Origin of the sequence: Pseudonocardia halophobica, from assembly GCF_027922425.1 — a bacterium.
In the GTDB taxonomy this organism is placed as follows: Bacteria; Actinomycetota; Actinomycetes; order Mycobacteriales; family Pseudonocardiaceae; genus Pseudonocardia; species Pseudonocardia halophobica.
Genome location: NZ_BSFQ01000005.1, coordinates 229,498 through 341,607 on the forward strand (window position 1 = coordinate 229,498; position 112,110 = coordinate 341,607).

Here is a 112,110-nt window from a genome sequence, read left to right on the forward strand (position 1 = left end):
CGACGCCAACGCCGCCATCCGCGAGGTGGGCCTCTCCATGGCGGGCGGGATCCAGGAGCAGCGGCTGAAGGTGGTGGCCAACGGGGTGGGCGCGGACGGGACGGAGGAGCACCACGTCGTGGTCTGCACGCTCTGCTCCTGCTACCCGATCGCGCTGCTCGGGCCCTCGCCCAGCTGGTACAAGAGCGAGGCCTACCGCTCCCGGGTGGTGCGCGACCCGCGCGGCGTGCTGCGCGAGTTCGGCCTGGTGCTGCCGGACTCGGTGGCGATCTCGGTGTGGGACGCGAGCGCGGAGTCCCGCTACATGGTCCTGCCCCGCAGGCCGGACGGCACCGACGGCCTCTCCGAGGAGCAGCTCGCCGGGCTCGTCACGCGGAAGGGTCTGATCGGCACCGCCGCGGTCTGAGCTCCGGTCCCGGCTCTGCGGCGGGGGCGCACCGCTCGCGAACGTTTCGGTGACGGTCATCAATACGATCGGAATCGTGATCCTGCTCGTTCTCGCTTTCGAATGGAGGAGGGCGCAGGCTCCCGGAACGTCCGTCCCGGGTACTCCTGGCGCTCCGGCGGCCCAGAAGGGCACCGGACATTCTCCGTAGGGAGAGCGGCCGTGGCGGTGACCGTCGACCGGTCAGCGCGGGATCGTGAAGGCGGTGCGGAAGCGGTCGAGGGCCAGGTCCGAGTCGCCGGAGGCCCAGCCCTCGAGGCCGACCACGCCGGTGTAGCCCAGTCGGTCCAGCGCGGCGGCGACGGCGGGGTAGTGGATCTCGCCGGTTCCGGGTTCGCAGCGGCCGGGTACGTCGGCGACCTGGATCTCCCCGACGAGCGGGAGGGCCCGTTCGACGAGCCGGACGAGGTTCCCCTCGCCGATCTGGGCGTGGTACAGGTCCAGGTTGAGCCGCAGGTGGGGACTGTCGACCGCCTCGACCAGGGCGATGGTGTCCGCGGCCCGGGCGAAGGGGACGCCGGGGTGGTCGACGGCGGTGTTGAGGTTCTCCAGCGTGAACACCCGCCCGGCCCGTTCGCCCAGCTCGGCGAGCCGCGTCAGGGTCTTTGCGGTGGTCAGCCACATCGTCGGGGTGACGATCTCGGACGGGATCACGGGCAGGCCGTCGCCGTCCAGTCCGGTGCCGTGCAGGTTGAGCCGGGGGCAGTCGAGCTGCTCGGCGACCTTCAGCGACTCCTCGGCGGTGCGCAGCAGCTCCTCGGCCCCGTCCGGGTCGGCCAGGGTGCCGGTGACGTAGCCGGTCATCGAGGAGAACGTCGCCCCCGTCGCGGCCAGGGCGTCGACGTCCTTGCGGGTCCAGTCCCAGATCTCGACCTCGTAGCCGAGCCCGGAGAGCCGCTCGACGCGCTCGAGGAAGGGCAGGTCGACGAACACCATCTCCGCGGAGACGGCGAGCCGGTAGGTGCTGCCGGTGTCGATCACAGCGTGGATCACCGGGCCACCTCGGCGATCGTCACGGGGCGGTTCTCACGGACCGACCGCGCTGCCGCCTTCGCGATGGCCAGGGCCGCGCGAGCGTCCTCACCGCCGACCGGGGCCGGCCCACCGGTGCGCACGGCCTCGACGAACGCGGCCAGCTCGGCCACATAGGCGCCGGCGAGGAGTTCCTGGTCGCTGCGGGCGGTGTCGATCGCCCGCCCGGTGGCACCGGAGAAGACCATGCCGGTGGCCCGGCCGTCGCCCATGGTGGCCATGCCGCCGGAGCCGAAGACCTCGCCGCGGACGTCGTAGCCGTAGGCGGCCTGGAAGCAGGCCTCGGCGATCCCGGTCGCGCCGTTGTCGAACTTCACGGTGACCACGGCGGTGTCCAGCAGGCCGCGGTCCTTCCAGGCCGGCTCGACGAGGGCGTCCGCGGTCGCGTAGACCTCGACGGCCTCGGCGCCGGGGTTGAGGAACCGCAGGGTGTCGAAGTCGTGGATGAGGGTCTCGTTGAAGATCGTGTCGGCGGGGACCCACGACGGGTCGAAGCCGCCGGGGTCGCGGGTCACCGAGCGCAGCAGCCGCGGGGTGCCCAGCACGCCCCGGTCGAGCAGCGCCCGCGCGGCGGCCCAGTCCGGGGCGAAGCGGCGGTTGAACCCGACCTGCAGCACCACCGCGGCCGCGCGGACGGCGTCGATCGCCCGGTCCAGGTCGCCCAGCGACAGGGCGGCGGGCTTCTCGCAGAACACCGACTTCCCGGCCTGAGCCGCGGCGACGATCAGGTCGGTGTGGAAACGAGCCGGGGCGGCGATGACGACCGCCTCGACGGCCGGGTCGCCGAACGCCTGCGCCGGGTCGGTGTAGGCGGCGGGTGCGCCCCACCCCGCGGCGAGCTTCTCGGCCGTGCCGGGCGCGGGATCGGCCACGGCCACCAGCCGTGCGCCCGGAAGCCGCTGCGCGAGCGTCTCACCGTGATAGGCGCCCATCCGGCCCGACCCGATCAGGGCGACGCCGACCGGCGAACCACTGTCGACCTGGCTCATCTCACTCCTCCTCGAGCTGCATGCATCCACGCACGAGCTAGAACGTTATAGCGACGAGTATGCGGTCGGGGAAGCGCGGCAGTCAACGGCTTCGCGCTATAACGTTCTAGAACGATGGGGCTAGACTCGCGGCATGACGGAGGAGTTGCCGGTCCGCGGTCGACGTACGACGCTCGCCGACGTCGCGGCCCGCGCGGGGGTGTCCGTGCCGCTCGTCTCGATCGTCATGCGGGACGCACCGGGAGCGAGCGCGGCGACGCGCGAGCGGGTGCGGAAGGCCGCCGAGGAGCTGGGCTACCGCCCGGACAGCCGGGCGCGGATGCTGCGGCGCAGCCGGACCCGGCTGATCGGCGTCGTGTTCGGGGTGCAGCACCCGTTCCACGGCGACCTCGTCAGCGGCCTCTACACCGCCGCGGACGCCGCGGACTACGAACTCGCCCTCAGTGCCGTCACCCCGGGCCGGGACGAACGCCGCGCCGTCGCGAGCCTGCTGCAGGACCGCTGCGAGGCCCTGATCCTCCTCGGCCCCGCCCTGCCGACGTCCGAGCTGGCCGATCTCGCCGCCCGGATGCCGGTGATCGTGGTGGCCCGCCCGGTCCGCAACCGCGCGGTCGACGTCGTGCGCACCGACGACGCCGCCGGGCTCCACCTCGCCGTCGACCACCTCGTCGACCTCGGACACACCCGGATCGCGCACGTCGACGGTGGACGCGCCCCGGGCGCTGCCGAGCGACGACGGGGCTACCGCGAAGCCCTCGACCACCACGGGCTTGCCGACCAGGCCCTGATCGTGCCCGGGGGCCTCACGGAGGACGACGGGGCGGCCGCCGCTCGCGAGCTGATCGCCGCGCGCCCCACGGCAGTCACGGTGTTCAACGACCGCTGCGCCACGGGCGTCCTCGACGTCCTGCGGCGTGAGGGGGTGGCGGTCCCCGGCGACATGTCCGTGGTCGGGTTCGACGACAGCAGCCTGGCCCGCCTGTCCCACGTCGCGCTCACCACCGTCGCCCAGGACGCCGGGCGGATCACCGCCCTCGCGGTCGCCCGGGCCGTTGCCCGCCTCGACGGCGATGCCGCGGCGGACGAGCGCGAACAGGTCATCCCGCCCCACCTCGTCGTCCGCAGCACCACGGCGGCGCCGCGCGCCGACCTGGCTGCAGCTCCGGCCCGTCGGGTCCGGACCTCCTCCGCCTGATCACGTCGACGGCTCCGCGGACGTCCGCGCGGCGAGCTCGGCCAGGTGCTGCAGCGAGGTGGTCAGGTGCTCCGGGCCGAACGGCGGGAAGTGGAGGTACTCCCGGATGAACTGCGGCACTGCCGACCAGTCGTAGGTGAGCGTGACCTCGGTCTCGGACGGCCCGAGCGGCACCAGGTCGTAGCGCCAGGTCCAGCCGCCGAACTCGAGGTGGCCGTCGTCCTTCTCCTGTCCGGGCAGCCAGCCGATGGCGCGCGGCGGGTCGCAGACCCGGACCTCGTTGGCCATCTCGTAGTGGCCGTCCGGATGGTTGGGGTGGTACATGCCGATCCGGAAGACCTGCCCCACCTCCGTCAGCGGCGCCCGGTCGACGGCCTCCCGGACCCAGCCGGTGCCGTCGATCGCGGGATGGGTCGTCGGGTCCGCCAGCACCGCGAACACCCTCGCGACGGGCTCGGCGACAGTCAGGGTGGCGCTCACGTTCTCCTCGGCCACGGGGCACGCTCCTCGTCGTCTCGTCCCGGGCCTCCCGCGGCGCGGAGGGCCCACCCTGCAGACGGCGTGGCGGGGCGGAACTCATCGCCGTGCCAGGACGGCGGTCGACGGCACCGGCTCCTGGCCGGGCCGGTTCACCGATCCCTGACGGAGCGGAGCCGCTACTCCTCGCCGCGGGAGTCGACCACCACCTCGTGCCAGGTGATCCGGCTGTCGCCCTCCTGCAGCCCCTCCATCCGCGTGCGGGTCTCGGCGAACGCGTCGTCCTCGTGCCAGGCCTGCCAGTCCGCCCGGCTCTGCCAGGTCCCGACGACGACGCGCGTGTTCTGCCCGTCCAGCGGGATGAGCAGCTGCCCGCCCACCCAGCCCGACCGCCCGCGGGCGGCCGTGAGCCGGTCGCGCATCGCGGCGTCCCACTCGGGCTCGGAACCACGTTTCAGCGTGATCTCGGTGATGACCGTCATCATGTCGGCGACTCCCTCCCCGGAGATGCCCGTGGGTTCCCGGCGGGCCGGACCTCCATTCCCGCCCGTCACCAGTGCGCGGCGCCGAGGCCGTGCCGGGCGTGGGCGGGGCCGAGGACGTCGGGCTCCGGGGTGGACAGGGCGGTGCGGAGGAACCGCCGGAGGACGGGGGAGTCCTCGTCGGGCCGCCAGCACACCGCGGTCTCGACCACGGGGGTGTGCTGCCGCGGGGGTCGCGCGACCAGCCCGCCCCACACCATCGACGTGTACTGCGCGGGCAGGAGCGTGACGCCCGCCCCCGCCTCGACCAGCGCCATCGCCTGCACGATCGACCCGGCCTCGACCAGGCCGTGACCGCCGTCCGCCTCGGCGACCGCCCAGGCCGCCCGGACGTGCGCCGCGAACCCCTCGCCCGTCGCCTCGGCGACCACCACGCGTGCCCCGCGCACGAGCGACAGGTCGACCCGGTCGCCACCTGCCTCCGGATGCGTGTCGGGCAGCACCGCGACGAGCGGCTCGCGGGCCACGACCGCCACCTCCAGCCCCCGCGACCGGGCGCGCGGGTGCCGGGTCCGGCCCGGCTCACCGGGGGCGAGGTGGAGGAGCCCGGCGTGGGCGTCGCGCCGGTGGACCCGCTCGACGACGTCGGCGTCCGTGGCCTCGGTGACGGTCAGGTCGACGCCGCCGCCGAGCGCCGCCCCGCCGGCGAGGTGCGGCAGCAGCCGGGGTGACACCGTGTGCCCGACGACGACGCCGAACCGGCCGCGCGTGCCGAGCCCGACCGTCCGGACCTCCTCGGCCGCGGCGGACACGTCGGCGAGGACCCGGTGGGCGCGTTCGGCGAGCACCCGCCCGGCGGCGGTGAGGTCCACGCCGCGCCCGTGCCGGACCAGCAGCTCCACGCCGAGCTCGCGCTCCAGGGACCGCAACCGGACGGTCAGCGGGGGCTGTGTCATGTGCAGCCGGGCGGCGGCCCGGCTGATCGAGCCCTCCTCGGCGACGGCGACGACGCACTCCAACGCCCGCAGATCCATAGGCGCAGCGTATAGCTGCTCCCCGGACTCGGTATTGGACGTATGGCGGACCGCCTTCCCATACTCGGTCCGTCCCGGACGCACTTCAGAGACGAGGCGGCGTGAACGAGCAGACGGTCCTGACCACGGACGTACTGGTCATCGGCAGCGGACCGGCCGGGGCGTCGGCCGCGCTGTTCCTGGCCACCTACGGCGTCGACCACATCGTGATCACCAAGTACCGGTGGACGGCGAACACGCCGCGGGCCCACATCACCAACCAGCGGACCGTCGAGATCCTGCGCGACATGGGGATCGAGGACGACGTCCGGGCGCAGGGCACACCGTCCGCGCTGATGGGCGACACGGTCTTCTGCACCAGCCTGGCCGGAGACGAGATCGGCCGGGTGCGGACGTGGGGGACGCACCCGGCCCGGCGTGCCGACTACACGCTGGCCAGCCCGTCGGACAACTGCGACCTGCCCCAGACGCTGCTGGAGCCGATCCTCATCGGGCACGCGGCGGAGCGGGGCAGCCGGATCCGGTTCGACACCGAGTACCTCGGCCTCGAGCAGGACGCCGACGGCGTGACGGTCACGGTCCGGGACCGGCTCTCCGGCCACACCTACCCGATCCGGGCGAGGTACGTGATCGGCGCCGACGGCGGCCGCAGCCAGGTGGCGCGCGACGTCGGGCTGCCCTTCGAGGGGCAGATGGACATCGCCGGCAGTATGAACATCGTCTTCCACGCCGACCTGTCGCGGTACGTGGAGCACCGGCCGAGGGTCCTGTACTGGGTGCTGCAGCCGGGCTCGAACATCGGCGGCATCGGCATGGGTCTGGTCCGCATGGTCCGGCCGTGGGACGAGTGGCTGATCGTGTGGGGCTACGACATCGACCGGGCACCGCCGGAGGTCGACGACGCGATGGCCACGAAGATCGTCCACGACCTCGTCGGCGACGACACGATCCCGGTGACCATCCGCTCCACCTCGTTGTGGGGCAACAACAAGATGTACGCCACGCGCTACCGGGCCGGTCGGGTGTTCTGCGCCGGCGACGCCGTGCACCGGCACCCGCCGTCGAACGGGCTGGGCTCCAACACCTCCGTCCAGGACTCCTACAACCTCGCGTGGAAGCTGGCGGCGGTGCTGTCGGGGAAGGCCGGCGAGGAGCTGCTCGACAGCTACGACGCCGAGCGCGCCCCGGTCGGGAAGCAGATCGTGCTGCGCGCCAACAAGTCCATCGAGCAGTTCGGGCCGATCTTCGACGCGCTGGGGTTCACCGACTCCGACGACCCCGCGCAGCAGATCGCGAGCATGCGGGCCCGCGCCGCGGACACCCCGGAGGCCGCGGAGCAGCGGATCGCGCTCCGGAAGGCCCTCGAGCTCAAGGACTACGAGTTCAACGCGCACGGGGTGGAGCTCGGGCAGCGCTACCGCTCGGGCGCGGTGGTCGGCGACGGCACCCCGGAGCCGGAGTACGAGCGCGACCCGGAGCTGTACTACCACCCCACCACCTGGCCCGGCGCCCGCCTGCCGCACTGCTGGCTCGGCCGCGGCGGGCACAAGGTCAGCACCCACGACGTCACCGGCAAGGGCCGCTTCACCGTGCTCACCGGCATCTCGGGGCAGGCGTGGGTCGACGCCGCGGAGGCCGCGGCCCGGTCGTTGGGCATCGAGGTCGACGCGCACGTGATCGGCCCGGGCCGGGAGTACACCGACGTCTACGACGACTGGGCGCGCCTGCGCGAGGTGTCCGAGTCCGGCTGCGTGCTCGTCCGGCCGGACGCGCACGTCGGCTGGCGGGCCCACGAGCTGCCCGCCGACCCGGAGCGGGAGCTCACCGCCACGCTGGCCGCGCTGCTGGCGCGGGCCTGAGGGGAAACGTCATGCCGGACTTCACCTACACCGCCCACCCGGCCCGGATCGTCTTCGGGTCCGGCACGCTCGAGCGGGTCGCCGACGAGGTGGGCCGCCTCGGCCGCTCGCGCGCCCTGGTCCTGGCCGGTGAGCACCTGCACGACGTCGCCGACCGCGTCGAGAAGATCCTCGGTCCGCTCGCGGCCGGCCGGTTCGACGGCGCTGCGATGCACACCCCGGTCGAGGTCACCGAGCAGGCGCTCGCGGTGCTGCGCGAGACCGGCGCGGACTGCGTGGTGGCGGTCGGCGGCGGCTCGACGACCGGGCTGGCCAAGGCGCTCGCCGTCCGGACCGGGGTGGACCAGGTCGTGCTGCCCACGACCTACGCCGGCTCCGAGGTCACGCCGGTCCTGGGCGAGACCGCGGAGGGGGTCAAGACCACCCGCACCGATCCGGCGATCCTGCCCGAGACGGTGATCTACGACGTCGAGCTGTCGGCCGGGCTGCCCCGCCCGCTCGCGGTGACCAGCGCGGTCAACGCGCTCGCCCACGCCGTCGAGGCGCTCTATGCGCCCGACGCCAACCCGGTCGTCGACGGCATGGCGCTCGACGCCGTCCGTCACCTCGCCCGGGGGCTCCGCGGCCTCGACACCGACCCGGACGCCCGCGCCGACCTGCTGCGCGGCGCCTGGCTGGCCGGGACCTGCCTCGGCGCCGTCGGGATGGGCCTGCACCACAAGCTCTGCCACACCCTCGGCGGCAGCTTCGGGCTCCCGCACGCGCCGACGCACACCGTGGTGCTGCCGCACGCCATGGCCTACAACGCCGCGGCCGCACCCGAGGCCATGCGCCGGGTCGCCGAAGCGCTGGGCGCGGCCGATGCTCCCACCGCGGTGTTCGACCTGATCGTCGACGCGGGCGGGCCGACGTCGTTGCGCGAGCTGGGGCTCGCCGAGGCGGACCTCGAGCGGGCGGTCGAGCTCGCCGTCGCCAAGCCCTATCCGAACCCGGCCCCGCTGACCCGGGACGGGCTCGCCGGGCTGCTGCGCCGGGCGTGGGCGGGGGAGCGGCCGCCCGGCCCCACGATGATCGACGGCCTGACCGCGCAGGTCGTGGCCACGTTCGCGGGCACCGAGGACCCGCGGCTGCGCGCGCTGCTCACCGACCTGGTGCCGCGCCTGCACGCCTTCGCCGTGGCCAACGACCTCACCCAGGCCGAGTGGCAGCAGGGCATCGACTTCCTCACCCGCACGGGACAGGCCTGCACCGACACCCGGCAGGAGTTCGTGCTGCTCTCCGACACGCTCGGGCTGTCCAGCGTGGTCGACGTGCTGGACAACTCGCGCACGCCGGACACCACGCCGTCGGCCGTCCTCGGGCCCTTCTACGTGGAGGGGCCGCCCGAGCTGCCGCAGGGCGCGGACGTCTCCGCCGGCCTGCCGGGCACCCCGCTGTACGTGGACGTGACGGTCACGGACACGGAGGACCGGCCGGTGCCCGACGCCGTCGTCGACGTCTGGCAGTCGAACGAGGACGGGTTCTACGACGTCCAGCTGCCGGACCTGGACGGGCCGGTGCTGCGCGGGCGGCTGCGCACCGACGCGGAGGGCCGCCTGCGATTCCGGTCGATCCTGCCCTCGGAGTACCCCATCCCCGACGACGGCCCGGTCGGCGCGATGCTGCGGGCCGCCGGCCGGCACCCCTACCGGGCGCCGCACCTGCACTTCATGATCGACGCGCCGGGGCACCGGAGGCTGATCACGCAGCTCTTCGTGCGGGGCGGGAAGTACCTCGACTCCGATGCGGTGTTCGGCGTGAAGGAGGACCTGATCGTCGACTTCGAACCCCGCACCAGCCCGACGCCCGACGGTGCCGCCGTGGAGGGGGAGTGGCGGGAGCTCTGCTACACCTTCCGGATCGCGGGGACGGCCTGACCGGGCTCAGCCCGCAGCGCGGATCCGGGTGAGCACGGTCTCCGCGATGCCGGCGAGCGCGTCGACCTGGTCGGCGTCGAGCCCGTCGAACACGAGCTCCCGCACGGCCTCCACGTGCGCGGGGGCGGCGCCCTCGATCGCGCGCCGCCCCTCGGCGGTGAGGACGACGAAGGCGCCGCGGGCGTCGTCGGCGCACTCCCGCCGCGCGACCAGACCCCGCTTCTGCATGCGGGACAGGTGGTGGGAGAGCCGGCTCTTCTCCCAGCGCAGCGCCTCCGCCAGCTCCAGCACCCGAACCTGCTCGCCGTCCCGGTCGGTCAGCGCGACGAGCACGTCGAAGTCGGCGTACGACAGCCCGGAGTCCGCCTGCAGCCGCCGGTGGAGCAGGGCCTGCAGCTGGGTCTGCATGGCGAGGTAGCCGCGCCACGCGCGCTGCTCCCGCTCGTCGAGCCATCGGGTCATGGGGGCCACGGTACCGGAATAGTTGACACGTCACCGGAGTTCGGAGAAGGTAGATGACACATCAACCAACGAGGTGAGGGTCATGCAGTTCGGAGTGTTCTCCGTCAGCGACGTCACGACCGACCCGACGACCGGGCGCACGCCGTCCGAGGCGGAGCGGATCAAGGACGTCGTCACGATCGCGAAGAAGGCCGAGGAGGTGGGCCTTGACGTCTTCGCCCTGGGCGAGCACCACAACCCGCCCTTCTTCTCCTCGTCGCCGACCACGACCCTCGGCTACATCGCGGGGCGGACCGAGCGGCTGCAGCTCTCGACGGCCACCACGCTGATCACCACGAACGACCCGGTGAAGATCGCCGAGGACTTCGCGATGCTGCAGCACCTGGCCGGCGGGCGCGTCGACCTCATGATGGGCCGCGGCAACACCGGCCCCGTCTACCCGTGGTTCGGCAAGGACATCCGGGACGGGATCCCGCTGGCCGTCGAGAACTACGCCCTGCTGCGCAAGCTGTGGGACTCCGACGTGGTCGACTGGGAGGGCCGGTTCCGCACCCCGCTGCGCGGCTTCACCTCGACCCCGCGCCCGCTCGACGGCGTCGCGCCGTTCGTGTGGCACGGCTCGATCCGCAGCCCGGAGATCGCGGAGCAGGCCGCCTACTACGGCGACGGCTTCTTCCACAACCACATCTTCTGGCCGGCCGAGCACACGAAGCGGATGGTCGAGTTCTACCGCCGCCGCTTCGAGCACTACGGCCACGGCGCCGCCGACCAGGCGATCGTCGGGCTCGGCGGGCAGGTGTTCATGCGGAGGAACAGCCAGGACGCGGTGGACGAGTTCCGGCCGTACTTCGACAACGCCCCGGTCTACGGGCACGGGCCGTCGCTGGAGGACTTCAGCCGGGAGACCCCGCTGACCGTGGGCAGCCCGCAGCAGGTCATCGAGCGGACCCTCGGGTTCCGCGACTACGTCGGCGACTACCAGCGCCAGCTGTTCCTCGTCGACCACGCGGGCCTGCCGCTGAAGACCGTGCTCGAGCAGCTCGACATCCTCGGTGAGGAGGTCGTGCCGGTGCTGCGCAGGGAGTTCGCCGCGCTCAAGCCCGCGCACGTGCCCGACGCCCCGACCCACGAGTCCCTCGTCGCCGCGCGCGGCGCGAAGGACTCGACCGTGTACGCCCCGGCGGACGACGTCACCGGGCAGGCCCGGGAGGAGGCGGCCTGATCATGGAACAGCGGAGGATCGCCGTGGTGAGTGCGGGACTCTCCGTCCCGTCGTCCACCCGGCTGCTGGCCGACCGGCTGACCTCGGCGACCGTGGCGGCCCTGCGCCGCCGCGGTGTCGAGGCCGAGGTGGAGGTCATCGAGCTGCGCGAGCACGCCCGGGACCTCGCCGACAACCTGGTCACCGGGTTCGCGAACGCCGAGCTGCGGCCCGCGCTGGACGCGGTGACCCGGGCGGACGGGATCATCGCCGTCACGCCGGTCTTCTCGGCGTCGTACAGCGGGCTGTTCAAGACGTTCTTCGACGTCGTCGACTCCGGCGCCCTGACCGGCACGCCCGTGCTGATGGGCGCGACGGCGGGCACGGCCCGGCACTCGCTGGCCCTGGAGCACGCGATGCGGCCGCTGTTCGCCTACCTGCGCACCGTCGTCACGCCGACCGCCGTGTTCGCGGCGTCCGAGGACTGGGGCGGCGCGGGGGAGGCGAGCCACGGCCTGGCCTCGCGGATCGAGCGCGCCGCCGAGGAGCTGGCCGAGCTGGTCGCCGCGCGCCCGGCGGCGCGGACGGCCGACCCGTTCGCCGACGCCCCGTCGTTCGAGGCGCTGCTGCGCGGCGTCTGACCCCGCCGTGGCGGCCCCGTCCCTGGTCGGACGGGGCCTCCGGCGTTCTCGGGGGATGTGCGCGCCGACCCGGCGGTGGGAGCATCGTCGGCCTCCGTGCACAAGGGGGTGTGCCATGACCGGCGACGCCGAACCGGTCCCGGGCCGCTACTACGTCCTCGTCGACGTCGAGATCCGGGAGCCCGAGCGGTACCGGACGTACATGGAGAAGGTGCGACCGGCGCTCGAGGCGGCGGGTGGCCGCTACCTCGTCCGCGGCGGCGCCCACACGGTCTACGAGGGCGGATGGACGCCGGCCCGGCTGGTGCTCCTGGAGTTCCCGTCGCGGGAGGCGTGGGAGACCTTCTACGAGGGCCCCGAGTACGCCGGGATCCGCACCGTGCGGGAGGAGACCAGCACCGCCCGGATGGTCGGGGTGGAGGGGTTGGGGCCGGGGATGTGAGGGGCTCGCGCGGATGGCTGGTGCTGGCGATGCAGTGTCGGGTCCTGACCATGCACCGGCGAGGCCTTTACTCTCCGGAGCGAGTTGGTGCGACTGACGGCGTCGGCGCCCCGTCACCGGTTCGCTCGCGCTCCTCGCCGGGAGCTCGGCGGAGGCGCTCCCGCAGCCCGGGGCAGAGTCCGGGTAGGCGGTAGCCGCCTGCTCGGCGGCCTCCGGGTCGGCGAGCTCGGCGTTGGCGGCGAGGGGGCCGTACCGCTCCGGCAGGCGACCAGCGAGAAGAACAGGTCGGCCGCCGGGCAGCTGCGGGCCACCAGCAACGCCGCTCTGCTGAACACCGCCGCGCCCCGCGCGCTGGAGGTGCGCGGAGGTGGGTGAATCGGCATCGGCGGCTCGCTGGTGACGCGGCGCCTGAGCTGATCGTGTCCGTGCGTGCGGGCGGCCGTGATCTGTCGACGGATGTTGTTTGTAGGCATGTCGGAGGAGCGACCGAAATTGTCGGTGCTCGAATGTATGTTCGATCCGTGCAGTCGACCGGGTGTCTTCCGGCCGGGCTGGCGGACCTCCCGCCCGGCCCGGAACTCGCGGCGGCGCTTGACCGGATCGACCTGGCCGCGGTACCCGCCCGGGACCGGCTCACCGTGTTGGAGGCCTGGCACCGCCAGGACAGCCATACCCGGGCGCGGTTCGTGCGAGCGATGGTCGCGGTCGGCTACGCCGACCCGGACCGCCCGGACTCAGCGGCGGAGTTGCCGGATCCGTATCTGGACTGGGCCGATGAGATCCGGGCCGCGTTGGCGTGGACGCGCCGGGCCGCGGACGGGCACGCCGACGACGCGGTGGCGCTGGTGGTGGAGTTGCCGGCGGTGTGGGCGGCGCTGGAGCGCGGGCAGATCGACCCGCCGAAGGCGGCGGTGTTCCTGCGGCACCTGGTCGGGTTGCCGGCGGCGCAGATCGCGCACCTGTGCGCGCTGGTGTTGCCGCGGGCCCGGCGGTGGACGACCAGTGAGATCTCGCGCCGGCTCCGCCGGTTGATCATGGAGATCGATCCGGCGCACTACGAGCGGCTGTTCCGCCGGGCGCACGCGCGGCGGGGGGTGGCGGCGTGCGTGACCGAGGACGGCACCGCGACGATCACCGCGCACGGGCTGGCCCCGGAGGACGCCGACGCCGCAGTGGCTCGGATCGACCGGCTGGCCCATCAGGTCCGCCGGGCCGGGCACCCGGGCCGGCTGGACCAGATCCGGGTGGATCTGTTCGTCGGGTTCCTCGACGGCCGGCTGCACACCCTGACCGACGCGCAGATCATCACCGCCCTGCTCCACGACGCCGCCGGGACCGACGCTCCCGGACAGGGCCAGCGGCGCTCGCCCCGCGCGCGGGCGCGGCAGGCCGGCACGGCCCGTTGCACCCCGACCCGCGCACCCGCAGCCCAGCCGCCGACCGAGCCCGCAGGCACCGGCGTCAGCCGCAGCGAGGCGCAGCCCGCGAAGGCGGGCGCAGGGTCGGCGGGGTCGGGGGCAGGGCCGGCAGAGTCGGGCGTGGAGTCGGGGGACACCGTCGATCTGATGAGTGCTGCCGAAGCCGCCGCGCGGGCCGAGGGGGAGAGGGCCGAGCCGCAGCCGGTCAAGGGAGAACGGGTCAAGGCTGCTGCGGTGGGGTCGCCGATGCGGGCGCGGCGGGGGGTGCATCTGCAGATCGCGCTGTCCACCCTGCTCGGGCTCGACGACCGGCCCGCGACCCTGCCCGCGCTCGGGCCGATCCCGGCCTCTCGGGCCCGCCTGCTGGTCGCCGCCCAGCATCGGGCGCCGTGGCGGTATGCGCTCACCGGCCCGGACGGGCGGCTGCTCCGGGCCGGGGCGCTGCGCACTCGACCCGCCCTCGCCGACCTCGACCGGACCGCGCGGGCGGCGACCGACCCGGGTGCGCCCGGGCTGGTCGACCTGCTCGTCGACGCCGAGCTGCTGGGCCGGCTCGCCGCCCCGGCCAGCGACCTGCCCGGCTCCTGGCGCCCGGTGCTCACCGAGATCCTGGCCGCCCGCGGCCGCGCCCTCGACGATGATCCGGGTGCGCGGTTCCCGCACACCGGGTTGCGCCGGCATGTGGAGTTCCGCGACCGGCACTGCACCTTCGTCGGCTGCCTCACCCCGGCCCGGACGGCCGATCTGGACCACACCCGCGACCACTGCCGCGGCGGCCCGACCACCGCCGCGGACCTGGGCCCGGCCTGCCGCCACGATCACGGCCTCAAACACCGCGGCTGGACCCTGACCCAACCCGAACCCGGGATCTTCGTCTGGCGCAGCCCGCTGGGCCGGGTCTACCGCACCCGCGCCGAACCCCTGCTCCCGCCGCTGCCCCCGCCGCTGCCCGTCCCACCCGAAGACGACCACTGCTGCGCCGACGACGAGGCCGACCAGAGCGAGGACCGCCCCGACCCACCCCTGATCGTCTGGCGCCCGCCGACACCGCCAGAGGAGCCTCGCCCGCCACCCCCGCCGCCAGCCACCGACCTCGACGAACCGCCGCCGTTCTGACCGGTCGGGCGGAGCGTTGCGCTTCCCGGCGCCGCTCCGCCTCGATCAGCTCCCGGCGCCTCGGCGGTCTGGCGGCGCGCACTCGAATCCCGTCCTCTCGGGGTCAGGCTGACCGGGCGTGGCGGCCGGCGGCGGATCATCCCTCGTCGGGCCCGCTGGCGCCGCCGAACCGGCTGTTGGTCGTTTGGCGGCCGCCGACGCCACCACGCAACCCTCTGCCTTCACATCTCCCGGTCAACGAGCCGGCGCCGTTCTGGACGGTGGAGCGGGTTCGCGTTGGCCGTGCCGCACCGCCTCGAGCAATTCCTGAAAGGTTTTGGCGGCCACTCGAAGTCGTGCACTCGAATTCGCCTTCTTCCGATCGAGGCGGTTCATTCTGCGGCGACGGTCGACGGCATCGAGGTTCGTGTGTGCAGGCGAGCCATTCGAAATGCCCCTTCCCGCGAACGCCCGGGACCAGCACGATGGGCCCCCGAGCGCCGCTCGCCGCGGCGTCGAGGGGGGAATCATCGTGGACCCGACCGTCACCTTCTATCAGACCTTGAGCGGCACGAGTTTCACGTTGCTGGGGCTGTGGTTCGGTGTCATGCAGTTCGCGCACGGCAACTGGCGCTCGGATCCGGATCGGCACGCGGCGACGTTGCACCTGGCGCTGAAGTTCTTCCTGCCCGGGGTGCTCGGGCTCGCCTCGATGCTGGGCACCACCGCGGGCGACAACGGGCTGGTGTGGCGCGCCACGTTCGCGATCGGCGGGGCGATCGGACTGGTCGAGTCCCTCCGCTACCTGCTGCGCACCGGCCGGGCGCGGGTGCCGGGCCGGCGGCTCGCGGTGCTGGACCCGCTGTTGTACGCGCTGGTCGTGGCGGCTGCGTTCGTCCCGGCCGGCACGCTGGCGATCAGCCCGCTGCAGATCGAGGGCATCGTCACCGGCCTGCTGTTCATCACCGGGCTGTGTGGGGTGTGGCTGGCCTTCGCCGAACGGGCGTCGGAGTCGACCACGACCACCACCACTGCCGCAACCTCGACCCCGGCCTCGCCGGGCTCGCCGATGCCCCCGCCCGGCCCCGCCGGCGTCGCGGCGGCCGCCCCGACCGGCCCGCCGGTCCCGCACGCCGCGCCGACCGGTCCGCCGATCCCGCGCACCACACCGGGCGGCCCGCCACTGCCTCGCCCCGAGCCCCGGCCCGAGCAGATGCGGAACTTCCCGCCCCGCGAGGACCCACGGACGAGCTGACCGGACGAGCTGACCCACACCCGTCGCGGCCCGGCAGCCGGTCACGACGGAGACACGACGTCGACCCGGTCGAAGCCCTCCTCGACCGACGGCGGCACGAGCCGGTTGCGCGTCCCCAGCACCCCGACCAGCGGCACCCGCGCCCGGCCGGTCCGCCGGTCGTTGCGCTCGAGGCAGAGCTCCAGGGGAGTGGCGAGGTGCACCGCGCGGACCCGGGCGCTGTGGGCGTGCGCGATCGCGATCAGCCCGGCCCGATCCTCGGGCGAGGCGTTGGTGTTGTCGACGACCACGTCCCGGCCGGCCGCGAGGAGCTCCTCCACCACCCGGCGCTGCCGCTGCTCCCGGCGCTTCGCGTTGGGCCAGTGGTCCTTGCTCACCACCGCGTGGGTGGCGGCGAGGTGCCCGCGCACCCAGGTCGACTTGCCCGCCCCCTGCAGGCCGACCATCACGACCAGCTCCACGACGCCCGGGTACCCCGCCGAGCCGGGACGACCGGGGAGCCTCAGGCCTTGAGCCAGTCCTCGAACCCGGTCGCGCCGATGCGGGCATCCCCGGCAGGGACCAGCGCGTCGCCGATCGCGGTGCCGAAGTAGCGGGCGTCGGGGCCCGTGGTGACGCTCCGGGGGTCCTCGCGGGCGGCCAGGAACTCGCGCACGAACTCCTCCATCGTGCGGCGGTCGGGGCCGGCCAGGTCGATCGTGCCGCCGACCGGCGCGCCGGTGGCGAGCTCGGCGAGGGCGGCGGCGACGTCGGCCGCGGCGACCGGCTGGAACGCCCCCTCGGGCACGGTGACGGTGCTGCCCTCGGTGGCCGAGTCGGCGATCATGCCGAGGAACTCGAAGAACTGGGTGGCGCGCAGGATCGTGAACGGGATCCCCGAGCCGGTGATCAGCTCCTCCTGGGCGACCTTGGCGCGCAGGTAGCCCGCGTCGGGCAGCCGGTCGGTGCCGACGATCGACAGCGCGACGTGGTGGCCGACGCCCGCCTCGCGCTCGGCGGCGAGCTGGGTGGTGGTCGAGCGGGTGAAGAAGTCGAGCACCGGACCGTCCGCGAACGACGGCGAGTTGGTGACGTCGACGACCACCTGCGCCCCGGCCAGGGCCTCGGCGACACCCGCGCCGGTCAGCGTGTCGACCCCGGTCGAGGGCGAGGCGGGCACCGCCTGGTGGCCGCGCTCCCGCAGCGCGGCGACCAGCGCCTTCCCGATCAGGCCCGTTCCTCCGACGACGACGATCCGCATGGCCGTTCCCTCCCGTGAATCCGGATATCTCTTGTCCGGGATCCTACTCGGACAACTTCTGTCCGAGTCAAGTAGGCTGCGACGGTGAAGATGTCCGGCGGGGTGGAGTGGGCGCTGCACTGCTGCGTGGTGCTGACCGGCACGACCGACCCGGTCCCGGCGGCGAAGCTCGCCGAGTTCCATGACGTGTCGCCGACCTACCTGGCCAAGCAGCTGCAGGCGTTGTCCCGGGCCGGGCTCGTCCGCTCCGTGCAGGGGCAGGCGGGCGGGTACGTGCTGACCCGGGCCGCCGGGGAGATCACCGTGCTCGACGTCGTCGAGGCGGTCGACGGCGCCGAGCCCGCCTTCGTCTGCACCGAGATCCGGCAGCGCGGGCCGCTGGCCGCCACGCCGGAGGCGTGCACCACGCCGTGCCCGATCGCGCGGGTGATGATCGAGGCGGACCGGGCGTGGCGCGGCGCGCTGCGCGGGGTGTCGATCGCGGATCTCGCCGGCGACGTCGCCCGGACCACCGGCGTGGAGACCCTGCCACGGGTCCGCGCCTGGTTGCAGGGCCTCGCCGGCTAGCGCCCGCGCAGGCCGGATTCGCACGGGAGTCGAGGAGTTCGGATGGGTTCGGGACCGCTGACCGGGATCCGCGTCGTCGACGCGGCGACGCTCGCCGCCGGGCCGCTCGTCGCGACGTGGCTCGGTGAGCACGGCGCCGAGGTGATCAAGGTCGAGCAGCCCGACGGCGGCGACCCGCTGCGGCAGTGGGGAGCCCAGCGCGACGGCGTCGGGCTGATGTGGAAGAGCCTGGGGCGCAACAAGAAGTCGGTCACGCTCAACCTGCGCGAGGAGGCGGGGCGGGACCTGCTGCGCGGGCTGACCGACACGGCGGACGTCGTGGTGCTGAACCTGCGCCCGTCGACGCTCGCGCGGTGGGGCCTCGACCACCCCGCGCTCGCGGCGACCAACCCGGGGCTGGTGATGCTGCACGTCACCGGGTTCGGGGCGGGCGGGCCGAAGTCGGACCGGCCGGGTTTCGGCACGCTCGGCGAGGCGATGAGCGGGTTCGCCCATCTGACCGGGGAACCGGACGGCCCGCCGACCCTGCCCGCGTTCATGCTGGCCGACGGGGTGGCCGCGCTGACCGCGACCTACGCCGTGATGATGGCGCTCTACCACCGCGACGTGCACGGCGGCCCGGGCCAGCTGATCGACGTCAACCTGGTGGAGCCCCTCGCGCGGCTGATCGAGCAGCCGGTGCTGACCTACGACCAGCTCGGGGAGGTGCCCGCCCGCACCGGGAACCGCTGGGACATCTCGGCCCCGCGCAACACGTACCGGACCAAGGACGGGCAGTGGCTGGCCATGTCGGGCAGTGCCCCGACGATCGCCCTGCGGGCGCTGCGGGCCGTCGGCCGCGAGGACCTCACCCGGGACCCCCGCTTCGCCGAGGCCCGGCAGCGGCTCCGGAACGCCGCGCTGATCGACTCCGTGATGGCCGAGTGGATCGCCGCGCACACGCTCGACGACGCGATGACCGTGTTCGAGGAGGCCGAGGTCGCGGCCGCCCCGATCTACGACGCCGAGCAGCTGCTCGCGGACCCGCAGCTGCAGGCCCGCGGCGTGTTCCCGCAGGTAGCGGACCCGGACCTGGGTGCGATGCGGGTGCAGGCGCCGGTCCCGCGCTTCTCGGCGACGCCGGGCGGCATCGACCATCTCGGCCCGGGCCTCGGCGAACACAACGACGAGATCTACGGCGGTCTGCTCGGCCTGTCCGAGGAGCACCGGGCCGCGTTGCGCGCGCAGGGCGTGATCTGACGTCGGTGATCTGCTGCCCTGTGACCCGACGCCAGGGCCGGCCGCCTGATCCTCGCCGGTCCACCGAGGTGCGCCAGGGTCCATGGACCCGGGAAGGACCCGTCCGGCCCCGGGACCCGGTGGACCCCGCTGGGCCGTCCGCCCCTGCCCCCGCCCGCCCCTCCTGCGGCACCGTGTCCGGCGGGGACGACACACGGGCCGTGGCGGGGACGAGGGGGGCTGCGGGGTGGTTCGGGCCGGGGGGTACGCGGGCGTGCGCGCACGGCGTCGTCGCTGGTGGCTGTGGGTGGCGTGGCCGCTGGTGGTCTGCGCGGTGCTGGCGGTCGAGTGGTCGCTGCTGCACGAGCGGATCGAGGCGGACATCGCCCTCCTGCTCGCCAGCGGCCGCGACGCCGCGGTCGCGCCCGCGCCGGGCCCGGTGCTGCCGCCGCTGCCGGCCGCGCCCGCGCCGGCGGCCGACGGGGCGGTCGGGTCGGTCGACCTGCGCACGGTGCGGGCCTGCGGGGCCGGGCAGGACTGCCTCGTCCGCATCCACGTGGGGCTGCGTCCCGCGCCCGAGCCGGTGGCCGTGGACTGGACCGTGCGGCTCGACGACCTGTGCGGCGGCGCCGGCGCCACCCTCGCCGGGGGCACGGTGAGCGTGCCGGCGGGGGTGGACCGCGCCGACGTCGTCGGCGCCGTCCGGATGCCCGACGCCGGCGCGACCGCCCTCACCGCCGTCACCGCCGGTGCGGGGGCGGCGGCCAGCCCGGCGGTCCGCGTCCCACCGACCGGCGGGTGCGCGCCGTGACCGGCCGGCGGCACCGATGAGGCCCGCGCGACGGCTCCGCCGGCTCCTGCCCGGCCGGCGCCGGGTGTCCACCTGGGCGACGGGGGAACGGCCGCCCAAGCCACCCCGGCCGCGCCGGAACCACGGGCTGGCGTTCGACGTCGTCGCGGTGCTGGCCACGCTCGTGCTGGTCGTCGCCGGGCTCGCCAACCTCGCCGTCGTCGAGGGGATCGACACCGCCGTGCGGCAGGGGATCATCGCCGCCGGCGGGCTGGTGCTGCTCGCGCTGTTCTGGCGGGTCCGGGTCGGGCTGCTCGGCGTGCTGGGCGTCGTCTGCTACGCGCTGGCGGTGGTCCTGCTCGCGGCGGTGCCCGTGGTCGGCCTGAGCGCGAACGGCGCCACCCGGTGGATCGCCGTCGGCGGGTTCACCTTCCAGCCCTCCGAGCTCGCGAAGCTGGGCCTGCTCCTGGTGGTCGCCGGGGTCCTCGGGTCGGGGCGGCCGGCGTACCAGCGGTTCCTGGGGGCGCTGGTCCTCGCCGCGATCCCGATCGTGCTGACCGTGCTGCAGCCGGACCTGAGCACCACGACGCTGCTGGTGGTCGTCTCCGTGGCGCTGCTGGTGATCGGGCGGGTACCGGCCCGGTTCGTGCTGCCGGTGTTCGCCGGGGCCGCGGTCGCCGCGCCGCTGGTCGTCGGGTTGCTGCGGCCCTACCAGGTGGAGCGGCTCGGCAGCTTCCTGGCGGGGGCCGCGGAGTCGCCGGCCGGGTCCGGCTGGGCGGTCGCGCAGGCCCGGATCGCGCTGGCCTCCGGCGGCCCGTTCGGGCAGGCCGGGGACCCGCTGACGAACGTCCTGGAGCGGTACCTGCCCGAGCGCGACACCGACCTGGCCCCGGCCAGCCTCGTCCTGCAGTTCGGGATGGTCGCCGGCGTGGTGGTGCTGCTGGCCGCCGTCGTCCTGGTGTGGCGGCTCGCGGTCGCCTCGCGCACCTCGCGCACGGCCCACGGGGCCCTGCTCGCGGGCGGGCTGGCCGTGCTGTTCGGCGCCGAGGTCGTGGTGTCGGTCGGCGGCAACCTCGGACTCCTGCCGCTCGCCGGGGTGCCGTTCCCGCTGGTCAGCTACGGCGGCACCGCCGTGGTGGTGCACCTCGCGGCGATCGGCGTGGTGCTCGGGGTCCGGCGCGACGGGGCCCGCCGCGTGCTCTGGGCGGCGCCCGAACGGCTGCGCCCGCGGTTGGTCCGGGTCGCCGCACTGGGCGTGACCGGCCTGCTGCTCACGTTCGGCGCCTTCGGCTGGCGGCTCGAGGCCGTCGAGGGGCCGGCGCTGGTCGCCGCGGGCCAGGAACAGATGGCCCGGTGCGTCCGGCTGCCGGCGCCCCGGGGCGAGATCACCGACCGCAACGGGGCCGTGCTGGCGATCGACGCGGCCGCGACCGACGCCGGCACCGCGAAGATCGAGGCGGTTCCCGGCCTGGTCCGGCCGGGCGAGGTCGACCGGCTCGCGGGCCTGCTCGGCAGGCCGCCCGCGGACGTGCGCGCGGCCCTCGACGCCGCCCCGGACACCACGCTGTCGCTGGAGCTGGCGGAGCTCCCGATCGCCCAGGCGCGCACGGTCACCGGGTTCGACGGCGTGCGGGTCGAAGCGGTCCCGCGCCGCAGCTACCCGACGGGCGAGCTGCTCGGCCCGGTGCTGGGCTACACCGGGATCGCGACCGACGTGCAGACCCGGCGCGACCCGACCCTCGGCCCCGGCGTCGTCGTCGGACGGGCCGGGTTGGAGGCGAGCTACGACGCCGTGCTCCGCGGCCTCGACGGCGAGCAGTGCTACTGGGTGACGCCGTCCGGTGTCCCCACCGCGCTCGGCACCCGGCGCGACCCGGTCCCGGGCGCCGACCTGCGCACCGCGCTCGACCTGCCGCTGCAGCAGCGGCTGACCGACTCGGTCCGCGCGTCGCTCGCCGGGCAGCGCAACCCCCGGGCCGTGGGTGCCGCGGTCGCCATGGACCCGCGCAACGGCCAGGTCCTGGCCCTGGCCAGCCTGCCCTCGTACGACAACAACCTGTACGGGCCGCCGCTCGACGTGCAGGCGCTGCGGGCCGTGGAGGCACGCCCGGGCCACCCGACGCTCGAGCACGCCAGCCAGGTCGCGGTGCCGCCGGGCTCGACGTTCAAGCTGGTCGTGGCGGCCGCGAACATGGTGACGGGGACGATCCCGCCGGCGTCGATCGTCCCGACCGGCGCGAGCTTCACCCTGGCCGGGCACACGTTCGACAACTGGAAGCCCATGGGGCCGATGAACCTGCCGCAGGCCATCGCCTGGTCGAACGACGTCTACTTCTACCGGCTCGCCGCCCTCATGGGGCCCGACCCGATCATCGAGGCCGCGCACGCGCTCGGCGTCGGGTCGCCGACCGGCATCGACCTGCCCGGCGAGTCCGCGGGCTACCTCGGCACCCCGCAGTCGATCGCCGACGACGGCGGGCACTGGTACGGCGGCACGACGGTGATCCTCGGCATCGGGCAGGGCCCGCTGCAGGTCACGCCCCTGCAGAACGCCCGCTGGACGGCCGCGATCGCGACCGGGCAGCTGGTCACGCCGCGGCTGGGGCTCGCGGTCGGCACCCCGGAGGCCGGCTTCACCGCGCTGCCCGTGCCGCCGCCCGTCGCGGTGCCCTTCGCCTCCGCGCTCGGCCCCGTGCGGGACGGGATGCGCGCGGCGGTGCGCGGGGGCACGGCCACGTCGTTGTCGACGGTGCCGCTGGACTCGGGCGCGAAGACCGGCACCGCGCAGGACGGCAGCCTGTCCGCCGAGGAGTACGACAACTGGACGTCCGTCGCCGCGCCGTTCGACGCGCCGACCGTGGTGATGACGGGCCTGGTCCAGGGGCCGGGCAAGGGCGCCAACAGCGCGAGCCGGATCGTCATCGAGGGGCTGCGGCAGTATCAGGCGGCCCCGCCCGTGCCCTGAGAGATACTGCGGGAGCCTCAGCCGCGGGCGTAGGTCTCGAGCACGCCGGGCAGGGTGAAGGCGCGGGCGGCCCCCTCGGCCACGCACGTCGACGGGTTCTCCGCCTGCTTCACCGGCAGCCCGAGTCCCGCCTCCAGGGCCGCGCGCAGCCCGCGGGTCGGGGAGGCACCGCCGACGAGCAGGACGCCGTCCGCGGCGAGGTCGTCGAGCGCACGGGCGGGCAGGTCGTCGAGGCACCCGATCAGCGAGGTCGCGAGCTCCGCCACGCGCGGCGCCACCACGGAGTGCAGCTCGCCGGCGGGGATGCGCAGCGTGCGGGGCCGGCCGTTGTCGCCGTCGCGCCCGACGACCGTGACCTCGCCGCCGTCGGGGACCGCCCCGACGCGGATCGTCAGGTCCTCGGCGGCGTCGCGGCCCAGGGAGAGGTGGTGCTGCTCGCGCACGTGCCGGCGGACGGCGGCCGCGATCGCGTCCCCGGCGACCCGGCGCGACCGCACGGCCAGCACCTCGCCGTAGCACATCGCGACGATCTCGGCGGTGCCGGCGCCCACGTCGGCGACCATGTGCACCCGCCGGTCGAGCGGGTCGACGCCGCAGCCGATCGCGCCCGCGACCGGGCCGGCGAGGGCGAGCACGCGCACGATGCCGGCCTCCTCGGCGGCCTCGACCAGGGCGCGGCGCTCGAGCGGACTGGCGCCGGCGGGAACGGTGAGGGCGGCGGCCAGGCGGGTTCGCTGCCAGGGGCGCGGGAGCACCCGGCGGACGACGGCGCGCAGGTAGCGGCGGGCGGTGTCGAGATCGGTGATCACGCCGTCGCGCACCGGCCGGACGGCGAGCGAGCCGGACGGGATCCGGTCGACCAGGTCGGCCGCCTCCCGGCCCACGCTCACGCCGCGGCCGCCGGAGCGACCGAGCATGACCGACGGCTCGTCGTACTGGAACCCGCCCTCGGCGTCGTAGAGCACCGTGGTGCCGGTGCCGACGTCCATGCCGAAACGCCCCATGCTCCACCCCCGGATCCGGGCACGGTGCCCCCCCGTGCCGCCCCTCGCCAGCCTTCTCCCTCGGCGGCGTCCCCGGCAGGGCCGAAGGTCGTGATTTCGACCGTCAGGCGCCAGCGCGCTCGGCCGCCGCCGCGGTCCGCACCACGACCACCGGGCACGGGCCCCGGTGCACCGCCAGCCGGGCCGGCTCGTCCCAGCGCCCGGTCCCGTCGGGCCTGCCCAGGACCAGCGCCGCGGCGCCGGCGGCGCGCTCCAGCACGTGCTCGACGAACGGGCCCCGCACCCCGGCCGTCTCCACCCGGACCTCGGGGAACCGGGTGGTCCACGGCTCGAGCGCGGTGTCCAGCGCGGCGGCCGCGAGGAGGTCGGCGTCCGCGTCGCCGGTCTCGGGGACCTCGACGACGAGCGGGACGCCGCGGCCCGCGGCGAGAGGGAAGGCGGCGGCGAGCAGCGGGGCGTCCCGCACGGGGTCGGCGACGGCGGCGACGACCACCGAGCGGTGCCTCCGGTGCGGCGCGCGCACGACCGCGACGGGGCAGCGGGCCCGGCCGACCAGGTCGAGGGCGACGGAGTCGTCGGCCGCCTCCGGCGGGTCGTCCCGCCCGCCCATGCCCACGACCAGCAGGGACGCCGCGCGGGCGGCCTCGAGCAGCGCGGGTCCGGGCGCCCAGTGCGAGACCCGGCGCAGCACCTCGACCTCGGGGGCGACGGCCAGCGCCCGGGCGGTGGCCCGCTCGAGGAGCGCCTCGGCCCGGTGCGTCGACTCGTCCGCGCGCACCGCGTGCACGAGCACGAGGGGGACGCCGAGCGCGCGGGCCTCGCCCGCGGCGAACGCGACGGCGAGCAGCGACGCGTTGCTCCCGTCGACGCCGACCGCGACGGGCGATCCGGACAGGGTCACCGCGGGTTCCTCCCAGGCGAGCGTGGGCCGAGCGTGGGCCGGGGCGGGCGTTCCCCGTGAACGCCCGCCCCGGCGGGTCCACCCGTCCGCTCCCCAACGACGAGTGGCGGCCGGCGCGGTGCCTTCACGCTGCCGGCGACGTCGATGGTGCCCTCGCCGACCCCGCCCCGAGCAGGGTCGAAAGTCCCGTATTCCCGGGGGTCGCAGGGCGCTCTCAGCCCGGCGTGGTGAGGTGCCCGCCGACGTCGGTCGCGCCCTCGACCTCGTTGTGCGCCATCTGCTGCATCACCCGGGCGAGGTCGGCCAGCGCCTGGGCGGCGGCGAGCTCGTCGGCCACGCCGGGGACGTCCGCGTCGGGTGGGGCCAGCCGCGCCTGCCCGGTCCCGACGAGCCGGTCGGAGACCCGGTCGTGCAGGCGCGCGACGGCCCGCGTCACCCCGGACCCCGCCTCGAGGTCCACGATCACGGTCCAGCGCTTGCCCTGCGGGATCCCGGTCCGGGCGCGGCCCGTGGCCGCCAGGGCGTCGGACAGCGCGTCGGACAGGGTGTGTGCGCCGGTCGGCTCGGTCATCGCGGTCCCTCCCGCCGTGGTGCGTCGAGCGTGCCTCGGCGCGACGCGCGGCGGAAGGGGCGGACGGGAACGACCACCGGATTCGCCGGAACGGGTGGGGCCGCCCGGCGGGCCGGAGGAACCGGGGGACCGGTGCGGGTCCGGACGCGCGGCGGCGGCCGCCATGTCGGACCCGCACCGGCGGACGGGCCGCCCACCCGGGGGCTGGGGGGTGTAGCGCGGGTGGGTGACCCGGGTCCGTTCGGGAGAGGACGTCCGCGGGCGGCGAAGCGCGCACCGGGCCGGACGTGACCGTGGGGGAGCGGGACCCGTGCGAACCGCGTCGCGGTCGCGCGCGCCGAGGGCGGCGGTGGGTTCATGGGACCCGCTCGGACTGCCGGCTGCGCTGTGGGCTCAGGCGGACCGGATCCGGGCAGACTATCGCTCGGCGCGCGCCGCCGCAGCCGCCGGAAGCGTGCCCGTCTCGACGACGTCCAGGGCGACGTCGCGTAGCTTGCGGTGCAGCCGGCGGGACGCGGTGCGCAGCAGGTCGAACGCCTCGTCGCGGGTGACCAGCCGGCGCGCCATGAGGATGCCGAGGGCGGTGCCGATGTCCCGGCTCGAGCGCAGCGCCTCGTCGAGCTCGGCGGCGCGGCGGCGGTTGCGCGCGTCCGTCACCGCGAGGGCGGCGTGCGCGGCGAGGACGGTGCCGACGGCGACGGCGTGGTCGTCGAAGGCACCCGGGGTGGCGGAGGAGAGGGTGAGCGCGCCCAGGACGTCGTCCTCGACGAACAGCCGGAAGCACAGCAGCCCGCGCACCCCGGTCTCGGCGACGGCGCGGCGGCTGAACCCGGGCCAGCGGTCGTCCGTGTCCAGGTCCGCCACCGCACAGACGAAGCGGTCGTGGATCACGCCGAGGCAGGGGCCCTCGCCGACCTCGTGCTGGATCTGGTCGACCCGCCGCGCGGTCGCGCCCGTCGACGCCACGGAGACCACGCCGCCGTGCCGGTCGATCAGGGAGATCCCCGCGTGGTCACAGCCGGGCACGGTCGCCACGGCGTAGAGCGTGACGCGCTCCTGGGCGTCCTCGGGGGTCGGCGCGGTGCGCAGCGCGCGGGCGAGCCGGGCGAAGCGCTCGGCGAGCTCGACGGCGCCGTCCCCCGAGCCGTCCCCCGAGCCGATCCCCGGGGCACCTCCGGAGCCGCTCATCGCGCGTCCCCCAGCACCCGCAACAGGTCGGTCAGGGTGACGATCCCGGCCACCCGGTCCCCGTCGAGCACCGGCACGACCCGCACGTCGGCCTCGCGCATGCGGTGCACCAGGCCGAGCAGGTCGCCGTCGGGCGTCGCGGTCGGGGCGTCCGTGCGCACCAGCGGCCCGACGGCGGTGGCGCCCCGCCGGCCGTCCAACCGGTCCGGGACGAGGTCCGCCTCGGCGAGCATGCCGACGAACCGGTCCCGCTCGTCGACCACCGGGACGTCCGAGAGCCCGTGGGCGGCGAGCGCCGCGGCGGCGTCGCGCACGGTGGAGGCCACCGCCACGACGAGCACCGGGCGGCTCATCACCTCGCGGACCTGCATCCGCGGAGCGTCCCGCCCGGACGTGGCCCTGGCCAGGGTCCGAAGCCCCGGACCACCGCGCACGCGCTCAGCGGGCCGTGTCGACGTGCGCGTCCGGTCCGGGGAAGAAGACCGACTCGTGGCCGTCCTGCCAGCGGACGCGGTAGTGCTCGGTGTCGCCCTCGCCGCCGAGGACGGCGACGATCGTCCCGCGCCGCCGGGCGGCGTCGAGGTGGTTGCTCTCGATGACGATGCGGTCGCCGACATGAGCCTGCACGATGCCTCCCTGCACGCGGGTGGGCACCCCAGGATCGCGCGTCGGGCGCCCCGGGGCCAGGGTCCGGCGGGTCCCGGAGGCAGTAGGGACTTCCGGCCCTGGTGCGCGGCGGCCCCGCCGGGCAGTATCCGGTCCCGACGCCGCGCGAACCGCGGCAATGCGTGCGTGTCCCGGGCTCCGTCGGAGCAACGGCGGAGCCACCGGGCCGCCCGAACCCTTACCGATCGGCCCACCGGTCCGCTCGTCCACCCGCCCGGCCCCGCCGCGTCCTGCGCGGCGCCGCACGAGGAGCCCGATGACCCTCACCGCTCTGCCCCTCACCTCGACCCCGCTCCCGGTCCGCGAGTTCGACGCGGTCACCTCCGCCGTCGCGCGGCTCGCGATCGAGTTCTCCGGGCGGGTGCCGCACGCGGTGGTGGCACAAGTCGTGCGCGCGTGCCGGGCGGACCTGTCCGGTGTGCCCGCGGGGGCCGTGCCGGAGCTGCTGGAGCGGCTGGCCCGCCAGCGCCTGCTCGACCTGGCGGAGCGTGACCTGGTCTGAACCCGGGCCGATCCGGGCCGATCCGGGCTGAACCTGGGGATCAGCCGGTCGGCCCGATCGGCAGCAACCCCGGCAGGGCGAGCACCTCGCGGCGCGGGGGCGTCGGCTCGGGCACGACCAGCACCGGACAGCGCGCGGCGGCCACGGCGTCGTCGCCCGGCGAGCCGGCGACGGCGCGCAGCAGGGCCCCGCGGCCGGAGCGGCCGACCACGAGCAGCTCGGCGTCGACCGACAGCATCGTGAGCACCGCGGCCGGGTCGCCGTGCACCACCAGCGGGTGCAGCTGCAGTTCCGGGTAGCCGATCCGCCAGGGCGAGAGCAGCTGGTCCAGCTCGCGCCGGGCGCCCTCGGCGGTGTCGTTCCCGCCGTGACCCCAGCCCGCGTCGGGGCCGAACGGGCCGGGCAGCAGCCGAGCGAGGTCGAGCAGCCCGCGGCCCCCGGCGCGCCAGACGCGCACCGCGACCAGCTCGGCGTCGCGCTCGAGGGCCTCGTCGACGGCCGTGCGCAGCACCTCCTCCGGGGTCCACGGCGCGACCCCGACCACCACGCGGCCGCGGGCCGTCTCGTCCGCCGGCACGACGGCCGTCGGGCAGAAGGAGTTCGACAGCACCGGCTCGGAGGCGGGCGCGGGCAGTGCCAGCAGCGCGGCGTCGGCGGTCAGCGGGCGCAGCGCCCGCCCGACAGGGCCGGGCAGCCGGCGCAGGTCGACCGGGAGGCGCGGGTACTCGCCGCGCAGCCGGCACACCGCGCGGGCGCCGTCCGCCCCGGTGCCGACGAGCTGCAGCGGCAGGTCCCGGCGGGTCGCCTCGGCCGCGGCCCAGCGCTGGGCGGCGATCCCGGCCACGGTCCCGCCGTCGTCGAGGACGAGGACCGGGCGCACCGGCGCGGCGAGCGTCACGGGCGGACCGTCCCGGCACCGGGCCCCGGACGGGGCGGGACGAGCGGGCGGGGTGCGGGGGAGTGCACGATCACCGCCCCAGCCTCCGTGGCCGGGGCCCCGCCCCGGCAGGGCCGGAAGTCCTCCGTCCGGGACGCCCACGACGGCCCGCGGAGCTGCGGGTTCCCCCGGCCGGGTGCCTGTGCGTTCGGCCTGCCGGGGCCCCTGGCGCGCAGGTCCCGCCCTGCGTAGCGTGCAGGTCCGGGGTGCGTCCGGGGGCGTCGGCGCGCCACGCCGGGGACCGTGCGCAGGGGGGCCGATGTCCGACGAGCCGTCCTCCGCCGAGCGGGCCCGGACGACCGGCCCGGGCCGGTCCCGTCCGGCCGAGCCCGCGCTGACCTTCCCCGACCTGCCGCGTCTGGAGCTCGAGCAGCTGCTGCACCAGCTGGTCGACCGCGCCGGCGAGGTCATGGCCACCCAGGGCCGGCTGCGCGGGCTGTTGCGCGCCAACCAGGCCGTCGTCTCCGACCTGACCCTGCCCGCGGTGCTGCGGCGGATCTGCGAGGCCGCGCGTGAGCTCGTCGACGCCCGGTTCGCCGCGTTCGGGGTGCTCGGCGCGGACGGGACCATCGCCGAGCTGGTCCAGGTCGGCATGGACGAGGCGACCGTGCGGGCGATGGACACCTTCCCCGAGGGTAAGGGGCTGCTCGGCGCGGTGATCGACGAGGGCAGGCCGATCCGGCTGCGTACCGTCGCCGACGACCCGCGGTCCTCGGGCCTCCCGCCGGGGCACCCGCCGATGACGAGCTTCCTGGGCGTCCCGATCCGGGTGCGGGACGAGAAGTTCGGCGGGCTCTACCTCGCCGGCTGCAGGCGCGGCGAGTTCACACCGGAGGACGAGGAGCTCACCCGCGCGCTCGCCGCGACGGCGGCCGTCGCGATCGACAACGCCCGGCTCTACGAGTCCACCCGGCGCCGCGGCGAGTGGCTCGCCGCCACCGCCGAGGTGACCCGCGAGACGCTGGACCCGACCGAGGGCCGGCCGCTGACCGCGATCGCCGAGCGCAGCCGCGGGCTCACCGGCGCGGACCTCGCGGTGGTCCTGCTGCCCGACGACGAGGACACCCTGCGGATCGAGATCGCCGTCGGCGGCCCGGGGCAGGAGGAGGTCGCCGAGCAGCTGCTCGGGGGCGTGGTGCCACGGGCGCGCTCCCTGTCCGGGCACGTGTTCGACACGTGCCGGCCGCTGCGGCTCTCCGACCCGCGGGAGCTGCACGACCTCATGCCGGCGGTCGCGGTGGTCGAGCTGCGGATCGGGCCGGTGCTCGTCGTCCCGCTGCTCGGGGCCGACCGGACGGAGGGTGTGCTGCTGCTGGCCCGCGTGGTCGGCAGGCCGGTGTTCACCCCGGAGGACCAGAAGCTCACCGCCGGCTTCGCCAACCAGGCCGCGATCGCGCTGGAGCTCGCGGAGTCGCGCGTCGAGCGGGAGCGGCTGCACGTGCTCGACGAGCGCGAGCGGATCGCCGCCGACCTGCACGACCACGTGATCCAGCGGCTCTTCGTGGCGGGCCTGTCGCTGCAGGGCGTGGCCTCCCGGCTCGCCGGCCCGGAGGCCACCCGGCTGACCCAGGTGATCAACGACCTCGACGACACCATCGCGCAGATCCGCACGAGCATCTTCTCGTTGCAGCGCACCGGCGACGACGAGGGCGTCCGCAGCCGGATCCTCGCCGTGGTCACCGAGTCGGCGCGACTGCTCGGGTTCACCCCGCTGCTGCGCTTCAGCGGCCCGGCCGAGACGCTCGTCGCCGCGGCGCACGACGAGACCCTCGTCGACGACCTGGTCGCCGTCCTGCGGGAGGCACTGGCCAACGTGGCCAAGCACGCCGAGGCGTCGCGGGTGGAGGTCGACGTCGTGGCCGAGACCTCCGACGGCGACGACCGGCTCTCGCTGCTGGTCACCGACGACGGGAAGGGGCCCGCAGGGGGCCCGCGGCGCAGTGGCCTGGCGAACCTGGAACGGCGGGCGCGGCGCCGCGGCGGCAGCTTCGAGCTGTCCCCGCGCACGCCGAGCGGCTCCCGGCTGCGCTGGGTGGCGGCCCTGTCCTGACGGGCGGGTTCGGTCCCGACCGACGCCGGGACTCCTGCGGACCTTCGGCCCTGCCCGCCGCGCGCCGGCCTCCCGAGGCTGTCCGCCATGACCCCACCGTCGCGCCGGGCCCGCCTGCCCCGGCGCCGGTCCGACCGCATCGCGGACCTCGCCGCGTGGGTGGTCTGCGCCCTGGTGCTGGTCTCCCTGGGCGCGGCGATCGTCGTGGGGCTCGGCATCCACCGCGACCTCTCCGCGCGCGCCGCGACCGAGGCCCGGGAGCGCACCCCGGTCACCGCCGTCGTCGCCGAGGACGTCCCCGTGGTCCCCGAGGCCGGCAACCGGATCCCGGCCGACGTGCGGTGGACCGGGCCCGACGGCGTCGAGCGCGTCGGGCGCACGGAGGTCTCCGCCCCGAAGCACGTCGGCGACGAGGTCGGCGCGTGGGTGACCGACGACGGCCGGCTGGTCCGCGCCCCCCTTGCCGCGCAGGAGGTCACGTTCGTGACGATCACGTCCGCGGGCACGCTGCTGCTGCTGTCCGGGCTCGCGCTGGGCGGCCTCGCGAAGCTGGCGTTCGCCGGGGTCGCGCGGCTGCGCGCCGCCGAGTGGGAGCGGGAGTGGGCCGACGTGGAGCCGCGCTGGACCGGCCGGGCCTCCACGGGCTGACGGCTGTACGGGTTCGCGTGCAAGGCCTCGGGACCTTGGTCCCGACCGCCGGGGACCTCCGCGGGTACTGACCGCGTGTCGGCGCGACGGAGGGTTGGGGCATTCCCCGTGGACCCCGTCGGGCCCGACGGGCCGACCCGCGCCCGGACGGGCGTGGAAGGAGCGGAACCCATGACCTCGGCGCTTCCCGTCCAGCTCTCCGTCGAGGTGCCGGGCAGCGGCACCGTCCTGGTGCGCGTGGCCGGCGACCTCGACGCGGGCAACGGGACGCGGCTGCTCCGCCTGCTCGACGACCTGCTGCGGGACTCGTCGGCGCTGGTCGGCGGCCCGGCCGGGAACCGTCGCCGGCTGGTCGTGGACCTGCGCGACGTCCGCTCCTTCGAGTGCCGCGGCCTCGACGTCCTCCGGCACGCGCGGCACCGCGCCGCGACGGTCGGGGTGGACCTCGTCGTCGACGGGGTGGAGGACCGCAGGCCCGTGCTGCCCGGCCGGGTGCTGGCCCTGCTCGACTCCGTCGCCCCGGCCCTCGCGGGCTGAGCGGGTCGAGGACCCCGGAGGGGCCGAAGGACCCTGGCGGCGGCCCCGCCCGGTGCGCTACACGTCCGGGGGTATCCGAGGAGGGTGTCGTGCACCGGAACGACCTGCGGTACGAGTCGGGCCTCGTCGAGGCGATCTGGGTGGGGGAGTGCCCCGCCTGCGGCGCCACGGTCCGGGTCAACCACCCCGCCCAGGCGGTGAGCTGGGAGTCTGCGCACTCCCGTTGCGGCTGCGGCCGTCCGCTGGTCCCGGACGAGACCGGCCGCGGCTGGCGGCCCCGGCGCGGGACGCCCGTGGGCTGAGCCCGGGCGCGTTCCCGGGCGGCGGGGTCCTTCGTCCCCTCCCACCGGGCCGGAGAGCAGCAGCGGCGGCCTCCGGCCCCGCGCCACCGTGTCCCCGTCGGCTCGTGCCGACATCCGCGACGACATCGGTGACGACGCCCGCGGTGACGTCCCGGGGCGTCCGGGGGAGGAACGATGACGAACCAGCTCGGCGGCGCCGTGGTCGCCGGCGTGGACGGATCCGACTCGGCGCTCGACGCCACGCGCTGGGCCGCGGCCGACGCGGCCCGCCGCGGCACCCGGCTCCGGCTCGTCGCGGCCGTCGGCTGGACGACGTTCCAGCCCGCCGGTCTGCCCGCGCTCGGGCAGGAGTACCAGCGGCAGGTCACCGCCCGCGCGGCCGAGGAGCACCTCGAGGCGGCGGTCGCGGCGGCCCGGGAGGTCGCCCCCGGCGTGGAGATCGAACGCGAGGTGCGCGGCGGCGAGGCCCCGGTCGTGCTGCGGACCGAGTCCGAGCGGGCGGCCCTGGTCGTGGTCGGCACGCGCGGCCGCGGCGGCTTCAGCGGGCTGCTGCTCGGCTCGGTCGCGGTCGCCGTCGCGACGCACGCCGAGTGCCCCGTGGTGGTCGTCCGCGGGACGTCGGCGCCGGACGGGCCGATCGTCGTCGGGGTCGACGGCAGCGACGGCGGCGGCGAGAACGAGGCCGCGCTGGGCGTCGCGTTCGAGGAGGCGTCCCGGCGGTCGGTGCCGCTGGTCGCGGTGCACGCGTGGAGCGAGGCCGTGCTCGATCCCTTCCTCGTGCCGCTGCTCGACCGCACCGTCGTGCAGGCGGAGCAGGAGAAGGCCCTCGAGGGGCGGCTGGCCGGCTGGACCGCGAAGTACACCGGCGTCGACGTGCGCGCCGTGATCGTGGTCGACGGGGCGGCGCGGGAGCTCGTGGACCGCTCGACCGGGGCGGCGCTGGTCGTGGTCGGCTCGCGGGGGCGGGGCACGGTCGCCGGGGCGCTGCTCGGCTCGGTGAGCCAGGCCGTCCTGCACCACGCGGCCAGCCCGGTGGCCGTGGTGCGGCCCGAGGCGGGGACCCCGGCGTGACCGGCAGCCCGGAGCGGACCGCCGGCGGGCCGGTGGTCGTCGGCGTGGACGAGTCCGACTCGGCGCGCGATGCGGTGCGCTGGGCCGCCGCCGAGGCCGCGCGCCGCGGCGCCCCGCTGCGCCTGGTGGCCGCGTTCGCGCCGATCCCGGCCGGGCACGTCGGCAACCCGGGCCTCGGCACGAGCTACCGGCGGGTGATGACCGAGGCCGCCCGCGGGGTGCTCACCTCGGCGGCCGAGCTGGCCGCGCAGGTCGCGCCCGGCGTCGCGACGGAGGCCGAGCTGCGGACCGGGTTCCCGGTCCCCGTGCTGCTCGACGAGTCGGACCGGGCCGTGCTGACCGTCGTCGGCAGCCGGGGCCTGGGCGGGTTCACCGGGCTGCTCGTCGGGTCGGTCGCGGTGGCGCTCGCCGCCAGGGGCGGGTCCCCGGTGGCGGTGGTGCGGGGCGACCCGGGCGAAGGGGCCGAGGGGGACCGGCCCGTGGTCGTCGGCGTCGACGGGTCGCCGACCGGCGAGTCCGCCCTCGCGCTCGCGTACGAGGAGGCCGCGCTGCGGTCCGCGCCGCTCGTCGCCGTGCACACCTGGCTCGACGACATGCTCGAGCCCGCCCTCGCGCCGATGATCGACTGGGCCGCCCTGGAGACCGAGGAGAGCGCGCTGCTGGCCCAGCGACTGGCCGGGTGGTCCGAGAAGTACCCCGACGTGGAGGTCCGCCGGCTGGTGGTGCGGGACCGGCCGGCGCGGGCGCTGGTCGCCGAGTCGGCCGGGGCCGCGCTCGTCGTCGTCGGGTCGCGGGGGCGCGGGGGCGCGGCCGGGCTGCTGCTCGGGTCGGTGAGCCACGCGCTGCTGCAGCACGCCCACTGCCCGGTGCTGGTGGTGCGCCCGGACGGCGGAGGGTCGGGATGAGCCTGCCGGGCACCGTCGTCGCCGGGATCGACGGGTCGGACCTGGCGAACGAGGCGGCGCGCTGGGCGGCGGCCGAGGCGGCCCGGCACCGGTGCGTGCTGCGGCTCGTGCGGGCCTACCAGCTGCCGCCGTCGTCGGCGCCCGAGGCGTCGTCGCTGCTCTGGTCGCACGCCCACCACCAGCTGTGGAACGCCGCGCACCACGCACGGGCGGTGGTCCCGGAGCTCGCGGTCGAGCAGGCGGTGGTCGAGGGCGACCCGGCGGAGGTGCTGCTGCGCGAGGCGGCGGGTGCCCGCGTGCTGGTGGTCGGGACGCGCGGCGTCGGCGGGTTCGCCTCCCTGCTGGTCGGGTCGGTCGGCGCGGCGCTCGCGCGTCAGGCCCCGTGCCCGCTCGTCGTGGTCCGTGGCCCGGTCCTGTCCGACGCCGCGCTGAGGCACACCGACCGCACCCGGCCGGTCGTCGTCGGGGTGGACGGGGCGCCGGCGAGCGAGCCCGCGCTGGCGTTCGCCTTCGCGGAGGCCGACGCCTGGGCGGCGCCGCTGGTCGCGGTGCACGCCTGGCTCGAGCACCTCGAGGACCCCGACGCGCTCGCCGAGCTCGCGGAGCTGGAGGAGCAGGAGCGCGAGCTCCTGGCCGAGCGGCTCGCGGGCTGGACCGGCAAGTACCCCGGCGTGCGGGTGTCGCGCGAGCTCGTCCACGGGCCGCCCGCGCGGACCCTCGTCGCCCGCTCGGCACACGCCCGGCTGGTGGTCGTCGGCTCGAGCGGGCGCGGCCCGGTCGGCCGCGTGCTGCTCGGCTCGACGGGCCGGGCGCTGCTCCACCACGCCCTCGCGCCGGTGGCCGTGGTCCGCCCCGACGGCCCGGGGGCCGCGCCGGACCGCACCTGAGCGGGGCTGCGCCCACACGGGATTCGGACGATGGTGTGGTCGCGCCACATACTCGTGGGGCCCGGGCCCCACTACCGTCCGGACCATGACACAGCCGTCGACCCCCGCGGGATCCCCGCCGCGCACCTCACTGATCAAGGTCGTCGCCGCCTCGATGCTGGGCACGACGGTCGAGTGGTACGACTTCTTCCTGTACGGCGTGGCGGCCGCCATCGTGCTGCCGCACGTCTTCTTCCCGGCCGCGGACCCGGTCGCCGGCACGCTGCTGTCCTTCGGCACCTTCGCCATCGGCTTCGTCGCCCGCCCGCTCGGCGGCCTGGTGTTCGGCCACTACGGCGACAAGCTGGGCCGCAAGAAGCTCCTGGTCGTCAGCCTCCTGATGATGGGGCTGTCGACCTTCGCGATCGGCCTGCTGCCGGGCTACGCGACGATCGGCGTCGCGGCGCCGGCGATCCTGGTGCTGCTGCGGCTGATCCAGGGCTTCGCGCTGGGCGGCGAGTGGGGCGGCGCGGTCCTGATCGTCTCCGAGCACGGCGACGCCCGCCGCCGCGGGTTCTGGGCGAGCTGGCCGCAGGCCGGGGCGCCGGCGGGTCAGCTGCTGGCCAACGGCCTGCTCGCGCTGCTCGCCGTGGTGCAGTCCGAGGAGGCGTTCAACTCCTGGGGCTGGCGGATCCCGTTCCTGCTCTCCGCGGTGCTGGTGCTCATCGGGCTGTACGTGCGGCTCTCGGTGGAGGAGTCACCGGTCTTCCGCGAGGCGCAGGCCAAGGCCGCCGAGCGCGCGGCGGAGGGGAGGTCGCAGACCCTGCCGATCGTCGAGGTGCTGCGCCGCTACCCGCGCGAGGTCCTCACGGCCATGGGCGCGCGGTTCGCCGAGAACGTCTCGTACTACATCTTCACCATCGTGGTCTCGACGTACATGAAGGAGCAGTTCGGACTGCCGTCGTCGTTCGTGCTCGGCGCGGTCCTGATCGGTGCCGCCGTGCACGTCGTGACGATCCCGCTGTGGGGCCTGGTGTCCGACCGGATCGGCCGCCGGCCGGTCTACCTGCTCGGCGCCGCCGGCGTCGGCGCGTGGGCGTTCGCGTTCTTCGCGCTGCTCGACACGCAGAACTTCGGGCTCACCGTGCTCGCCGTCGTCGGCGGGCTGATCTTCCACGGCGCCATGTACGGGCCGCAGGCGGCGTTCCTGTCCGAGCTGTTCGGCACGGGCGTCCGGTACTCGGGCGTGTCGATCGGCTACCAGCTCGCCTCGGTCGCCGCCGGTGGCCTCGCGCCGCTCGTCTCGGTGGCACTGCTCGCCGCCTTCGGCACGGGCTACGCGATCGCCGTGTACGTCGCCGCCAGCGCGCTGATCACCCTGGTCGCGGTGGCCACCTACCGCGAGACCCGGGACCGCGACCTCGCCGCCGACGACGGGTTCGGCGACGGCAGCGCCGCGTCCCTGACGGACGGGTCCGCCGCGGCCCGGCCCTGACCGCCCCGGGACCGGCACCGATGGCCCTGGCGCTGCCGCCGGGCGCGCTCGCCGGGCAGGATGCGCGGGTGGCGCGCACCGTCCTCGACCTGCTCCGGTTGCTCGCCGACCGCCTCGACCCGACCGACGGTGCCGGGCCGGCCGGCGAGCTGGAGCACGCGGCCACGGAGCTCGCCGGCTCCGAGCCCGAGGCCGGCGCCCTGGTCCTGCGCATCCGGTCGGCGATGGACGCCGGCCGGCGCCGGGAGTCCGAGCTCGCCGCGCTGGTGGAGACCGCCCGGGAGCTCACCTCGCAGTCCGACACGGGCGGGGTGCTCGACGCGATCGTCCGCCGGGCCCGCGCCCTGCTCGGCACCGACCTCGCCTACCTGACCCTCTACGACGCCGACCGCGGCGACACCTACATGCGCGCCACGGCGGGCTCCGTGTCACCGCGGTTCCAGGCGCTGCGGCTGCCCCTCGGCGCCGGGCTCGGCGGGCTGGTCGCGGCCACCCGCAACTCGCACCGGACCGGGAACTACGGCGAGGACGAGCGCTACCGGCACACCGAGGAGATCGACGCCGCGGTGGGCGAGGAGGGGCTCGTCGCGATCTGCGGGGTCCCGCTGCTGGTCGACGCCGAGTTCGTCGGCGTACTGTTCGCCGCCAACCGCTCCGCCCGGCCGTTCGCGCCCGAGGAGGTGGCGCTGCTCGGGTCGCTCGCCGCGCTCGCCGCCGTCTCGCTGGTGCAGACCCGCCAGCTCGCCGACACCGCCGCGGCCCTCGACGCCCTGCGCACCGCGCACGCCGCGATCGCCGAGGCGGCCGCGGCACACGACCGGTTCGCCGGCGTGGTCCTCGAGGGCGGCGACGTCGCGGACCTCGCCGAGGCCCTCGGCCGGCTGCTCGACGCCTGGGTGGTGGTCCTCGACGCGGACGGCACCCCGGCCGCCCGCTTCGGCGCGACCCCGGACGACGGCTGCTGGGCGGAGGCGGTCCGGTCCGCCGACGCGGCGCCGGGCCGGCTGACCCGGGCGGGAGGCGTGTGGGCCGTCGCGGTGGTCGCGGCCGGGCAGCGGCTCGGCACGCTGCTGCTCGGCGGCGTCCCGGACCTCGACGCGGGGCAGGTCCGGACCGTCGAACGGGCCGCGATGGTCACGGCACTGGTGCTGCTCTTCGGCCAGCGCGAGGCCGAGGCCGACCGCCGGGAGCGGGCCGAGGCGCTCACCGAGCTGCTCGCGGTGGCCGACCGCCCACGGCCCGCGGTGCTGACCCGGCTCGCCGAGCTGGGGGTCGCCGCGCGCCGCCCGCACGTCCTGCTGGTCTGCCGGGGCCTCGGGGGGAGGCGGCGGGCCGTCCTGCGCGACGCCGCGGCCGCCGGCGGCCGGGCCGGGCTCGTCGCCGAGCACGAAGGTGCCGTCGTCGCGCTGCTGCCCGGCACCGATCCCGCCGCCGCGGCCGAGCCGCTGGCCCACCCGGCCACCCCGGAGGAGCCCGAGGGAGCCGTGACCGTGGGCGCGGCCGGTCCCGTGCACCCCGCGGGCGGGCTCGCGGAGGCGCTGGCCGAGGCGCGCCGGTCGGCGGAGGCGCTGCTCGCGCTGGGCCGCGCGGGCGAGGCGGCCGCGGCGGCGGACCTGGGCTTCGCCGGGCTGCTGCTCGGCGACCGGCCGGACGTCGCGGGCTACGTGGCCGGGGTGCTCGGCCCGGTCGCCGAGCACGACGCCCGCCGCGGCAGCGAGCTGCTCCGCACGCTGGAGTGCTACTACGCGGCCGGAGCCAGCCCGAGCCGGGCGGCGGCCGCGCTGCACGTGCACGTCAACACGGTCGCGCAGCGGCTCGACCGGATCGGCGCGCTGCTGGGCGAGGGCTGGCAGGAGCCGGACCGGGCGCTGGAGATCCAGCTCGCCCTGCGGTTGCACCGCCTCGGAGCCCCGGGCCGGGCGGACTGACGCGCTCTCAGTTCACGTCGGAGCGCGGGACGCGCTTGCGCAGCTCGCCGTCGGCCTTCTCCTCGAAGCCGTGTGCGCGGAGCCAGGCGGAGATCTCCTCGCGGTCCGGGTGCGTCAACGGCACCACGTTGTAGACGTAGTTGAGGTGCCGCCGGCCCGCCTCGCGCTCGAGGTGGTCGAGGACGACCGAGCCCAGGCCCTCACCGCGCCGGTCCGGGTGCACGATGATCAGGATCTCGGCGTCGCCCCACGAGTCGTCCAGCCGGCCGTAGCCGATCACGCCGCGGCCGTCCTCGGCCCGCCACCACTCGTCCGCCAGCGCGTCGCCCTCCGCGGGCGTGCCGAGCCCGAACAACGTCGGCGGGAGGTCGCCGAACGCCGCGGCCTTCGCGGCGTCCCAGCGCGCGGGCGCCTCCTTGGTCCAGCCGTCCGCGTCGCGGGTCAGCTCGACGTCCACGGTCGTCCTCCTCACAGCCGGGCGGGGCCACGGTACCGCCGCGCGACGGGTCCCGCCGTCCTCAGCGGACCCGGCCGGCCAGGGCGCGGACCAGGTCCGTCGCCGTCACCAGGCCGAGCGGGCGACCGGCCGCCACGACCATGAGGGCGTCGGTGCACTCGCGGTCCATGCGGGCGGCGACCTCGTGCAGCGGGGTGCCGGGCGGGACCTCCGGCGCCGGCCGGAGCACGTCGGCGACCAGGAGCGTCGCGGCACCGAACGGGCCCTGGCGGGCGGCGAGCCCCCGCAGCAGGTCGACCTCGGCGACCATGCCGAGGCAGCGGCCCTCGCGGACGACGGGCACGTGCCGCACGTTCCCGGCCACCATCAGCCGCAGCGCGATGCCCAACGGGGTCGCGGGGTCGACGCCGACGAGCCGACGCGTCATGACCGCCTCGACGGGCGGGTCGTCGTCGAGGGTCTCCGGCGGGGCCGGGCGCTGGCGCTGCTCGGTCATGATCGCTCCTGAAGGGCCGGTCCGGACCCGCAGGATGGCCCGCCCGGCCCGGCCGCGGCAGGGGCCGACGGCCCGGACCGGCGCGGCGTGCGGCCCCGGCCGGGGCGGTCCGCAGCGGGGACCTTCGCCTCTCGCGACGGCCGGTCGCCGGTGCCGAGACTCGAGGTCATGTCCGCTCACCCGGTGGTCACCCCGGAGGCGTCGCGGGCGGCACTGCGGATCGCCCCCCTCGTGGACGCGGCCCGGGCGGCCGCGGCACCGGAGGGATCGGCGCCCTGGTTCGTCACGGCCGTGGACGACGGCGTCGCCGTCCGGTCGGTGGTCCGCCGCTGGTCGCTCGCGGAGGAGCCGCTGGCCCGGGTCACCCGGGTGGCGGCGGGCGCGGGGCTGCGTGCCATCCGGCTCGCGGTGGCCGCCCAGGGCCGCCGCCCGCAGGTGACGCACCCGGTGGAGGAGGGGCTGCTCGCCGTCGTGCGGCCGGGGGAGGCCTACGAGCCGCGCCCGCTGGAGCGCGCCCTCTACGCCGCGCTCCGCGACCAGGGCCGGCCGCAGGGCGCCGACGGTCCGCGCGACGCGGCGGCCCGGGCGGTGCTGCGCCGCGCCGCGGAGACGGAGAGCGCCTGGCTGCGCGGGATCGGCCACCCGGTGGTGCCGGGCGACGAGCTCGGGCCCGCCTGGCCGGGCCTGCTCGACGAGCAGGCGCCCCGTCCCGAACCGGTGTTCGTGCTGGTCGGCGCGGCGGGCCGGGTCCCGCACGCGGACCTGCGCACCGGGCAGGCCGTCGAGGCGCTGCGACTGACCGCCGCCCTCCTCGGGCTGCGCACCGCCGTCGTGGCCGCGCCGGCGGACCCGGGGGCGCTGCGGGCCCGCCTGCCCGACCGGGCGCGCGACATCCTGGAGGGAGCCCGGGGCAGCACCGTCGCGGTGCTCGAGTTCTGGCGCGCGGCCTGACCCGTCGCCGGGCGTCGCGCACTCAGGTGTGATGGTTGGTCGAGGCGGGATCGGGCCCGTCGTCCACGTGCAGCGTCGTGCTGCCGGGCAGCCCGGTCTCGGGCGGCAGCAGGAGGTCGCTCAGGGGCCGGCGCGGGGTGCCGGGGACCGGCCAGCCCTGCCCGATCCGCAGCACGACCTGGGGCGGGCGGGTCCCGCTGATCAGCCGCCGCATGCTCTCCCGGACGTCGACGCACTCGACCAGCTGGGAGAGGAGGGACACGGCGAGGCCGTGCGTCGTGGCCGTCAGCAGCACGCGTTCCATGGCCTGGCCGGCGCGGATCTCCTCGCGCGGGCCGTCGGCGTGCACGCTGAGCACCGCGATGAGCGGCTCGGCCTCCGCCCCGTCGTCCGGGCGCGCGGTGCCGCCGCTGAAGTCGCGCAGCACCCACGTCGCGTTGGGCCGGGGCAGCGGCCCGCCGGCCGCGGCCGGGACGCCGTCGGGCCGCTCCTCGCCGTGTCCCGTCCAGCGCTCCAGCTCGGCGACGAACTCGGGGTCGGCCATCTGCAGCTCGTGCGCCCGCCGCGCCAGGACGCCCAGCTCGAACCGCTGCCCCGGGTCGGTGACGAGGTCCAGCCAGGCACCCTCGTCGAGCGCGGCACGGCGCAGTGCGTGCCGCGCGGGCGTGGGCACCATCGCGTCGGTGAAGGGCCGCCGGTTCGTGCGGCGCCGCGGCACGGCCTCCAGCAGCCGGCGTTGCTCGGGCGTCGGCGGGCGGCTGCCGCCGCGGCGGACCGTGGCGAGGAGATCGGGCCGCGCGGGGTCGGGCAGCAGCGTGACGAGCGGGCGCACGCCGTGCCCGATGAGCGCGAGCCGGAGGTTGTAGAGCGCGGCACCGCACGCGATCCGCAGCTCCCGGCCGGTCGGGTCGGCCACCGGCAGCTGCCGGTCGCGGTCGGCGTGCAGCTCGATCCCGTCGGGGGTGAGGCGGAAGCACCACGGCTGGGTGTTGTGCAGCGAGGGTGCGCGGGCGGCCGCCCCGAGGGCATCCTGCAGCTGTCCCTCGGTCAGCCCGAGCGAACCCGTCTCGATCATCACCGCTCGCCGTCCGAGATCCCGCGGGTCCCGGTCGGACCCGGGGTCAGCGTCGGTGCCGCGGGTCCCCGGGCACTACCGTCGAAGGTCCCGTGCGGTCGGGGTGTTCGACCCGCGCGGGCGGGCCGCGGCGGGGTTGTCGTGATCGCCCGCGGGGTGACACCGTGTGCCGCCGGAAGGGAACGGGAGGACCGATGACGCGGCCGGATCGCGGGCCGGATCGCGGGCCGGAGGAGGGCCCGCCGGTCTCCGGGGTGCTCGCCGGGCTGCGGCTCGACGAGCTGCTCGGCGAGGTCCAGGAGCGGCTGGGGCAGATCGTCGCCGCCCGCGACCGGATGCAGAGTCTGCTCGACGCCGTGCTGGCCGTCGGGGCGGGGCTCGAGCTGGAGGCCACGCTGCGCCGGATCGTGCAGTCCGCCGTGGACCTCGTCGACGCGCGGTACGGCGCGCTCGGGGTGCTGGCGCCGGACGGGTCGATCTCCCGGTTCATCGACGTCGGCCTGCAGCCGGGGGTCCGCGAGACGCTCGGGCCGCCGCCCACCGGGAAGGGCCTGCTCGGGCAACTGATCCTGGACCCCGAGCCGCTGCGGCTGGCCGACCTGTCCGCGCACCCGGCGTCCGTCGGCTTCCCGCCGAACCACCCGCCGATGCACAGCTTCCTCGGCGTCCCGGTCCGGGTCCGGGACTCGATCTACGGCAACCTCTACCTCACCGAGAAGGTCGGCGGCGGCGAGTTCACCGCCGACGACGAGGTGATGCTGCACGCCCTCGCCGCGGCCGCCGGGATCGCCGTGCAGAACGCCGACCTGTTCGAGCAGGGCCGCCAGCGCCAGCACTGGCTGGAGGCACTGGGCGAGGTGCGGAGCGAGGTGCTGGCCGGGGCGTCGGACGAGGAGGTGCTCCAGCTCGTCGCCGTCCGGACGCTGGAGCTGACGGCGTCGGCCGCGGCCGTGGTGCTGCTCGGCCCGGACGAGGACGGCCTGTACGAGCTGGGCGGCGACGCCGGCGAGTCGCTCGGCCTGCCCGCCACCGGGATTCGGGCGGGCAGCGACCTCGACGAGGTGGCCGAGAGCCGCAGCCCGTTGCTGGCCGGCTCGCCGGCGGCGTTCCTCGATCACGGCGCGGACTCGGTGCCGCCGAACCTCGGCCCGTCGGTCGCGGTGCCGATGCGCTCGGGGGAGCGCGTGATCGGGGTGCTGGTCGCGCTGCGCCGGGTCGGCGGCGAGCCGTACCGGCCCACCGAGGTGCCGCTGGTGACGTCGTTCGCGGAACAGGCCGCCCTGGCCCTGGAGATCGCGGAGAAGACCCGGGCGCAACGCCAGCTCGACGTGCTCGCCGACCGCGACCGCATCGCCCGGGACCTGCACGACCACGTCATCCAGCGGCTGTTCGCCACAGGCCTCAAGCTGCAGAGCACGATGCGCCGCGCCGTGCGCTCGGACGTCCAGGACCGGGTCCGGCAGGCCGTCGACGAGCTCGACGAGACCGTCCGTGAGATCCGGACCGCGATCTTCGACCTGCACGGCGCCGACCAGGGCGGCGGGGGCGTGCGGCGGCGGCTGCTCGACACCGTCGACGAGATCGTCGCCGGGTCGGCCATGACGCCGTCGATCCGCACCTCCGGGCCGGTCGATACGCTCGTCCCGGCCGAGCTCGTCCCGCACCTGCTGGCAGCGGTCCGCGAGGGCACGACCAACGCGGTGCGGCACTCGGGCGGGCGGACGGTCACGGTCACCCTGGAGGCAGGGGCCGATCTCGTCCTGCAGATCGTCGACGACGGCACGGGGATGCCCTCGGACGTCGCCCGCAGCGGGCTGCACAACCTCGCCGAACGCGCCGAGGAGCTGGGCGGCACGCTGGAGGTGCGCCGTCGGCCGGGCGGCGGCACCCGGCTGGCGTGGCGGGTGCCGCTCGACCGGGGGTGATCCCCGGCGGGTCGGCTCTCAGCGGGTGCGGCGGCGGCGCTCGGTCGCGTAGACCGCGGCCTCGGTGCGCCGGGAGAAGCCGAGCTTGTGCAGCAGCGAGGAGACGTAGTTCTTGACGGTCTTCTCAGCGAGGTAGAGCTCCGCGCCGATCTGCCGGTTGGTGAGACCGTCGGCGATGAGGTCGAGGATCCGCCGCTCCTGCGGGGACAGGCCCTCGTAGCGGGGGTCGTCCGGCTCGGAGCCGTGCCGCAGGCGTTCCAGGACCAGGGCGGTGGCCTTGGGGTCGAGCAGCGAGCCGCCCGCGGCGACGGTGCGCACGGCGCCGATGAGGTCGGTGCCGGCGACCTGCTTGAGCAGGTAACCCGCGGCGCCGGCCATGATCGCGCCGAAGAGGGGCCTCGTCGTCGGAGTACGAGGTGAGCATCAGGCAGGCCGGCGGCGGGTTCAGTGTCGAGCGGATGTCGCGGCAGACGGTGATGCCCTCGCCGTCGGGCAGGCGGACGTCGAGGATCGCCACGTCGGGCCGGGTGGCGGGGATGCGGGCCAGGGCCTGCGCAGCGGTTCCGGCCTCGCCGACGACCTCGATGTCGTCCTCCGTCTCGAGCAGCTGCGCGATGCCGCGACGGACGATCTCGTGGTCGTCCAGCAGGAACACCGAGATGGTCACGGGGCCTCCTCGTCCTCGATCGCTCCGACGCTAACGGGCCGCGCAACCCCCGCGCCGTACCCGGAAGGTCCCGGACGGTAGGGCCGAACGTCCCAGCACCACCAGGCGGCTCTCAGCTGCACCGTTCGGGGGTCGGATCCGGCTCGGTCGGAGCAACCTTCGCGATTCCGGCCACGGGCTGTAACGACCTCCGTGTGCGCCGCGCTGAGGGCGTGGCGGGCCGGACGGAGACGCCCCCCGACGTCCGGCCCGTCATCGATCGACCTGGAGGTGGAGTGCCCGCCCTCGCCAGCCCGACCGCGGCGCCCCCGGCCGCGGCCCGCGACCAGACCCTGCTCGAGGACGCGCTCGGCGCGGCCAGGGCGGGCGACGAGTGGGCCTTCGTCGTGCTCTACCGCGACCTGCAACCACGCCTGCTGCGGTACGCCACCGCACTGGTCGGCGCCGACGCCGAGGACGTCACCGCCGAGACGTGGCTGCACGTGGCGAAGGACCTGCGCCGCTTCTCCGGTGACCTCGACGGTTTCCGGGGCTGGGTCACCACGATCTGCCGGAACCGGGCGATGGACTCGGCGCGGGCCCGCACCCGCCGCCCTGCCGATCCCGCGGAACCGGCGGACCTGGTGGCCCTCGCGGACGTGCGGCACACCGACGGCGCCGTGTTCGACGGGCTGGCCACCCAGTGGGCGGTCGACCAGATCCTCGCGTTGCCGCGCACCGAGGCCGAGGCGGTGCTGCTGCGCGCGGTGATCGGGCTCGACGCGACCACCGCGGCCCAGGTGCTCGGCAAACGGCCCGGCGCGGTCCGGGTCGCCGCCCACCGCGGGCTCCGGCGGCTCGCCGAGCGGCTGCGGGCGGGGGAGGAGGCCGGTCCCGCGAGGACCGGACAGGGACGGCGGACGGGGGTCGCCGATGTGTGAGCACTGCACCGGCCGGGGCGTCGAGGCGCCACCGGCGACCTGGATGGCGATCACGGACGTCGACCGCCTGCTCGACGGCGACGGAGGACCCCGCGACCTCCGCCGCCTGCTCGACGCGGCCGCCGCCCCGGGCACGCCCCGGGAGCTGCGCGGGGAACGCGATGCCGCGGCCGCCTTCGCCGCGGCCGCGACCTCGCGGGGACGCTGGCGGCTGCGGAGGGCGACGGTCACCGCGTCCGGCGTCGTTGCCGCCAAGTCCCTCGCCGCCGCCCTCGCCGTGGTGGGCACCGCGACCGGCGGCCTCGCCCTCGCCGCCGGCGAGACCCATCCCTCCGGCCCCGTGGAGCACGCCCCCACGAAGAGCCCGAACTGGTCCGCGCCGGGAGAACACGCCGCGGGCGTTGCCGGAGCGGCCCTCTCGGCGGCCTCCGCCGCGACCGACGTGGGAGCACCGGTGACGGGGCAGTCCGTGGCCGCACACGGGACCGATGGTCGGGTCGAGGCCGGCCACGGCCGCACCGGTGTCCCGTCGGGCCCGACGGCCCGGTCCGGGATGGAGGGAACGGGAGGCAACTCGATCGACGGAGGCGGCGGGCCCGGTGGGTCGGGTGGGGTCTCGAACGGCACCGGTGGGTCGGTGGGGGAGGCCGGGAACTCGGGCAAGATCCCACCCGGCCTCGCCAAGAAGACCCAGGGCCCGGAGGACGAGCAGTAGGACTGCGAGATCGGCGTGGCAGTGACCTGCCTGCTCGCCGGTGGTGGGCTGCGTGGGGTCTCTCCGCGGCGCCGGTTGTCGAACCAGGTCCGGTGGGAGCTGCCTCTCGTCGACAGTGGCTCGGCCTCGCGGTGAAGTCGTTGTGCGGCAGGTGCCGGCACCCGTTGAGTGCTGGGCGGGCTCGCATGGAGCCCGGGTGCTGGGCTCGCCGAGCTGTGACGGGCCGGGCTCGTCGAACGCCGAAGCGCCGGCTCGCCGAGCGTCCACGAGTGGGCGTCGAAGGGTTGGGCCGGCTCAACGCCGAAGGGTCGGGCCCGCCGGATGCTGGAGCCCGCGGCTCGCGGCGCGCCAAGAGGGGTCTCTCGCTGAGCGCCGAGGGACCGGGCCCGCGAGCCTGGGAGGCCGGACTCGAAGGAGTTCGGCCTGATCGGTCCTTGTCGAGGCTGGCGTTGCCGGAGCAAGGTGCAGTCGGCTCTGCTCAGCTCAGAAGGGGGCGGGGTCGTCGAGGTCGGCGGGAATGAGTTCGCCGCGCATGCTGGCCAGGGTCCAGCCGCCGTGCGGGGCTGTCGCGAAGGTTCGCCAGGGCAACGCTGCCCTGCACCGGATCGGGGTCGGTGTAGGCACCCCACAGCAGCGCCGGGTTCCGGGTGATCACCCCGGGCGCTTCCTGTGCCCGGGCCCGCCGCACGTGTCGGCGACAGCGGTCGGGTCATCCGGCATCGCCGCCGCCATCGCCACCGCGAACCGGGTCGCACGTGCCGCCGCTCGTCCACCAACTCGACCCCCCAGTGGCCGCAGCCCGCGTGATCGAGTGGGTGGAGCACGTTGTGCCCCTTGCCTTACCGGCAACGCCGCAGGAAGGCGCGGGGGCCGCGAGCGCAGAGGAGCCGGCCGGTCGGGACGCGCCGAACGGGCGGGCGAAGGAGGGCCCGGCCGCGGTGGTCGGGGGGCATCGCCTGCCGCGGCCGGGTGTCGGTGGGGCGACCGGGACGGCGGCCCACCACCGCCGCCCGGCCGCCCGGGAACCGGGTGGGCCCTCCCTGCCCGCCCCGGACGTCCGAACCGGCGGGCGCGACGCTCTGCGCCGCCGGATCCGTTGCGGCGCAGCGGCGGCATCGTCCTCGTGCCGGCGCGGTACGCCGACGATCAGCGTCGCTGGCCGGTGCGCGTGGCAGGAGGGGCCGACCGATCACCGTCGGCGGGCCGCTCGGTCCGCGGAGCAGGGCCGAAGGTCCCGGGCCTGATCCGGGCCCCGACCGTCGGTGATCACCTGCTCACACGCTCCGGCCCGCCCGTCCACCCGCTGCCGCACCCACAGGCGATCACCCGCTCACGAACGCCGGCCCACCCGCACCCGGCCTGACCGGGGATCACCCGCTCACGAACGCCGGCCCACGCGCACCCGCGTCCACCGGTACCCCACCCCGACGGCCACGATCCCCACCCCGATCACCACGGACTGCCAGGGGAGGGTCGCGGCGAGGACGGCGCAGCCGATCATCCCGAGCACCTGGAACCCCCGCGGGTACCGGCGCTCGGGAGGCGGCTGCCCGAGCGCCGACAGGTTGGCGACGAAGTAGTAGAGGAGCACGCCGAAGGACGAGAAGCCGATCGCCCCGCGCAGGTCCACCGTGCAGACCAGCACCACGACGACCAGGGCGACGGCGATCTCCGCGCGGTGCGGCACCGACCGCCGCGGGTGGACGGCGGCCAGGGGCGCGGGCAGGTCGGACTCCCGGGCCATCGCGAGCACGGTCCGCCCCACGCCGGCGACCAGCCCGAGCAGCGCGCCGAGCGAGGCGAACGCGCCGCCGACCGCGGCGATCCAGGTCGCGTCGGGCGGGAGGACCTCGGCCAGCGGCGCGGCGGACGCCGCCAGCCGTGTCGGGCCCAGCACCAGCAACAGCACGACGCCGACCGCCGCGTACACCACGACCGCGCCGGCGAGGGCCAGCGTGATCGCCCGCGGGATCGTGCGCGCCGGGTCGCGCACCTCCTCGCCGAGGGTCGCGACGCGCGCGTACCCGGCGAAGGCGAAGAAGAGCAGGCCGGCAGCCTGGAGTACCCCGTACGCCCCGATCCCTCCGACAGCCAGGCCCGCCGGCTGCAGCGGGCCGCGAACCACCGCGACGGCGAGGATCGTGACCAGCGCGAGCAGCACCACCGCGACCAGGATCCGGGTGAGTCTGGCCGTGCGCGTCACCCCCGCCAGGTTCACCCCGGCCACGGCGACGACGGCGAGCACGGCCACCGGCCGTTGCCAGGCGGTGGGCACGAGGTAGGCCGCCGCGGTCAGGGCCATCGCCGCGCAGCTCGCCGTCTTGCCGATCACGAAGCCCCAGCCCGCGACGAACCCCCGCCACGGCCCGAGCCGCTCCCGCCCGTAGACGTACGTGCCCCCGGATCGCGGGTACCGGGCCGCGAGCTGGGCCGACGACGTCGCGTTGCACCACGCCACCACGGCCGCCAGCGCCAGGCCGAGGAGCAGTCCCGACCCCGCCGCGGCCGCCGCCGGCGCGAACGCCGCGAACACCCCCGCGCCGATCATCGACCCGAGCCCGATGACGGTCGCGTCGACCGTGCCCAGCCGGCGTTGCAGCCCCGGAGCGCTCATCCCGCGGACCGGCGACGCGCGCGGTGGGCAGCGACGTTGACACGGTTGCCGCACAGGTCCGGCATGCAGTAGCGGCGCCGTCCCGCCCGGCTCACGTCCACGAACGCGCCCTCGCAGAACGCTGCGGCGCAGGCCCGGAAGCGCTGCGCCCCGAGCGCCCGCACCGCCCCCAGCAGCCCCATCCCGGTGACCGCCGCCAGGCCGTCGACCAGGCCCGCGTCGGACCCGAAGACCCAGTCCGGCCGGTCACCGCCGCCGAGCGTCAGGCCGCCCGTCGCGAGGGTCGAGGCGCGCCGGACGACGGCGTCGACCCCCTCGCCGTCGACGATCTCGTCGACGATCGCGCGCAGCTCCGCCCGCAGGTCACGCACGTCGCCGAGCTCGGCCGGCGTGCACGACCCGGCGAACCCGTGCGCGGCGAGCAGGTCGTCGACCTCCGCCGCAGACGTCAGCTTCTCGACGCCGTGCCACACCCGCGGCGCGGTGGAGATCAGCGCGGTCGCCAGCTCCGCCCCGCGCGAGTAATCGCTCAAAGCCAGTTGCACGCCTTACCTCCATCGTGTCACGGTAACCGTCCCAACCGCATCGAAAACCTTACCCGGAGGCGGACATGCTGCAGACCCGGAAGGGCGTGACCGGCGGGACCGTGGCGTACGAGCGCGTCGGCAACGGGCCGGCCGTGGTCCTCACCCACGGCACGCCGTCCTCGTCGGTGCTGTGGCGGGACGTCGTGCCGGCGCTCGCCACGGACCACACGGTCTACCTGTGGGACCTGCCCGGCTACGGGCGCTCGACGACCGCGCCCGGCGTGCGCCCGTCGGTCGCCCTGCACGCCCGGACCCTCGCGGAGCTGGTCGACGCCTGGGGTCTGCGGGATCCCGTGCTCGTCGGGCACGACATCGGTGCCGCGACCGTCCTGCGGGCGCACCTGCACCACCGGGTTCCCGCGCGCGCCCTCGCCCTGCTCGACGCCGCCGTCCTGCCGCCGTGGACCACCCCGGTCGCGCAGCACATCCAGGCGCACCTCGACGTCTACCGCACCATGCCCGGGCACGTGTTCCACGAGCTCATCCGCGCCCACCTCGCCACGGCCACGCACCGCCCGCTCGACGCGTCGACCGAGCGCGCCTACCTCGAGCCCTACGCCGGCGAGGCCGGGCAGCAGCGCTACCTGGACCAGGTCGAGGGCTTCGACGAGGCCGACACCCGGGACGTGGTCGCGGCCCTGGGCGAGGTCGTCGCGCCGACGCTCGTGCTGTGGGGCGAGCACGACCGCTGGCTGCCGGCCGACTCCGCCGACCGGCTGGCCGCGGCGATCCCGGGCTCCCGCCGTGTCGTCGTCCCCGAGGCGGGTCACTTCCTTCCGGAGGACGACCCCGAGACCACCGCTGTGGAGCTGGGCCGGTTCTTGCAGGATGTGTGACACAGGTCACCCACGGCAGGATGTCGAGCGCGGACCTCCCGCTCCGTACGTGCTCACGACGGACGCCCGCCGGGCGCCGCCGACGAGAGGAGACGTCGTGAAGTACCTGATCATCATGCAGGTCGACCCCGCCGTGCTGGAGAGCCTGACCGAGGCCCAGGGCCGCGAGATCGGGACCGGGCACGGCCGCTTCATGGAGGAGATCACCCGCACCGGGGAGCTGATCGGCACGCAGGCCCTGGCCGACCCGTCGCGCAGTGCGGTCGTGTCCGTCCGTGACGGCGCGACGACCGTGACCGACGGCCCGTTCGTCGAGGCCAAGGAGTACATGGGCGGCTTCTACCTGGTCGACGTCGAGACCCCGGAGCGGGCGTACGAGCTGGCCGCCAAGATCCCCGACGCCGCGATCGAGGGGCTCGCGATCGAGGTGCGCCCGGTCGTCTTCACCGCGGGTTTCGGCCTGAGCGAGCCCGAGGCCTCCTGACGATGGTCGACCGCGCGCTCGAGGACCTGCTGCGCCGCTGTGCGCCGCAGGTCCTCGGCGTGCTCGTGTCCCGCTTCCGGCAGTTCGACCTGTGCGAGGACGCGGTGCAGGAGGCCCTCCTCGCGGCGTCGACCGCGTGGCCGGAGAGCGGCGTCCCGGAGGAGCCGGTCGGGTGGCTGGTCACCGTCGCCCGCCGCCGGCTGACCGACCTGTGGCGCAGCGACAGCGCGCGGCGCCGCCGGGAGGAGGCCGCGGCCGTCGATCCCGCCGAGGCCGTCGAGCTCGAGGCCCCGGCCGTCGACGACAGCCTCGAGATGCTGCTGCTCTGCGTGCACCCGGACCTCACCGAGGCGAGCCGGATCGCGTTGACGCTGCGCGCCGTCGGCGGGCTGACGACCGCGGAGATCGCCCGCGCGTTCCTGGTCCCCGAGGCGACGATGGCCCAGCGGATCAGCCGGGCGAAGGCGACGATCGAGGCCGGCGGCGCCGTGTTCACCCTGCCCGCCGACGCGCGCACCGAGCGGCTGGCCGCCGCGCTGCACGTCCTCTACCTGATCTTCAACGAGGGGTACACGGCCAGCGCCGGCACCGGCCTCACCCGGGTCGACCTCTCCGCCGAGGCGATCCGGCTGACCCGGATGCTGCACCGCCTCCTGCCCGCCGACGGCGAGGTGGCCGGCCTGCTCGTCCTCATGCTCCTGACCGACGCCCGGCGGCAGGCCCGCACGGACGCCGACGGCCGCATGGTCCCCCTCGCCGAGCAGGACCGGAGCCGGTGGGACCACGCCGCGATCGACGAGGCCGTCGGGCTGCTCGAACGCACGCTCGCCCGCCGCGAGGTCGGGCCGTACCAGCTGCAGGCGGCGATCGCGGCCGTCCATGCCGAGGCGCCCACGGACGCCGACACCGACTGGCGGCAGATCGAGATCCTCTACCGGCTGCTCGAGGAGTGCACGGACAATCCGGTGGTCACGCTGAACCGGGCGGTCGCCGTCGGGATGGCGTACGGGCCCGAGCGGGGGCTGGAGGTGCTGGACCGGGTGGCCGACGACAAGCGCCTGGCCCGCCACCACCGGCCCGACGCCGTCCGCGCCCACCTGTTGGACCGGCTCGGGGACCACGAGGGGGCGCGGGAGCACTTCCGGCGGGCCGCCCGCGCGACCCTCAACCTCGCCGAGAAGCACTACCTCGAGGACCGGGCCCGGCGGGCGGGATCGGCCGCCACCTCGCCGCCCGACGACGACCCGGGCACCTGATCGGCCGACGTCAGGGCAGGCGGCGGTGGAAGGCGCGGATGTGCGCCTCCATCCGCTCGGCGGCCTGCACGGCCTCACCGGCCTCGATCGCGTCGAGGATCCCGCGGTGCTCGCGGCGCAGCTGCGCGCGCAGGCCGGGCCAGTCCTCCTCGGCCCGCATGCCGTCGAGCAGGGCGCCGCGCAGTGACTCGCGGATCGCCGCCGTCAGCTCGCTGACGAGCCGGTTCCCGCCGGATTCGGCGATCGCCACGTGGAAGGCGGTGTCGAGCGGGTTGAACTCCTCGCGCGGGAGGTCGGCGTCCATCGCCGCGAGCGCCTCGCGGAGCCGGGCGAGATCGGCGGGGGAGTGCCGCTCGGCGGCCGACGCGGCACTGGTTCGCTCCAGCATCACCCGCGCGCCGGTGAGGTCCTCGGCCGGGAAGGAGCTCACCGCGAGGTGCATCTTGAGCAGCCGGGACAGGGCCCTCGCCGGTGCCGGCACGATCACGGTGCCGGAGTCGCTGCCCGTGCCCTGCTGCGAGCGGACGACGCCCTGCGCCTGCAGCACCCGCAGCGCCTCGCGCACCGCCTGCCGGCTCGCGCCGAGCATCGACGCGAGCTCCCGCTCCGGGGGCAGCCGGTCGCCCGGGCCGAGCGCCCCCGAGACGAGCTGCTCCTCGATCCGCTCGATCACGAGCTCGTAGGTCGGGACGCGCTGGACCTGGTCCCAGCGTGGTGCCGCCATCTCCACCCCCTCGGTGGACGGGAGCCTAGCGTGCGGGCTAAGGTCCGACCATAGCCCAGTCAGCGCCGGATCCGGGTACGGACCCGGCGCCCAGCTCCGCCCACCACCGGAGGCACCGTGACCGTCGGCCTGCTCGTCACCTGCATGAACGACGCCCTGTTCCCGGACACCGGTCGCGCCGTCGTCACCCTGCTGCGCCGGCTGGGCGTCGAGGTCGACTTCCCGGCCGCGCAGACCTGTTGCGGCCAGCCCATGGTCAACACCGGCTACCTCGACGAGGCCGTGCCGCTGCTGCGCCGGCACCTGGAGGCCTTCGCGGGGTACGAGGCCGTCGTGGTGCCGTCGGGCTCGTGCGCGGGCTCGGTGCGCCACCAGCACCGCCTGGTGGCCGAGCGCTCCGGCGACCCGGGACTGGTGCGCGCCGTCGAGCAGGCCGCGCCGGTGTACGAGCTGTCGGAGTACCTGGTCGACGTCCTGGGAGTGGTCGACGTCGGGGCCTACTTCCCGCACCGGGTCACCTACCACCCGACCTGCCACTCGCTGCGGATGCTGGGCGTGGGCGACCGCCCCACCCGGCTGCTGCAGGCCGTGCGCGGGCTGCGGCTCGTCGAGCTGCCGGCGGCCACGGAGTGCTGCGGGTTCGGCGGGACCTTCGCGGTGAAGAACTCCGAGACCTCGATCGCGATGGGCGCGGACAAGGCGCGGCACGTGCGCGAGTCGGGCGCCGAGGTGCTGGTCGCGGGGGACAACTCCTGCCTGACGCACATAGGCGGCCTGCTCTCCCGCGAGCGGTCGGGCGTGCGGGTGATGCACCTCGCGGAGGTGCTGGCCGCGACCGAGCCCGTGATCGAGGAAGCGCCCCGGGAGGCCGACCGCACCTCCGCGGGCAGTGCGGCCCTCACGGCCGGAGGTGCCCGGTGAGCGCCACCTTCCTCGGCACGCCCGCCTTCCCGACCGCGGCCCGCGCCGCCCTGGCCGACACGCAGCTCCGGCGCAACCTCGCGCACGCGACCGGCACGATCCGGGCCAAGCGGGCCGCCGTCGTCGGCGAGGTCGACGAGTGGGAGCGGCTGCGGCTCGCCGGTGCCGCGCTGAAGGACCGGACGCTCCGGCACCTCGACACCTACCTCGTACAGCTGGAGGAGTCGCTGACCCGGGCCGGCGCGACCGTGCACTGGGCGCGCGACGCCGCCGAGGCCAACCGGATCGTCGTCGACATCGCCCGCGTCCACGGGACGGACGAGGTCGTCAAGGTCAAGTCCATGGCGACGGCGGAGATCGGGCTCAACGAGGCCCTCGAGGCCGCCGGGATCCACGCCTGGGAGACCGACCTGGCCGAGCTGATCGTGCAGCTCGGCGAGGACCTGCCCAGCCACATCCTGGTGCCGGCGATCCACCGCAACCGCTCCGAGGTCCGCGAGATCTTCCTGCGCGAGATGGGCCGGCACGGGAAGGCCGCGCCCCGCGACCTCACCGACACCCCGGCCGAGCTCGCCGCCGCCGCCCGGGCCCACCTGCGGGAGAAGTTCCTGCGTGCCAAGGTCGCGGTGTCCGGCGCCAACTTCGCGGTCGCGGAGACCGGCACGCTGGCCGTGGTCGAGAGCGAGGGCAACGGCCGGATGTGCCTGACCCTGCCCGAGGTGCTGGTCAGCGTGGTGGGCATCGAGAAGCTCGTGCCCACGTGGGCGGACCTCGACGTCTTCCTGCAGCTGCTCCCGCGCAGCTCCACCGGCGAGCGGATGAACCCGTACACCTCGATGTGGACCGGCGTGACGCCCGGCGACGGGCCGCAGGAGGTCCACGTCGTGCTGCTCGACAACGGGCGGACCGACGTGCTCGCCGACGAGGTCGGCCGGCAGGCGCTGCGCTGCATCCGGTGCTCGGCGTGCCTCAACGTCTGCCCGGTCTACGAGCGCACCGGCGGCCACAGCTACGGCTCGGTCTACCCGGGGCCGATCGGGGCGATCCTCACGCCGATGCTGCGCGGGGTCGGGCACGACACCCAGCTCGACTCGCTGCCCTACGCGTCGAGCCTGTGCGGGGCGTGCTTCGAGGTGTGCCCGGTGCGGATCGACATCCCCGAGGTGCTGGTGCACCTGCGCACGAAGGTGGTCGACGCCCACCGCGGCGAGCCGAAGGTGCAGAACCTGGCGATGAAGGCGGCGTCGTGGGCGTTGTCCGACGCCCGCCGGACCGCCGCGGCGGAGAAGGTGTCCGGCGCCGTCGGACGGGTCCTGCGCGGCACGAAGCGCCGCGCGCCGGGTGGCCGCGGCGTGCTCGGCGCGCTGCCCGGGCCGGCCGCGGCCTGGTCCGACGCGCGGGACGTGCCGGTGCCCGCGCCGGAGTCGTTCCGGGCGTGGTGGGCGCGGACGGACGGCGGGCGCCGCGGGAACGGGGGAGCGAAGTGAGCGCGCGCGACGAGATCCTGGGGCGGGTGCGCACGGCGCTGCGGGACGTCCCGGGCACCGAGACCCCGGCCGACGTCGCCGTGGACCGGCCGGAGCCGCGGCCGACCACGCACGAGGACGTCGAGCTGTTCGCCGAGCGGGTGGCCGACTACAAGGCGACGGTGGTCCGCTGCACGCCCGAGGACCTGCCGACGCACCTGGCCGCGGCCCTGGAGGGTGTCCCGCGCCTGCTGGCGCCCGCGGACCTGCCGGAGGACCTGCGCCCGGCCGACGCGATCCTCGACGAGCAGCTGACGACCGCCGAGCTCGACACCGTCGACGGCGTGCTGACCACGGCCGCGCTGGGCATCGCCGAGACGGGGACGATCGTGCTGGACCACGGGCCGGGGCAGGGCCGACGTGCCGCGACCCTCGTGCCCGACCGGCACGTGTGCGTGGTGCGGACGGACCAGGTGGTCGCCGACGTCGCCGCCGCCGTGGCCCGCCTCGAGCCCACCCGGCCGCTGACCTGGATCAGCGGGCCCAGTGCGACCAGCGACATCGAGCTGGACCGGGTCGAGGGCGTGCACGGCCCCCGCACCCTGATCGTCCTGCTGGTCGGCTGAGCGTCGTGAGTGGCGATAGTCGCTATGGCGACTATCGCCACTCACGGGTCACAGGAGGGGGGCGCCGGTCTTCTCGCGGACCTCGTCCTCGGACACGCCGAAGGTCTCGACCAGGCGCAGGCCCTCGTCGGTCACGTCGATCACGGCGAGGTCGGTGACGATCCGGTTCACGCAGCCCACGCCGGTGAGCGGCAGGGTGCACTGCTCGACGATCTTGGGCGAGCCGTCCTTGGAGACGTGGTCCATCATCACGATGACCTTCTTGGCCCCGTGCACGAGGTCCATCGCCCCGCCCATCCCCTTGATCATCTTGCCGGGGATGGCCCAGTTGGCGAGGTCGCCGCCGACGCTGACCTGCATCGCGCCGAGGACGGCGACGTCGACCTTGCCGCCGCGGATCATCGAGAAGCTGTCCGACGAGCCGAAGTAGCTCGCGCCGGGCAGGACCGTGACGGTCTCCTTGCCGGCGTTGATCAGGTCCGGGTCGACCTCGTCGTCCGTCGGGTAGGGGCCCACGCCGAGGATGCCGTTCTCGCTGTGCAGCACCACGGTCCGGGTGCCCGGGATGTGGTCGGGCACCAGCGTGGGCATGCCGATGCCGAGGTTGACGTACGAGCCGTCGGGCAGCTCGTCGGCCACCCGCTTCGCGAGCTGGTCCCTGGTCAGACTCACTTCTGCACCGTCCTGAACTCGACCGGCTTCTCGGCGTCGGGCACGTGCACGACGCGCTGGACGTGGATGCCGGGGGTGTGCACCGCGTCGGGGTCGATCTCGCCGGGCTCGACGAGGTGCTCGACCTGCGCGATGGTGACCCGGCCCGCGGCGGCGCAGTCCGGGTTGAAGTTGCGGGCGCTGCGCCGGTAGACGAGGTTGCCGTGCCGGTCGCCCTTCCAGGCGTGGACCAGCGCGTAGTCCGGGGCGATGGCGCGCTCGAGCACGTAGCGCACGCCGTCGAACTCGCGGACCTCCTTCGGCGGGGACTTCACCGCGACCGTGCCGTCCGCCGCGTAGCGCCACGGCAGGCCGCCGTCGCTCACCAGCGTGCCGACGCCGGCGGGGGTGAAGAAGGCCGGGATCCCGGCCCCGCCCGCGCGCAGCCGCTCGGCGAGCGTGCCCTGCGGGGTCAGCTCCAGCTCGAGCTCGCCGGCGAGGTACTGCCGGGCGAACTCCTTGTTGTTGCCGACGTAGGAGCCGATCGTCCGGCGGATCCGGCCCGCGGAGAGGAGGGTGCCGAGGCCGAAGCCGTCCACGCCCAGGTTGTTGCTGATCGTCTCGAGGTCCGTCGCGCCCTGCTCGAGCAGGGCCGCGATCAGCGCGGTCGGGACGCCGGACATGCCGAAGCCTCCGACGGCCAGGGACGCGCCGTCCCCGATGTCGGCGACCGCTTCGCGCGCCGACGCCACCACCTTGTCCATGCGGGGCACCGTACCTGCCGTTCGCATCTCGCACAAGAGTTCGTATCGCGAACATTGACGAGCAGGGTGTGGCGAGGGTCGCCGGGACGACCCCCACCAGCCTGATTCAGAGAACGGCGGCCTGCAGGTCGGGGACGGAGTCGTAGACCGCGATCGCGCCGGCGGTGTCGAGCTCGCCGGGCTCCGCGTAGCCCCAGCCCGCGCCGAGGCAGGAGATCCCGTGCCGGCCCGAGCCGACGACGTCGTGCAGCCGGTCGCCGACCATGATCGTCTCCTCGGGGGCGGGGGAGCCGAGCCGGCGCAGCGCCTCCTCGACCACGGCGGCCTTGCTCGGGCGCTGCGCGTCGACCGTGTCGCCGGTGATCGCGGCGAACAGCTCGGTCCAGCCCTGGTTGGCGAGGATCTCGCGGGCGGCGGGCTCGGCCTTGCTCGTCGCCAGCCCGAGCCGCACGTCGGCGGCCACGAGGGCGCGCAGCAGGTCTTCGATGCCCGGGTACGGGGTGGACTTGAGCAGGCCGCTCTCGCGGTACAGCGGCCGGTACAGCGCGAGGATCTTCTCGGCATTCTCCGCCCCGACGAGCGGCGGCAGCGACTCGTAGAGCGGCGGGCCGAGCAGGTGGGGGCCGATGACGGTGTCGTCCCACGGCACGCCGACCTGGTCGAAGGCGGTCCGGAGGGTCCCGAGGATGCCCGGGGCGGAGTCGACGAGGGTGCCGTCGAGGTCGAGGAGCACGGTGCGGTAACGGGGGCGGGTCACCGGGCCATTGTCCCCGAGCGAGCCCCTGACCATTCCGGGCGCATGCCGTACGGTCGTGCGCATGACGAACACGGGGTTGCTCGCGCCGCTCTCCGGCACCGACGCCGTCGCCGCGCACCTCGGCGACACCGCGTGGCTGCGCGCGCTGCTCGACGCCGAGGTCGCCCTCTCCCGCGCCGCCGCACGCTACGCCCTCGTCCGGCCCGACGACGCGGAGGAGGTCGCCGCCGCGGCCGACCGGCTGGCCGCGGACCCGGACGTGCCGGGTGAGCTGGCCGCCGCGGCCGTCGAGGGCGGCAACCCGGTGATCCCGCTGGTCCGCCTGCTCCGCAAGGCGGCGGACGGGGCGAGCGGCGCGGTCCACCCCGGCGCGACCAGCCAGGACGTCATGGACACGGCGCTGGTGCTGCTCGTCCACCGCGCCGCACCGACCGTGCTGACCGACCTCCGCGCCGCCGCCGACGCCGCCGCCCGGCTCGCCGGCGCGCACCGCGACACCCCGACCGTCGCCCGCACCCTCGGCCAGCAGGCCCTGCCGACGACCTTCGGGCTCGTCGCCGCGGGCTGGGCCGCCGGGCTCGACGCCGCCGCCCGCGAGCTGGCCGTCCGGGTCGACGCCCTGCCCGTCCAGTTCGGCGGCGCGGCCGGCACCCTCGCCGCCTCCCACCCGCACGGGCCCGCGGTCGCCGACGCGGTCGCCGACCTGCTCGGGCTCGCTCCACAGGGTGTCCCGTGGCACACCGAGCGCACCCGGATCGGCACGCTGGCCGCGGCCCTCGGCGTGGCCGCGGGGGCGTGCGCGAAGCCGGCGACGGACGTGGTGCTGCTGTCGCAGACCGAGGTCGGCGAGGTCTCGGAGGCGGCGCCGGGCGACTCGTCGTCCATGCCGCACAAGCGGAACCCGATCGCGGCGATCACCGCACGGGCGTCGGCCCGCCGGGCCCCCGGGCTGGTCGCGACGCTGCTCGCCGCGATGGACCACGAGCACCAGCGCGCGGCCGGGGCCTGGCACGCGGAGTGGGGCACACTCACCGACCTGCTCGCGGTCACCAGCGGTGCGGCCGCCCGGCTGCACACCAGCCTGGAGGGCCTGCAGGTGCACCCGGAGGCCATGCGCCGCAACCTCGCCCTGACGACCGACGGCGAGCCGGACACCGGCCACGCCGGCGAGCTCGTCGACCGCATCCTGGAGGCCCGGTGAACGCGCCCGAGAAGCACGGTGCGAACCAGACCGACCACGCCGTCCGCGCCGAGCACGTCCAGTCGCTCGCCCGCGGGCTGTCGGTGATCAAGGCGTTCAACGGGGCGCACCCGGCGCAGACCCTGTCGGACGTCGCGCGCGCCACCGGCCTGACCCGCGCCGCCGCCCGTCGCTTCCTGCTCACGCTCGTCGAGCTCGGCTACGTCCGCACGGACGGGCGGTTCTTCGCGCTGACCCCTCGGGTGCTGGAGCTGGGCTATTCCTACCTCTCGGCGCTGTCGCTGCCCGAGCTCGCCTCCCCGCACCTGGAGGAGCTCGTCGAGACGGTGCACGAGTCCGCCTCCGTCTCCGTGCTCGACGGCGGCGACGTCGTCTACGTCGCCCGGGTCGCCACCGCGCGCATCATGGCCGTGTCGATCACGGTCGGCACGCGGTTCCCCGCCTACGCCACCTCGATGGGCCGGGTCCTGCTCGCCGCCCTCCCGCCAGCCGAGCTCGACGCGCGGCTGGGTGCCCTCGAGCCGCTGACGGACCGCACCGTGGCCGACCGGGACACCCTGCGGGACGTCCTCGGCGACGTCCGCGCCGCCGGTTACTGCCTCGTCGACCAGGAGCTGGAGGACGGGCTGCGGTCGGTCGCGGTGCCGATCCGGGACGCGGCGGGCACCGTGGTCGCGGCCGCCAACGTCAGCACGCACGCCCTGCGCAACAGCACCGCCTGGCTGCGCGACGAGGCCCTCCCGCACCTGCGGGCCTGCGCCGCCGCCGTCGAGGCGGACCTGAAGGGGCTGCGGGGGTGACCCCGCCGGGCGTCCGGGCGCGGCCCGTGCTGCGATGGTGGCCCTGAGACCGAGCGAGGGGGACCCGTGGCCGAGCGACCGATCGTGCTGGGCGTGCAGCCGTGCGGCGAGAGCGCCGATCCGGGGCGACTCCTGGAGCGGGTCACGCTGACGGCCCGGGGCGTCGACGTGCTGTTCCTCGTGGATCCCCCCGAGCCGGTCGCCGGCCCCGCACCGCTCGACGCGCTCGCGATCGCCACCCGGGTGGCGCCCGGCGTGCCCGGCACCGGGCTGGTGCCGCAGGTGCCCGTGACCGGCGGCGATCCCGTCGCCCTGCACGACGCCGTGGCCGCGCTCGACGCCGCCTCGCTCGGCCGGGCCGGGTGGGAGGCCGTGGTGACGGCCCCGGTCGCGCCCACCCCGTCCGGGGAGCTGTGGGCCGAGGCCGCGGAGGTCGTCGAGGTGGCGCACCGGCTGCGAGCCGGCGGCGGGACCGGGTTCAGCGGGGAGTTCGTGCAGGTGCAGGGCCGGATCCCCGTGCCGCGGTCGCCGCAGGGCGAGCCCGTCGTCGTGGTCCGCGCCGACGCGCCCGAGGCGCTGACGGTCGCGGCGCGCAGCGCCGACGTCGTGCGGATCTCCGCCGGCACGGTCGCCGAGGCGGCGATGCGCCGGCTGGACGTCGAGGGTGCGGCCGCCGAGGCCGGGCGCGACCCGGGGACGCTGCGCGTGCTGGTCGACGTCGGGGTCGGCACGGGGGACGGGCTCCACCACTCCGGCTCGGCCGGGCTCGCGTCGCTCGCCCGCGAGCTCGCCGGGGCCGGCGCCGACGGGGTCGTGTTCCTCCCCGCCCGGCCGCGCGGGCTGGAGAAGGTGGCCGACGACGTCGTCCCGCTGCTGCGGGCGCACCGGACCCCGCTGCGCACCCTGCGCGAGCGCTTCGGCCTGGCGATCCCCGCCGCCGGGCTCGCCGTCTCCCCGGGCTGAACCTCCCGTTCCGTCGGTCCCGGATGGCACGCTGCCCGGCGTGGGGGAACGGGAGCTGTCCTGGGGTGAGCTGAACCGCGCGCTGCTGGCGCGGCAGCTCCTGCTGGAGCGGGCGGCGATCGGGCCGGTCCGCGCCGTCGAGCGGGTGGGCGGGCTGCAGACCCAGTACGCGCCGTCGGGCTACGTCGGGCTGTGGTCCCGGTTGCGGGAGTTCCGCCGCGAGGACCTCACCGCGGCGCTGACCGGGCGCCGGATCGTCCAGGCGTGGGTCATGCGCTGCACCATCCACATGGTCTCGGCGGCCGACCTCGCGCCGCTCACCGAGGCGGTGCGCGAGCCGCGGCGCCGGTGGTGGCTGCGCGCGCAGAAGGAGGCCGCGGGCCTGGACATGCCCGCCGTCGTCGCCGCCGTCCGCGGGTACCTGGCGGAGGGCCCGCGCAAGCAGGCCGAGATCGTCGCGCTGCTCGCGGCGGACGGGTTCCCCAAGGTCGCCTTCCAGGGCGTCCAGCTGTGGCTCGACCTCGTGCGGGTGCCGCCCGCCGGGACCTGGGAGTCGCCGCGCGCGCACGTGTACGGGCTGGCCGAGGACTGGGTGCCCGCGAGCGGGGCCGACCGCGCCCGCGGCGAGGAGCTGCTGGCCGAGCGCTACCTGCGCGGGTTCGGGCCGGCGTCGGCACAGGACCTCGCGCGGTACGCCGGCTGGACGATCACCGAGGCACGGGCCGTGCTGGCGAGGATCGAGACCCGGCGGTTCCGCGACCCGGCGGGCGGCGAGCTCGTCGACCTGCCGCGGCTGCCGATCCCGGCGGCGGACACGCCCGCGCCCGTGCGGTTCCTCTCGACCTTCGACGCGGTCCTGCTGCTCGGGCACGCGACGCGCGCCGGCATCCTGCCGCCGGAGCACCGGGAGAAGGTGTTCGCCACGCGGATGCCGCAGTCCACGCCGACCTTCCTGGTCGACGGCCGGGTGGCCGGCACCTGGCGGTTCACCGACGGGCGGGTGCTGCCGGCGCCGTTCTCTGAGCTGCCCGCCGCGGCGGCGCGGGAGGTCGCGGAGGAGGCGGAGCGGCTCACGGAGTTCCACGGGGCCTGAACACGCGGCCCGAGCACGCGGCCCGAGCACGCGGCCCGAGCACACCGACGGGCTGGCCCCGGTCGGGGCCGGCCCGTCGGGCGGGAATCTAGATGCGCAGCCGTGTCTCGATGTCGGCCGGTGAGTCGGGCAGGGCCCGCAGCTCGGCGACCAGGCGTTCCCGGTCGCGGTCGGCCGGCAGCATCCCGGCGAACGGCGCCGCGGGGCGGAACTGGGCCAGGCGGAAGCGGCGGCGGCCGTCCCGGTGGGCGCGGACGAGGCTCCACCCGAGGACGACGAGGGCGGCGAGGACGAGGATCGATGCGGTCATGGCAGGAAGTTTGCTCCGCATCAGTTCCTGCCAGAAGTGGCAGAGAAGACACCCTACGCAAAGATGCCGCCAGTATGCTGTCGCGCATGCTGCGCAGTGTCGCCGTGCTGGTCATGCCCGAGCTCGCCGTGTTCGAGTTCGGGGTGCTGTGCGAGGTGTTCGGCATGGACCGCTCCGACGACGGCCTGCCCGTCCTCGAGTACCGCGTCTGCGGGGTGGAGGCCGGGAAGCCGGTCAGCACCACCGGGGGCGTGCAGGTCGTGCCCGAGCACGGCCTCGAGGGGCTCCAGGGCGCCGACCTGGTCGCCGTGCCCGCCACCCGCCTGCGGCAGTTCCCGGAGGCGGCGCTCCAGGCCCTGCGGGACGCGGAGGCGGCCGGCGCCATCCTGCTGACCGTCTGCTCCGGCGTGTTCGTGCTGGCCGAGGCCGGGCTGCTCGACGGGCGCAAGGTCACCGCCCACTGGCACAGCGTCGACGAGCTGCGCGAGCGGTACCCGACGGTCGAGGTGGACCCGGACGTGCTCTACGTCGACGACGGCAACCTCATCACCAGCGCGGGTACGGCGGCCGGCATCGACGCCTGCCTGCACCTGGTCCGCCGCGAGCTCGGCAGCGCCGTCGTGAACGGCATCGCGCGCCGCATGGTGGTGCCGCCGCAGCGCGAGGGCGGGCAGCGGCAGTTCATCGACCGGCCCGTGCCCGAGTGCTCGGCCGACTCGCTCGGGCCGCTGCTGGACTGGATGCTCACCCATCTCGACGTCGAGCACACGGTCGCGGACCTGGCGAAGCGCGCGACGATGTCCGAGCGGACCTTCGCGCGCCGCTTCGTGAACGAGACCGGCACGACCCCGCTGCGCTGGCTGACCCGGCAGCGCGTGCTGCACGCCCGGCGCCTGCTCGAGGACACCGACCTCTCCGTCGACGCCGTGGCCACCCGCTGCGGGTTCGGCAGCGGCACCCTGCTGCGGCACCATTTCCGCAAGGTCGTCGGCGTCGCGCCGGCGGACTACCGGCGGGTCTTCCGCAGCAGCGAGGAGCTCGCCGGCTGACCACCCGGCCGGACGCGTGACGGATCTCACGCGCCAGGCCTGCCGGGCGGGCGATACTGAGCCGGACAGACGCGCATTCCCACCACCTGCGCCCCGGTCACCACCGGTCGTCGGCAGCCGCCGGCCGCCGGAGGACCCCGTCGACCGGGGGCGCGCGAGGAGCAGTGACGCCCGAGATGCCCGCGCAACCGAGAGTGGCGGTGGTCGGGGCCGGCCCGTCCGGCCTGTACGCCGCGGCCGCCCTGCTGGCCTCCGAGGTCCCCGTCGACGTCGACGTGCTCGACCGGCTGCCCGCCCCGTACGGCCTGGTCCGCTACGGCGTCGCCCCGGACCACGTGAAGATGAAGTCGGTCATCCGGGTGCTGCAGAAGCCGTTCGACGACGGCTCCCGCGTCCGGTTCCTCGGCAACGTCCGCGTCGGTGAGGGCGGCATCCCGCTCGACGTCCTCCGCGAGCACTACCACGCGATCGTCCACGCCTCGGGCAGCTCGGTGGACCGCGCCCTGGGCATCCCGGGGGAGGAGCTCGACGGCAGCCACGGCTCCGGCGCCTTCGTGAGCTGGTACTGCGGACACCCGGACTTCGTCGACCTCGACCCGCTGCTCGACCACCCCGGCGTCGTCGTGGTGGGGGCGGGGAACGTCGCGCTCGACGTCGCCCGCGTGCTCGCCCGCGGGCACGCCGAGATGGCCGGGACGGACGTGCCGGACCGGGTGCTGGAGACCCTGCGCGGCAGTGCGGTCGCCGACGTCCACGTGGTGATCCGGCGCGGGCCGGAGCACGTCAAGTTCACCCCGGCGGAGCTGCGGCAGATCGGCGAGCTCGACGACGTGCAGGTGCTGGTGCACGACGACGGCGTCCTGGCCGCGGGCGTCCCGGAACCCGAGGAGCGCCGGCAGAAGCAGAACCTCGCGCTGCTCACCGAGTGGACGGCGCACACCCCCGGCGACGCGCCCCGGCGCATCCACCTGCACTTCCTGCGCACGCCCGTGCGGCTGCTGGAGGAGGGCGGCCGGGTGGCCGGCATGGTCGTCGAGCGCAACGAGGTGCGGGACGGGAAGGTCGTCGGGACCGGCGAGGAGGAGACGCTCGAGGCCGGGCTGGTCGTCCGGGCGATCGGGTACTCGGGCGAGCCGATCCCGGGCCTGCCCTACGACGCGCGCAACGGGATCGTGCCCAACGACGCCGGCCGGGTCGTCGACGGCGACCGGCCGGTGCCCGGCGCCTACGTGACCGGCTGGATCAAGCGCGGCCCCACCGGCGTGATCGGCACGAACAAGCACGACGCCGTGGAGACCGTCGCCTCGCTGCTCGACGACCTCCACACGCTCCCGGACCCCGAGTACCCGGACCCGGACTCCGTCGTCGAGCGGCTGGAGGCCTACGGCATCGAGCCGGTCACCTGGTCCGACTGGGGACGGCTCGACGCCGAGGAGCTGCGCCTGGGGGAGGCCCGCGGCGGCGCCGAGCGGGTCAAGGTCGCCGAGCTGGGCGAGATGCTCGCCGCCGCCCGGGGCCGGACCGGCGCCCCGGCCTCCTAGTAGGGGTCGACGGACTCGACGCTCGGCAGGGCGCGGAGGCGGGTCGCGAACTCCGCGGCCTCCTCCGCGGTCATGCTGACCGAGCAGGTGAGCTCGCTGCAGCCGACGCCCTCGCGGACGTCGACCGCCATCTCCTTGACGAGGCCGCCGCAGGCGCGCAGCTCGGCGGCGACCAGCAGGACGCCGTCCATGCCGTGCGTGGTGACGATCGTGTGGCGGCGCAGGATGCGGCAGCCGGCGGTGCCGGTGCGGATGTCGCTGGGCCGGTCGATGGTGATGCTCATGGGACGTGCTCCGGGGGTGCGTTCGTGAAGCTGCTGGGAACGCGAGCCAGGTCTCGGCAGGGTTCTCGGCTTGGGGAGGGCGGGGCGAGAGGTCCCGCGGGGGCGCGACGGCAGCCTGGCTCAGCCGACGCGCTGGGCTACTACGAGCCCTGCGCGCGCGGCGAGAAGGATCGCTGCGAGTCGCACGTCGGCCACGTTAGCAGCCGCGCGTGGCGCGTGACACCTGGCCTCCCGGACAGGGTGATCCGCGGGAGGCGGCCCGAGAACGGGAGAAGGGGCCCCGCGGTGCGGGACCCCTTCTCCGTGTCGCTCAGGACGTGCGGACCGTCAGTCGGTCTGGTCCTTCGGCCGCCCCGCGTCGGGCCGGCCGGCCAGCTCCAGCTCCTCCGCCGCCCGGGCGCGCCGGTCGCGCTCCTCGAGCTCGCGGTGGTGGTTGTCGGCGCGGGCCTGCTCGAGGGCCACCGTCTCCTCGACGGGGTCCGGGCCGAGCAGCGAGCCCGCGACCGGCGTACCGGCCGAGCCCAGCTGGTTCATCCGCTTGGGCACCGGGGCGCCCTGGTACTCCAGCGGGACCGGGTGGCCGTGGCCGTCGACGCCCGCCAGCGGCTGGTGGACCTCGATGAACTCGCCGTGCGGCAGCCGCCGGATGATGCCCGTCTCGATGCCGTGCTCCAGGACCGCCCGGTCGCTCTTCTGCAGGCCGATGCAGATCCGGTACGTCACCCAGTAGGCGATCGGCGGGATCACCAGGAGCCCGATGCGGCCCGCCCACGTGGTCGCGTTGAGCGAGACGTGGAAGAAGTAGGCGATCCAGTCGTTGACGCCCGAGAGCACCAGCCAGACGTAGAACGTGATGCCCATGACGCCCAGCGACGTGCGGACGGGGACGTCACGCGGGCGCTGGAGCAGGTTGTGCAGGGCGTTGTCGCCGGTCATCTTGCGCTCGAGGGCCGGGTAGATGCCCGCCACCACGAACAGCACCGGGAGGAACGCCACCGTGGCCCAGAAGGCCGCCGGGATGGTGTAGCGGCCGAACAGGTAGATCTCCCACGGCGGGAAGATGCGCGCCATGCCCTCGGAGAACAGCATGTACCAGTCGGGCTGCGACCCGGCGGAGACGTGCGAGGGGTCGTAGGGGCCGAGGTTCCAGATCGGGTTGATCTGGAAGATGCCGGCCATGATCCCGATGACGCCGACGACGATCGCGAAGAACGCGCCGCCCTTGGCCGCGAACGCCGGGAGGATCCGGACGCCGACGACGTTGGTCTCCTTGCGGCCGGGGCCGGGAAACTGGGTGTGCTTCTGGTACCAGACCAGCGCCAGGTGCACGCCGATCAGCGCGAGCAGGATGCCCGGGAAGATCAGCACGTGGACGATGTAGAGCCGCGGGATGATCTCCATGCCCGGGAACTCGCCGCCGAAGAGCAGCCAGTGCGCCCAGGTGCCGATCAGCGGGATCGACATGATGAAGCCCGAGGCGATGCGCAGGCCGATGCCGGACAGCAGGTCGTCCGGTAGCGAGTAGCCGGTGAAGCCCTCGAGCATGCCCAGCAGGATCAGGACCAGGCCGATGATCCAGTTCGTCTCACGCGGCTTGCGGAACGCGCCGGTGAAGAAGATCCGGAACATGTGCGCGACCATCGAGGCGACGAACAGCAGCGCCGCCCAGTGGTGGACCTGCCGCACGAACAGGCCGCCGCGGACCTCCAGGGAGATCTCGACGGCGCTCTCGTACGCCCGCGACATGTGGATGCCGCGCAGGTTGTCGAACGGGCCGTTGTAGACGACCTCGGTCATCGACGGGTCGAAGAACAGCCCGAGGTAGATGCCCGAGAGCAGCAGGACGATGAAGCTGTAGAGCGCGACCTCGCCCAGCATGAACGACCAGTGCGTGGGGAAGACCTTGTTGAACTGCTTCCGCAGCCCGGCGGCGGGGTGGTACCGCTCGTCGAGCTCGTCGAGCGCGGCGGCGGCCTTGCTCTTCGGGCCACCGGACTTGGTGACGGGTGTGGTGATGGCGCTCATGGCCTCCGCTCCCAGAATGCCGGTCCGACGGGCTCGATGAAGTCGCTCCGTGCCACGAAGTAACCCTCACTGTCCACGGTAATGGGCAGCTGGGGCAATGCGCGCGTCGCGGGACCGAAGACCGGCCGCGCGTACTCGGTCGCGAGGAACTGCGACTGGTGGCACGGGCACAGGATGCGGTTGTCCTGCGCCTGGTAGAGCGACGTCGGGCAGCCCAGGTGGGTGCACACCTTCGAGAAGGCGTAGTAGTCGCCGAAGTGGAAGTTCTCCTGGCCCTGGCGCTTGATCGTCTCGGTGCCGGGGCGGAGCCGGATGAGCATGACCGGCGTGTCCGAGGCGCGCTGCGCGTGCAGCAGCTCCTCCTCGTTGCCGCGTTCCGACTCGCGGTAGGGGAACACCGTCTCCATGGAGCCGGGCTCCATGTCCTCGGGGCGGACCCGGGAGATCTCGCCGAGGATGCCCGTGTCGCGGCGCAGGTAGACGGTCTCGTCGCCCTTCGGGGCCCACGGGGTGACCCACAGGGCCGCCTGGTCGCCGCCCTTCCACGGGTTGCGGATGAGCGGGCCGAGGGCCGCGATGCCGAGGCCGATGCCGAAGATGCCGGCCGCGGCACCCGCGGAGCGGGTGATCAGCTTGCGCCGGGCGATGTCCGTCGACTTCCCGGCGGACGCGAGCTGCGCCATGATCGTCCTGCGGTCGACCTCGTCCGAGCGGCCGTCGTGCCGCTGCTGGACCGAGACCTCCTCGGGGAAGAACTTCCGCACGTAGGCGATGACGCCGATGCCCAGCGCGAGGACGGTGAACCCGAACAGGAAGCCGATCGCCGGGTTGTACGAGGCGTACCAGCCGTACCCGGGGGCACCGGGGGCGACGTACTCATGCGGCCAGGCGATGAAGGCGACGATGAAGCCCAGGGCCGAGAGCGCCGACAGGATGAACCAGGCCGCGACGGTGCGCTCGGCGCGCTTCTCGGCGCGGGTGCCCCTGACCGGCCACTTCGGCGCGTTGTGGACGACCTCGACGTCGTCGAGGGTCCCGGCCAGCCGCGCCAACTCCTCCTGGCTCATCCCCTCGAGCTCCTCCGGGGAGGGGCGGCCGGGGGTGTCGGTGGCGCTCAATTCTTCGCTCCCAACCACATTGCGAAACCGATGACAGCGGTCAGGCCGACGACGAAGATGACCACGCCCTCGGTCGTCGGGCCGAGGCCCCCGAGGTCGTAACCGCCCACCTGGTTGCTGCCGTTGGTGACGGACTTGACGTACGCGATGATGTCCCGCTTCTCCTCCGACGTGAGCTGCCGGTCACCGAACTTCGGCATGTTCTGCGGGCCCGTGAGCATCGCGGTGTAGATCTGCTCCTCGGTGGGCGTGGCCAGCGACGGGGCGTACTTCCCCGACGACAGTGCGCCGCCGACACCGGTGAAGTTGTGGCACGAGGCGCAGTTCAGGCGGAACAGCTGGCCGCCGCGGGCCGGGTCGTCGCCGCGGAGGGCGGCGCCGGTCTGCGCCGGGGTCTCCGGGCCGCCGCCGTTGGCCTGGACGTAGGCGCCGAGGGCGTCGAGGTTCGCCCGGCCCTCCTCGGTGTCCGGGTCGAACTGCGGCAGCGGGGGCTTGCGGCCGGCCTGGGCCTCCTGGCGGGCCAGCGGCATGCGGCCGGAGGAGACCTGGAAGTAGACGGCGGCGTCGCCGACGCCGATCAGGCTGGGGCCGCGCTCCGCGACGCCCTGCAGGTTGGAGCCGTGGCAGGTGATGCAGGCGGCGTTGTACAGCTCCTGGCCCTTGGCCACCAGGGCGGCGTCGGGCTGGGCGATCGCCTGGTTCTGCTCGGCGTTCGGGGCGAACAACGTGTACCCGCCGCCGACCGCCAGCAGGGCGACGCCGATCGCGAGGAGACCGGCGAACTTCCGCCGCATCTTGCCGTGCGGCCGCCGCTTCCGGGGCGCGGGTGGTGTGGTGGTCTCGGTGGTCATCGTCGGCGTCTAACCCTCACGGTCGGCGTTTCGTGCTTCCGGGGAGCGGGGTCCGCTACCGGATGAAGTAGATGACGGCGAAGAGGCCGATCCAGACGACGTCGACGAAGTGCCAGTAGTAGGACACGACGATCGCCGCGGTGGCCTGTGCCGGGGTGAACTTGCTCAGCCTGGTGCGGATCAACAGGTAGATGAACGCGATCAGGCCGCCGGTCACGTGGAGGCCGTGGAAGCCCGTGGCCATGTAGAAGACCGTGCCGTAGGCGCTGGACGAGATCGTCGTCTCGTGCTCGGTGACCAGCGTGTGGTACTCGTTGATCTGGCCGAGCACGAAGAACGTGCCCATGAGCAGCGTCAGCGTGTACCAGCGCCGGAGGCCGAAGACGTCGCCGCGCTCGGCGGCGAACACCCCGAACTGGCACGTGAACGACGACGCCACGAGGACGATCGTCACGACCAGTGCGTAGGGGACGTCGAGGTGGGTCGGCGGCGGGGGCCACTCGCCGACGTTCTGGGCGCGCGCGGTGAAGTAGATCGCGAACAGGCCGGCGAAGAACATCAGCTCGCTGGACAGCCAGACGATGGTGCCGATGCTGACCAGGTTCGGTCGGTTCAGCGAGTGGATCCGCGCGCTGATGTTGGGAGCCGCTGTCGTCACGCGGGCATTATGACCCCACGCGAACTTCTACAGCCTGTCGGGATACCCACTTCGTCAGGGAGAACCGGTTCGGTGGCACCGGGGCAACGCCTCACCGGCCCCTCCGGGTTCCCGCGCGTGCGCGTCCGCGGGTGTGAGGGTGCTGACTAGTATGCGGCGGGTGAGCAGCGCCGGAAGCCTCCCCGCGAGCACGAACCCGTCCGCGTCGTCCGGGCGGCGGACCTGGAACGTGCTGGTCTACAGCCATCGTCCGGAGGTCAGGGAGGCCGTCGTGACGGCCGTCGGGCGGCGCCCCGCGCCCGATCTCGGCCGCGTCCGTTACGTCGAGGCCTCCGGGGTCGCCGAGGTCCTCGCGGCGTGCGACGCCGGCGAGGTCGACCTCGCGATCCTCGACGGCGAGGCGCAGCCGACCGGCGGCCTGGGACTCGCCCGGCAGCTGAAGGACGAGATCGCCGACTGCCCCCCGATCGTGGTCTCCGTGCGGCGCGCCGACGACCGGTGGCTCGCCACCTGGTCCCGGGCCGACGCCGTGCTCGTGCACCCGCTCGACCCGCTGACCGCCGCCGAGACGGTGGCCGAGGTGCTGCGCGGTCTCGAGGCCGGGAACGGGTCCGGGGACAGCGCCCCCGTCCGCCGCTGATGGCCGACCAGACCTGGCCGGCCGTGCTCGGCCGGCTCATCTCCGGCCAGGACCTCGCCGCCGAGGACACGGCGTGGGTGATGGACCGCGTGCTGTCGGCCGACGCCACGCCGGCCCAGCTCGCCGGGTTCCTCGTCGCGCTGCGGTCCAAGGGCGAGACCGCCACCGAGATCACCGGGCTCGCCGCGGCGATGCTCGACCACGCCAACCGGGTCACGGTCGCGGGGCGCGCCGTCGACATCGTCGGGACGGGCGGGGACCAGGCCAACACCGTCAACATCTCGACCATGGCCGCGATCGTGGTCGCCGCGGCCGGGGTGCCGGTGGTGAAGCACGGGAACCGGGCGGCGTCCTCGTCGTCGGGGGCGGCCGACGTGCTGGAGGCGCTCGGCGTGGTCATCGACCTGCCGCCGTCCGCCGTCGCGAGCTGTGTGGCCGAGGTGGGTATCGCCTTCTGCTTCGCCCCGGTCTTCCACCCGGCGATGCGGCACGCCGGCCCGGTGCGCCGCGAGCTCGGCGTCCCCACGGCCATGAACATCCTCGGCCCGCTCACCAACCCGGCCCAGCCGTCGGCGGGGCTCGTCGGGTGCGCGGACCCGCGGCTCGCCCCGGTGATCGCCGAGGTGCTGGCCGGGCGCGGTGCTTCCGCGCTCGTCGTGCGGGGCGACGACGGCCTCGACGAGCTCACCACGACCACCGCCAGCGCCGTCTGGATCGCCGGCGGGGGAGAGGTGCGGCGGGCGACCGTCGACCCCGCCCGCCTCGGCATCGGCCCCGCCACCCGCGAGGACCTGCGGGGCGGCGACGCCCGCGCCAACGCCGAGGTCGCCCGCGACCTCGTCGCCGGCAAGCAAGGGCCCGTCCGCGAGGCGGTGCTGCTCAATGCCGCCGGCGCGCTCGCGGCCTACGACGGCCCGGTGACCGACCTCGACACCGCCCTCGCCGCGGGCCTCGAACGCGCCGCCGGGGCGATCGACTCCGGCGCGGCCGAGCGGCTGCTCGGCACCTGGGCCGAGGTCTCCACGCGGCTCAAGGGCTAGGTGGGTGGGTCGGGTGCGCCCGACCCACCCCGCCACTCGCGCCCTGCCCTCGCAGGCGTCGCGCTGTGCCCTCTCGCGAGTCGCGCTGTGGCCTCCGGGCGACGACCCGGCTCCATGATCGTTGTCAGCGGGACGTGAGGGCTGCTTCGACGACCGTCCTGCCACGCTCGTGATGACCGTGGGAGCCCGAGACCGTCCCCGAGCGCTGGCTCCGGGGCGTGCGTGCGGTGCTTCATGGCGTCGGCGCTTGATCTCACGGGTCGTGACCGTTTCGGCGACTCTGCGTCAGACACGCTGCTCAGACGGGTGGTTCGTGCTCCGGCGCCCCGAGCGGGCCTTCGCTGCACCGGGTGACGCCCGACCGGGGGCGGTGTCACGCCTTCGAGGGGCGTTGCCTGCTCTGCGCTGACTCAAAGCGGACATCAGCACCATGATTCACGCCAGCACCACCTACCTCAACGACACCATGCGGTGCGGCGGGTAGTGACAGATGCCTTGCGCAGAGTCACGAAGCCGCCGGACCGGGTTGCCCGCCCGGGCGACGGGGGTGCAGGCGAAAGGCGATCCGATGAAGCTCCGAACCCGCAGACACCTCGCTCTGATCGCGACGGTCGGTGCCCTGGGCCTGATCGGGCCCGGCGTCGCGAGCGCCCACGACACCCCCGGGGACACCGCGGCCACCGGGCCGACCGCTCCCGCTCCCGCCGGGACGGGACTGCTGTCCTCCGATCCCGCGGACGCCTCGGCACAGGTTCCCAGCCCTGCGCCGGCGGCGGGCACCGCGCCCGTCCCGCCCGTGAGCGGTGCGGGGGCGGACCCGGTCACGGGACCGGCTCCCGTCGCCGGTGCTGCCGCTCCGGGGGTCGCCGCGGCGGTCCCCGTCGCCGCGCCCGTCGCGGACCCGACCGCTCCACCGGCGGGCGGGACGGTGGCCGGGCCCGGTGGGATTGCGGTGCAGGAGCCGCCCGGGGTGCCCCCGGCCGTCACGCCGCCGGTGGTGGTGCCGCCCGCCACGGTGCCGCCCGCCACGGTGCCGCCCGCCACGGTGCCGCCCGCCACGGTGCCGCCCGCCACGGTGCCGCCCGCCACGGTGCCGCCCGTCGCGGTGCCGCCGGTCCCGGCCGAGCCCGACACCGCCGCCGAGAAGTACGGCTGGGGCACACCGCTGCCGGAGTCCGACGAGTTCGACTACACCGGTGCCCCGGACTCCGCCAAGTGGGACACGATCAACGGGTGCTGGGCCGGCCACAACGGCAACGGCAAGCGCTGTGGCGCCAACAGCACCGTCGACGGCGAGAAGCTGATCCAGAAGGGCAGCGAGAACGGCGACACCGGCTGGCTGGCCTCGAAGCTCGACCAGCGGTACGGCCGCTGGGAGGCGCGCGTCCGCTCCTTCAACACGGGGGACTCGGGCAAGGAGTACCACCCACTGCTGATCGTGTGGCCGGAGTCGGACAGCTGGCCGGAGGACGGCGAGTACGACTTCCTCGAGAACCAGGCGCCCGGCGAGGAGTGCGCCAACGCCTTCATCCACTACCCGCACCCGAACATGCCGGTGCAGCAGGAGTTCCTGGAGGAGGAGGACTGCGGGGCACCGCTGTCCGAGTGGCACAACATCGCCTTCGAGTGGACGCCGGACCACGTGCGGGGCTACGTCGACGGCAAGGAGTGGTACACGCTCGAGGACGGCGCGGGTCCCGGCGGCCGCAAGAACATTCAGGACATGCCCTCCGGGCACCTGACCATCCAGTTCGACAACTTCCACGGCGGCGGGATGCGCGAGGCCAGCTACGAGATCGACTGGGTGCGCATGTACTCGCTCGACGGCGCGGGGCAGCCCGCGGCCGGCGCGCCGGGCACGGCGGCCGGGGCGCCCGCCGCGGGCGGCGAGGACCGGTCCGGTGAGGACCCGTCCACCGGGGACTCCTCCGGTGGCCGGTCGTCCGGTGGCCGGTCGTCCGCTGAGAAGCCGTCCGGTGGGGATCCGTCCGGGGACGGGCCCGCCAGCGAGGGCGCGATGACCGAGGCGGCACCGGCCGCGTCCGCGACCCGGGCCTCGTCCTTCGACGCCCGCACCTCCGGCTGAGCACAGGACCCGCACCCGGTGGGCGGCCCGCACAGGTCGTCCGCCGGGTGTGCGGCACGTCCGGGGGTGCGGACGCCACCCTCCCCACACCCGGTGATCACGGCCCGGTGTGGATCGCGGCACCGCGGCCTCCGCTGCACTAGCCTCCGCAGCGAACCGCCCCGAGGCCTCGTGAGAAGGAGAGCTCGTGATCACCGCGATCGTCCTGGTCCACACCCTCGCCGACCGGATCCCCGAGACCGCACAGGCGATCGCGGACATCGAGGGCGTCGCCGAGGTCTACTCGTGCGCCGGCGACGTCGACCTGATCGCGATCGTGAAGGTCCGCGAGCACGAGCAGCTCGCCGACCTCATCGCGGGGAGGATCTCCAAGGTCGACGGCGTGCAGCACACCGACACCCACATCGCCTTCCGCTCCTACTCCCGCGCCGACACCGAGGCCGCCTTCTCGGTCGGCTCGACCTGAGGCCCGCGGCTCACCCCCTCCCCGCCAGCACCTCGACGGCACTGCGGCCGGCCTCCGTGCCCTCCCTCGCCTTGAGCGCCCAGCGGCTCCACCGGGCGGCGCCGCGCGCCGGCTCGGACCACGGCTCGCAGTACACGAGCCGGGTGCCGCCGGTGGTGAGCCAGCGGTAGATCAGGCGCACCTCCTCGGGCGGTGCCCCGTGCAGCGGCCCCTCGCCGGGCAGGATCGTCTGGGCACCGGCCCGCAGCGCCTCGACGACGGGCATCGGCCGCACCGCACGTCGGGCCACGTCCGCCGCCGCCAGCTGCCCGTACCGCACCACGGCGAGCTCCCAGCCGCCGCGGCCGTCCGGCCGCGCCCCGACGAGCTCGGGCTGGGCGGCCAGCTCGGCCAGCGTCTGGCGCCGCTCGAGCGCCGAGATCAGCGCCGCCAGCCGGTCCCGGTCGCCCGCCGCCTCCTCGAACCGCTCCTTGCCCGCCAGCTCGTCGACCCCGCGGGCGAGCCGGTGCAGCGGGTCGTCGCTCGCCCCGTGGACCAGCGACCGCAGCGACTCGACGGCGGGGGCGTACTCCTCCGGCGTCTGCAGACCCGCGCACGGGGCTCCGCACTTGCCCAGCTCGTGGAGCATGCAGGGCGACGCGGACGGCGCCCGGGCCGGGATCCGCTGCGTGCACCGCCGCAGCGGCACGGCGTCGAGCAGGGTGTCCAGTGCGGTGGCGGCGGAGCGGTGCGAGGCGAACGGGCCCAGCGCGCCCTCCCGGGCGCTGGTGACCACCGACAGCCGGGGGAAGGTCTCGGCGGTCGGCGCCACCCACCAGGTGCGGCCGGGGTTGCGCGAGCGGCGGTTGTACTTCGGCTTGTGCGCCGCGAGCAGCCGCAGCTCCCGGACGCCCGCCTCGAGCGCGTGCGCGCAGACGACCGAGTCCACCCGCTCGGCCAGCGCCACCATGTCCCGGATCCGGCTGCGCCGCTCGCCCGCGGTGAAGTAGCTGCGCACCCGCCGGCGCAGGTCGCCGCTGGTGCCGACGTAGAGCACCTCCTCGCGCGGCCCCCGGAACAGGTACACGCCCGGCGCCGAGGGCACCTGCTCGGCGAGGTGGCGCTTCTGCCGCTGGCGCTGGGTCGGCCGGTGCGCCGACGCCTCCCGGGTGAGCGCGAGCAGCTCCTCCAGGCTCTGCACGCCCAGGTTCCCGACCCGCTCGAGCAGGTGGTGCAGCACCTCCACCGTGGCCCGCGCGTCGGACAGCGCCCGGTGGTTCGGCTGCGTGCGGGTGCCGAAGTGCCGGGCGAGCGCACCGAGCCGCACGCTCGGGCACTCGTCCCGGGTGAGGACCGCGCGCGCCAGCCGCGCGGTGCACAGGACGGGCGGCCGCGGCCACACCTGCCCGTGCCGCTCGCAGGCCGAGCGGAGGAAGCCGGAGTCGAACGGGGCGTTGTGCGCCACCAGGACCGCGCCGGTGAGGAACTCCAGCACGGACGGCAGCACAGCGGGCAGCCGCGGCGCGGTGCGGACCATGGCGGTGGTGATGCCGGTGAGCGCCACGACGTTCGGCGGGATGCCGGTGCCGGGGTCGACGAGCGTGCCGAGCTCGCCCAGCTCCTCGCCGCCCCGCACCTTCACGGCGCCGACCTCGGTGATCCCGTCCCGTTCGTGGCTCCCGCCGGTGGTCTCGAGGTCGAGCACGACGAACGTCACCTCGCGCAGCGGGGTGCCGAGCTCGTCGAACGAGAGCTGGGGAGCGGTCACGGGGCGAACGGTAGTTCGAGCCCCCGACATTTCCTCGCACACCCGTTCGAGCGTGTCGCGGAACGGGGTGCGTCGCGGCCGAATCCGTGGCCGCCCGTCCGGATCGGGGATAACCTTGACCGATGTACCCGGAGGACGCCGCGCCCGAGCACCCGCAGGGTGCCGCGGCGTCCGCCGGACGCGCCGCGGACCTGGACTGGAACCTCCTCCCGGACCCCGTGCGGCACCGCCTGGCCGAGGTCGCGGGCATCGCGCTCGCCGGCCTCCCGCCGGCCGAGGTGCCCGGCGCGCTCCGCCAGTTCGCCCGCTTCACCCCGGCCAAGCGCGCCCGCCTCGGCGGCACGAAGCTGGTCCGCGAGCTGCGGGACAACGCGAGCTTCCGCACCGCCGTCGTCGCGTGGTGGGAGGAGCACCGGCCCGGCGAGCTCGCGGCGGGACCGGACGAACCCCTCACGGCCGCGGCCGCCGCGGTGCTCACCGGCGCACCCGGCGCGCGGGGTGCGGTCGCCTCCGTCGCCCGGCGGGGCGACGCGGCCGAGGCCCGCGCCGAGCGCGACGAGGCCCTGGCCCGGGCGGACAAGCTGACCGTCGAGGTCGAGCGGCTGCGCGCCGAGCTGACCGAGGCCCGCGACCAGGCCCGCGAGGCCGCCGCGCAGCGCGAGCACGAGGTGGCGCAGCTGCGCCGCAAGGTGTCCGAGCAGGGCAGCAAGCTCCGGATCGCGCTCGACGCGCGGAGCGAGCTGGAGGCGGAGGTCGCCCGGCTGCGGGCGGGCGTCGACGACCGGCTGGCCGAGGTCGTGCGGGAACGGGACCGCGAGCGGGAGCGCGCCGAGGAGGAGCGCGCCCGCGCCCAGCGCGCCCAGGCCGAGGTCGCGGCCGCGCGCCAGGCGGCCAAGGAGGCCCGGCAGGGCGACGAGGTGCGGCTCGGGCTGCTGCTCGAGACCCTCGGGGGCGCCGTGCAGGGCCTGCGGCGCGAGCTCTCCCTCGGCGGCGGCGGGCCGCGTCCGGCGGACCTCGTCGCCGGTCCGGACGGCACCCGCGGCACCCCGGTCGTCAACCTCGCGACGCTCGACGCGCTGCTGGCCCTGCCCGCCGCACACCTCATCGTCGACGGCTACAACGTCAGCAAGACCGGCTACCCCGAGCTGCCGCTGGCCGACCAGCGCACCCGGCTCGTGGGGCAGCTCGGCGCGCTCGCCGCGCGGACCGGGGTCGAGGTCACCGTGGTGTTCGACGGCGCCGCGGTCAGCGCCGCGCAGACCCGCGGTGCACGCGGGGTGCGGGTGCTGTTCAGCGACCCGGGCGTGATCGCCGACGACGTCATCCGCGACCTCGTCGCCGCCGAGCCGCAGGGCCGGCCACTGCTGGTCGCGTCCTCGGACCGCGCGGTCGCCGCGTCGGTGCGCCGCCGCGGGGCGCACGCGGTGCCCTCCTCCGTGCTCCTCGGCCGCCTCCGCTCCTGATCTCGTTCCTGATCCCGCCCCTGATCTCCGCCGGGCCCGTCCGCGCAGGTCGGGGGCCTGTTCTCCGGAAACTGTCGGTGCCGCTCCGTACGGTGCGCCCCGACGAGATCACCGGAGGCGAGGAGCGACACGATGATCGTCGACTGCGACAGCTGCGAGGTCCGCGGGCGGTCCTGCGGGGACTGCGCGATCGGGGTCCTGCTGGGCATGCCCGGGATGCCGGCGGAGGTGCCGTCGGCGGCGCCCGCGGCCGGTCCGCCGGCCCCGGCCGACGCGGACGGGGCGCCCGCCGTGGGCGACGGGTACCTGCCGTCCACCGCGCCACGGGTACAGCTCGACGCAGCCGAGCGGCAGGCGTTGGCCGTCCTGGCGGACCAGGGCCTGCTGCCGCGGTTGCGCTTGGTCCCGACGCGTACCCGCACCGTCACCGACATCGGGGGCGGCACGGCCGATCGCCGCAACGCTGTGTAGCGAATCGCGGCACCGATCGCGCCGGAAGGTCACGATCGGCGACGAGCGGGCGGACGACCGCTCACAGCACGGCTCACCGGCCGAGTCTGGACGGGTGAATCACACGCTCGTAATCTTCCCGCGACCTTGCGTGATCGGCCGTCGTCCCCAGGGCGGCCCGCGAGGTCACCGCCGCGGCGCCTCTCGGCGCCCCACCGCCCGGGATCCCCGACCCGGGCACGGCGGGTGCGAGGAGGAGGTCACGTCCGCGTGCTGTCGTCCCGAGAGCGGAGGACCCGGCGGGCCGGAGCGGTCCGGACCGGCGCGCGGACCGCTGCACGGGCCGGTGCACGGGCCGGTGCACGGGCCTCCGTGTCGGTCGCCCTGGTCGCCGCCGCGGTCGTCGCGTTCCCGGCGGGTACCGCGGCCGCGAACCCGATCCTGCCGGGCATCCCCGGCGTGCCCGCCCCCGCCCCCGCTCCCGCCGATCCGGTGACCCCGGCGGCGCCGGGCGCTCCCGCGGACCCGGCCGCGCCGGCGGCGCCCCTCGCGCCCGAGGTGCAGGTTCCGGCCGCGCCCGAGCCGCCCCGCACCCCGGAGGAGGCGCGGCAGCGGCTCAACGACGTCCGGCACGAGGCCGAGGCACTCACCGAGCAGTGGCACGCCGCCACGGACGACCTCACGGCCAAGCAGACCGAGGCCGACCGGCTCCGCGAGGCGGTGGACCCGCTGCGGACCGCCGCCGACCAGGCCCGAGGGGACGAGGAGACCTACCGCGAGACGCTCGACGGCGTCACGCTCTCCTTCTACGAGAACGGCCGGCTGGACCAGTTCAACGCCCTGCTCGCCAGCTCCTCCCCGCAGGCCTACCTCGACCAGATGTCGGCCCTGGAGACCCTGTCGGCGGACCGGCTCGTCGTGCTCGACGACCTGAAGGACAAGGTCGACCGCGCCGCGCACACCCAGGCCGAGGCGGACGACGCGACCCTGCGCGCCCAGACCGCCGCGGACGACGCCCGCCGGGCCGCGGACGAGATCGGGACCCGCAAGGCCGACGCCGAGAAGCGGATCGGCGAGGCCGAGGCCCTGCTCCGCCAGCTGAGCCCGGCCGAGATCGCGGACCTCAACGGGCCCGCCGAGGACGCGCCGGACATCCTGCTCGGCACCGGCGTGGGCGCCGACGCACTGCGGGCGGCCGCGACCAAGCTCGGCCGGCCATACGTGTGGGGCGCCAGCGGGCCGGGCTCGTTCGACTGCTCCGGGCTGACCTCGTGGGCGTTCAAGCAGGCCGGGATCACGCTGCCGCGCTCGAGCAGCGCGCAGTCCCGGGTCGGCACGCCGGTGTCCTGGAGCGACATGCGGCCCGGGGACCTCGTCTTCTACTACTCCCCGGTGAGCCACGTCGGCATCTACGCCGGCGGCGGCAAGATGATCAACGCGCCGCAGAGCGGCGACGTCGTCAAGTACCAGACCGTGTCCCGCAGCGCGTTCACCGGCGCGCGGCGCCTCTGACCTCGTCCGCTCCCCGTGCCGCCGGCGGCCGGTTCGCCTCCCGCGATCCGGCCGCCGCGGACCTCCACGAAGCACCCGGCTCGGGTGCGCGCTGCGCCCGGCGGCGGGGCGCAGCGCGGCATCCCGGGCCCGCTAGGTTCGCCGGGTGGCCCGCACGCTCCTCGTCACGAACGACTTCCCGCCCCGGCGGGGTGGCATCCAGAACTACCTGCGGGCCCTCGCCGACCGGCTGCCGCCCGGGGAGCTGGCCGTCTACGCCCCGGCGTGGGAGGGCGCGGCCGAGTTCGACGCCGGCCTCGGCTACCCCGTCCACCGGCACCCGACGTCGTTGATGCTGCCGGTGCGCGACGTCGCCCGGCGGGCGGCCGGGTACGTCCGCGAGCACGGCGCCACCACCGTCTGGTTCGGCGCGGCGGCACCGTTGGCGCTGCTGGGGCCGGGGCTGCGCCGGACCGCGGGCGTCGAGCGGGTCGTGGCCAGCACGCACGGGCACGAGGTGGGCTGGTCGATGCTGCCCGGCGCCCGGCGGGCCCTGCGCCGCATCGGCGACGACGCCGACGTCGTCACCGTCGTGTCGCGCTACACGCGCGGGCGGTTCGCGTCGGCCTTCGGGCCGCGGGCGGCGCTCGAACACCTGCCGCCGGCCGTCGACACCGAGGTCTTCCGGCCGGACCCGGCCGCCCGGGACGCGCTGCGGGCGCGGTACGGGGTGGGGGAGGCCCCGGTCGTGACGTGCCTGTCCCGGCTGGTGGCGCGCAAGGGACAGGATGCGCTGATCGAGGCCCTGGCCCCGCTGCGAGAACGGGTCCCGGGCACCCGGCTGCTGATCGTCGGCGACGGGCCGGACCGTGACCGGCTGCCCCGGCTCGCGCAACGGCACGGGGTGAGCGCGCACGTGGTGTTCACCGGGCCGGTGCCCGCCGACGAGCTCGCCGCGCACCAGGCGGTGGGCGACGCGTTCGCGCTGCCCTGCCGGACGCGCGGCGGCGGGCTCGACGTCGAGGGCCTCGGCATCGTGCTGCTCGAGGCCTCGGCGTGCGGGGTGCCGGTCGTGGCGGGGGACAGCGGCGGAGCGCCGGAGACGGTGCGCGAGGGCGAGACGGGGCACGTCGTCGACGGCCGCGACCGCGACGCCCTGGTCGACGCCCTCGCCGACCTGCTCGCCGATCCCGATCGCGCGCGGAAGATGGGCGCCGCCGGCCGGGCCTGGATGCAGGAGGAGTGGACCCTCCCCACCCAGGTCGCCCGGCTGCGGGCCTTCCTCGCCGGGTAGACCCCTTACGCCGGCTGCGGGGTCTCGGCGGGCGCGTAGATCGCGGCGATCTCGGCGGCGTACTGCTGCGCCACGACCGCTCGCTTCACCTTCAGCGTGGGCGTGAGCTCCCCGCCCGCCTCGGTGAAGTCGACGGGCAGGATGCGGAACTTGCGGATCCGCTCGGCCCGCGACACCGCCTGGTTGGCCTCCTCGACCGCGGCGGCGATCTCCCCGCGCAGCTCCGGGTCGTCGACCAGGTCGGCGGCCGAGGCCGGGTCGCCCGTGGCGGCCTTGCCGTGACGCTCGCGCCAGCCGGGCAGGGCCTCCGGGTCGATGGTGACCAGCGCACCGATGAAGGGCTTGCCGTCGCCGACGACCATGCACTGCCCGACGAGCGGGTGCGCCCGCAGCCGGTCCTCCAGCACCGCGGGGGCGACGTTCTTGCCGCCCGCGGTCACCAGGATCTCCTTCTTGCGGCCGGTGATGGTGAGGTAGCCGGCGTCGTCGAGCTCGCCGATGTCGCCGCTGTGGAACCAGCCGCCCTCGAGCGCCTCGGCGGTGGCCTTCTCGTTCTGCCAGTACCCGCGGAACACGATGTCGCCGCGGAGCAGGATCTCGCCGTCGTCGGCGATCCGGACGCCGTGGCCGGGCACCGGCCGGCCGACCGTGCCGACCCGCTGCGCCGACAGCGCGTTGACGGTGATGCCGGCGCTGGTCTCGGTGAGGCCGTAGCCCTCGAGGATCGGCAGCCCGATGCCGCGGAAGAAGTGCCCGAGGCGCTCGCCGAGCGGGGCGCTGCCGGACACCGCGGCAACGACGCGGCCGCCGGTCGCGGCGCGCAGCCTGCCGTAGACGAGCTTGTCGAACACGGCGTGCTTCACCTTGAGCCCGAGGCCGGGGCCGCCGGTGTCCTGCGCCTGCGACCAGGCGATCGCGGTGTCCGCGGCGGCGTCGAAGATCCGGCCCTTGCCCTCGTCGTGCGCCTTCTGCCGGGCGCCGTTGTAGACCTTCTCGAACACGCGCGGGACGGCGAGCAGGAAGGTCGGGCGGAAGGTCTGCAGGTCCGGCAGCAGGTTCTTGGTGTCCGGGGTGTGCCCGATGACGGTGCGCGAGGCGATGGCGCCGCACTGGATGACCTTGCCGAAGACGTGCGCCAGCGGCAGGAACAGCAGCACCGAGCCGGTGTCGGTGAGCAGCTCGGAGAGCACCGCCCGGGTCGACGCGATCTCGGTGAGCAGGTTGCGGTGGGTCAGCTCGCAGCCCTTGGGGCGGCCCGTGGTGCCCGACGTGTAGATCAGCGTGGCCAGGTCGTCCGCCTTCACGGCCCGGCGGCGTTCGTGGACCTGCTCGTCGGCGAGGTCCTTGCCCGCGGCGACGAGCTCGTCGACCGCGCCGGACGCGATCTCCTTGACGAACTTCAGCGTGACGCCGGCCCCGGCGACCAGCGCCGCGTGGTCGGCCGTCTCGACGACGATGCCGACCGCGCCGGAGTCGGAGAGGATCCACTCGATCTGCGAGGCCGAGGACGTCTCGTAGATCGGCACGGTGACCCCGCCGACGGCGAGGATCGCGAAGTCGACCAGCGTCCACTCGTAGCGGGTGCGGGACAGCAGCGCGACGCGGTCGCCCGGCCCGACGCCGGAGGCGATCAGCCCCCGCGCGACCGCGGTGACCTGCGCGGCGAACTCGGCGGCGGAGACGTCCCGCCAGCCGCCGGCCTGCTGGACGCGCAGCAGCGTGGTCCGCGGGACCTCGGCCTCGTTCGCGTAGACGGCGTCGAGGAGGTTCTCCTCCGGACCGACCGTGACGGTCGCCGGGACGCTGTACTCACGCACGATCCTGACCTCCTGGCCGGCGTTGGCAGGTTACTCGTGAGGAAAGATAGCGCGTCGCCGCGCGGATCGGCAGGGCACCGGGTGTCCGGCTTGTCCGGTTCGCCCCGCCGGGCCCGCGCGGCCCCCGGTCCGGCCCGTCCGGGCCCCCGTCGCAGGTCCCGCAGGTCGGGGCGGGAGGATCGGGCCCGCGAGGAGGTGGCCGGTGCCCAGTGTGGACGTGGTGGACGAGACATTCCTGGCCGTACCCCCTGCGCGCGTCGCGGCCGAGTTCGCCGACCCGGGGGCCTGGCCGGCGCTCTGGCCGGACCTGCGGCTGGAGGTGCTCGCCGACCGCGGCGTCGAGGGCGTGCGCTGGACCGTGGGCGGCGCGCTGACCGGGAGCATGGAGGTGTGGCTGGAGGCCGTGCTCGACGGCACCGTCGTCCACTACTTCCTGCGCGCCGACCCCACGGGCCCGGACGGCCTGCCGGCGCGGTGGCCGCGCCGCCGTGCCACCGCCGAGACCCAGCGCCGGCAGCGCGCCGCCAAGCGGATCGCGTTCGCGCTCAAGGCGCGGCTGGAGGCGGGCCGGGCGCCGGGCGAGCCCCCGCCGACGGACCTGACGCGCCGGGCCTGACGCGCCGGGCCTGACGCGCCCGGCCTGACGCGCCCGGCCGACGCGCCGGCGCCCCCGACGCGCCGGGCCGGGCGGAACGGCCCTCACGTAGCGTCTGCAGATCATGCGGGTGCATGTGGTCTCCGACGTGCACGGCAACGTCGAGGCCCTGGCCAGGGCGGCCGACGGCGCCGACGCGGTGTTCGTGCTCGGCGACCTGATCGACTTCGTGGACTACCGGAACCCCGAGGGCGGCATCCTGGGCCGCGTCCTGGGCCCCGAGGTGAGCCGCCGGTTCGGCGAGGTGCGCCGGTCGGGCGGCCCCGGCGACCTGCGGGAGTTCGCGCGGCAGGCCTGGTCGCGCATCCCGGACCCGGCCGCGGTGATCGAGGAGGCCATCGCCGAGCAGTACGAGGCGATGTTCCCCGTGCTCCCGGACCCGACGTGGGCGATCCCGGGCAACGTCGACGTCCCCGACCTCTGGCCCGCGCACGTGCGGTCCGGTACCCGGGTGCCCGACGGCGAGGTGGTCGAGATCTGCGGGCTGCGCGTCGGGTTCGTGGGCGGGGTGCCGCTGCCGCCCGGCTTCCCGCCGCGCAGGGGCGGGCCGTGGCGCCCGCACCTCGTCCCGTCCGAGGACTACGTGGCGGCCGTCGGCAAGCTCACGGACGTCGAGCTGCTCTGCACCCACGCCCCGCCCGCGGTCCCGGCGCTGCACTACGACGTCGTCACCAAGCGCCGTGAGCTGCCCGGCCAGGGGCTGGTGGAGCTGATCGAGCGGGACCGGCCGCGCGCCGCGCTGTTCGGGCACGTCCACCAGCCGCTGGCGCAGCGGGCCCGGCTCGGCCCGACCGAGTGCGTCAACGTCGGCCACTTCCGGAAGACGGGCGAGCCGTACGTACTGCGCTGGTGATCCGCCCGGTAACGTGCGCGGCATGGCCGACGCGACGACGTCCTCGATCACCATCGACGCCGACCCCGAGACGGTCATGGCGGTCATCGCGGACTTCGAGGCCTACCCCGAGTGGGCGGACCAGGTGAAGACGGTCGAGATCCTCGACAAGGGCGCGGGGTCCGACCCCGCCCGCGCCGACCGCGTCCGGTTCTCCATGGACGCCGGCCCGATCAAGGACACCTACACGCTGGACTACGACTGGGCGTCCGACGGCCGCTCCGTCAGCTGGACCCTGGTCAAGGGCCAGATGCAGAAGGCGCAGAACGGCTCCTACACGCTGGAGTCGGCGGGCGGCGCGCCCACGACGGTGACCTACAGCCTCGCCGTGGACCTCAACATCCCGATGATCGGCATGTTGCGCCGCAAGGCCGAGAAGGTGATCATCGACACCGCGCTGAAGGGTCTGAAGCGCCGGGTGGAGAGCCGCTCCTGAGCGCACGCCCCGTGGCGGCTACGCTGCCGCGCGTGCGGGTCGTGCTGTTCACCGGCAAGGGGGGCGTCGGGAAGACGACGCTCGCCGCGGCCACGGCCGCCCGCCTGGCGCGTGCGGGGCGCAAGACCCTCGTCGTCTCGACCGACCCCGCGCACTCCCTCGGGGACGCGCTCGGCGAGCGCCTCGACGACACCACCGAGAACGAGCCGGCCGACCTCGGCAGCGGGCTGTTCGCCGCGCACGTCGACACCCGGGTGCTGCTCGACGACACGTGGGCCGAGCTGCAGGGACACCTGCGCACGGTGCTGGCCGGGGCCGGGATCGACGAGCTGGTGGCCGACGAGCTCACCGTGCTGCCGGGCGTCGAGGACCTGCTCGCGCTCGCCGAGGTGCACCGGCTCGCGACCTCCGGGCTGTGGGAGGTGGTGGTGGTCGACTGCGGCCCCACCGCCGAGACGCTGCGCCTGCTCGGCCTGCCCGAGGCGCTGTCCGGGTACCTGGAGCGGCTCTTCCCCGCGCACCGCCGGGCGGTCCGCGGGATGATCGCCGGGCTGGCCTCGGGACGGACCGGCGCCGAGCGGTCCGCGGGCTGGGACCGCACGGTCGACGCCCTGGACCGGCTCGCCGCGCAGCTCGCCGGGCTGCGCGCCATGCTGGCCGACCGCGAGGAGACCTCGATCCGCCTGGTCCTGACCCCCGAGCGGGTCGTCGCCGCGGAGACCCGCCGCACGCTGACCGCCCTGGCCCTGCACGACCTGCAGGTCGACGGCCTGGTGGTCAACCGGGTCATGCCCGCGCCGCCGCCGTCGCTGCGCGGCCCGACCGCGCGCTGGCTGCGCGAGCGGCACACCGAGCAGCAGGCCGTGCTGGCCGAGGTGCGGGCGGAGTGCGGCGACGCCGTGCCGCTCGCGACCGTGCCCTACACCGCGGCCGAGCCCACGGGCGTGGAGGCGCTCATCGCGCTCGCCGGGAGCCTGTACGGGACGGCGGACCCCGCGGCCCCCGGCCCGGCCACGGGTCCGGTCCTGCGGCTCGAGCGCTCCGCGGGCGACGGCACCTCCGCCGACTCGGAGTTCGAGCTGGCCCTGCGCCTGCCCGGCGCGGCCGACGGCCCGCTGGATCTCACCCGCGTCGGCGACGAGCTGGTGGTCACCGTGGGCGCCACGCGCCGGCGGGTGAGCCTGCCGGCCGTGCTGCGCCGGTGCGAGGTCACGGGCGCCCGGCTGGTGGGCGAGGGCCACGCGACGGACCTGGTCGTGGTGTTCGCGCCGGACCCGGCGCTCTGGATGCGGCGATGAGCGGGGGACGGGGTTGAGCTGCGCCCACTCGGAGGCCCTCACCCGTGAGCTGCGCGCCCTCGCCGTGGCCGCGCTCGACCGGGTCGGCCCGCTGGTCGACGCCGCGCGCACGGGCGAGGGCGGCACGCCCTCGAGCTGCGCGTCGTGCCCGGTCTGCGCCCTGCTCGCGGTGCTGCGCGGCGAGCGCCCCGAGCTGGCGGCGCGGCTGGCCGAGCACGCGGCGGGACTGTTGACGGTGCTGCGGGCGTTGGTGGAGGAGCTGCCGGACCCGGCGGCGGAGGGAACGGCCGGCAGTGCTGCGGGGCGTGGATCCGAGGAAGCGAGCGGACATGGCACGACCCCTGACGGACCCGGGGATCCCGGCGATGCCGGTGACGAGCGACGACGGGCCCGGCCCGGGCCGTCGCGGCGGGTCCAGCACATCCGCGTGGTGCGGGCCTGACGTGCTGACGGTCGGAGTGGACGTCGGCGGCACGAGCGTGCGCGCCGGGGTGGTCGACCCCGAGGGCGGGGTCATCGACAGCGCGACCGCGGCCACGCCCAAGAGCGACGAGGCCCTCGAGGCGACCATCGCCTCCTGCGTGACCGAGCTCGCGAACCGGCACGACGTGTCCGCGGTCGGCCTGGCCCTCGCCGGATTCATCGACGCGGACCGCGGTCTGGTCCGCTTCGCACCGCACCTGTCCTGGCGGGACGCGCCGGTGGCCGACCGGATGCACAAGCGTCTCGGCGTGCCGGTCGTCGTCGAGCACGACGCCAACGCCGCAGCCCTGGCCGAGCGCCGCTACGGCGCCGCCGCGGGCGCGTCGACCGTCGTCTTCGTGGCCCTCGGCACCGGGATCGGCGGGGCCCTGCTGCTCGACGGCGCGCTGTTCCGCGGTGCGTTCGGGGTGGCGCCGGAGTTCGGGCACGTCCGCGTGGTGCCGGACGGCCGTCCGTGCGAGTGCGGCAAGCGTGGCTGCTGGGAGCGCTACTGCAGCGGCACCGCGCTCGCCACCACCGCGCTGGAGATGCTCGCCGACCCCGACGCGACCACCTCGGTCCTGCATCGCGAGGCCGCGCGCGACCCGGGCCGGATCACCGGTCAGCGCGTGGCGGCCGCCGCGCGCGACGGGGACCGGCTGGCCCGGCGCGCGGTCGCGGACATGGGCCGGTGGCTGGGCGAGGGCCTGTCGCTCATCGCCGACGTGTTCGACCCCGAGCTGGTCGTGATCGGCGGCGGGGTCTCGGTGTCGGCGCCGCTGTTCCTCGACGAGGCGCGCGAGCACTACGCCCGGATCGTCACCGGCGCGGGCAACCGGCCCCTGGCCCGCATCCGCACTGCACAGCTCGGCTCCGCGGCCGCGGTGGTCGGGGCGGCCGAGCTGGCCCGCGAGGCGGTCCTGACGGGCGGGGCGGCGCGCTAGACCGTCAGACGGTGCCCTCGTCGTCGTACGGGTCCACGTCCTCGTCGGCGGGCTGCCACAGCCGCATCAGCAGCCAGGTGAGGCCGCCGGCGATCGCGACGAGGCCGAGCGGCAGCCCGTAGACCGAGGACATGCCGATCCACTGCGGCGCCGCGACCAGGACGATCCCCAGCACCACCAGCACCAGGCCGACCCCGACGGCGGCGCCCACCCGCGGCAGCGGCGGCGGCTCCGGCGGGACGTAGTGCTCCTCCGGGTCCTTGCGGGGATCGATCTCGGGGACGGGCGGCGGCTCGGCGGCGGCCCCGTCCTGCGCCCCGCCCGGCCAGCGGGGGACGGTGCCCTCCGCCTTCCACGAGGCCACGACCTGCTCGAAGGGATCGGGGTCCGACCGGCGGCCCTCGCGTCCCGGGTCGCCCTGCACGCCCTCCGGCTCGCCCGTGCTCATGCTCGCGGCCTCCTCGGGGTCTGCGGGGACAGACCCGTGCATCCTGACACGGACGCGCCCGCCGCGGGTGCCGGGAGTCCCCTTGTTGTCGCACCGGCGCGACGCTCCGTAGGCTTGGGCTCCCTGCGGTGAGGAGGCCCTGTCCGGTGCTGTACTGGTGGTCGAAGTACGTCCTGCTCGGCCCGTTGCTCCGGATGTTCTGCCGCCCCACCATCGAGGGCCTGGAACACATCCCCGCCTCGGGTGCCGCGATCCTCGCGAGCAACCACCTCGCGGTGGCCGACTCCTTCCTGCTGCCCCTGCAGGTGCCGCGCCGGATCACGTTCCTGGCCAAGCGCGAGTACTTCACCGAGCCGGGGCTGAAGGGCTTCGTGAAGAAGCAGTTCTTCAGCGGCGTCGGGCAGGTCCCGATCGACCGGTCCGGCGGCAACGCGGCGCAGGCGGCCATGGACACCGCGGTGCGGCTGCTGCGCGAGGGCAAGCTCCTCGGCATCTACCCCGAGGGCACGCGCTCGCCGGACGGGCGGCTCTACAAGGGCAAGACCGGGGTGGCCCGGATGGCGCTCGAGGCGGGCGTGCCCGTCATCCCGGTGGCCATGATCGGCACGGACAAGGTCAACCCGATCGGCTCGAAGATGTGGCGGCCCGGGCACGTGCACGTCAGGGTCGGGGCGCCGCTGGACTTCTCCCGCTACGAGGGCATGGCCGGGGACCGGTTCATCGAGCGGTCCATGACGGACGAGATCATGTACGCGCTGATGGAGCTCTCCGGACAGACCTACGTGGACCTGTACGCCGCGTCGGTCAAGGAGAAGGCCGAGCAGGCCAAGAAGGAGCAGCAGGGCAGAGCGGCCGCCTGAGCCGACCGACCGGGCCCGCTCAGCCCGCCGCGACCGCCGCGTTGGCCGCGTCCTGCGCCTGCTGCAGCCCGGGCCCGACGGGCACCCGGCCGGCGAAGACCTCGCCGAGGACCGGGTTGAAGGCCCGCAGGCCGGTGCCGAACTTCGGCCCCATCGGCGGGTCGATCGTCGCGGTGCCGCCGAGGCTGCCGAAGTACCCGGTCTCGACGCCGCGTTCGCGCCAGTAGTCGAAGAACTTCTGCTGCGACCCGGTCACCGCCGGGAGCGCGGCGCCCCGGCCGCCGACGGGGTCGGCGCCGGGCTCGGAGCCGATCCAGTTCAGGACGCGCGCCACCGCCTCGGGGTGCGGGGTGCGCGCGTTGCCCGCCGCGATCACGCTGTTCACCACCGACACCCGGCCCGCCGGCCCGGCGACCATCGGCGCCACGCCCCACTCGAACGTCGCGCCGTCGGCCACGTTGCGCAGGTTGTAGGTGCCGGACTGGAACACCGCGAGCCGCTGGTCGAGGAAGGCGTCCCGGCCGTAGTCCGGGTTGACGTTGGTGTCGTCCGCGTCGGGCGCGACGTGGTGGGTGTTGATCAGGTCCACGAGGTACTGGAAGGCCTGCGCGGACCGCGGCTCGGCGAACGCGAACGTGCCGTCCGGCTGCTGGAAGCGTCCGCCGTTGGAGCCGACGAACTCGTAGTAGACCGCCTGCAGGTCGCGACCGGCGTTGAAGCCGTACCGGGCCACGTTCGCCGGGTCGAAGCCGGGCTGGTCCGCGGTCCGGCCCTGCGCGTCGACCGTCAGCTTCCTCATCGCCGGCAGGAACGTGTCCTTCGCCGGGTCGGGGTCCCAGGTCAGGGCCGCCGGGTCGACGCCGGCGTCGGCCAGCATCTTCTTGTTGTAGTAGGTGACGATCCGGCCGTCGGTGAGCGCCGGGACGCCCCACAGCGCGCCGTCCCGGGTGTACTGGTCGACGGCCGCCGGCACCCAGTTCCGCGTCCGGCCAGGCAGGATCCGGCCGACGTCGATCAGCGCGCCGGAGTCGGCCAGCGCGCCGAAGTACGCCGAGTTCAGCCAGAAGATGTCGTCGCCGGTCCCGTTCGCGAGCTGCGCGTTGAGGCTCACGAAGTAGTCCGCGTACGGCACGACGTCGAGGTCGACCCGGATGTCCGGGTTCTGCCGCTCGAACTCCGCGAACGAGGTGCCGTAGGCCTTGGCCACCTGGTCGTCCCACAGCCGCAGGGAGACCGTGGTGGCGGGAGCCCGGGGCGGGCCCGCGCACGCCGCGGCGAGCACGGCGCAGAGCAGCACGAGGAGCCCCGGGAGCAGGGCGGTGGGGGAGCGGCGGCGCATGGGTTCTCGCTCGGGGTGCGGCGGGACTGCGGCGGTTCACCGGGAAAGTCGTCCGGGACGTCCGGATCGTGACGACGCCGGGACATCTTCGCCCGTCCGGCCCAGTCCCGGCGCACACCCCGCCGTTCGGGCGACGTAGAGTCGCGGCAGGTCGGAAAGGGTTGGCATGCGTTTCTTCTACGACACCGAGTTCATCGAGGACGGCAGGACGATCGATCTGGTGTCGATCGGCGTCGTCGGCGAGGACGGGCGCGAGTTCTACGCGGTGTCCACCGAGTTCGACCCGGGCAAGGCCGGTCCGTGGGTACGGGCGAACGTGCTGCCCAAGCTGCCCTCGCCGGCCGACAAGGCCTGGCGGTCCCGGGCGACGATCCGCCGCGAGCTGCTGGAGTTCCTCACCGGCGCGCCCGGCGAGGTCGAGCTGTGGGCCTGGATCGCCGCGTACGACCACGTCGCCCTCTGCCAGCTGTGGGGCGCCATGCCGGCGCTGCCCCGGGCGCTGCCGCGCTTCACCCGGGAGCTGCGCCAGCGCTGGGAGGACGCGGGCCGTCCGTCGCTGCCGCCGCCCAGCTCCGACGCACACGACGCGCTGGCCGACGCCCGGCTCAACCTGCGCCGCTGGCAGGTGATCGAGACCTCCGTCCCGGCCCCCTGAGCGGAGCGGCGCCGGCACCGGTCGCGCCGGGTGCCGGGAGCGGGGCCCCGCGCGGTACCGAATACCCTGCGAGTCGTGAACTGGTCCGTCGACGCCCCCGTGGACGTCCTCCCGGAGCTGCCGCCGCTGCCCGGTGAGCTCCGCACCCGGCTGGACGACGCGCTCGCCCGGCCCGCCGCCCAGCAGCCCGAGTGGCCGGACTCCTCGGTCGTCGAGCACACCCGCACGGTCCTCGAGAGCGTGCCGCCGGTCGTGCTGCCGCCCGAGGTCGACCGCCTCAAGCAGCGCCTCGCCGACGTCGCAAACGGGAAGGCCTTCCTGCTCCAGGGCGGGGACTGCGCCGAGACGTTCGTGGACAACACCGAGCCGCACATCCGCGCGACCATCCGCACGCTGCTGCAGATGGCCGTCGTGCTGACCTACGGCGCGTCGCTGCCGGTGGTGAAGGTCGGCCGCATCGCCGGGCAGTACGCCAAGCCGCGCAGCTCGCCCGTCGACGCGCTGGGCCTGCCGTCCTACCGCGGCGACATCGTCAACGGGCTGGCGCCGAACGAGGCCTCCCGCACCCCGGACCCGTCGCGCATGATCCGGGCGTACGCCAACGCGAGCGCCGCGATGAACCTGGTCCGGGCGCTGACCGCGACCGGCATGGCCGACCTCGCGATGGTGCACGCCTGGAACAAGGACTTCGTGCGCACGTCGGCGGCGGGGGAGCGGTACGAGGCCGTCGCCGCGGAGATCGACCGCGCCGTCCGCTTCATGGACGCCTGCGGGGTCACCGACCACCAGCTGCACGCGGTGGAGTTCTACGCCTCGCACGAGGCACTGCTGCTCGACTACGAGCGGGCCATGCTGCGGCTCGACCTCGACCGGGACAACCCGGTTCTGTACGACCTGTCCGCGCACTTCCTCTGGATCGGCGAGCGCACCCGCCAGCTCGACGGCGCGCACGTCGCGTTCGCGGAGCTGCTGTCGAACCCGATCGGCCTCAAGATCGGCCCGACCACCACGCCGGAGCAGGCCGTGGAGTACGTCGAGCGGCTCGACCCGCGCAACGAGGCGGGGCGGCTCACGCTGATCAGCCGGATGGGCAACGGCAAGATCCGGGACGCGCTGCCGCCGATCGTCGAGAAGGTCACCGCCTCCGGCCACAAGGTCATCTGGCAGTGCGACCCGATGCACGGCAACACCCACGAGTCCACGACGGGCTACAAGACCCGCCACTTCGACCGCATCGTCGACGAGGTGCAGGGCTTCTTCGAGGTGCACGGCGCGCTCGGCACCCACCCGGGCGGGATCCACGTCGAGGTCACGGGCGAGGACGTCACGGAGTGCCTCGGCGGCGCCCAGGAGATCTCCGACACCGATCTCCACGGCCGGTACGAGACCGCCTGCGACCCGCGGCTCAACACCCAGCAGTCCCTCGAGCTCGCCTTCCTCGTCGCGGAGATGCTGCGCGGCTGAGTTCGCTGTCCGTGGTCAGTGGCGCTCCGGCACCACTGACCACGCGCAGTCTCCTAGAAGACCGTGAGGGTGACGGTCGAGCCCTCCTCGACCGCGGTCCCCGGGCCCGGGTCCTGGTTGACCACCCGCGGGTTCTCCCGGCCGAACGGGAAGCCCCGCTCCACGTCGACCTGCAGCCCGCGGCGCTCGAGCCGCTCCCGGGCCTCGTCGAGCCGGTCGCCGATCACGAGCGGGACGTCGACCTCCGCGGGTGGCTCCACGCCCTTGCTCAGCACGAGGGTGACCGAGCCGCCGATCGGCAGCGGGGTGCCGGCCGGCGGGTCCGTGCGCAGCACCGCACCCTGCGGCACGGTGCTGCTGAACTCCGCCGCGGACGCCGAGGTCGCGGGCGTGAGCTGCGCGGCCTGCAGCACCTGTTGCGCCTGCTCCACCGTGCTGCCGCCGGCGACCGCCGGGACGACCGGGCGGCCGGTCGAGACCGTGAGGGTGACCGAGCTGCCGCGCAGCAGCCGGGAGTCGGCGGCGGGGTCGGCGGAGGCGACCCGGTCGGCCGCGACGTCGTCGTGGTGCTGCTCGGTGACCGACCACGCCAGGTCCGCCTGGGTGAGCAGCTGCTCGGCGGCGGACCGGTCCAGCCCGACGACCGCGGGCATCGACGTCCAGCGGCCCGAGCCCAGCCACCAGGCCGCCCCGCCGACGACCAGGCCGAGCAGCAGCAGGAGCACGATCCACAGCGCGAACACCCGGCGCCCGCGCCGCCGGGCGATGCGGTGGTCCGGGAGCGCGTCGAGCCGCGGCGCCGACGCCGTGCCGTGCCGCCCCGGACCGCGGCCGATCTCGGTCGGCGGGTCGTACTCCGCCCGGCTCAGCGCACGGGTGCCGCCGGGGCCCGCGGGCTCGGGGGCCGCCTCCAGCGCGAAGGGCTCGGCCGGCACGGTGTCCTGCTCCTCGAGGGGCGGCGGGGGAGGCAGCGGCACCGGCACCTGCGGCACGGCCAGCCACTCCCGCAGCCGGACGAGCTCGGCGAGGAACGCCGCGGCGTCGACCGGGCGGCGGTCGGGGTCGCGCGAGGTGGCGCGTCGGACCAGGTCGTCGAGCTCCGGCGGGACCTCGGTCGCGACCCCCGAGGGCGGCGGCACGTCGTCGTTCACGTGCCGGTAGGCGACCGACAGGGCGTTGTCGCCGGTGTAGGGCGGGGCGCCGGTGAGCAGCTCGTAGCAGAGGACGCCGGCGGCGTAGACGTCGCTGCGCGCGTCGGCCTGGCCGGTGGCGACCTGCTCGGGGGACAGGTACGCCATCGTCCCGAGGATCATCCCGGCGTGGCTGACCCCGGCCTCGGCGGCTGCGGTGACCAGGCCGAAGTCGGCGACCTTGACGCTGCCGTCCCGCCCGATCAGCACGTTCTCGGGCTTGACGTCCCGGTGCACCATGCCGAGGCGGTGCGCCTGCGCGAGGCCGGACAGGACCGGCTCGAGCACCGCGAAGGTCGCGGGCACGCCGAGCGCGCCGCGGCGGCGCAGGAGGTCCCGCAGGGTGCTGCCGTCGACCAGCTCCATGACCAGGAACAACGTGGGCTCGCCGCCGGGCGGCGTGCACCGGCCCTGGTCGTGCACGTCGACGACGTGGGGGTGGTCGATCCGCGCCGCGGAGCGCGCCTCCCGCTCGAACCGGGCCCGGAAGGTGGGGTCCGCCGCCAGCCGCGGGTCCATGATCTTGATCGCGACCGGCCGGTCCAGCCGGGTGTCGAGTCCCCTGTGCACGGTGGACATCCCGCCGCGGGCCAGGACCGGCCCGATCCGGTACCGCGCGTCGATCAGGGCTCCGGGGGAGCCGGGCGGGGCGGTCACCCCCCGACGGTACCGCCCGGGCAATCTCTGCCCGCGCGTCTCCCCTCGGGAGGCCGTGCTGTGGCATGGTGACGCGCGTGAGTGAGACGAACGGGACGACACCCGTCCTGTCCGACGACGTCGCCGTCCTGCCGGCCACCGAGGTCGCCGAGATCCTCTCGGTCCCGCGGACCCGGGTGCACCAGCTGATCAAGGACGGCCAGTTGCTCTCGCTGAAGCGCGAGGGCACCACCTGCGTACCCGCGGACTTCCTCGACGGCAACGCGGTGGTGAAGGGCCTTTCCGGCACGATCACCGTGCTGCGCGACGGCGGCTACCCCGACGTCGACATCCTGCGCTGGCTCTTCACCGAGGACGCCAGCCTGCCCGGCACCCCGATCGCGGCCATCCGCGCGGGGCGGCACCGCGAGATCAAGCGGCGCGCCCAGGCCATGGCGTTCTGACCGGTCTCGCGGGCCTCAGGGCCGGTGGCGGGTCCAGACGGCGTGGGCGAGCGCCGGCCCCGCCACCGCGAGCCGGCGGCGCCGGGGGACCGTGACCCGGCGGTGCAGCACCTCGTACCCCGCGGCGGCGATCTCGTCGAGGATCCCGCCGTAGAGGGTGAAGGCGCAGCGCACGCAGTCCCGGGACTCCTGCGCGAGCATCGCGATCCCCGGTTCCGCCCGCCGGTACACCGCCCGCGTGCGGGCGACCAGGTGGGCGAGCGCGCGCCGGACCCGCGGCTCGGTGGTCCGCCGGGTCCGGCACCAGGCCAGCAGCTCGCGGTCCACGCCGAACGCGGCCAGCTCGTCCGCCGGGAGGTAGACGCGGCCGCGGTCGAGGTCCTCGCCGACGTCCCGCAGGAAGTTGGTCATCTGGAAGGCCACGCCGAGCGCGGCGGCGTGCGGGGCGGCCTCCGCGGGCGCGTCGGAGCCGAGGACCGGCAGCACCTGCAGACCGATCACCGCGGCGGAGCCGTGGACGTAGGTGTCGAGCTCGGCCGTGGTGGCGTAGCCGGTGACGTGCGTGTCCATCCGCATGGACGTGAGGAACGGGGAGAACAGCCGCGGGTCGATCCCGTGCCGGCGCACAGTGTCCGCCACGGCCGTGACCACGGGCTGGGTGCCCGGGTCGTCGCCGGCGAAGGCGCTGACCAGATCGAGGCCGAGCTCGTCGAGCACCGCCTCGCGCTCCTCGGTGGAGGCGCCGGCGCCCAGGTCGTCGACGATCTCGTCCGCGTGCCGGGCGAAGCCGTAGAGGGCGTGGATCGCGGGCCTGCGGTCCGGCGTGAGCAGCCGGGTGGCGAGGAAGTAGGTGCGGCCGTGCCGGGCGTTGAGGGCGCGGCACTCGGCGTAGGCCCGGCGCAGCGCGGGATCGGTGATCCCGGCCGCGTCGAGCTCAGCGGCCGCCGACTGCGGACGCACGGGAGGGTTCCGCGTCCGGCACCGCACTCCGGGCCGGCACCGCCTTCGGCCGGCGGAAGCCCAGCGGGTCCGGCCGCAGCAGCGAACGGGCCGCGACCCAGGCCAGCACGGCGCACACCGCGAGGTAGCCCCAGTTGTAGAGGCCGGCCTCGCCGCTCGGGTAGTAGACGATCATCAGCCACAGCGAGCCGAAGACCAGCCACTGCAGGCCGCGGGCGCTCCACGGGACCATCGCGAGGATCGCCATGCCCCAGCTCAGGTACCAGGGCAGCGTGGCCGGGGAGAGCAGGGCGACGGCGAGCAGCGCGATCCCGGCGCGGCGCACGGCGTCGGGGCCGCCACCGCGGGCGCGCCACCACTGCACCGCGACGATCGTGACCAGCACGATCGCGCCGATCACCCGGGCCACGTTGATGAAGGGCTGCTTGGGCAGCGGGGCCACGCCGCCGAGGGCGGTGTGCACGAACTCGCCGAGCCCGGTGGGCAGCGACAGCCAGTTCACGATCATCGACGGGGCGCTGAGCGCCGGCAGCCAGCCCAGGTCGACGTGGGCCGCCACGCTGACGCCCGCGAACACCACGAGGAACACCGCGACGCTCGCCGCCCCGGCGCGGACCAGCCGGCGGAGGAAGGTGCCCTCGAGCTGCGCGGCCCAGATCAGCACCATGAACGGCAGCGCGACGGCGGCGCTGGCCTTGGTCGCCATCGCCAGGGTGACCAGCGCGATGCCGAGCACGTGCTTCCCGCGGAGCATGGCCAGGCAGCCGACGGCCAGGAACCCGACGAGCAGCAGGTCGTTGTGCCCGCCGCCGACGAGGTGGATGACCATCACGGGGTTGGCGACGACGACCCACAGGGCCACCGCGGGCCGTCCGCCGAGGCGGCGGGTGAGCTCCGGCAGCGTCCAGATCAGCAGGACCAGCCCGACGCACATGATCAGTCGCATGCCGATCACGCCGAGCACCATGTTGGTGCCGGCCTGCACCGTGACCCAGGCCCACGCCTTCGCGACCAGGATGAAGAACGGGCCGTACGGCGCCGGGGTGTCCTGCCAGAAGTAGTGGACGTTGTCGGTGAAGGTGCCCGGCATCGCCTCCGGCCCGACCGCGTACGGGTCGAAGCCGAAGACCGGCAGCGCACCCTGCGCCAGGTAGCTGTAGACGTCCCGGGTGAAGAGCGGCGGGGAGATCAGCAGCGGGAGCATCCACACCACGGAGGTGGTGAGCACGGCCCGGCCGCCGACGCGGCGGGCGAGCACCTCGCGTCCGAGCTGGACCCACGCCCACGCCATCAGCACCACGCCGACGTACATCAGCGCGGTGGCCAGCTCCTTGCCGTGGCCGAAGCGCCAGAAGCCGAGCGGGCTGTTGGTGAGGATCGGGTCGTGGATCAGCGTGCCGCCGGCACCCACGCCGCCGACCAGCAGCACCACCGACGCCGCGAAGCCGAGCCAGAGCGGCTTGCGCGGCGGGTTCCCGAGGCGGGACCGGAGGCCGGGGGCGGGGCACGGGGCGCCCGTCCCGGCGGCCGGTGGCGAGTCGCGCTGCCGACCGTCCGGGGCGAGCGCCGTGGCCGTGGGGACGTCGCTGGGCACCGGGGAGCCTGCCGGGTCGGTCGGCTCCGGCCCGGTCGCCGGTCGGGTGGGCTGCGCGGTCATGTCGGGGCCCATGCTCGCACGGGCGGCTCCTCCGTCCGCTCCGGACCCCGCCTGATCACGGCAAGGTCACGCCCCGGTCACGCGGGCGGCGGCCAGCTTCCCGGAGAGGACGACGGGCGGGATGCCGACCCCGGGCGTGGTCCCGCAGCCCGCGAGCACGACGTTGCCGAACCGCCGCGGGAGGTTCCGGGACCGGAAGGGCCCGGTCTGGGCGAAGGTGTGCGCGGCCGAGAACGGCGTACCCGCCGCGAGCCCCTGGCGCGCCCAGTCGGCCGGGGTGACCAGGGCGGACACCTCGACGTCGCCGGTGAGGCCGGTGATCCCGCGCTTCTCCAGCACGCCGAGCAGCTCGTCCCGGTAGGCCGGGCCGACCCGGTCCCAGTCCAGGCCCGCGCGCTCGAGGTTGGGGCACGGCGCCAGGACGAAGAGCAGGTCGCGGCCCGCCGGCGCGAGCGCCGGGTCGGTCGCGGTCGGCCGTGTGACCAGCAGCGACGGGTCGCTCATCAGCCTGCCCTCGTCGATGATCTCCGCGAAGGTCCGCTCCCACGCCGCCCCGAAGGAGATGGTGTGGTGGGCGAGCTCGTGCCGCGGGGTGGCCACGCCGAGGTGGGCGACGACCGCGCTCGGCGCCCAGCGCACCGGCACCGGACGCCGGGGGCCGCCGCCGAGCAGCCGGTGGGCGACGGGCAGGTCCGGGGTCAGGACCACGGCGTCGCAGGCCAGGCGCTCCGGCGCGGCCCCGTCGGTCCGGTCCGCGGCGGTGTGCCGCACGGCGGTGACGCGCCCGTCGCGGCGCTCCAGCCCGGTGACCTCGCGGCCGGTCAGCAGCTCGGCCCCGGCGTCGACGGCCGCGGCCGCGAGCGCGTCGCCCACCCGGCGCATCCCGCCGCGCGGGAAGTACACCCCGGCGATCGTATCCATGTAGGCGATCACGCCGTACGCGCCGAGCGCACGGTCCGGCGCGACCCCGGCGTAGAGGGCCTGGAAGGAGAAGATCCGGCGCAGCCGCTCGTCGGGCAGATACCGGGCGATCCGCGGGCCGAGGCGGCCGAACCCGCCGAGCGCGGCCAGCCTGACCAGGTCGGGTCCGAGCAGGGAGAGCGGCGAGTCGAAGTTCGCGCCGATGAACGAGTCCATCTCGGTGCGGTAGAGGTCGGTCAGCCAGGCGCGCAGCCGGCGGTAGCCGTCGGCCGACCCGGGACCGCAGGTGGCGCGGACCTCGGCCTCCATCGCCTCGGCGTCGGTGTGGACGTCGATGGTGGTGCCGTCGGCGAAGGTGGTGCGGTAGGCCGGGTCGAGCCGGACCAGGTCCAGCCGGGCGGCCAGCGAGTCCCCGACCGCGCCCAGCGCCTCGTCGAGCAGCTCCGGCATGGTCAGCACGGTGGGCCCCGTGTCGACCCGGTAGGTGCCCGAGGGGCCCTCGAGGTCCAGCCGGCCCGCCCGGCCGCCCGGGTGGTCGTCCCGCTCCACGAACGTGACCCGGCGGCCGGCGCCGAGCAGGTGCAGCGCCGCGCACAGGCCCGCGAGCCCGGCCCCGACGACCACGACGTGGTCGGTCGGCCCCTCCAGTCGTCTCACCGGCGCGTCACCGGTGCCGGCGGGTCGCCCGCACGGCCAGCTCCTGCAGCGCCGTCGCGGCCGGCTCGGCGATGTCGGCGGCCGTGAGCGCGTCGAGCGCCGCCCCGGTCAGCGCGGCGATGCGCTGCTCGACGGCCTGCACCGCACCCAGGTCGGTGAACAGGTCCCGCAGCCGCTCGACGGCGGCGGGGTCCAGGTCGGGGTCGCCGAGCGCGCCGGTGATCGCGGCCCGGGCGGGCCCGTCGCCGGCCCGTTCCAGGGCGAGCGCGACCAGCAGGGTGCGCTTGCCCTCGCGGAGGTCGTCGCCGGCGGGCTTGCCGGTGACCTCGGGGTCGCCGTAGACGCCGAGCAGGTCGTCCCGCAGCTGGAAGGCCACGCCGATGTCCGCGCCGAACCGCCGGTACGCCGCGACCAGCCGGTCCGGCGCGCCGGCGAGGGCCGCGCCCAGGTGCAGCGGGCGCTCCACGGTGTAGGCCGCCGTCTTGAACCGGTCGATGCGCAGGGCGGCGCCGGGGGAGTCGTCGCCGGTCGCCTGGGTGAGGACGTCCAGGTACTGCCCGCCCAGCACCTCGGTGCGCATCCCGCGCCACGGGTCCCGGGCCCGGGACAGGGTCTCCGCGTCGAGCCCGGAATCCTGGTACATGTCGTCCGCCCAGGTCAGCGCCAGGTCGCCGAGCAGGATCGCGGCCGCGGCGCCGAACCGGGCGGGCGGGCCGGACCAGCCGGCGTCGGCGTGCCGCCCGGCGAACTCGACGTGCACCGTGGGCCGGCCGCGGCGGGTGGCCGAGGCGTCCATCAGGTCGTCGTGCACCAGCGCGGAGGCCTGGATCAGCTCCAGCGCGCTGATCGCGCGCAGCACGGCCGGCGCCTGCGCGTCGGCGGGGTCGCCGCCCGCGCCGCGCCAGCCCCACCACGCGAAGGTCGGGCGGATCCGCTTGCCCCCGCTCAGGACGAACCGGACGAGCGAGTCGACGGCGTCGGCGAACACGGGGCCGATCGCCGCGGCGTCCTCTCGGCGGCGCAGGAGGTAGTCCGCCAGGGCCTGCTCCACCTGCGCGTGGAGCTCGGCGGCCCCCGCGGGCTCGGGTGCCGGGCCCGGCAGGACGTTCGTGGGCGGGGAGGGATGAACCACGCGGCGAGCGTATCGGCGGGACGCACCTTGGGCGCGCCGACGCACGACCGTAGGCTGAACAGGTGACCACGCGAACCGCGCAGCCGCGCACTTCGGTGATCGACCGGATCGGTACGGACCGCCCCGTCTTCTCGGTCGAGTTCTTCCCGCCCAAGGACGAGCAGGGGGAGGCGGAGCTCTGGAAGGCGATCCGCCGCCTCGAGCCCCTCGACCCCGCGTTCGTGTCGGTCACCTACGGCGCCGGCGGCTCCAGCCGGGACCGGACGATCCGGACCACGGCCCGGATCGCCACGGACACCACGCTGGTCGCGATGGCGCACCTCACGGCCGTGTCGCACTCGGTGGCGGAGCTGCGGCACGTCATCGGCTCGTACGCCGCCGCCGGGATCCGCAACGTCCTCGCGGTCCGGGGCGACCCGCCCGGGGACCCGCTCGGCGACTGGGTGGCCCACCCCGAGGGCCTGACCTACGCCGACGACCTGGTCCGGCTGGTCAAGCGGTCCGGCTCGTTCTGCGTGGGCGTGGCGGCGTTCCCGTACGGCCACCCGCGCTCGGCGGACCTCGACAGCGACCTGCAGCGGCTGCTGGCGAAGATCCGGGCGGGCGCGGACTTCGCCATCACCCAGCTGTTCTGGGAGCCGGACGGCTTCCTGCGGCTGCGGGACCGGCTGGCCGCGGCGGGCTGCGAGGTGCCGCTGCTGCCGGGGATCATGCCGCTGCTCAGCGTGAAGACGCTGCGCCGCGGGCCGGAGCTGTCCGGCGCGCCGCTGCCGCCCGGGCTGGCCGAGCGGCTGGAGCCCTACGCGGACGACCCGGCCGCCTTCCGCGCCGCCGGCCTCGACCTCACCGAGGAGCTCTGCCGCAAGCTGCTCGGCGAGGGCGTGCGCGGGCTGCACTTCTACACGCTGAACCGGTCCCTGGCCACGGCCGAGCTGGTCGAGCGGCTGGGGCTGGCGCGCCAGCCCGCCCTGCCGTCACCCACCGCCCCGGCCTGATCTGCCGGCTCACCGGCGCACGGGTGGGTTGCGGGTGCGCCGGGCCAGCGCGACCACGGCCGCGACGGCGCCGAGCACGATCACCGCGAGCCCGAGCGACCAGGCCGTGGCCGACGGGGCCTGCGGGTCGTCGTAGGCCACGACGGCGTTGACGTCGCCGACCTCGCCCGGGGTGAAGTTCCAGCTCACCGTGCCGGCCTCGGAGTCGCCGTTGGTGTCCAGGACCTCGCCCGGGAAGCTGACCTTGAGCTGGAAGTCGGCCCGGTCGACCGGGACGGTGGTGAGGTCGGCCGCGCCCTCGAGCACGATCCGGTTGCCCGCGCGGCGCAGGGTGAGGTGCGCGCGCTCGCTGCCGGAGCCGCCCGCGGCGGTGAGCTGTCCGACCTGGTCGAACGACAGCCCGGAGAACCGCAGCACCGATCCGGTGTAGCCGTCCTGCCGGTACTCGGACACGTCCACATCGGACTCCAGGGCGGGCGGCACGGTGATCGCCGGTCCCGTGTCGTCCGGGCCCTTCTCCGGCGTGGCGATCACGATCTCGCCGGTCACGGTGTCGTCCGGCTGCACGGCGAGGGCCGCCCGCACGCGGGCACAGCCGCCCAGCGCCGCGACCGCCATGGCCACGAGCAGGAGCACGGACACGACCCGGCGGAACCGGGAGGCGCGGCGGGGGCCGTGACGAGCAGGGCCGAGCGGATCGGGGCCGGGTCGGTCACGGCGGGGGGCGGGCGGGGACTGCACGGCGGTCATCGTGCCATCGCCCGGCCCCGGTGCGGCGCACCGACGGGCCGGGGTCACCCGCGTTCGGGGGGCGGCGGCAGCGGCAGGGTCCGGCCCAGCACGGCGAAGGGCCTGCTGTCGCCGGTGAACCGGTGGTCGCGCAGCACGTCCTCGAAGCCGAGCCTGCGGTAGAGCCGCCACGCCCGGCCGGGGGCGCGCGGCGCGTACTCCGGTGTGGACAGCAGGACCATGTGGTGCCCCACGCCGTCGAGCAGCGCGCGCAGCATGCCCTCGCCGAGCCGGGAGCCCTGCGCGTCCGGCCGGACGTGCAGCTCGGTGAGCTCGAAGTAGTCGTGCAGCCAGTCCGGCTGGGCGGGGTCCCGGGCGGCGCCGCGCGCGGCGAGCCCCCGCCGGACCTCCTCGAACCACCACTGCCCGGGCCCGCCCGAGTACCCGTAGGCGATCCCGATCAGGTGGCCGCCCGGGTCCATCCAACCGACGCAGCGCCACCCGGCGCGGCGGGTGTGCTCGAGCCAGAGGTTGCGGCGCTGGCGCGCGGTGCCGGGCGGGTAGCCCATCGCGGCCACGTAGACGTCGAGCGCCTCGCCGAGGTGGTCGGCCAGCTCGACCGACGACAGCGCGACCAGCCGCGGCCGGGCGGGCGCCGCGGTCATCGGGCGGGCTCCGGGCGCGGGCGGGTCATGCGGCCATCTCACCACGGGACGCAACAGGGGGCAGGCGCCGACGGCCGGAGCCCCTCGACCGCACCGGTTCCGTCGGTGGTGACCGGTAGGAGAAGGGCGTGCACACACGGGGCGGGGAGCCCTCCGGGACGTCCTCGGGGTGGCGCGGTCCCGACTTGACGGCCCGCGCCGGACACGCTTCACTGGACGAGTCGAACGCATGTTCGATCCAGGTCGGTCCCGGGGGCGGGGTGGGGGAAGCACCCCCTCCCCGGGTCGGTCTGCGCTGTCCGTACCGACCCCGCCGGCCCGCACCGGCGCGGGCCGGTGCTCGTGTCCAGCCGGGTCCCAGCCGGCCGGAAGGGGAGTGATCTCCGTGAGCACCTTCTCCCGGGTGTTCGGGCCCCGCGAGCCCGCACCGGTCCAGGTCCGCTGGCTCGAGGGCGAGCCGGTGGAGTTCGAACGCAGGCCCGCCCGCCGCGGGTCCCGGTACCTGGTGACGGACGTCCGCGAGCGGTGGATCGAGGAGTCGCCGTGGCCGTTCCCGTCGCCGATGCCGATCGGCGGCGACCAGCTGCGCTGCTGGCGGGTGGAGGCCCGGTCGGCGGAGTCACCGCAGGAGCCCGCCCGGGAGTTCGTGCTGCGGATGCGCGCGGGCCCCGGTGTGTGGGACCTGGTGCGCGTGCCGGAGGCCGGATGAGCGGCGGCCGGGGGTGCCGGCCGGCACCGGCGTCGCGAGCGGTGCGGGGCAGGGCACAGGGGAGAGCACGGGGGACGGCACGGGGACCCGCAGTGGTGCGGGTGTGCAGGGCGAGCGTGAGGACCGGAGGAGCGGACATGACGATCACGACGAGCGAGCGGGCGCCGGCTGCGCCCGTGTCGAAGGCGGCGCTGGGCCTGCTGCGGCAGGCCGCGGAGTGCGTGGCGGACGGGTACCGCGCGCCGGAGCCGCTGCTGCGTTACCCGGCGGCGTACCTCGCCGCGCTGCGGGCCGGCGCCGCGGTCCTGGCGGCGCGGGCGGTCCCGGAGCAGCGGCGCGGGCGGCCGCGAAGCGTCTGGCAGCTGCTCGGCGACATCGCGCCGGAGCTGGGGGAGTGGGCCGCCTTCTTCGCGTCCTGCTCGGACACCCGGGCGGCGGCCGAGGCGGGCATCTCCCGGCTGGTCACCCGCCGCGAGGCGGACGACCTGCTGCGGCAGGCCGAGCAGTTCGTGGGGATCGTGCGGGAGCTGCTCGTCGACCGCTGAGTAATCGCCGGCCGGGAAGTGGGGTCCGGGCCGGTCAGCCCCGGGAGCGGGAGCGCAGCAGCCGCCCGAGGAGGGCGGTGAACACCGCCGCGACCTCGCGGGCGCCGGGCGTGTCCCAGGACTGGATCGGCAGGCAGGCGCCCTGCGCCTGCTGCACCGCGGAGCGGTCCGGCAGCACGCTGCCGAACACCAGCGGGCCGAACAGCTCCCGCAGCTCCGCGATCCGGTAGTCGTGCTCGGCGTTGCGCGGGCGCACCCGGTTGACCAGCACGCCGAGCGGCTGCAGGGCCGGGTTGCCGCGGTCGCGCTCGGCCTGCACGGCGTCGAAGGCCCGTTGCACCCCGGACACCGCGAACATCGTGGGATCGGTCACCAGGATCGCCCGGTCCGAGGCCGCGAGGGCGCTGCGGGTGAGCTGCCCCAGCGAGGGCGGGCAGTCGATGATCACCAGCTGGTAGGGCTCGCCGGGCTTCTCGTCCGTGCGGCCGAGGCTGGAGCCCAGGTCGGGGTCGTCGAGCCGGGAGAGCGCGCGGGCCAGCCGCTCGAGCTGCTTGGTGCTCGGGTCCGGGTGGTTGTGCCGCTCGTTCTGCTCCGAGCCCACCAGCACGTCCAGCCCCTCGCCCCAGGCGCTCGTCGCGATGGCGCGGCGCAGCACCGAGCGGCTCGGTTCGTCCAGCACGTCCGCGACGGTGCCCGTGGTGGGCTCGACGTCGAGCGCGATGGTGGCGTTGGCCTGGGGATCCAGGTCCACGAGGAGGGTGGGGATGCCGTGGTGCAGCGCGGCACCGGCGAGACCGAGGGCGACGGTGGTCTTGCCGACCCCGCCCTTCAGGCTCAGCGTGGCGACGACCTGCACGGCGATCAACCTACAGTCTCGGCGCCACGGCACGTGCGGGCGCCACTAGGCTGCCCGTGTGAACGCGGTGGCAGGCGAGCGTCCGGGAACCGTGAGCGGAGGGGCGGTCCGCCGTGTCCTCGACGCGGAGGTCGAGCGGGCGCGGTCGGCCCGGCCCGACGGCCGGCCCCGGGTGGTCGACGTCGGCGGCGGCAGCGGCTCGTGGGCGGTGCCCCTGGCCGCGGCGGGCTGCGCGGTGACGGTCGTCGACGTCAGCCCCAACGCCCTGGCCGCGCTCGAGCGCCGCGCCCGCGAGGCCGAGGTGCACGCGCTCGTCACGCCGGTGCAGGGCGACGCGGACCAGCTGCCCGAGGTCGTGGCCGATCTCATCGACTCCGGCGGCGCCGACCTGGTGCTCGGGCACGGGCTGCTCGAGGTGGTCGACGACCCGGCGCGGGCCGCGGCCTCGCTCGCCGCGGTGGCAGCCCCGGGCGCGGCCGTGTCGGTGCTGGCCACGAGCCGGCACGCCGCCGTGCTCTGGCACGTCCTGGCCGGCCGGCTGGACGAGGCGCGCGCCGTCCTCACCGATCCGGACGGGCGGTACGGGCCGGACGACACCCTCCGCCGCCGGCTCGACGGGCCCGCGGTCACGGCGCTCCTGGAGGACACCCGGCGGCTGCGCGTCGAGCTGGTGCAGGGCGACGGGCTCCTCGAGGCCTGGTTGCCCCACGCCGTCCGGGACGGCGGTCACGCGGACATGCGGGGTGCCGCGGAGCTCGAGGACCTCGCCGCCGGGGTCCCCGCCCTGCGCGAGGTCGCCGCGCGGCTGCACGTCCTGGCGCGTGCCGTCGCGCCCTGAGCGCTCCGAGCGCCCGGAGCACTCCGGGCGGCTGTCCCACCTGGACGGGAATAGGTGAGATCGATCACCTCTCGGCCGGTGCGGGCGGCCGTTCGAAGATCGGTCTGCCCGGGTTGTGACCTCCGGGTAGTGGACCAGCGCTTTGCCTCGTATCCTCTTGGTCAGACGCCCATCCCGGGCGCTCGTCCGGCCACCCGCGCACCACGGTTGGCAGGACATCCCGTGACCGTTGTGCCGGAGGACGTCATGCCCCTCTCCGAGCACGAGCAGCGCCTGCTCGAACAGATCGAGCGTGCTCTCTACGCCGAGGACCCCAAGTTCGCCTCGACCGTGCGCGGCTCCAAGCTGCGCAAACCGAGCCGGCGCCGGCGGCTCCAGGGCATCGCGCTCTTCGCGGTGGGCCTGGTCCTGCTCGTCGTCGGTGTGGCGGTCGCCCCGCTCCGCGACCTCGTCGGCGCGGTCCCCGTCGTCAGCGTGGTCGGCTTCCTGGCCATGCTCGGGGGCACGATGCTGGCGATCAGCGCCCGCGGAGCCGCCAAGTCCGCCGGCGGGTCGGACGACAAGCAGGCCGAGCCGGACAAGAACCGGTTCACCGGGCGCATGGAAGAGCGCTTCCGGCGTCGGTTCGAACAGGACTGAATCCCGACCACGAGCAGAGCCGCGGCCCGAGAGGCCGCGGCTCTGCTCGTTCGTGCATGAGCGCACGGCGTGCGCGCCCGGCCGTGATCAGGCGGCCGGGGTGCGCTCCTGCGCCGACGCCCGGAGGCCGGTGAGCAGGGAGCGCGGGGCGAGGGTCCGCACCCCCGACTTCCAGCCCCGCCGGCCGGAGCCGCCGATGGCGGCGAGCACGGCCTGCAGCGGCCCGGTGAGCGCGTCCTCGGCGGGCGGCTCGTCGCCGTAACACTCCGCCTCGACCAGCCGCACGATCTCGCGCAGCGCGTCCTGCGCGGTGCTGTCGAGCTCGTGGGCGGCCACGACCGCCCGGGCGGTCCCGCGGACCGTGTCCCCGTCGGACACCGCCGAGCCGCGGTCCCGCGAGGTCGCCAGCACCTCGTCCCACGCCGCGCGTCCGGCGCCCGGGCCGCCCGCGGCGGCCGCGGCGATGCGGCGCTTCCGCAGCACCCGCCGGGCGACGGCCGGTCCAGCCAGCAGCGCCACCACCAGCAGCGCCACGAGCGGGACCAGCACCGGGACGCCCCCGTCCTGGTCCGCGGCCGTCGGATCGGGCTGCGGGATGTCGACCGGCGTCGGCTCCGGCGTCGGCTGCGCGGCCTCGGCCTGCGGCTCCGGCTGCGGCACCTCCTCCTGCGGCACGGCGGGCTGCTCGGCGCCGGGCGGGGCGTCGGCCACGGCCTCGAGGACGTAGGGCGGGACGACCGTGCGGCCGTCCGTGAGCGGGGTCGGGTCGAAGGTCGTCCAGCCGTGGCCGGGGAACCAGGCCTCGACCCAGGCGTGCGCGTCCCGGGTGCTCACGCTGCGGTAGCCGTCGCCCTCGGTGCCGGCGGTGAACCCGACGGCGACCCGCGCCGGCACGCCCTGCGTCCGCAGCATCACGGCCATCGCCGAGGCGAACTGCTCGCAGTACCCCGCGCGCCCGACGGTGAGGAAGTCGACGAGGGCGTCGTCGCCGCTGCCCGGCGCGGTCTCCAGGCTGTACCGGAACTGCGACTGCGGGCCGGTGAAGTACTCGACCAGCGCGATGGCCTTGTCGAAGGGGGTGGCGGCGTCCCGGGTGACGTCGGCGGCGATCTGCGCGACCCGCGGGTCGACGCCGGAGGTGTCCCGGTAGGCCGGGTCCACGCGCGTGGGGCCCGCGGCCGAGCGCAGGTCGTCGGCCGACGGCGCGGGCAGGACGGCCGTCTCCTGCCAGTCCTCCTCCTCGCGGGGACGCGGGGTGTAGGCGATGCCGCTGCTGCGGTCGTAGGCCCACCGGTCGGCGTCGACGCCGGTCACCGACTCGGGCTGGCCGTAGAGCGGGAGCCAGTAGTCCCGGAAGCCGACGTTCTGCACCGCGACCTGGACCCGCTCGCCCTCCGCCGGGTCCTCGGTCAGCGGCCCCGCGAGCGGGACGCCGGGCCGGGGCGTCGCGGCCTGCCAGCCGGAGTTGGCGCGGTAGTCGGAGAGGGTCAGCGCGCGCAGGTAGGTCGGGCGCGGCAGCCCGGTGGTGCGGAAGAGCTCGACCGGCTCGCTCTGGGTGAGCTGCCCGCGCAGCGAGGTGAACGGGTTGAGCCCGATCGCCCCGCCGCTGCCGCCGCCCGCGCCGCCGCTGACGAACCGCCCGGCGGTGCCGACGACGGTCGCCGCGCTGCCGAGCAGCAGTCCGAGCACCCCGGCGACGGCGACGACCGCGATCCCGCCGGTGACGAGGGCGCTCCCGCGGCGCCCCGCGCCGTCCCGCGCGACGAGCAGGAGCCCGTACCCGGCGACCGCGCAGGTGACCGCCCACCAGGGCAGCAGCGCGTCGGACAGCGCGGCCGGCACCGCGACCATGCACAGCAGGGGCACCCCGGCCGCGGCGGGCGCCCCGGCGGACACCGAGACGGCGTGCACGATCACCGCGAGCAGGCCGAACGCGGCCGTGATCAGGAAGAGCATGCCGGCCGTCGGCACCACGGGCGCGACGCCGGAGTCGATCTGGGCAGCGGCCTCCGTGACGTGCTCGGCGAAGGCGCCGAACGCCGCGGGGCCGGGCAGGAACCCGGCCACGGCGTCGTCGCCGAACAGGCCGGTGAGCACGAGGAGCGCGCCGAGCAGTTGACCGACGGCGACGGCCGCGGCGGGCAGCCGCTGCAGCGCGATCCCCAGCCCGACGACCACGGCCACGATCAGCGCCCCGTCGGCGAACCAGGTCCCGCCCTGCACCACGGCGACCAGGCAGGTGCCCGCGAGCAGGACGGCGAGCCCGGCGGCCGCCGCGGCCACCCAGCGGATCCGCGGACGGTCGGCCGGGGGAGCGGCGGCGGGCGGGGCCGGGCGGACGGCGGTCGGTGTGCTCACGGCCGGCCCCTTCGGTCGGTGTTCCTCATCGGGTACCCGCCGCGATCACGGGGCTGCCGGCGACGAGCGCGTCCCAGGCCTGCTCGGGCGTGTGGTCGGCGGTCGCGACGGTGACGTGCCAGCCCGCCCGGCGGAGCACCTCGGCCGCGGCGACCGGATCGGGCGTCGGCTCGCCGGCCGCGTCCCAGGTGTCGACGGCGAGCAGGACCGCGTACCCGCCGCCGGGGTGCCGGCCGGCGAGCTGCCCGGCCTGCTCGGGTGTGCACGCCCCCAGCACGGCGACGACGTCCCGGCCGGCGGCGGTGGACGGGCCGGACAGGTCGGGCCGGGCGGCGGGGCGGAGCACGGCCAGCCCGTCGAGCAGCGGGTCGAGGCCGCCCTCGGCGGCGGCGACCGGCGTGCCGTCCTCGGTCACCACCTCGACCGGCTCGCCGCGGCGCAGCAGGTGCGCGCCGATGCCGGCGGCCAGCGTGACCGCGAACTCGAGGCTGGCGCCGGCGCCGTGGCCGCGGTGCGCCCCGTCGCGGCGGTCCAGCAGCACGGTGACGCCCGCGTGCCAGGGCCGCTCCTCGAGCCGGACCATCAGCTCGTCGTGCCGGGCGGTGCTCTTCCAGTGGACCCGGCGCAGCTCGTCGCCCTGCCGGTAGGTCCGGACCATGACGTCCGGGCTGCCCTGGCCCTGCTGGGCCGCGGCCCCGGGGAGGCCCTCGCCGCTGCCGAGCGCGCGCGGCGCCCCGTGCAGCCCGACGACCCGCGGCACCACCAGCAGCCGGTCGGGCCCCAGCATCTCCCGGGTGAACTCGGCCAGGCCCAGCGCGCCGACGGCCCGCGCGGTCAGCGGCCCCACCCGGTGCGCCCCGCGCAGGGCGGGCCGCAGGGGATAGGTGACGCGCGCGCCGCGGCTCCCGATCCGGTGCACCGTGAACCGCGGGGGCGTCGACGGGACGGGGCCGGCGGCGTCGGGCACGGTGTCGGCGAGCCGCAGGGCGCCGAGCACGGGCCCGCCCCGCAGGTCCAGGGCGACCTCGGCCGGGGTGCCCGCGGCGGTGCGCGCGGGCAGCAGCGTGCGCGCGGCCTGCACCGACCGGCGGGTGCGCACGGCGAGGAGCAGGGAGACCAGCGGCAGCAGGCACACGACCAGCCCGATCCGGAGCAGGTCGCGCTCGTCGAGGACGACGGCGCACACGGCCGTCGCGACCCCGCCGGCCAGGAGGCTGCGCCCCCGGACCGTCAGCCCGAAGGTGCGGGCCCCGGACCGACCCACGGACGGACGGGACCTCACGCCCGCGAGGGTGCCCGCACCGGGATGCGCGACAGCAACCCGCGGACGACGTCGGCGGCGGTGACCCGCGTCGCCCCGGCCTCGGGGGCGACGGTCAGCCGGTGCGCGATGACGGGGACGGCGATCGCCTGCACGTCGTCCGGGACGACGTAGCCGCGACCGGCGAGCGCCGCCTGGGCCCGCGCCGCCCGCACCAGGTGCAGGGTGGCGCGCGGGGAGGCGCCGAGCCGCAGCTCGGGCTGGCGCCGGGTGGCGCCGACCAGGTCGACGCAGTACTGCCGCACCTCCTGGCCGACCCGGATGCGGCGGACGGCCTCGATGACCGAGCGGACGGTGCGGGCGTCGGCCACCGGGCGCAGGGTGTCGAGCGGGTCGGCGCCCGCGTGCTCGTCGATCATCGCGAGCTCGGCGGCCGGGTCGGGGTAGCCGACGCTGATCCGCGCGGTGAAGCGGTCCCGCTGCGCCTCGGGCAGCGGGTAGGTGCCGTCCATCTCGACCGGGTTCTGCGTGGCGACCACCATGAAGGGGCTCGCCAGCCCGTAGGTGCCGCCGTCGACGGTCACCTGGTGCTCGGCCATGCACTCCAGCAGCGCCGACTGGGTCTTCGGCGAGGCGCGGTTGATCTCGTCCGCGATCACGACGTTGGCGAACACGGGGCCGGGCCGAAACTCGAACTCCCCGGTCTGCCGGTTGTAGACGGACATGCCGGTGATGTCGCCCGGCAGGAGGTCCGGGGTGAACTGCACACGGCTGACCGAGCAGTCGAGCGAGCGGGCGAGCGCCTTGGCCAGCGACGTCTTGCCGACCCCGGGGACGTCCTCCACGAGCAGGTGGCCCTCGGCGAGGAGGGTGACCAGCGCCAGCCGGACGACCTCCGGCTTGCCCACGATGATCCGCTGCACGTTCTGCGCGATGCGGCCGGTGAGGTCGGCGACGGCGGCCAGCGGCGGGGGCTCGGGCACGCTCTCGCCGGTCACCGGCGGGCCCTGACGGCTGCTGGTGGTCAAGCCTGCTCCTGTTCGTGGGCGTCCGCGGACGGGTCGGACACGGGGAACTGCAGAAGAACACGGGAACTCTGCACCCCAGTCTGTCAAACGGGTGCGGGGAGCGTCCCCCGGACGTGTCACGTCCACCCCGCCGGGGCGTCCGTCCGGGGCCCCCGCCCGGTCCCCCCACGGCGCCCCACCGACGGCCTCCACCGTCCCCCACCTCTCGCCCCACCCCGCCCCACCGTTACACCCCCACCTCCGTGACCTGCGGTTTTGCGGAAGCGGTGCTGGTGGGGGGCGGTGCCCGAACGCGTCCGCCGCCGGATTCCCCCCACCGGGCCCCACGTCATCCGACCTGCTGAAACACCGAACGGAGGCCTCGTCAGGGGTCTGTTCGAGTTGACGGTGGGGGGAAGTGGGGTAATGTGGCCGCCGTTGGAGCGAGACGGGGCTCCGAGATGAGGTGGGGCGGGTGTTCCTCGGCACCTACACCCCTCGGTTGGACGACAAGGGGCGGCTCACGCTGCCGGCGAAGTTCCGGGACGAACTGCGGGGCGGGTGCATGGTCACGAAAGGGCAGGACCACTGCCTCTACGTGTTCACCCGCGAGGCCTTCACGGAGATGGCCACCAAGGTCGCCTCGGCGCCGCTGACCAGCGAGTCGGCCCGTGCCTTCCAGCGGAACCTCTTCGCGGGAACCGACGAGCAGAACCCCGACGGCCAGGGCCGGATCGCGATCGCCCCGGAGCTGCGCCGGTACGCGGGACTGACCAAGGAGTGCGTGGTGATCGGCGCGTTCACGCGCGTCGAGATCTGGGACGCGCAGTCCTGGCAGGAGTACCAGGAGCGGCACGAGGAGGACTACGCCAAGGCGCAGGAGGAGGTTCTGCCCGGACTGATCTGAGCCCGCACCGCGGGCCCGGCGCGGTCCCCGACTTCGAACACGCGACACCGTCGCCGTCCCGACCCGGACGCCGTGAAGGCCTTCCCGGCCCGACGGCCCTGGCGCACCTTCCCCGGTGCCAGGTCCGTCGGGGCGGGGCGGCCCGCACGGCGGCCAGGTGGGGACGGTGGCACGAGCGGTACACACCCGCCAGGCTGGGGAGCTGGAGCGGGACGACAGCGGCTCGGGACGCCGGCGGGTCCCGGGCCGCTGTGCATGCAGGGCGGTTCCGTGTGCGGGCGCGGGGCCGGGGCGCGGCGGGAGGTGACCAGGTGTCCACGACGGAGGACGAGCCGGGTCCGCACTCCCACGTGCCGGTCATGCTGCCGCGCGTACTGGAGCTGTTCGAACCGGCCCTGCGGGACCGGTCGGCGGTGCTGGTCGACGCCACCCTGGGCCTCGGCGGCCACTCGGCGGCGTTGCTGGCGGCGCACCCGCGGCTGACCCTGGTCGGCCTCGACCGGGACCCGCAGGCGCTCGAGCTGGCCGGTCGGCGGCTCACCGCCCACGCCGGCCGCACGCACCTGGTGCACGCGGTGTACGACCGGATCGCCGAGGTGCTCGCGGAGCTGGGGCTTCCGCGCGTCGACGGCGTCCTGTTCGACCTCGGGGTGTCCTCGCTGCAGCTCGACGCCGCCGAGCGCGGCTTCTCCTACTCCCGCGACGCCGACCTCGACATGCGGATGGACCCCACCACGGGCCCGACCGCGGCCGAGGTCCTCAACACCTACCCGGTGCCCGAGCTGACCCGGATCCTGCGGGAGTACGGGGAGGAGCGGTTCGCCGGCCGCATCGCCTCCGCAGTGGCGAGACGCCGGCAGCAGGAAGCGTTCACCCGCAGCGCCGACCTGGTGGAGCTGCTCTACGCCGCCGTGCCCGCCGCCTCGCGGCGGACCGGGGGGCATCCCGCCAAGCGCACGTTCCAGGCGTTGCGGATCGAGGTCAACCGCGAGCTCGAGGCCCTGCGGACGGCGCTGCCGGCCGCGCTCGACTCGCTGGCGGTGGGCGGGCGGGTCGTCGTGCTCGCCTACCACTCGCTGGAGGACCGGATGGTCAAGCGCGAGTTCACCGCCCGCGCGACCTCCCGGACCCCGGTGGACCTGCCGGTCGAGCTGCCGGGCCACGGCCCGGAGCTGCGGCTGCTGACCCGTGGGGCCGAGGTCGCCACGGACGACGAGATCGAAGAGAACCCGCGCGCCGCCTCCGTGCGGTGCCGGGCCGCCGAGCGCATCCGGGAGGTCGCAGCATGATCCGACACGACGGCAGCAACCCGGCGGACGTCACCGGCGGTGCGGCGTGAGTGCCCCGGTCGCGGACCGGACCCGCACCCGTCGCCCCTCGGTGTCGGTGAGCTGGACGGGCACCGAGGCGCCGAGCCGCCGCATTCCCGCCCAGCGGGGGAGCGTCACCGTCCCCGCGCAGCGGCGCGGGTCCGGGGCGGCCAAGGCCGCGTACGCGCGCCGTGACCAACGCACCCGCCGGCTCGTCGGGACACCCCGGCGCGCCGGGCAGAGGACCGCCACCGGCGGCCGCGCGCAGTTCGTCCTGCTGATCATGGCGCTGCTCGCGACCGGGCTGGTGCTCACGCTGTGGCTGTCCACCGCGGCCGCCGCGGACTCCTACACCCTGCAGGACGCCCGGACGGCGGCGCGGAACCTGACCGAGCAGAGCGAGCGGCTGCACCGCGAGGTGGCGTCGATGGAGTCGGCGCCGGCGCTGGCCCAGCGGGCCACCGAGCTGGGCATGGTCCCGGTGCAGGACCCGGCCCGGCTGGTCGTCGGGCCCGACGGGGCGGTCACGGTCGTCGGGGAGCCGGCCGCGGCCACCCGGCCCCTGGCCCCCGCCCCGGCCGCCCCGGCCGCCCCGGCCGCCCCGGCCGCCCCGGCCGCTCCCAAGTCGGAGGCCAAGCGGGCTTAGGA

At 75.5% G+C, this 112,110-nt stretch carries 110 protein-coding genes and 1 pseudogene (1 of these 111 only partly in view); 65 read left to right on the top strand and 46 right to left on the bottom strand.

The genetic code is table 11. The features are described from left to right. Positions 1-406: the 3' portion of a nitrile hydratase subunit alpha gene (locus PKE99_RS08995; RefSeq protein WP_037041148.1), read on the top strand. 200 nt of this gene lie to the left of the window's left edge; only the last 406 of its 606 coding nucleotides appear in the window; its start codon lies off the left edge, out of view; its stop codon occupies positions 404-406. Between the two features lie 222 nt (positions 407-628). Here PKE99_RS08995 and PKE99_RS09000 read toward each other — a convergent pair whose 3' ends face one another. Continuing rightward, entirely contained in the window at positions 629-1,438 is an 810-nt protein-coding gene (locus tag PKE99_RS09000) for a TIM barrel protein (RefSeq protein ID WP_231498048.1), read from the bottom strand. Beyond that, positions 1,435-2,466 carry a Gfo/Idh/MocA family oxidoreductase gene (locus PKE99_RS09005; RefSeq protein WP_037041150.1) on the bottom strand — a complete coding sequence of 344 codons (1,032 nt, stop codon included), beginning with the start codon at positions 2,464-2,466 and terminating at the stop codon, positions 1,435-1,437. Before PKE99_RS09005 ends, PKE99_RS09000 begins: the two co-directional genes overlap by 4 nt. 133 nt (positions 2,467-2,599) lie before the next feature. Here PKE99_RS09005 and PKE99_RS09010 point away from each other — a divergent pair, with 133 nt between their 5' ends. Continuing rightward, positions 2,600-3,661 carry a LacI family DNA-binding transcriptional regulator gene (locus PKE99_RS09010; RefSeq protein ID WP_051736829.1) on the top strand — a complete coding sequence of 354 codons (1,062 nt, stop codon included), beginning with the start codon at positions 2,600-2,602 and terminating at the stop codon, positions 3,659-3,661. On the opposite strand, the gene PKE99_RS09015 is transcribed toward PKE99_RS09010, so the two are convergent. The 3 genes from PKE99_RS09015 to PKE99_RS09025 form a co-directional block, all read right to left on the bottom strand. Next, positions 3,662-4,156, bottom strand: coding sequence for an SRPBCC family protein (locus tag PKE99_RS09015; RefSeq protein ID WP_037041153.1), 495 nt, complete (start codon positions 4,154-4,156; stop codon positions 3,662-3,664). A gap of 161 nt (positions 4,157-4,317) precedes the next feature. Next, a complete protein-coding gene (locus tag PKE99_RS09020; RefSeq protein ID WP_037041156.1) occupies positions 4,318-4,623 on the bottom strand; it encodes an antibiotic biosynthesis monooxygenase family protein in 306 nt (101 codons plus the stop codon). Positions 4,624-4,688: 65 nt separating this feature from the next. Further along, positions 4,689-5,654, bottom strand: coding sequence for a LysR family transcriptional regulator (locus tag PKE99_RS09025; RefSeq protein WP_051736830.1), 966 nt, complete (start codon positions 5,652-5,654; stop codon positions 4,689-4,691). A gap of 101 nt (positions 5,655-5,755) precedes the next feature. Here PKE99_RS09025 and PKE99_RS09030 point away from each other — a divergent pair, with 101 nt between their 5' ends. Together PKE99_RS09030 and PKE99_RS09035 are read left to right on the top strand one after the other, a co-directional pair. Then, a complete protein-coding gene (locus PKE99_RS09030) occupies positions 5,756-7,513 on the top strand; it encodes an FAD-dependent oxidoreductase (protein WP_037041159.1) in 1,758 nt (585 codons plus the stop codon). An 11-nt stretch (positions 7,514-7,524) separates the two neighbouring features. Then, complete coding sequence (locus PKE99_RS09035; protein ID WP_037041161.1) at positions 7,525-9,429, top strand: maleylacetate reductase and hydroxyquinol 1,2-dioxygenase domain-containing protein; 1,905 nt, start codon at positions 7,525-7,527, stop codon at positions 9,427-9,429. 6 nt (positions 9,430-9,435) lie between these two features. On the opposite strand, the gene PKE99_RS09040 is transcribed toward PKE99_RS09035, so the two are convergent. Next, positions 9,436-9,891, bottom strand: a complete 456-nt coding sequence (locus PKE99_RS09040; RefSeq protein ID WP_037041164.1) for a MarR family winged helix-turn-helix transcriptional regulator — start codon at positions 9,889-9,891, stop codon at positions 9,436-9,438. Positions 9,892-9,973: 82 nt separating this feature from the next. Between PKE99_RS09040 and PKE99_RS09045 the strand changes: the two genes are divergently transcribed. The 5 genes from PKE99_RS09045 to PKE99_RS09065 all read left to right on the top strand — a co-directional run bounded on the left by PKE99_RS09045 (position 9,974) and on the right by PKE99_RS09065 (position 15,943). After that, a complete protein-coding gene (locus PKE99_RS09045) occupies positions 9,974-11,113 on the top strand; it encodes an LLM class flavin-dependent oxidoreductase (protein ID WP_037041167.1) in 1,140 nt (379 codons plus the stop codon). A gap of 2 nt (positions 11,114-11,115) precedes the next feature. Further along, positions 11,116-11,733 (top strand): FMN reductase, encoded by a 618-nt coding sequence (locus tag PKE99_RS09050; RefSeq protein ID WP_037041168.1) that lies wholly within the window; start codon positions 11,116-11,118, stop codon positions 11,731-11,733. Between the two features lie 115 nt (positions 11,734-11,848). Then, entirely contained in the window at positions 11,849-12,175 is a 327-nt protein-coding gene (locus PKE99_RS09055; RefSeq protein ID WP_037041171.1) for a DUF1330 domain-containing protein, read from the top strand. 521 nt (positions 12,176-12,696) lie between these two features. Then, positions 12,697-14,709, top strand: a complete 2,013-nt coding sequence (locus tag PKE99_RS09060) for an HNH endonuclease signature motif containing protein (RefSeq protein ID WP_037041174.1) — start codon at positions 12,697-12,699, stop codon at positions 14,707-14,709. Between the two features lie 541 nt (positions 14,710-15,250). Next, the gene (locus tag PKE99_RS09065; protein ID WP_156067180.1) at positions 15,251-15,943 is read left to right on the top strand and encodes a hypothetical protein; all 693 of its coding nucleotides are present in this window, start codon (positions 15,251-15,253) and stop codon (positions 15,941-15,943) included. A gap of 41 nt (positions 15,944-15,984) precedes the next feature. Here the strand turns inward: PKE99_RS09065 and PKE99_RS09070 are convergent, their stop codons facing one another. Continuing rightward, a complete protein-coding gene (locus PKE99_RS09070) occupies positions 15,985-16,404 on the bottom strand; it encodes an ATP-binding protein (RefSeq protein ID WP_231498049.1) in 420 nt (139 codons plus the stop codon). A gap of 41 nt (positions 16,405-16,445) precedes the next feature. Beyond that, complete coding sequence (locus tag PKE99_RS09075) at positions 16,446-17,183, bottom strand: SDR family oxidoreductase (protein WP_037041180.1); 738 nt, start codon at positions 17,181-17,183, stop codon at positions 16,446-16,448. Between the two features lie 90 nt (positions 17,184-17,273). Between PKE99_RS09075 and PKE99_RS09080 the strand changes: the two genes are divergently transcribed. The 4 genes from PKE99_RS09080 to PKE99_RS09095 all read left to right on the top strand — a co-directional run bounded on the left by PKE99_RS09080 (position 17,274) and on the right by PKE99_RS09095 (position 22,723). After that, the gene (locus PKE99_RS09080) at positions 17,274-17,750 is read left to right on the top strand and encodes an RrF2 family transcriptional regulator (protein WP_037041183.1); all 477 of its coding nucleotides are present in this window, start codon (positions 17,274-17,276) and stop codon (positions 17,748-17,750) included. A gap of 42 nt (positions 17,751-17,792) precedes the next feature. After that, a complete protein-coding gene (locus PKE99_RS09085; protein WP_037041186.1) occupies positions 17,793-18,989 on the top strand; it encodes a CaiB/BaiF CoA transferase family protein in 1,197 nt (398 codons plus the stop codon). A 253-nt stretch (positions 18,990-19,242) separates the two neighbouring features. Further along, positions 19,243-19,779 (top strand): hypothetical protein, encoded by a 537-nt coding sequence (locus PKE99_RS09090; RefSeq protein WP_271214864.1) that lies wholly within the window; start codon positions 19,243-19,245, stop codon positions 19,777-19,779. Between the two features lie 16 nt (positions 19,780-19,795). Then, positions 19,796-22,723, top strand: a complete 2,928-nt coding sequence (locus PKE99_RS09095; protein ID WP_051736901.1) for an FtsW/RodA/SpoVE family cell cycle protein — start codon at positions 19,796-19,798, stop codon at positions 22,721-22,723. A 17-nt stretch (positions 22,724-22,740) separates the two neighbouring features. Here the strand turns inward: PKE99_RS09095 and PKE99_RS09100 are convergent, their stop codons facing one another. From PKE99_RS09100 to PKE99_RS09125, 6 genes are all read right to left on the bottom strand, one after another. Next, on the bottom strand, positions 22,741-23,727 hold the full coding sequence (locus PKE99_RS09100; protein ID WP_037041190.1) for a rod shape-determining protein: 987 nt from the start codon (positions 23,725-23,727) through the stop codon (positions 22,741-22,743). 103 nt (positions 23,728-23,830) lie between these two features. Next, positions 23,831-24,628 carry a universal stress protein gene (locus PKE99_RS09105; RefSeq protein ID WP_051736831.1) on the bottom strand — a complete coding sequence of 266 codons (798 nt, stop codon included), beginning with the start codon at positions 24,626-24,628 and terminating at the stop codon, positions 23,831-23,833. A 214-nt stretch (positions 24,629-24,842) separates the two neighbouring features. After that, positions 24,843-25,199: a dsRBD fold-containing protein gene (locus PKE99_RS09110; RefSeq protein ID WP_051736832.1), complete on the bottom strand. Its 357-nt coding sequence runs from the start codon at positions 25,197-25,199 to the stop codon at positions 24,843-24,845. Between the two features lie 417 nt (positions 25,200-25,616). Next, positions 25,617-26,387, bottom strand: coding sequence for a GAF and ANTAR domain-containing protein (locus PKE99_RS09115; protein ID WP_051736833.1), 771 nt, complete (start codon positions 26,385-26,387; stop codon positions 25,617-25,619). After that, entirely contained in the window at positions 26,384-26,758 is a 375-nt protein-coding gene (locus PKE99_RS09120) for a CBS domain-containing protein (protein WP_051736834.1), read from the bottom strand. Before PKE99_RS09120 ends, PKE99_RS09115 begins: the two co-directional genes overlap by 4 nt. A 67-nt stretch (positions 26,759-26,825) precedes the next feature. Next, entirely contained in the window at positions 26,826-27,014 is a 189-nt protein-coding gene (locus tag PKE99_RS09125; protein ID WP_037041719.1) for a DUF1918 domain-containing protein, read from the bottom strand. A 295-nt stretch (positions 27,015-27,309) separates the two neighbouring features. On the opposite strand from PKE99_RS09125, the gene PKE99_RS09130 reads away from it, so the two are divergent. Then, entirely contained in the window at positions 27,310-27,555 is a 246-nt protein-coding gene (locus PKE99_RS09130) for a hypothetical protein (RefSeq protein ID WP_037041192.1), read from the top strand. A gap of 40 nt (positions 27,556-27,595) precedes the next feature. Here the strand turns inward: PKE99_RS09130 and PKE99_RS09135 are convergent, their stop codons facing one another. Beyond that, positions 27,596-28,453 (bottom strand): universal stress protein, encoded by an 858-nt coding sequence (locus PKE99_RS09135; protein ID WP_037041194.1) that lies wholly within the window; start codon positions 28,451-28,453, stop codon positions 27,596-27,598. 298 nt (positions 28,454-28,751) lie between these two features. Here PKE99_RS09135 and PKE99_RS09140 point away from each other — a divergent pair, with 298 nt between their 5' ends. From PKE99_RS09140 to PKE99_RS09180, 9 genes are all read left to right on the top strand, one after another. Beyond that, positions 28,752-30,542 (top strand): sensor histidine kinase, encoded by a 1,791-nt coding sequence (locus tag PKE99_RS09140; protein ID WP_037041195.1) that lies wholly within the window; start codon positions 28,752-28,754, stop codon positions 30,540-30,542. An 87-nt stretch (positions 30,543-30,629) separates the two neighbouring features. Beyond that, positions 30,630-31,190 (top strand): Rv1733c family protein, encoded by a 561-nt coding sequence (locus PKE99_RS09145; protein ID WP_051736835.1) that lies wholly within the window; start codon positions 30,630-30,632, stop codon positions 31,188-31,190. Positions 31,191-31,361: 171 nt separating this feature from the next. Beyond that, positions 31,362-31,727, top strand: coding sequence for an STAS domain-containing protein (locus PKE99_RS09150; RefSeq protein WP_037041196.1), 366 nt, complete (start codon positions 31,362-31,364; stop codon positions 31,725-31,727). An 89-nt stretch (positions 31,728-31,816) separates the two neighbouring features. Then, positions 31,817-32,029: a hypothetical protein gene (locus tag PKE99_RS09155; protein WP_037041199.1), complete on the top strand. Its 213-nt coding sequence runs from the start codon at positions 31,817-31,819 to the stop codon at positions 32,027-32,029. Positions 32,030-32,203: 174 nt separating this feature from the next. Then, on the top strand, positions 32,204-33,100 hold the full coding sequence (locus PKE99_RS09160; RefSeq protein ID WP_037041200.1) for a universal stress protein: 897 nt from the start codon (positions 32,204-32,206) through the stop codon (positions 33,098-33,100). Beyond that, positions 33,097-34,005 (top strand): universal stress protein, encoded by a 909-nt coding sequence (locus tag PKE99_RS09165; RefSeq protein WP_037041202.1) that lies wholly within the window; start codon positions 33,097-33,099, stop codon positions 34,003-34,005. The genes PKE99_RS09160 and PKE99_RS09165 overlap by 4 nt, the downstream gene beginning before the upstream one ends. Continuing rightward, entirely contained in the window at positions 34,002-34,892 is an 891-nt protein-coding gene (locus tag PKE99_RS09170) for a universal stress protein (protein WP_037041203.1), read from the top strand. The genes PKE99_RS09165 and PKE99_RS09170 overlap by 4 nt, the downstream gene beginning before the upstream one ends. Before the next feature lie 85 nt (positions 34,893-34,977). Further along, on the top strand, positions 34,978-36,366 hold the full coding sequence (locus PKE99_RS09175) for an MFS transporter (protein WP_037041206.1): 1,389 nt from the start codon (positions 34,978-34,980) through the stop codon (positions 36,364-36,366). Positions 36,367-36,386: 20 nt separating this feature from the next. Further along, positions 36,387-38,294, top strand: a complete 1,908-nt coding sequence (locus PKE99_RS09180) for a helix-turn-helix domain-containing protein (RefSeq protein ID WP_271214865.1) — start codon at positions 36,387-36,389, stop codon at positions 38,292-38,294. A gap of 7 nt (positions 38,295-38,301) precedes the next feature. On the opposite strand, the gene PKE99_RS09185 is transcribed toward PKE99_RS09180, so the two are convergent. Both PKE99_RS09185 and PKE99_RS09190 read right to left on the bottom strand, forming a co-directional pair. After that, entirely contained in the window at positions 38,302-38,751 is a 450-nt protein-coding gene (locus PKE99_RS09185) for a GNAT family N-acetyltransferase (protein ID WP_037041207.1), read from the bottom strand. 61 nt (positions 38,752-38,812) lie between these two features. Next, positions 38,813-39,247 carry a CBS domain-containing protein gene (locus tag PKE99_RS09190; RefSeq protein ID WP_063739653.1) on the bottom strand — a complete coding sequence of 145 codons (435 nt, stop codon included), beginning with the start codon at positions 39,245-39,247 and terminating at the stop codon, positions 38,813-38,815. A 168-nt stretch (positions 39,248-39,415) separates the two neighbouring features. Here PKE99_RS09190 and PKE99_RS09195 point away from each other — a divergent pair, with 168 nt between their 5' ends. Then, positions 39,416-40,198: a hypothetical protein gene (locus tag PKE99_RS09195; protein WP_156067189.1), complete on the top strand. Its 783-nt coding sequence runs from the start codon at positions 39,416-39,418 to the stop codon at positions 40,196-40,198. Positions 40,199-40,220: 22 nt separating this feature from the next. On the opposite strand, the gene PKE99_RS09200 is transcribed toward PKE99_RS09195, so the two are convergent. Further along, positions 40,221-41,273 (bottom strand): Acg family FMN-binding oxidoreductase, encoded by a 1,053-nt coding sequence (locus tag PKE99_RS09200; RefSeq protein WP_051736837.1) that lies wholly within the window; start codon positions 41,271-41,273, stop codon positions 40,221-40,223. Positions 41,274-41,467: 194 nt separating this feature from the next. On the opposite strand from PKE99_RS09200, the gene PKE99_RS09205 reads away from it, so the two are divergent. Beyond that, positions 41,468-43,198 (top strand): GAF domain-containing sensor histidine kinase, encoded by a 1,731-nt coding sequence (locus tag PKE99_RS09205; protein ID WP_037041209.1) that lies wholly within the window; start codon positions 41,468-41,470, stop codon positions 43,196-43,198. 18 nt (positions 43,199-43,216) lie between these two features. Here the strand turns inward: PKE99_RS09205 and PKE99_RS09210 are convergent. Then, a pseudogene (locus tag PKE99_RS09210) lies at positions 43,217-43,865 on the bottom strand (response regulator). Positions 43,866-44,140: 275 nt separating this feature from the next. Here PKE99_RS09210 and PKE99_RS09215 point away from each other — a divergent pair. Next, on the top strand, positions 44,141-44,785 hold the full coding sequence (locus PKE99_RS09215) for an RNA polymerase sigma factor (RefSeq protein WP_231498050.1): 645 nt from the start codon (positions 44,141-44,143) through the stop codon (positions 44,783-44,785). Continuing rightward, a complete protein-coding gene (locus PKE99_RS09220; RefSeq protein WP_037041211.1) occupies positions 44,778-45,500 on the top strand; it encodes a hypothetical protein in 723 nt (240 codons plus the stop codon). The genes PKE99_RS09215 and PKE99_RS09220 overlap by 8 nt, the downstream gene beginning before the upstream one ends. 1,378 nt (positions 45,501-46,878) lie before the next feature. Here the strand turns inward: PKE99_RS09220 and PKE99_RS09225 are convergent. Both PKE99_RS09225 and PKE99_RS09230 read right to left on the bottom strand, forming a co-directional pair. Beyond that, the gene (locus tag PKE99_RS09225; RefSeq protein WP_037041212.1) at positions 46,879-48,114 is read right to left on the bottom strand and encodes an APC family permease; all 1,236 of its coding nucleotides are present in this window, start codon (positions 48,112-48,114) and stop codon (positions 46,879-46,881) included. Further along, on the bottom strand, positions 48,111-48,659 hold the full coding sequence (locus PKE99_RS09230) for a CGNR zinc finger domain-containing protein (RefSeq protein WP_037041214.1): 549 nt from the start codon (positions 48,657-48,659) through the stop codon (positions 48,111-48,113). Before PKE99_RS09230 ends, PKE99_RS09225 begins: the two co-directional genes overlap by 4 nt. 65 nt (positions 48,660-48,724) lie before the next feature. Here PKE99_RS09230 and PKE99_RS09235 point away from each other — a divergent pair, with 65 nt between their 5' ends. From PKE99_RS09235 to PKE99_RS09245, 3 genes are all read left to right on the top strand, one after another. Further along, positions 48,725-49,537 (top strand): alpha/beta fold hydrolase, encoded by an 813-nt coding sequence (locus PKE99_RS09235; RefSeq protein WP_037041217.1) that lies wholly within the window; start codon positions 48,725-48,727, stop codon positions 49,535-49,537. A gap of 97 nt (positions 49,538-49,634) precedes the next feature. Further along, positions 49,635-50,021: a YciI family protein gene (locus tag PKE99_RS09240; RefSeq protein WP_037041219.1), complete on the top strand. Its 387-nt coding sequence runs from the start codon at positions 49,635-49,637 to the stop codon at positions 50,019-50,021. A 2-nt stretch (positions 50,022-50,023) separates the two neighbouring features. Continuing rightward, entirely contained in the window at positions 50,024-51,277 is a 1,254-nt protein-coding gene (locus PKE99_RS09245) for an RNA polymerase sigma factor (protein ID WP_037041221.1), read from the top strand. Positions 51,278-51,287: 10 nt separating this feature from the next. Here PKE99_RS09245 and PKE99_RS09250 read toward each other — a convergent pair whose 3' ends face one another. Beyond that, positions 51,288-52,001: a FadR/GntR family transcriptional regulator gene (locus PKE99_RS09250; RefSeq protein ID WP_037041730.1), complete on the bottom strand. Its 714-nt coding sequence runs from the start codon at positions 51,999-52,001 to the stop codon at positions 51,288-51,290. Between the two features lie 117 nt (positions 52,002-52,118). Between PKE99_RS09250 and PKE99_RS09255 the strand changes: the two genes are divergently transcribed. From PKE99_RS09255 to PKE99_RS09265, 3 genes are read left to right on the top strand one after another with little or no spacing between them, the layout of a single operon-like run. After that, positions 52,119-52,922 (top strand): (Fe-S)-binding protein, encoded by an 804-nt coding sequence (locus PKE99_RS09255; RefSeq protein WP_081923797.1) that lies wholly within the window; start codon positions 52,119-52,121, stop codon positions 52,920-52,922. Continuing rightward, positions 52,919-54,409, top strand: a complete 1,491-nt coding sequence (locus PKE99_RS09260) for a LutB/LldF family L-lactate oxidation iron-sulfur protein (RefSeq protein WP_037041223.1) — start codon at positions 52,919-52,921, stop codon at positions 54,407-54,409. The genes PKE99_RS09255 and PKE99_RS09260 overlap by 4 nt, the downstream gene beginning before the upstream one ends. After that, positions 54,406-55,014, top strand: coding sequence for a LutC/YkgG family protein (locus PKE99_RS09265; protein ID WP_037041734.1), 609 nt, complete (start codon positions 54,406-54,408; stop codon positions 55,012-55,014). The genes PKE99_RS09260 and PKE99_RS09265 overlap by 4 nt, the downstream gene beginning before the upstream one ends. Before the next feature lie 48 nt (positions 55,015-55,062). On the opposite strand, the gene PKE99_RS09270 is transcribed toward PKE99_RS09265, so the two are convergent. From PKE99_RS09270 to PKE99_RS09280, 3 genes are all read right to left on the bottom strand, one after another. Beyond that, on the bottom strand, positions 55,063-55,686 hold the full coding sequence (locus PKE99_RS09270) for a CoA transferase subunit B (RefSeq protein ID WP_037041225.1): 624 nt from the start codon (positions 55,684-55,686) through the stop codon (positions 55,063-55,065). After that, a complete protein-coding gene (locus PKE99_RS09275; RefSeq protein ID WP_037041226.1) occupies positions 55,683-56,429 on the bottom strand; it encodes a CoA transferase subunit A in 747 nt (248 codons plus the stop codon). The genes PKE99_RS09270 and PKE99_RS09275 overlap by 4 nt, the downstream gene beginning before the upstream one ends. Positions 56,430-56,535: 106 nt before the next feature. After that, the gene (locus PKE99_RS09280) at positions 56,536-57,186 is read right to left on the bottom strand and encodes an HAD hydrolase-like protein (RefSeq protein ID WP_037041736.1); all 651 of its coding nucleotides are present in this window, start codon (positions 57,184-57,186) and stop codon (positions 56,536-56,538) included. 61 nt (positions 57,187-57,247) lie between these two features. Here PKE99_RS09280 and PKE99_RS09285 point away from each other — a divergent pair, with 61 nt between their 5' ends. The 4 genes from PKE99_RS09285 (at position 57,248) to PKE99_RS09300 (ending at position 61,243) form a co-directional block, all read left to right on the top strand. Further along, positions 57,248-58,387, top strand: a complete 1,140-nt coding sequence (locus PKE99_RS09285; RefSeq protein WP_037041229.1) for a lyase family protein — start codon at positions 57,248-57,250, stop codon at positions 58,385-58,387. Next, entirely contained in the window at positions 58,384-59,187 is an 804-nt protein-coding gene (locus PKE99_RS09290) for an IclR family transcriptional regulator domain-containing protein (protein WP_037041231.1), read from the top strand. Before PKE99_RS09285 ends, PKE99_RS09290 begins: the two co-directional genes overlap by 4 nt. 66 nt (positions 59,188-59,253) lie before the next feature. After that, positions 59,254-60,150, top strand: a complete 897-nt coding sequence (locus tag PKE99_RS09295; RefSeq protein ID WP_051736839.1) for an LLM class flavin-dependent oxidoreductase — start codon at positions 59,254-59,256, stop codon at positions 60,148-60,150. A gap of 40 nt (positions 60,151-60,190) precedes the next feature. Further along, positions 60,191-61,243 carry a winged helix DNA-binding domain-containing protein gene (locus PKE99_RS09300; RefSeq protein WP_051736840.1) on the top strand — a complete coding sequence of 351 codons (1,053 nt, stop codon included), beginning with the start codon at positions 60,191-60,193 and terminating at the stop codon, positions 61,241-61,243. 88 nt (positions 61,244-61,331) lie between these two features. Here the strand turns inward: PKE99_RS09300 and PKE99_RS09305 are convergent, their stop codons facing one another. Then, positions 61,332-61,553: a hypothetical protein gene (locus PKE99_RS09305; protein ID WP_037041234.1), complete on the bottom strand. Its 222-nt coding sequence runs from the start codon at positions 61,551-61,553 to the stop codon at positions 61,332-61,334. A gap of 86 nt (positions 61,554-61,639) precedes the next feature. Between PKE99_RS09305 and PKE99_RS09310 the strand changes: the two genes are divergently transcribed. Together PKE99_RS09310 and PKE99_RS09315 are read left to right on the top strand one after the other, a co-directional pair. Next, complete coding sequence (locus tag PKE99_RS09310; RefSeq protein ID WP_037041740.1) at positions 61,640-62,602, top strand: helix-turn-helix domain-containing protein; 963 nt, start codon at positions 61,640-61,642, stop codon at positions 62,600-62,602. A gap of 176 nt (positions 62,603-62,778) precedes the next feature. Then, a complete protein-coding gene (locus tag PKE99_RS09315) occupies positions 62,779-64,143 on the top strand; it encodes an FAD-dependent oxidoreductase (RefSeq protein WP_037041741.1) in 1,365 nt (454 codons plus the stop codon). Here PKE99_RS09315 and PKE99_RS09320 read toward each other — a convergent pair. The 5 genes from PKE99_RS09320 to ctaE all read right to left on the bottom strand — a co-directional run bounded on the left by PKE99_RS09320 (position 64,140) and on the right by ctaE (position 69,079). Next, positions 64,140-64,427: a hypothetical protein gene (locus PKE99_RS09320; protein ID WP_037041235.1), complete on the bottom strand. Its 288-nt coding sequence runs from the start codon at positions 64,425-64,427 to the stop codon at positions 64,140-64,142. The genes PKE99_RS09315 and PKE99_RS09320 overlap by 4 nt on opposite strands. A gap of 327 nt (positions 64,428-64,754) precedes the next feature. Beyond that, positions 64,755-66,452, bottom strand: coding sequence for a cytochrome bc1 complex cytochrome b subunit (gene qcrB / locus PKE99_RS09325; protein WP_037041238.1), 1,698 nt, complete (start codon positions 66,450-66,452; stop codon positions 64,755-64,757). Beyond that, complete coding sequence (qcrA, locus tag PKE99_RS09330) at positions 66,449-67,570, bottom strand: cytochrome bc1 complex Rieske iron-sulfur subunit (RefSeq protein ID WP_037041240.1); 1,122 nt, start codon at positions 67,568-67,570, stop codon at positions 66,449-66,451. The genes qcrB and qcrA overlap by 4 nt, the downstream gene beginning before the upstream one ends. Next, positions 67,567-68,421 (bottom strand): cytochrome bc1 complex diheme cytochrome c subunit, encoded by an 855-nt coding sequence (qcrC, locus tag PKE99_RS09335; RefSeq protein WP_037041242.1) that lies wholly within the window; start codon positions 68,419-68,421, stop codon positions 67,567-67,569. Before qcrC ends, qcrA begins: the two co-directional genes overlap by 4 nt. Before the next feature lie 55 nt (positions 68,422-68,476). Continuing rightward, complete coding sequence (ctaE, locus tag PKE99_RS09340; protein WP_037041245.1) at positions 68,477-69,079, bottom strand: aa3-type cytochrome oxidase subunit III; 603 nt, start codon at positions 69,077-69,079, stop codon at positions 68,477-68,479. Positions 69,080-69,308: 229 nt separating this feature from the next. Between ctaE and PKE99_RS09345 the strand changes: the two genes are divergently transcribed. The 4 genes from PKE99_RS09345 (at position 69,309) to PKE99_RS09360 (ending at position 73,311) form a co-directional block, all read left to right on the top strand. Then, a complete protein-coding gene (locus PKE99_RS09345) occupies positions 69,309-69,719 on the top strand; it encodes a response regulator (RefSeq protein WP_197040492.1) in 411 nt (136 codons plus the stop codon). Continuing rightward, positions 69,719-70,759: an anthranilate phosphoribosyltransferase gene (gene trpD, locus PKE99_RS09350; RefSeq protein ID WP_271214866.1), complete on the top strand. Its 1,041-nt coding sequence runs from the start codon at positions 69,719-69,721 to the stop codon at positions 70,757-70,759. The genes PKE99_RS09345 and trpD overlap by 1 nt, the downstream gene beginning before the upstream one ends. A gap of 568 nt (positions 70,760-71,327) precedes the next feature. Beyond that, positions 71,328-72,845, top strand: a complete 1,518-nt coding sequence (locus PKE99_RS09355; RefSeq protein ID WP_271214867.1) for a family 16 glycosylhydrolase — start codon at positions 71,328-71,330, stop codon at positions 72,843-72,845. A 187-nt stretch (positions 72,846-73,032) separates the two neighbouring features. Then, a complete protein-coding gene (locus tag PKE99_RS09360; RefSeq protein ID WP_037041250.1) occupies positions 73,033-73,311 on the top strand; it encodes an Lrp/AsnC family transcriptional regulator in 279 nt (92 codons plus the stop codon). A gap of 10 nt (positions 73,312-73,321) precedes the next feature. Here the strand turns inward: PKE99_RS09360 and PKE99_RS09365 are convergent, their stop codons facing one another. Then, entirely contained in the window at positions 73,322-75,088 is a 1,767-nt protein-coding gene (locus PKE99_RS09365; protein WP_051736844.1) for a DEDD exonuclease domain-containing protein, read from the bottom strand. A 92-nt stretch (positions 75,089-75,180) separates the two neighbouring features. On the opposite strand from PKE99_RS09365, the gene PKE99_RS09370 reads away from it, so the two are divergent. The 4 genes from PKE99_RS09370 (at position 75,181) to PKE99_RS09385 (ending at position 79,756) form a co-directional block, all read left to right on the top strand. Next, positions 75,181-76,521 (top strand): NYN domain-containing protein, encoded by a 1,341-nt coding sequence (locus PKE99_RS09370; protein ID WP_037041256.1) that lies wholly within the window; start codon positions 75,181-75,183, stop codon positions 76,519-76,521. A 132-nt stretch (positions 76,522-76,653) separates the two neighbouring features. Continuing rightward, positions 76,654-76,992: a hypothetical protein gene (locus tag PKE99_RS09375; protein ID WP_051736845.1), complete on the top strand. Its 339-nt coding sequence runs from the start codon at positions 76,654-76,656 to the stop codon at positions 76,990-76,992. 351 nt (positions 76,993-77,343) lie between these two features. Continuing rightward, positions 77,344-78,483: an NlpC/P60 family protein gene (locus tag PKE99_RS09380; RefSeq protein WP_051736846.1), complete on the top strand. Its 1,140-nt coding sequence runs from the start codon at positions 77,344-77,346 to the stop codon at positions 78,481-78,483. A gap of 145 nt (positions 78,484-78,628) precedes the next feature. Next, entirely contained in the window at positions 78,629-79,756 is a 1,128-nt protein-coding gene (locus PKE99_RS09385; protein WP_037041259.1) for a glycosyltransferase family 4 protein, read from the top strand. Positions 79,757-79,761: 5 nt separating this feature from the next. On the opposite strand, the gene PKE99_RS09390 is transcribed toward PKE99_RS09385, so the two are convergent. Continuing rightward, a complete protein-coding gene (locus PKE99_RS09390; protein WP_037041262.1) occupies positions 79,762-81,573 on the bottom strand; it encodes an AMP-dependent synthetase/ligase in 1,812 nt (603 codons plus the stop codon). Between the two features lie 202 nt (positions 81,574-81,775). Here PKE99_RS09390 and PKE99_RS09395 point away from each other — a divergent pair, with 202 nt between their 5' ends. The 6 genes from PKE99_RS09395 (at position 81,776) to PKE99_RS09420 (ending at position 86,260) form a co-directional block, all read left to right on the top strand. Continuing rightward, positions 81,776-82,189 (top strand): hypothetical protein, encoded by a 414-nt coding sequence (locus tag PKE99_RS09395; RefSeq protein WP_037041265.1) that lies wholly within the window; start codon positions 81,776-81,778, stop codon positions 82,187-82,189. Positions 82,190-82,292: 103 nt separating this feature from the next. Then, on the top strand, positions 82,293-83,081 hold the full coding sequence (locus PKE99_RS09400) for a metallophosphoesterase family protein (RefSeq protein WP_037041268.1): 789 nt from the start codon (positions 82,293-82,295) through the stop codon (positions 83,079-83,081). A 22-nt stretch (positions 83,082-83,103) separates the two neighbouring features. Further along, on the top strand, positions 83,104-83,556 hold the full coding sequence (locus PKE99_RS09405; RefSeq protein ID WP_037041271.1) for an SRPBCC family protein: 453 nt from the start codon (positions 83,104-83,106) through the stop codon (positions 83,554-83,556). Between the two features lie 32 nt (positions 83,557-83,588). Beyond that, positions 83,589-84,854 carry an ArsA family ATPase gene (locus tag PKE99_RS09410; RefSeq protein WP_037041746.1) on the top strand — a complete coding sequence of 422 codons (1,266 nt, stop codon included), beginning with the start codon at positions 83,589-83,591 and terminating at the stop codon, positions 84,852-84,854. A gap of 13 nt (positions 84,855-84,867) precedes the next feature. Further along, on the top strand, positions 84,868-85,296 hold the full coding sequence (locus PKE99_RS09415; protein ID WP_037041274.1) for a hypothetical protein: 429 nt from the start codon (positions 84,868-84,870) through the stop codon (positions 85,294-85,296). A 1-nt stretch (position 85,297) separates the two neighbouring features. After that, on the top strand, positions 85,298-86,260 hold the full coding sequence (locus tag PKE99_RS09420) for an ROK family glucokinase (protein WP_037041276.1): 963 nt from the start codon (positions 85,298-85,300) through the stop codon (positions 86,258-86,260). A 4-nt stretch (positions 86,261-86,264) separates the two neighbouring features. Here PKE99_RS09420 and PKE99_RS09425 read toward each other — a convergent pair whose 3' ends face one another. Further along, entirely contained in the window at positions 86,265-86,708 is a 444-nt protein-coding gene (locus tag PKE99_RS09425; protein WP_051736847.1) for a hypothetical protein, read from the bottom strand. 146 nt (positions 86,709-86,854) lie between these two features. On the opposite strand from PKE99_RS09425, the gene PKE99_RS09430 reads away from it, so the two are divergent. After that, positions 86,855-87,568 (top strand): lysophospholipid acyltransferase family protein, encoded by a 714-nt coding sequence (locus PKE99_RS09430; RefSeq protein ID WP_037041278.1) that lies wholly within the window; start codon positions 86,855-86,857, stop codon positions 87,566-87,568. Between the two features lie 19 nt (positions 87,569-87,587). On the opposite strand, the gene PKE99_RS09435 is transcribed toward PKE99_RS09430, so the two are convergent. Beyond that, positions 87,588-88,907 (bottom strand): ABC transporter substrate-binding protein, encoded by a 1,320-nt coding sequence (locus PKE99_RS09435; RefSeq protein ID WP_037041280.1) that lies wholly within the window; start codon positions 88,905-88,907, stop codon positions 87,588-87,590. A gap of 166 nt (positions 88,908-89,073) precedes the next feature. Here PKE99_RS09435 and PKE99_RS09440 point away from each other — a divergent pair, with 166 nt between their 5' ends. Together PKE99_RS09440 and PKE99_RS09445 are read left to right on the top strand one after the other, a co-directional pair. Then, a complete protein-coding gene (locus PKE99_RS09440) occupies positions 89,074-89,562 on the top strand; it encodes a polyadenylate-specific 3'-exoribonuclease AS (protein ID WP_037041282.1) in 489 nt (162 codons plus the stop codon). Between the two features lie 75 nt (positions 89,563-89,637). Then, entirely contained in the window at positions 89,638-91,026 is a 1,389-nt protein-coding gene (locus PKE99_RS09445; protein ID WP_037041284.1) for a class II 3-deoxy-7-phosphoheptulonate synthase, read from the top strand. A gap of 53 nt (positions 91,027-91,079) precedes the next feature. Here the strand turns inward: PKE99_RS09445 and pknB are convergent, their stop codons facing one another. Next, positions 91,080-92,873 (bottom strand): Stk1 family PASTA domain-containing Ser/Thr kinase, encoded by a 1,794-nt coding sequence (gene pknB, locus PKE99_RS09450; protein ID WP_037041286.1) that lies wholly within the window; start codon positions 92,871-92,873, stop codon positions 91,080-91,082. 65 nt (positions 92,874-92,938) lie between these two features. On the opposite strand from pknB, the gene PKE99_RS09455 reads away from it, so the two are divergent. Beyond that, a complete protein-coding gene (locus tag PKE99_RS09455) occupies positions 92,939-93,316 on the top strand; it encodes an Rv2175c family DNA-binding protein (RefSeq protein ID WP_051736848.1) in 378 nt (125 codons plus the stop codon). A gap of 15 nt (positions 93,317-93,331) precedes the next feature. On the opposite strand, the gene PKE99_RS09460 is transcribed toward PKE99_RS09455, so the two are convergent. The 4 genes from PKE99_RS09460 to PKE99_RS09475 are packed head-to-tail and all read right to left on the bottom strand — an operon-like array spanning position 93,332 to position 98,643. After that, positions 93,332-94,276, bottom strand: a complete 945-nt coding sequence (locus PKE99_RS09460) for a phytoene/squalene synthase family protein (RefSeq protein WP_037041289.1) — start codon at positions 94,274-94,276, stop codon at positions 93,332-93,334. After that, positions 94,251-95,945 carry a polyprenol phosphomannose-dependent alpha 1,6 mannosyltransferase MptB gene (gene mptB, locus PKE99_RS09465; RefSeq protein ID WP_037041291.1) on the bottom strand — a complete coding sequence of 565 codons (1,695 nt, stop codon included), beginning with the start codon at positions 95,943-95,945 and terminating at the stop codon, positions 94,251-94,253. The genes PKE99_RS09460 and mptB overlap by 26 nt, the downstream gene beginning before the upstream one ends. A gap of 54 nt (positions 95,946-95,999) precedes the next feature. Further along, positions 96,000-97,511, bottom strand: a complete 1,512-nt coding sequence (gene crtI / locus PKE99_RS09470; protein ID WP_037041294.1) for a phytoene desaturase family protein — start codon at positions 97,509-97,511, stop codon at positions 96,000-96,002. 7 nt (positions 97,512-97,518) lie between these two features. Further along, entirely contained in the window at positions 97,519-98,643 is a 1,125-nt protein-coding gene (locus tag PKE99_RS09475; RefSeq protein WP_081923800.1) for a polyprenyl synthetase family protein, read from the bottom strand. Positions 98,644-98,705: 62 nt separating this feature from the next. Between PKE99_RS09475 and metF the strand changes: the two genes are divergently transcribed. Next, positions 98,706-99,638: a methylenetetrahydrofolate reductase [NAD(P)H] gene (gene metF / locus PKE99_RS09480; protein WP_231498051.1), complete on the top strand. Its 933-nt coding sequence runs from the start codon at positions 98,706-98,708 to the stop codon at positions 99,636-99,638. Between the two features lie 9 nt (positions 99,639-99,647). On the opposite strand, the gene PKE99_RS09485 is transcribed toward metF, so the two are convergent. After that, the gene (locus tag PKE99_RS09485; protein WP_037041297.1) at positions 99,648-100,280 is read right to left on the bottom strand and encodes an LppM family (lipo)protein; all 633 of its coding nucleotides are present in this window, start codon (positions 100,278-100,280) and stop codon (positions 99,648-99,650) included. A 152-nt stretch (positions 100,281-100,432) separates the two neighbouring features. Then, a complete protein-coding gene (locus PKE99_RS09490) occupies positions 100,433-101,032 on the bottom strand; it encodes a GNAT family N-acetyltransferase (RefSeq protein WP_037041298.1) in 600 nt (199 codons plus the stop codon). 385 nt (positions 101,033-101,417) lie between these two features. Here PKE99_RS09490 and PKE99_RS09495 point away from each other — a divergent pair, with 385 nt between their 5' ends. Together PKE99_RS09495 and PKE99_RS09500 are read left to right on the top strand one after the other, a co-directional pair. Continuing rightward, positions 101,418-101,741, top strand: a complete 324-nt coding sequence (locus tag PKE99_RS09495) for a hypothetical protein (RefSeq protein ID WP_051736904.1) — start codon at positions 101,418-101,420, stop codon at positions 101,739-101,741. A 137-nt stretch (positions 101,742-101,878) separates the two neighbouring features. Beyond that, positions 101,879-102,286: an SAV_6107 family HEPN domain-containing protein gene (locus PKE99_RS09500; RefSeq protein WP_037041299.1), complete on the top strand. Its 408-nt coding sequence runs from the start codon at positions 101,879-101,881 to the stop codon at positions 102,284-102,286. A 34-nt stretch (positions 102,287-102,320) separates the two neighbouring features. On the opposite strand, the gene PKE99_RS09505 is transcribed toward PKE99_RS09500, so the two are convergent. After that, positions 102,321-103,142, bottom strand: coding sequence for a ParA family protein (locus PKE99_RS09505; RefSeq protein WP_037041754.1), 822 nt, complete (start codon positions 103,140-103,142; stop codon positions 102,321-102,323). 91 nt (positions 103,143-103,233) lie between these two features. Here PKE99_RS09505 and PKE99_RS09510 point away from each other — a divergent pair, with 91 nt between their 5' ends. Both PKE99_RS09510 and PKE99_RS09515 read left to right on the top strand, forming a co-directional pair. Next, positions 103,234-103,980 (top strand): class I SAM-dependent methyltransferase, encoded by a 747-nt coding sequence (locus PKE99_RS09510; protein ID WP_156067195.1) that lies wholly within the window; start codon positions 103,234-103,236, stop codon positions 103,978-103,980. Positions 103,981-104,226: 246 nt separating this feature from the next. Next, on the top strand, positions 104,227-104,619 hold the full coding sequence (locus PKE99_RS09515; protein WP_037041758.1) for an SCO2097 family morphological protein: 393 nt from the start codon (positions 104,227-104,229) through the stop codon (positions 104,617-104,619). 87 nt (positions 104,620-104,706) lie between these two features. Here PKE99_RS09515 and PKE99_RS09520 read toward each other — a convergent pair whose 3' ends face one another. From PKE99_RS09520 to PKE99_RS09530, 3 genes are read right to left on the bottom strand one after another with little or no spacing between them, the layout of a single operon-like run. After that, positions 104,707-106,977, bottom strand: a complete 2,271-nt coding sequence (locus tag PKE99_RS09520) for a transglutaminase TgpA family protein (RefSeq protein ID WP_051736849.1) — start codon at positions 106,975-106,977, stop codon at positions 104,707-104,709. A 25-nt stretch (positions 106,978-107,002) separates the two neighbouring features. Next, positions 107,003-108,241 (bottom strand): DUF58 domain-containing protein, encoded by a 1,239-nt coding sequence (locus PKE99_RS09525; protein WP_037041301.1) that lies wholly within the window; start codon positions 108,239-108,241, stop codon positions 107,003-107,005. Positions 108,242-108,255: 14 nt separating this feature from the next. Continuing rightward, on the bottom strand, positions 108,256-109,236 hold the full coding sequence (locus tag PKE99_RS09530; protein WP_425566527.1) for an AAA family ATPase: 981 nt from the start codon (positions 109,234-109,236) through the stop codon (positions 108,256-108,258). Between the two features lie 484 nt (positions 109,237-109,720). Here PKE99_RS09530 and mraZ point away from each other — a divergent pair, with 484 nt between their 5' ends. The 3 genes from mraZ (at position 109,721) to ftsL (ending at position 112,108) form a co-directional block, all read left to right on the top strand. Then, positions 109,721-110,152, top strand: coding sequence for a division/cell wall cluster transcriptional repressor MraZ (gene mraZ, locus PKE99_RS09535; RefSeq protein WP_037041303.1), 432 nt, complete (start codon positions 109,721-109,723; stop codon positions 110,150-110,152). Positions 110,153-110,463: 311 nt separating this feature from the next. After that, entirely contained in the window at positions 110,464-111,441 is a 978-nt protein-coding gene (gene rsmH, locus PKE99_RS09540; RefSeq protein WP_269322912.1) for a 16S rRNA (cytosine(1402)-N(4))-methyltransferase RsmH, read from the top strand. Positions 111,442-111,487: 46 nt separating this feature from the next. Continuing rightward, positions 111,488-112,108: a cell division protein FtsL gene (gene ftsL, locus PKE99_RS39695; RefSeq protein ID WP_271214868.1), complete on the top strand. Its 621-nt coding sequence runs from the start codon at positions 111,488-111,490 to the stop codon at positions 112,106-112,108. Positions 112,109-112,110: the final 2 nt, after the last annotated feature.

Coding starts and splice junctions, on each gene's coding strand:
- PKE99_RS09405 (WP_037041271.1), top strand. CDS start 83,104: ATGGCCGACGCGACGACGTCCTCGATCACCATCGACGCCGACCCCGAG.
- PKE99_RS09160 (WP_037041200.1), top strand. CDS start 32,204: ATGACGAACCAGCTCGGCGGCGCCGTGGTCGCCGGCGTGGACGGATCC.
- PKE99_RS09045 (WP_037041167.1), top strand. CDS start 9,974: ATGCAGTTCGGAGTGTTCTCCGTCAGCGACGTCACGACCGACCCGACG.
- PKE99_RS09305 (WP_037041234.1), bottom strand. CDS start 61,553: ATGACCGCATCGATCCTCGTCCTCGCCGCCCTCGTCGTCCTCGGGTGG.
- PKE99_RS09170 (WP_037041203.1), top strand. CDS start 34,002: ATGAGCCTGCCGGGCACCGTCGTCGCCGGGATCGACGGGTCGGACCTG.
- PKE99_RS09130 (WP_037041192.1), top strand. CDS start 27,310: ATGACCCTCACCGCTCTGCCCCTCACCTCGACCCCGCTCCCGGTCCGC.
- PKE99_RS09320 (WP_037041235.1), bottom strand. CDS start 64,427: ATGAGCATCACCATCGACCGGCCCAGCGACATCCGCACCGGCACCGCC.
- PKE99_RS09250 (WP_037041730.1), bottom strand. CDS start 52,001: ATGGCGGCACCACGCTGGGACCAGGTCCAGCGCGTCCCGACCTACGAG.
- PKE99_RS09370 (WP_037041256.1), top strand. CDS start 75,181: ATGTACCCGGAGGACGCCGCGCCCGAGCACCCGCAGGGTGCCGCGGCG.
- PKE99_RS09205 (WP_037041209.1), top strand. CDS start 41,468: ATGACGCGGCCGGATCGCGGGCCGGATCGCGGGCCGGAGGAGGGCCCG.
- PKE99_RS09225 (WP_037041212.1), bottom strand. CDS start 48,114: ATGAGCGCTCCGGGGCTGCAACGCCGGCTGGGCACGGTCGACGCGACC.
- PKE99_RS09425 (WP_051736847.1), bottom strand. CDS start 86,708: ATGAGCACGGGCGAGCCGGAGGGCGTGCAGGGCGACCCGGGACGCGAG.
- trpD (WP_271214866.1), top strand. CDS start 69,719: ATGGCCGACCAGACCTGGCCGGCCGTGCTCGGCCGGCTCATCTCCGGC.
- PKE99_RS09435 (WP_037041280.1), bottom strand. CDS start 88,907: ATGCGCCGCCGCTCCCCCACCGCCCTGCTCCCGGGGCTCCTCGTGCTG.
- PKE99_RS09035 (WP_037041161.1), top strand. CDS start 7,525: ATGCCGGACTTCACCTACACCGCCCACCCGGCCCGGATCGTCTTCGGG.
- PKE99_RS09355 (WP_271214867.1), top strand. CDS start 71,328: ATGAAGCTCCGAACCCGCAGACACCTCGCTCTGATCGCGACGGTCGGT.
- PKE99_RS09175 (WP_037041206.1), top strand. CDS start 34,978: ATGACACAGCCGTCGACCCCCGCGGGATCCCCGCCGCGCACCTCACTG.
- PKE99_RS09100 (WP_037041190.1), bottom strand. CDS start 23,727: ATGGGGCGTTTCGGCATGGACGTCGGCACCGGCACCACGGTGCTCTAC.
- PKE99_RS09190 (WP_063739653.1), bottom strand. CDS start 39,247: ATGACCGAGCAGCGCCAGCGCCCGGCCCCGCCGGAGACCCTCGACGAC.
- qcrB (WP_037041238.1), bottom strand. CDS start 66,452: ATGAGCGCCATCACCACACCCGTCACCAAGTCCGGTGGCCCGAAGAGC.
- PKE99_RS09025 (WP_051736830.1), bottom strand. CDS start 5,654: ATGGATCTGCGGGCGTTGGAGTGCGTCGTCGCCGTCGCCGAGGAGGGC.
- PKE99_RS09235 (WP_037041217.1), top strand. CDS start 48,725: ATGCTGCAGACCCGGAAGGGCGTGACCGGCGGGACCGTGGCGTACGAG.
- PKE99_RS09500 (WP_037041299.1), top strand. CDS start 101,879: ATGACGATCACGACGAGCGAGCGGGCGCCGGCTGCGCCCGTGTCGAAG.
- mptB (WP_037041291.1), bottom strand. CDS start 95,945: ATGGGCCCCGACATGACCGCGCAGCCCACCCGACCGGCGACCGGGCCG.
- PKE99_RS09180 (WP_271214865.1), top strand. CDS start 36,387: ATGGCCCTGGCGCTGCCGCCGGGCGCGCTCGCCGGGCAGGATGCGCGG.
- PKE99_RS09145 (WP_051736835.1), top strand. CDS start 30,630: ATGACCCCACCGTCGCGCCGGGCCCGCCTGCCCCGGCGCCGGTCCGAC.
- PKE99_RS09195 (WP_156067189.1), top strand. CDS start 39,416: ATGTCCGCTCACCCGGTGGTCACCCCGGAGGCGTCGCGGGCGGCACTG.
- PKE99_RS09285 (WP_037041229.1), top strand. CDS start 57,248: ATGACGAACACGGGGTTGCTCGCGCCGCTCTCCGGCACCGACGCCGTC.
- PKE99_RS09315 (WP_037041741.1), top strand. CDS start 62,779: ATGCCCGCGCAACCGAGAGTGGCGGTGGTCGGGGCCGGCCCGTCCGGC.
- PKE99_RS09365 (WP_051736844.1), bottom strand. CDS start 75,088: ATGTCGGGGGCTCGAACTACCGTTCGCCCCGTGACCGCTCCCCAGCTC.
- PKE99_RS09085 (WP_037041186.1), top strand. CDS start 17,793: ATGGGTTCGGGACCGCTGACCGGGATCCGCGTCGTCGACGCGGCGACG.
- PKE99_RS09440 (WP_037041282.1), top strand. CDS start 89,074: ATGCGTTTCTTCTACGACACCGAGTTCATCGAGGACGGCAGGACGATC.
- PKE99_RS09490 (WP_037041298.1), bottom strand. CDS start 101,032: ATGACCGCGGCGCCCGCCCGGCCGCGGCTGGTCGCGCTGTCGTCGGTC.
- PKE99_RS09095 (WP_051736901.1), top strand. CDS start 19,796: ATGAGGCCCGCGCGACGGCTCCGCCGGCTCCTGCCCGGCCGGCGCCGG.
- PKE99_RS09055 (WP_037041171.1), top strand. CDS start 11,849: ATGACCGGCGACGCCGAACCGGTCCCGGGCCGCTACTACGTCCTCGTC.
- PKE99_RS09200 (WP_051736837.1), bottom strand. CDS start 41,273: ATGATCGAGACGGGTTCGCTCGGGCTGACCGAGGGACAGCTGCAGGAT.
- PKE99_RS09010 (WP_051736829.1), top strand. CDS start 2,600: ATGACGGAGGAGTTGCCGGTCCGCGGTCGACGTACGACGCTCGCCGAC.
- PKE99_RS09150 (WP_037041196.1), top strand. CDS start 31,362: ATGACCTCGGCGCTTCCCGTCCAGCTCTCCGTCGAGGTGCCGGGCAGC.
- PKE99_RS09220 (WP_037041211.1), top strand. CDS start 44,778: ATGTGTGAGCACTGCACCGGCCGGGGCGTCGAGGCGCCACCGGCGACC.
- PKE99_RS09020 (WP_037041156.1), bottom strand. CDS start 4,623: ATGATGACGGTCATCACCGAGATCACGCTGAAACGTGGTTCCGAGCCC.
- PKE99_RS09080 (WP_037041183.1), top strand. CDS start 17,274: ATGTCCGGCGGGGTGGAGTGGGCGCTGCACTGCTGCGTGGTGCTGACC.
- PKE99_RS09115 (WP_051736833.1), bottom strand. CDS start 26,387: ATGAGCGGCTCCGGAGGTGCCCCGGGGATCGGCTCGGGGGACGGCTCG.
- PKE99_RS09515 (WP_037041758.1), top strand. CDS start 104,227: ATGCCCCTCTCCGAGCACGAGCAGCGCCTGCTCGAACAGATCGAGCGT.
- PKE99_RS09375 (WP_051736845.1), top strand. CDS start 76,654: ATGATCGTCGACTGCGACAGCTGCGAGGTCCGCGGGCGGTCCTGCGGG.
- PKE99_RS09140 (WP_037041195.1), top strand. CDS start 28,752: ATGTCCGACGAGCCGTCCTCCGCCGAGCGGGCCCGGACGACCGGCCCG.
- PKE99_RS09120 (WP_051736834.1), bottom strand. CDS start 26,758: ATGCAGGTCCGCGAGGTGATGAGCCGCCCGGTGCTCGTCGTGGCGGTG.
- PKE99_RS09075 (WP_037041180.1), bottom strand. CDS start 17,183: ATGCGGATCGTCGTCGTCGGAGGAACGGGCCTGATCGGGAAGGCGCTG.
- PKE99_RS09005 (WP_037041150.1), bottom strand. CDS start 2,466: ATGAGCCAGGTCGACAGTGGTTCGCCGGTCGGCGTCGCCCTGATCGGG.
- qcrC (WP_037041242.1), bottom strand. CDS start 68,421: ATGACCACCGAGACCACCACACCACCCGCGCCCCGGAAGCGGCGGCCG.
- PKE99_RS09245 (WP_037041221.1), top strand. CDS start 50,024: ATGGTCGACCGCGCGCTCGAGGACCTGCTGCGCCGCTGTGCGCCGCAG.
- PKE99_RS09400 (WP_037041268.1), top strand. CDS start 82,293: ATGCGGGTGCATGTGGTCTCCGACGTGCACGGCAACGTCGAGGCCCTG.
- PKE99_RS09040 (WP_037041164.1), bottom strand. CDS start 9,891: ATGACCCGATGGCTCGACGAGCGGGAGCAGCGCGCGTGGCGCGGCTAC.
- PKE99_RS09275 (WP_037041226.1), bottom strand. CDS start 56,429: ATGGACAAGGTGGTGGCGTCGGCGCGCGAAGCGGTCGCCGACATCGGG.
- PKE99_RS09050 (WP_037041168.1), top strand. CDS start 11,116: ATGGAACAGCGGAGGATCGCCGTGGTGAGTGCGGGACTCTCCGTCCCG.
- PKE99_RS09455 (WP_051736848.1), top strand. CDS start 92,939: ATGGTGACGCGCGTGAGTGAGACGAACGGGACGACACCCGTCCTGTCC.
- PKE99_RS09110 (WP_051736832.1), bottom strand. CDS start 25,199: ATGACCGAGCCGACCGGCGCACACACCCTGTCCGACGCGCTGTCCGAC.
- PKE99_RS09310 (WP_037041740.1), top strand. CDS start 61,640: ATGCTGCGCAGTGTCGCCGTGCTGGTCATGCCCGAGCTCGCCGTGTTC.